A 113,809-nucleotide genomic window follows, 5' to 3' on the forward strand; every position below is an offset into this window, starting at 1 on the left:
CCCATCTTGGCGATGGAGTAGTGCTTCGGACCGATGAACTTGATGCCTTCTTCTTCCAGGCGGCGCGAGAACTCGGCGTTCTCGGACAGGAAGCCATAGCCGGGGTGCACCGCTTCAGCACCGGTCTGCTTGCAGGCGGCGATGATCTTGTCGGCGACTAGGTAGGACTCCTTGGAAGCCGCCGGTCCGATGCACACGGCCTCGTCGGCCAGGTCCACGAACAGGGCGTCCTTGTCGGCCTCGGAATAGACGGCGACGGTCTTGATGCCCATCTTGCGGGCAGTCTTGATGACGCGGCAGGCGATTTCGCCGCGGTTTGCAATCAGGATCTTGGTAAACATGTCTTGGGCGTCCTCGGCGATCACAGCGGAATGTTGCCGTGCTTGCGCCACGGGTTATCGAGCTGCTTGTCCTTCAGCATCGCCAGCGAGCGGGCGATCCGCTTGCGGGTGGCGTGCGGCATGATGACGTCGTCGATGAAGCCGCGGGCACTGGCCACGAACGGGTTGGCGAACTTTTCCTTGTACTCGGCTTCACGCTCGGCGAGCTTGGCGGGATCGTTCTTCTCTTCGCGGAAGATGATCTCCACGGCGCCCTTCGGGCCCATCACCGCGATTTCGGCGGACGGCCAGGCGAGGTTCACGTCGCCGCGCAGGTGCTTGGAGGACATCACGTCGTAAGCGCCACCGTAGGCCTTGCGGGTGATCACGGTAACCTTCGGCACGGTGCACTCGGCGTAGGCGTAGAGCAGCTTGGCGCCATGCTTGATGATGCCGCCGTACTCCTGCGCCGTGCCGGGCATGAAGCCGGGCACGTCGACGAAGGTGATCACCGGGATGTTGAAGGCATCGCAGAAGCGCACGAAGCGCGCGGCCTTGATGGAGCTCTTGATGTCCAGGCAGCCGGCCAGCACCAGCGGCTGGTTGGCAACGATGCCCACCGGGCTGCCGTCGATGCGGCCGAATCCGATGATGATGTTCTTGGCGTAGTCGGGCTGCAGCTCGAAGAAGTCGCTGTCGTCGACAACCTTGACGATCAGTTCCTTCATGTCATACGGCTTGTTGGCGTTGTCCGGCACCAGGGTGTCGAGGGAGTAGTCGTAACGGGCGACCGGGTCGTTGGTCGGCGTGACGGGAGGCAGCTCCCGGTTGTTGGCCGGCAGGAAGTTCATGAAGCGGCGCAGCATGGACAGCGCCTCGACATCGTTCTCGAAAGCCAGGTCGGCCACGCCGGACTTGCTGGTGTGGGTGATCGCACCGCCCAGCTCCTCAGCGGTAACGTCCTCGTGGGTCACGGTCTTCACGACTTCCGGACCGGTCACGAACATGTAGGACGAATCCTTCACCATGAAGATGAAGTCGGTCATCGACGGGGAGTACACCGCGCCACCGGCACAGGGACCCATGATCATGGAGATCTGCGGCACGACGCCGGAGGCCATCACGTTGCGCTGGAACACGTCAGCATAGCCGCCGAGGGAGGCCACGCCTTCCTGGATACGGGCGCCGCCCGAGTCGTTGAGGCCGATCACCGGGGCGCCGACCTTCATGGCCTGGTCCATCACCTTGCAGATCTTCTCGGCGTGGGTTTCGGACAGGGAGCCGCCGAACACCGTGAAGTCCTGGGAGAACACGAAGACCAGGCGGCCATTGATGGTGCCGTAACCGACGACCACACCGTCACCCGGGGTCTTTTCGGCTTCGTTCATGCCGAAGTCGACGCAACGGTGCTCCTTGAACATATCCCATTCCTCGAAGGAATCCGGGTCGAGCAGCAGCTCGATACGTTCACGGGCCGTCAGCTTGCCCTTCTTGTGCTGGCTGTCGATACGCTTTTGGCCGCCACCGAGGCGGGCCGCTTCGCGCTTCTTTTCCAGCTGGTGGATGATGTCGTGCATTTACAGCCTCCAGTCAAAAATCGGGATGTATTTATTCAGCCCAGATAGCCCAGCAGCCGCAAGGCGGCGGCGGAGGGCGTCGTCTGGCCGGCCTCGACGGCCGCTTGCAAACCGGGCAGGTCCTGTTGCACCCGGTCATGACTTGCAAACCGGGCACGCAGGCCCTGGTCGATGAGTTCCCACATCCACGCGCGGGCCTGTTGGCACCGGCGGGCATCGAACTCCCCGCTCCGTTTCATGGCAGAGCGGTAATCATTAATGGTATTCCAGAATTCGGCGATGCCCTGCTTCTGCAACGCGGAGAGCATCAGTACCGGCGGCGTCCAGTTGGGCGAGGCATGGCGCAACATGCCCAGTGCGCTCTTGATCTGACCGCGCGCGATATTGGCCGCCTGCGGGTTGATGTCGGCCTTGTTGATGACGATCAGGTCGGCGATCTCCATGATCCCCTTCTTGATCGCCTGCAGGTCGTCGCCGGCGTTGGGCAGCTGCAGCAGACAGAAGATGTCGGTCATGCCGGCCACCGCGGTCTCGGACTGGCCGACGCCAACGGTCTCGATGATGATCACGTCGAAGCCGGCGGCCTCGCAGACCAGCATCGCCTCGCGGGTCTTCTCGGCCACACCGCCGAGGCTGCCGGCCGACGGACTGGGGCGAATGAAGGCCTCGGTGCGCTGGGACAACAACTCCATGCGGGTTTTGTCGCCGAGGATGGACCCGCCGGTGACGCTGGAAGACGGGTCCACCGCCAGCACCGCCACCTTATGGCCCTGCTCGATGAGATACAGGCCGAGGGCCTCGATGAAGGTGGACTTGCCGACGCCAGGCACCCCTGAGATACCGACGCGCATCGACTTGCCGGTGTGCGGCAGCAGGCCTTCCAGCACATTGCGGGCGCGCTGCTTGTGATCCGCACGCTGGGACTCGATCAGCGTGATCGTCTTGGCCAGCGGGCGCAGCTGGTGCTTGAGGACACCATCAACCAGGGCCTGGTCGGCGGCATCCCGTTGCGGAAGATCGGCGGGCATGTTCATGGGCTCGATAATGACCTGTGCGCCGGCCAAGGCCGGCGCACTTGCGGACTTTCGGTCGCGGATCAGGCCTTGCGGGCGGCGCGGATCTGCTTCAGCACTTCACGGGCGGCGGTCGGAATCGGAGTACCCGGTCCGAAGATGCCGGCCGCACCAGCCTGGTACAGCGCGTCGTAGTCCTGAGCCGGTATCACGCCACCGACGAAGGTGATGATGTCGTCGGCGCCCTGCGCCTTGAGGGCCTTGATGACGGCCGGCACGAGGGTCTTGTGGCCGGCGGCGAGGCTAGAACAACCGACCGCATGCACGTCGTTCTCGATAGCGTGGCGGGCGGCTTCTTCAGGGGTCTGGAAGAGCGGTCCGATGTCGATATCAAAGCCCAGGTCGGCAAAGGCGGATGCCACCACCTTGGCGCCGCGGTCATGACCGTCCTGGCCGAGCTTGGCGATCATGATGCGCGGACGGCGGCCTTCCTCGGCGACGAAGGCGTCGATGTCGGCCTTCAGGGCCTGCCAGTCTTCATTGCCCTCGACCACCGAGTTATAGATGCCGGTGACGGCCTGCGGATTGGCACGATAGCGGCCGAAGACCACTTCCAGCGCGTCCGACACTTCGCCGACGGTGGCACGCAGACGGATCGCCTTGACGGTCAGGTCGAGCAGGTTGCCTTCGCCGGTCTTGGCGGATTCGGTCAGCGCGGCCAGCGCCGCATCAACGGCGGCCTGGTCGCGGGTGGCGCGGATGCGCGCCAGGCGCTCGATCTGGGCTTCACGCACGACGTGGTTGTCGATGTCGAGAATGTCGATCGGGTCTTCCTTGGCCAGCTTGTACTTGTTGACGCCGACGATGACGTCCTTGCCGGAGTCGATGCGGGCCTGCTTCTCGGCGGCGCACTCCTCGACCTTCATCTTGGCCCAGCCGGACTCGACGGCCTTGGTCATGCCGCCCATCGCTTCGATCTCTTCGATCAGCGCCCAGGCCTTGTCGGCCATGTCCTGGGTCAGCTTTTCCATCATGTAGGAGCCGGCCCACGGATCGATGACGTTGGTGATGTGGGTTTCTTCCTGGATGATCAGCTGGGTGTTACGGGCGATACGCGCCGAGAACTCGGTCGGCAGCGCGATGGCTTCGTCGAGCGCGTTGGTGTGCAGGGACTGGGTACCGCCGAACACCGCCGCCATCGCTTCGATGGTGGTACGCACGACGTTGTTGTACGGATCCTGCTCGGTGAGCGACCAACCGGAGGTCTGGCTGTGGGTCCGCAGCATCATGGACTTCTGGCTCTTCGGATTGAACTGCTTCATGAGACGCCACCACAGCATGCGCGCGGCGCGCATCTTGGCGATCTCGAGGTAGAAGTTCATGCCCACCGCCCAGAAGAAGGACAGGCGGCCGGCGAAGGTGTCGACGTCCATGCCGGACTTGATGCCGGTGCGCACGTATTCCAGGCCGTCGGCGAGCGTGAAGGCGAGCTCGATCGCCTGGTTGGCGCCCGCTTCCTGGATGTGATAGCCCGAGATCGAGATGCTGTTGAACTTGGGCATGTGCGCCGACGTGTACTGGAAGATGTCGGCGATGATCTTCATCGACGGCGTCGGCGGGTAGATGTAGGTGTTGCGGACCATGAACTCCTTGAGGATGTCGTTCTGGATGGTCCCGGACAGCTTGTCCTGCGAGACGCCCTGCTCCTCGGCGGCCACGATGTAGCCGGCCAGGATCGGCAGCACGGCACCGTTCATGGTCATGGAAACGGAAATCTTGTCGAGGGGGATCTCGTTGAAGAGGATCTTCATGTCCTCGACGGAGTCGATCGCCACACCGGCCTTGCCGACGTCACCGACCACGCGGGGATTATCGGAGTCGTAGCCACGGTGGGTGGCCAGATCGAAGGCCACGGACACACCCTGGCCGCCGGCAGCCAGCGCCTTGCGATAGAAGGCATTGGAAGCCTCGGCGGTGGAGAAGCCGGCGTACTGGCGGATGGTCCACGGACGGGCTGCGTACATGGTGGCCTGGGGACCGCGCAGGAAGGGCTCGAAACCCGGCAGCGTGTTGGTGTACTTGAGGCCTTCGAGGTCGGCCGCGGTGTACAGCGGCTTGACCGTGATGCCTTCCGGCGTCACCCAGTTCAGCTTGGCGACATCGCCTTCGGGGGCCGACTTGGCGGCGGCCTTGTTCCAGGCGGCCAGATCAGGTTGCGGGAAGGTCGGTTCGGTGTTGTTCGCCATGGCTTTTCTACCCTCACGTAGCTGGGCTGCTTGATGCAACCCTTGGTAATTAGTGACGCCAGTACCGGCCGTGACCCCTGGTCACGGCCGGCTGCCGTGTCCCGCGCAGGGAAGTTTTCTCCCTCCCTCTGTTTTTTGAGGCCCACCTGCCGTTAAGCGGCGGACCCGCACAAGGGTTACATCCTGCGCGAGAGCTTGACTTGCTATCTTGTAGATAATACTTTATCCATAATTATGGATGCAACAACTGCTGACAACACACTGCCGAAACTTTCGACCGAACCCATGAATGCCGGCCGGATCGCCCCCCTCGCCCTGTATCAGGAAGTCGCGGAACGCCTGCGCCAGCGCATCTTCTCCCACGAACTGCCGCCCGGCACCTGGGTGGATGAGCAGGCGCTGGCAAGCCAGTATGGCATTTCACGTACTCCGCTTCGTGAAGCTTTGAAGGTGCTCGCAGCCGAGGGCCTGGTGACACTCAAGCCGCGCCGTGGCTGCTACGTGACGGAGATTTCCGAGCGCGACCTGGACGAGATCTTCACTGTCCTGGCCCTGCTTGAGGGGCAGTGCGCGGTCAACACCGTACACAAGGCCAGCGAAGCCGATCTGAAGCGCCTGGCGGCCATCCACCAGGACCTCGAACGGGCAGCAGCAGCCAACGATATCGACGGCTTCTTCGAGGCCAATCAGGCCTTCCACCAGGAAGTCCAGCTGATTGCCGACAACCGCTGGCTGACCCAGGCCATCACCGACCTGCGCAAGGTCATCAAGCTGTCGCGCCATCACTCCCTGTTCATCGAGGGTCGCCTGGAACAGTCGTTGGCCGAGCACCGGACCATCCTCGACGCCCTTAACCGGCGCGACGTAATGGCCACCGAGCTGGCCATGCGCGAACACATCTCCAGCGGCCGCGCAGCCCTCGCCAAACTCGCCCACCGGGACAAACCCGCCTGAGCAGGTCCGTACCGGGCTAACCCACCAGGGCCTGCCCACACCCCGCACACAGTTCCCTGCTATTTCTGCTGCTCTCCCGCAGCCCGGCAGAACCCTCCGTGCAGCTTCCGTGCTCACCACGGCCCGCAATGGAAAAACCCCCGACCGGACGAGCCCGAGCGGGGGTTTTTCGTTTCAGCCCGGCGCCCCGCAGGGCGCAACGGCATCAGTGGGCGCTAGCTTCAGCAGCACCGAAACCGGTCTGGGCACGCACGTACTGGTCGTCGAACTGGGCGCGTTCGGCTTGAGCCTCGGCGCTGTTGTCGAGCTTGGAGATGATGATCGTCACCAGGAAGGCCAGCGGCATGGAGAACAGGGCCGGCTGGTCGTACGGGAACAGGGCCTGGGCGTTACCCAGCACGGTGACCCACACGGACTTGGAGAACAGCACGAACAGCACCGCCGCGACGAGGCCGGAGTAACCGCCGACCACCGCACCGCGGGTGGTCAGCCCCTTCCAGTACATGGAGAGGATCAGCACCGGGAAGTTGGCGGAAGCGGCGATACCGAAGGCCAGCGCGACCATGAAGGCCACGTTCATCTTTTCGAAGGCGATGCCGAGGACGATCGCCACGATGCCCAAGGCCACGGAAGACAGCTTGGAAACGCGCAGCTCCTCGGTCTCGGTAGCCTTGCCCTGACGGATCACGCGGGCGTAGATGTCGTGGGAGATCGCCGCCGCACCAGCCAGCGCCAGGCCGGACACCACCGCCAGGATGGTGGCGAAGGCCACTGCCGACAGGAAGCCCAGCAGCAGGTTGCCGCCGACCGCCTTGGCCAGGTGCATCGCCACCATGTTGCCGCCGCCGATGATCTTGCCACCGATATTGCCGCCCTCGAAGAACTCGGGGTTCTGGCCGACGATGATGATCGCCGCGAAGCCCATCAGCAGGATCACGTTGAAGAAGTAGGCAACGAAACCGGACGCGTAGAGCACCGACTTACGGGCTTCCTTGGCGTTGGTCACGGTGAAGAAGCGCATCAGGATGTGCGGCAGACCGGCGGTGCCGAACATGAGACCGAGGCCCAGAGACAGCGCAGTGACCGGATCCGGCAGCAGGGAGCCCGGGAACAGGATCTTCTCGCCCAGGCTATGCACCGAGATGGCCTTGCTCATCAGGGTCTCGAAGCTGAAGCCGAACTGGGACATGGCGAGGATCATCACCAGCGTACCGCCGGCCAGCAGCATGCAAGCCTTGATGATCTGCACCCAGGTGGTGGCGACCATGCCGCCGAAGGTCACATAGACCATCATCAGCGCACCGACCACGAACAGCGCAATGGTGTAGTCGAGGCCGAACAGCAGCTTGATCAGCTGACCGGCGCCGACCATCTGGGCCACCAGGTAGAAACACACCACGGTCAGCGAGGACACCGCCGCCATCGTCCGCACCTTGCTCTGGTTGAGGCGGTAGGAGGTGATGTCGGCGAAGGTGAACTTGCCCAGGTTACGCAGGCGCTCAGCCATCAGGAACAGGATGATGGGCCAGCCGGCGAAGAAGGCGATCATATAGATGTAGCCATCGACGCCCTTGCCATACACCATCGCGGTAAGACCCAGCAGGGTTGCCGCGGACATGTAGTCACCGGCGATCGCCAGGCCGTTCTGGAAACCGGTGATGCCGCCACCGGCGGTGTAGAAATCCGCCGCCGACTTGGTGCGGCCGGCCGCCCACTTGGTGATGCCGAGGGTCATCCCGACGAAGACCACGAACATCGCGATCGCGTGCAGGTTGAGGGGCTGCTTCTCGGTGGCGGAAATCGCGTCACCGGCGAAGGACAGGGCCGGCGCCAGCAGGCCCAGCAGTAGAACGTTCAGACGGGCCAACATCACTTCACCTCCTTGGCGGCATCGCGGATGATTTCGGTGGTGATGTCGTCAAACTCACCGTTCGCGCGCTTTACGTAAACGGCAGTCAACACCCAGAAAAAAATGAACATGAACAGTTCGGCGGCAATGCCGACCGTCACATAGGAGCCTTCGGACAGGCGCTGACCGATCACGCTGGGCGTGAAGGCCACCACCATGAAGAAGCCGTAGAAGATCGTCAGAACGATCACCGACAGCAGCGTGGCAAAGCCCTGGCGCTTCGAGACCAGCTCGGCGAAGCGCGGGTTGCTCCGGATACGCGCGTAAACCGCACGTTGAGATGAAGTGCTCGACATGAATTCCCTCCCTAGAGAACGTCAGTGGATGCGGCGCGATCTGCCTGTTGGTGTTGTAATGCGGCGATCGGTATAGCTTTTTAGTGTGGCGCCCTGGTGGACGAAGCCGCGCCATTACTTCGCCCGATGCGATGATATAACATATATATGACTCCATACCACAACGTACGGCGGGTTTTTTGCGCACTGCAACACAAACTTTCCGCCCCACTACGGAAACCCCAATGCCCGGTGAAATCCTCTTCAGCCAGGATGGCGGCGTCGCCACCCTGATCCTCTCCAACCCCGACAAGCTCAATGCCGTCGATGCCGGCATGTGGCGTGGCCTGCACGCGAGCATGACGGCCGTCAATGCAGATCCCGACGTGCGCTGCGTGATCCTGCGCGGCGCTGGTGAAAAGGCCTTCGCAGCCGGCGGTGACATAGAGGAATTCATTACCGTCCGCGCAACGGTGGACGATGCCCTGCACTACCATGAGGAACTGGTCGCCGCGGCCCTCGACGCGGTGCGCGCCTGCCCGGTGCCCACAGTGGCGATGATCCGCGGCGCCTGCGTCGGCGGTGGCCTGGAGATCGCCGGCTGCTGCGACATCCGCATCGCCGGTGAATCGAGCCGCTTCGGTGCGCCGATCAATAAGCTCGGCTTCTCGATGTATCCCGGCGAGATGGCCGGCCTGCTCGAACTGGTCGGCCCGGCGGTACTGCTCGAGATCCTCCTCGAAGGCCGGATCCTGAACGCCCACGAAGCACTCGCCAAAGGCCTGCTGACCCGCGTGGTGGACGACGGGGAAGTGGAAAAGGAGGCCCTCGCCACCGCCGAACGCATCCTCAAGGGCGCACCGCTGGTGGCGCGCTGGCACAAACAGTGGGTACATCGTCTGATGCAGGGCCGCCCCCTCGACGATGCGGAAAAGCGTGCCGCCTTCGATTTCCTTGCCACCGAGGATTACCAAGAGGGCCTGACCGCCTTCCTCGCCAAGCGCGCGCCCGTTTTCAAGGGACGCTGAGCCCGCGCCCTGCCGTGGCGCCCTCCCTCCGCCACGGCCAGCCACCCGCCCCGGGAAACTTTCCTTGCACATTGTCTGTGACGCCTAGGGCATAGGCGATTAACATACCACCCGGTAACCCCAGCAGACTCTCCCCGCACGACGCCCCGCGCGCCCATGCCGCCCTTGCGCCGGACGGCAGATAGCCATTGGCATCGTGCGTCAGTACAAGGAAAAAAATGGCATACCTCTCGTGGTCTCCCGACCTGGACACCGGCATCCTGGAGATCGACAACCAGCACAAGCAGATCATGGACTTCATCAACCGCCTGCACGACGCCCGGCAGCACGCCGACCGCCTCGGCGTGATCGCGGTGGTGGACGACCTGGTGGAATACACCCTGTCCCACTTCGCCTTCGAGGAATGCCTGATCGAGGACGCCGGCTACGAGTTCGTGCGCGGCCACAAGAAGGTGCACGAACTCTTCGTGCGGCGGGTCAGCGGCTTCCACGAGCGTCTGAAGAAGGGGGAGGACATTTCCCACGAGCTGCACAGCCTGCTGCACCGCTGGCTGTTCAGCCACATCCGCCATGACGACCACGCCTACGTCGCCGCGGTCCGCCCGCAGATGAAAGCCCTCACCGAGGAAAAGGCCCCGGAAGGCTGGTTCAGCCGCTCATTGAAACGCTTCTTCGGCTGATCCGGATACCCGGGCGAATGAATTCGCCCCTACGAGAAGCTGGCCGGCAGCGGTTCCTAGCCCTGCCGGAGGCTGCCCCTTGTGGGGGAGAATTCATTCGCCCCCACGGGTCGAGCGCGACGCATGCTTATCCAAGCACCGTGTGCAGCATTTTCAGCGACAGCAGCACCAGCAGGCCCGCGAAGATCTTCTTCAACGTCGCCACCGGCAGGCGGTGGGCCAGGCCGGCGCCGATCGGGGCGGTGAAGGTGGACACCAGGCTCACCAGCACCAGCGCCGGCAGATTGACGAAGCCGACCGTCCATTCCGGCAGGCCCGGGGCTCCCCAGCCGTTGATCAGGTAGCCCAGCGCACCGGCCAGCGCGATCGGCAGGCCGATCGCCGCCGAGGTGCCGATGGCGTTCTGCATCTTCACGTTGCACCAGGTCATGAACGGCACCGACAGGGAGCCGCCGCCGATCGCCACCAGCGCCGAGATCCCGCCGATCACCCCGCCGACCCCGGCCAGCCCTGCTGGCCCCGGCAGCTCGCGGGACGGCTTGGGCTTAACGTTGAGGATCATCTGCACCGACACGTAGGCCATGAAGCAGCCGAAGAAGATCGCCAGCGGCGCCGTCGCCACCCGCGACGCAATGAAGGTGCCTCCGAAGGTGCCGGCCAGCACGCCCGGGGTGATGCCCTTCACGATGTCCCAGCGCACCGCGCCATGGGCGTGGTGGGCGCGCAGGCTGGAGATGGAGGTGATCACGATGGCCGCCATCGAGGTGCCGAGGGCCACATGCACCAGATGCTCGCGCGGAAAACCCTGGGCAGCAAACAGCGTCGTCAGCATCGGCACCATGATGCCGCCGCCGCCCACGCCAAGCAGTCCCGCAAAAAAGCCGACACCGGCCCCAAGGGCCAGGTAGGCCAGCAGCCATTCGATTCCCATTGTTCGATTCAGTCCGTCAGATCCGTCGCGCCGAGCAGTTGCCCGACGATGAAACGCCACTCGGCCGGCTCCACCGGGGTGATCGACAGCCGGTTGCCGCGGGCGAGGACGCGCATGTTCTCCAGTTCCGGTTGGCGGCGCAACTCGGGCAAACCCAAAAGCCGCGTCTTGCGCACGAACTGCACGTCCACATGCAGCCAGCGCGGCGCCTCCGGCGTGGCCTTGGGGTCGTAATAGCGGCTCGCCGGATCGAACTGGGTCGCGTCCGGGTAGGCCGTGCTGGCCACCCGCGCGATGCCGGCAATGCCCGGCTCGGCGCAGCCGGAGTGGTAGAACAGCACACCATCGCCGATCTGCATGCCGTCGCGCATGAAATTGCGCGCCTGGTAATTGCGCACGCCGTACCACGGCACGGTCTGCTCCGGCCGTTTCTGCAAATCGTCGATGGACACATCGTCCGGTTCGGACTTCATCAGCCAGTAACGCATTGGACCGCCTCCCACGGCACTTAAACCTCAATATTAGAGCCGCCAGACGGGCGGCGCCCCCTGACAGCGACGGCACACCCATAAGTCATGGCGTAACTTGCCAGACACGCCCCCCCGGGCCAGAGTAGCGGACATCACGACCCACCAGGCCCACGGGAGACCAAACATGGGGCGCCTCCGACTGTTCGCCGTCATGCCACGACTCATGCTGTTCAGCTTCGTCATGGCCCTCTCCGTCACCGTGGCGCCAGCCGGTGCAGCAGAGCCGTCGAGCCGGACGATCACCGCTACGCCCACGGAGGATGAGAGTGCCGACCTGGTCCTGCTCAACCGCCCGGTGGTGCGCTTCCGCGGCAGCCTGCTGGGCGCCACGCCCCAGCAGCGCGCCAGGCGCGGCGAAAACAACCTCGCCGAACTGCTGCAGCGCGGCGGCGACGACACCGTGAGCATCCGCCCCACCGAATTGGGCAACATCGTCCTGGTCGGTGGCCAGATGGCCTTCGTGCTCACCGAGGACGATGCCGACCGACTGGCCGGCCAGACCCTTGCCGCCCTCACCGACGCTACCGTGGCCCGACTGCGCCGGGTCATCGCCGAATCGCGCGAAAGCCGCGACAGCGAAGCCCTGCTCAAGGGGCTGAGCCTCGCTGTGCTGGAAAGTGCGGTCGCGCTGGCCCTGCTGGCCGGCCTCACCCGCCTGCACCGCTGGGTCGGCGCACACCTCCTTGCCGCCGTGTCGCGCCAGGCCGAGCGCCTGACCCTGGCCGGCACTGAACTGATCCGCCGCGACCGCGTCCTGGCCATCGTACGGAGACTGGTGAGCGCCCTCTACGGGCTCCTGTTTGCGGTGCTCGTCTATGCCTGGCTGGGCCAGGTGCTGGCCCGCTTCCCCTATACCCGTGCCTGGGGCGAACGGCTCAACGGCTACTTCCTGGGCATCGCCGCCGGTTTTGCCGATGGCATTCTCACCACGTTGCCCAACCTGCTCGTCGCCGCGCTGATGTTCCTGCTCGCCCGCGGCGTGGTCGGCCTGCTCAAGCCCCTTTTCGACCACGTCAGCAGCAGCGGCAACCACATCGGCTGGCTCGACCGGGACACCGTCGAACCAACCCGCAAGATCGCCAACCTCATGATCTGGGTCTTCGCGCTGGTGATGGCTTACCCCTACCTGCCCGGCGCCCAGACCGAGGCCTTCAAAGGCATGTCGGTGCTGATCGGCCTGATGGTCTCGCTGGGAGCCTCCAGCATCGTCGGCCAGGGCGCCAGCGGTCTCATCCTGATGTATTCACGCACCCTGCGCAGTGGCGAATACGTGCGCATCGGCGAACACGAAGGCACCATCGTGGCCCTCAACCTGTTCACCACTCGCCTGCGCACCGGCCGCGGGGCCGAGATCACGCTACCCAATTCGCTGATCGTCGGCAGCGCAACCCATAACTACTCACGTACCGCCGACGGTGCCAGCTTCGCACTCGACACGACGGTCAGCATCGGCTACGACACCCCGTGGCGCCAGGTAGAAGCCCTGCTGGTCGAAGCGGCCCTGCGCACACCGGGTGTCCTGCGGCAGCCCGCCCCGCGGGTCTTCCAGACCGCCCTGTCGGACTTCTATCCCGAATACTGCCTGGTCGTGCAGGCCAGCCCCTCCGGTCCCAGCCCCCGCGCTGAAGTGCTCAGCCACCTGCACGCCCACATCCAGGACGTCTTCAACGAATACGGCGTACAGATCATGTCGCCTCACTACATCGACGACCCGGCCAGCGCCAAGCTGGTACCCCGGACCCGCTGGGCACCGCCGCCCGCGTCCGGGTCCGGCCCCTGAAGCGCCTGGGGTATCATCGGGGCCTGCCTGCCTTCCCCGCCGATACCCCAGGAGCCCGTCATGAACACCCCTGTCGAACGCCGCAAGAACCTCAGCCTGCGCGAGCTCGTCGACAAGGCCTACGTCCTCATCGAACCCTTCTTCGATCCGGCCAATGCCTGGAATGGCCAGACCCTCGAACACCTGGCCTACCGCGTGCTGCGCGAACAATTGCCGGGCATCCCGGCGCAGGACGCGCAGATCATCGTCTCCGCTGCCACCCGCATCTACCGCAGCAAGCACGGGCAGCAATGACGCGCCTGTACCCGCTGCTGTTCGTCGTGCTGTGGAGCACCGGTTTCATCGGTGCCAAGTACGGCCTGCCCTACGCCGAACCCCTCAGTTTCCTGTGCGCCCGCTATGGGCTGGTGACCCTACTGATGGGCCTGTTCGCCCTCGCCACCCGTGCGCCGTGGCCGCGGGAGCCACGCCAGTGGCTGCACATTGGCGTCAGCGGGGTGCTGGTCCATGCGGTCTATCTGGGTGGGGTGTTCACCGCCATCCGCCACGGCCTGCCGGCCGGCATCACCGCGCTGGTGGTCGGCCTGCAGCCGCTGCTCACCGCCCTCGGCGCCGGCGCGCTGCTCGGCGAGAAGGTGTTGCCGCGCCAGTGGGCCGGCCTGGCGCTGGGCTTCGGGGGCGTCGGGCTGGTGGTCGCGCACAAGGTGGCCGCTGCGGCCGGCACGCCCGAGCTGGCGGCCATGCTGCTGCCAGCCATCGTCGCCCTCCTCGGCATCACCGCCGGAACGCTGTACCAGAAGCGCTTCTGCCCGGCCTTCGACCTGCGCACCGGCGCGGTAATCCAGTTCCTGCCCACCCTCGCCCTGTCGCTGCTGATCGCCAGCCAGACCGAGACGATGCACATCGACTGGAGCGCCCAATTTGTCTTCGCGCTGCTGTGGCTGGTGCTGGTGCTATCGGTCGGCGCGATCAGCCTGCTCAACCTGCTGATCAGGAGCGGCAGCGCGGTGAACGTGGCCAGCCTGTTCTACCTGACGCCGCCCACCACCGCGCTGATCGCCTGGGCCGCTTTCGGCGAGACGCTCACCGGCCTGGCCCTGGCCGGCATGGGGCTGACCGTTTTCGGCGTGTGGCTGGCCCGCAAGTGAGGATCAACGGCCCCTCCGCCTCGGCCAACGTCGCGACGCGCATCCTCGGCATCGACCCGGGCCTGCGCAGCACCGGCTTCGGCCTCATCGACACCCTCGGCAGCCAGCTGCGTTACGTCGCCAGCGGCTGCATCAAGACCGGCGAAGGCAGCCTGCCGGAACGCCTGAAGATCATCCTCGACGGCATCCGCGAGGTGATCGCCACCTACAAGCCCGACCAGGCGGCGGTGGAAATCATCTTCGTCAACGTCAATCCCCAGTCCACCCTGCTCCTCGGCCAGGCCCGCGGCGCGGCGATCTGCGGTGCCGTGTCGTGCGACCTGCCGGTGGCCGAATACACCGCGCTGCAGGTCAAGCAGGCCGTCGTCGGCCACGGCAAGGCGGCCAAGGAGCAGGTCAGCCACATGGTCCAGCGCCTGCTCGCCCTTGAAGGTGCTCCGTCATCGGACGCCGCCGACGCCCTCGCCTGTGCAATCTGTCACGCCCACGGCAGCCGCGGACTGGCGGCGATGGCCGGCATCGGTACACGCAAACGCGGCAGCCGCCTGACAGACTGACCATCTGGCGCACCTCCCCGCCGACACGGCGCCCCACACCCCGCATGGCAGAAAATCGCTTGGAATTCGCATAAAGACATTGTGATTTTTATCACAGATGCCATAGTGAAGGCGTAAGAGGGCTTCGCTCTTGGCATAGGGACGGCATAGATCGCCCCGCCGGAAAGGGAGGGGGGATGCGACGATGATCGATGTTTCGCTCAAGTTCCTGGTCGACGAGGCCAATGCCTACCTGCAACGGCGGCTCAACTCCGATTTCGGCAAGGTCGAACTCGGCGCCCTGGTCGATGACAAAGGCAACTGGCAGGCAACCAAGGACAGCGTCCGCCTGACCCTCTTCCAGATCGAGGAAGAACGCCACGCCCGCGCCCAGGTTCCGCAGCAAGTCATCGTGGACGGACGCAGCGTGACCTTGCCGCCGCCTTTGGCGATCAACCTGGTCGTTCTCTTCGCCGCCAGCTTCACCACCTACAGCGAAGGTCTGCGCCAGCTGTCCCTGCTGCTGACCTTCTTCCAGGCCCACCCGCTGTTCACGCCAAGCGACTATCCGGCGCTGCCGCCCGGCGTCGACCGCCTGGCCATCGAGTTGGTCAATTACGGCCCCGAGCAGACCAACCAGATGTGGACCTGTCTCGGCGCCAAGCACCTGCCGTCAATGGTCTACCGCATCCGCATGCTGGTCCTGCAGGACCAGGAGCCCGGCGCCACCGGCACGCCGATCCTCGACATCCACACCCACGCAGGCCTGCGATGAACAGCGCCTTCCGCCGCCTGTGGATGGTGGCCGTCAACCATGATTTCCGTGGCGGCCCCTGCGACGACCTGGCCTTCGTGGTGCCACCGGCCACCCGCGCCGCGCTGGCCGGCATGCAGGCGCAGGTACGCGAGCGCGACGGCGTGCTGCACGTGCTGATCGCCGTGGACGATGACGGCAACCCGCTCGGCGAGTGCGTCGGGCGCCGCCTGCTGTTCGGCCTCGCGCCACGCAGCCCGAGCTTCACGCGGTACACCCAGTTGCCCGCCCTGCCGCCTGGCGAGACGCTGCTGTTCGCCAACGAAGTCGCGGCCAATGCCATCGATGCGGCGCCCCGCGGCGTCGAGCTGGCCGGCCCCGCGCCAACCATCGCGCCGCGCCTGACCGCCCGCCCGCTGGAGCTGACCATCACCCGCCCGGACGGCACACCGCTGGCCAGCGCCCGCCTCGGCCCAGCGGACGCCAGCTGGGTCTTCCGCAGCGCCGACGCGGGCGAGTTCGTCGTCAGCGAGCGTGCCGCCGGCGGACTGACCGCCAGCCGCCGCCTGCTCATCGACGCCGGCCTCGCCGCAGAACCGCCGTGGGGCGTGCTGAGCCTCACCGCCAGTGCTGGCCACGTCGCCAATGGCCAAGCCTTCACGCTGGCCTTCAGCGCACGCAACGCGGTGCTGCGCTACTACGTGGTAGTCAAGCCGGCCAGCGAGGCGGACTTTGCCAGCATCCGGGTGGAAGACCACGGCGCCGCCGGCGACGGCCGCCCGCCGGTCGCCTTCAACCGCCTGCTGCCGCCCTTCGGTGGCGACCGGCTCGCCCCGGCCCTGCTCGACCCGGGCGGAACCCGCAAGATCGTGCTCTTCGAAGCCCAGACCCCGGTCGCCCGGCGCGCCGCGGGGCCCCACGGATTCGAGCTGCATCGCAACGGCGAGGTGCTCATCGGCAACCTGCCGCAACCCGGCGCCGAACGCAGTGACGCCCAGTTCGTCGTCCACCTGAGATAAAAAACCTAGGAGAGGAGCGAAGCCGCCATGCCCACCTACCGCACGCCCGATGTGTACGTCGAAGAGATTTCGGTGTTTCCCCCCTCGGTCGCCGAGGTGGAGACCGCGGTGCCCGCCTTCGTCGGCTACACCGCCAAGGCCGCCCGCCTCACCGCCGGCGACCTGAAGAACGTGCCGACGCGCATCACCTCACTGCTCGAGTTCGAGACCCTGTTCGGCGGCGCGCCCGAACTGGATCTCGACCACGTGGACCTCGACGCCGGCAACCGCTTCGTCAGCGCCACGCTGGCCGCCACCAACACCAAGTACCTCTACGACAGCCTGCGCCTGTTCTTCGACAACGGCGGCGGCAAGGCCTGGATCTGCTCGGTCGGCAAGCACACCGACGCGGTGGACAAGACCCAACTGATCGCCGGCCTGGCGCGCATCGCGACGGTGGACGAACCAACCATCCTGCTCTTCCCCGACGCCGCCGGCCTACCCGCCGACGACCTGGCCGCCGTGCAGATGGCGGCCCTCAACCAGTGCGGCAAGCTCGGCGACCGGGTCGCCGTGCTTGACACCCGCCTCGCCACCGACAAGACCAGCCACGGCACCGTGGTGGACGAGCTGCGCAACCGCATCGGCATCAACAGCCTCAAGTACGGCGCCGCCTACGCCCCCTGGCTGAAGCTCAACTACCCGAAGAACGTCGGCTACGCCGACATCAAGAGCAAGCTGAAAAAAGGCGGCGTCGCGGTGACGCTGAACGCCCTCACCGGCGACGCCGGCGTGCTGGCGCTGCTGCAGGGCCTCGACCAGGCCCTGGCCGACCTGGCCGGCCTGCCGGCCCGCCGCGCCACCGTCAGCGGCGGCGCCGACAAGGCCATCTCGGACACCTTCGGCACCACCCTGCTGGCCTACCTGGGCACGCCCGACGCCACCCACATGCAGGACCTGTTCGCCTTCGTCTACAAGATCGCTCCGCTGGTGGACGGCATGGCCAGCGGCGCCGGCGCCTTCACCCATGCGGGCCTGAAAGGCGACGCCGGGCGGGCCATCACCCACAGCTTCATCCCGGCAATGACCGAGCTGATCGCCCTCGAACGGGAACTCGACGGCAAGCTCGACGCCGCCTATGTCGCCCAGTACACCGCCATCGGCGCCCTCACCACCGCCGGCTGGGCAACCCTGTTCGCCGCCGACGCGCCAGCCGCCTCCACCACCGCGATCAGCGGCGCCGACGACGCGGCCCGCCTGGCCAGCGCCCAGGCGGCAATCCAGCGCATCTTTGGCACCCTGTCGTCGGCGCTGGCCAACCTCGACGACGCGGCCGCCGCCTACGCCGCCAACACCGAGGCCAACCTGCTCGACAGCTTCGCCACCTACCGGGACATCGTGCGCGGCGTGAACAACACCCTCACCGTGTGCCCGCCGTCCGGCGCCATCGCCGGCATCTACGCGCTGGTGGACAACCAGCGCGGGGTCTGGAAAGCCCCGGCCAACGTCAGTCTCACCGGCGTCATCGCCCCCACCTACGCGCTGGACAGCGACGACACCGACAACCTCAACGTGGACGCTACCGCCGGCAAGTCCATCAACGCGATCCGCAGCTTTGTCGGCAAGGGCACCCTGATCTGGGGCGCCCGCACGCTGGCCGGCAACGACAACGAATGGCGCTACATCTCGGTACGGCGCTTCTTCAACATGGTCGAGGAATCGGTCAAGAAATCCACCTACTGGGCTGTTTTCGAGCCCAACGACGCCAACACCTGGGTCAAGGTGCGCGGCATGATCGAGAGCTACCTCACGCAGAAATGGCGCGAAGGCGCACTCGCCGGCTCGACCACCAAGGACGCCTTCTTCGTGCGCTGCGGGCTCGGCACCACGATGAGCAGCCAGGACATCCTGGAGGGTCGCATGTACGTGGAAATCGGCATGGCGGTGGTCCGTCCGGCCGAATTCATCATTCTCAAGTTCTACCACAAGCTCCAGACGTCCTGACCGGCACCGCCGGGGCCGCAACCGCCTGAGACGCGGCGCCCCGGCCCGCCCGCATCCCGCCACCGAATGCGAAAGGAACCGACATGCCTGCCCAGTATCCCCTGCCCGTCTTCCACTTCACCGTCCAGTGGGGCGGCACCCGCATCGGCTTTTCCGAGGTCACCGGCCTGACCCAGGAAAACCAGGCCATCGAGTACCGCGACGGCTCCTTCCCCGAGTACTCGTCGATCAAGATGCCGGGGCTGCGCAAGTTCAGCAACGTCACCCTCAAGCGCGGCATCGTCAAGTCGGACAACGACTTCTTCAAGTGGCTGTCGACGATCAAGCTCAACACCGTCGAGCGCCGCGACCTCACCGTCAGCCTGCTCAACGAAAGCCACGAGCCGGTGATGGTGTGGAAGGTGCACAACGCCTTCCCGGTCAAGGTCGAGGGTCCGCAGCTCAAGGCCAGCGCCAACGAGGTGGCCATCGAGTCCATCGAGCTGGCCCACGAAGGCCTCGAACTGCAGAACGAGTGAGCGCGACCGGACCACGCCGCTGAGGCCCCGCCATGTACACGCCCCCCGTCGGATTCCATTTCAAGGTGGAAGTCCTCGGTCTTGCCCGTGCCGTCGATGACGACGTGCGCTTCACTGACGTGGGCGGCCTGTCCCTGGAGGTGGCCACCGAGGAGGTGCCGGAAGGCGGCGAGAACCGCTACATCCAGCGCTACCCGGTGCGCAGCAAGTACCCCGACCTGGTCCTCAAGCGCGGCCTGCTGAAGGATTCGGCGATCTGGGAGTGGATCCGCGACGGCATCGAGAACCTCGACATCAAGCCCAAGAACGTGGACGTCAAGCTGCTCAACGACAAGCACGAGCCGCTCGTCACCTGGCACCTGGTCGGCGCCTGGCCGGTGAAGTGGTCGGTCAGCGACCTGTCCGCCAGCGCCAACGCCATCGTCGTCGAGAGCCTGCAGCTGGCCTACCAGTACTTCACCGTGGACAAGTCCTGAAACGGAGTCCGTCATGCCCATCATCGTCGATGAAGTGGTGATCTCGGTGGAAGTCAGCAACGCCGACTCCGGCGGTGCGGCCAGCCCGCCGCCGGCACAGCTCGACAAGCAGGCCCTGATCGCCGAATGCGTCGCCCAGGTGCTGGAGATCCTGCGCCAGCAACAGGAGCCCTGAGCCATGCCGGAACGCGGACAGCTCGAGCGCCTGCGCATCGAGGCCTACACCAAGGCCGACTACAGCGGCGCCGCCATCGGCAGCTTCGAGGCCTACGTGAACCCGGCCGAGATCACCCTCGCCTACGAGATGGAGTACGACAGCGGCCAGGGCAGCGGCACCACCGGCAGCCGCATGGACTTCAAGAAGGTCAAACCGGGCGACCTCAACCTGGTGTTCTTCCTCGACGGCACCGGCGCCAACGGGCGGCCCCTCGACGTGCAGCAGAAGGTCGAATCCTTCCAGACCGTTACCGGCTACAACGGCGACATCCACCGCCCCAACTATCTCAAGGTGATGTGGGGCCGCATCCAGGTGAAGCGCTGCGTCCTCAAGAGCGCGTCCATCGTCTACAAGCTCTTCAAGCCCAGCGGCGTGCCGCTGAGGGCGGTGATCACCGCCGTCTTCACCGACAACTCGGACGACCAGACCCGCGTCGCGCTGGCCCAGGACGCGTCCCCCGACCTGACCCACGTGCGCATCGTGCACGCCGGCGAAACCCTCGCCGCGCTGTGCACCGCCATCTACGGCGACCCGCGCTACGCCCCCGGCGTGGCGCGGGCCAACGGCCTGGACGGATTCCGCCAGCTGCCGGCGGGCACGCGCGTGGTCTTCCCGCCCCTGGAGAAATGAAATTTCCCCCGCCCGCACCCTCCCCATCGCCGCGGAACACCGGGAGTTCACCATCAAGGTGGGCGGCAGCCCCGTGCCCCGCAGCCACCAGCTGCTGTCGGTGAGCGTGGTGAACACCGCCAACCACATCGCCTTCGCGCGCCTCGCCTACCAGGACGGCAGCGCCTCCGGCGGCGACTTCCCGCTCAGCAACGACGCGCTGTTCGCCCCCGGCGCCGAGGTCGAGGTGCTGGCCGGCGCCGGCAACCAGCCCGACCTGCTGTTCAAGGGCCTGGTGGTACGCCAGCGCCTCAAGGTGCGCGAGGGCTCGCCGCCGCAGCTGATCGTCGAATGCCGCCACGCCGCCACCAAGATGAGCCTCAAGCGCCACGGTGCCACCTACCTGGACATGACCGACGGCGACGTGATCGGCCAGCTGTGCTCCGACGCCGGCATCAACATGACGGCTGCCAGCACCACGGTCAGCCACAAGCACCTGGTCCAGTGCGACTGCACGGACTGGGACTTCCTCGTCACCCGCGCCCAGGCCAACGGCCAGCTGGTGCTGACCCGCGGCGCCGACCTGGAAACCCGCGCACCGGATGCCAGCGCCGCCGCCGTGGCGAGCCTCAACTACGGCGCCACGCTGCTCGAATTCGATGCCGAGGTGGACGCCCGCCAGCAGACCCAGGCCGTCAAGACGCTGACCTGGAGCGCCGCCGACCAGGCCGTCCACACCCTCGACGCCAGCCCGCCGTCCTTTAGCGGCCCCGGCGACCTGAAGCCCGACGACCTCGCCGCCGCGATGGGCGTGGACGCCCTCGAACTGCGCCACGCGATGCTGCCCGACGCCGAGGCCACCGCTGCTGCCGACGCCCGCTTCGCCCACGCCCGCCTCGACCAGGTCAGCGGCCGTGCAATGTGCATCGGCCTCGGCCAGGTCCAGCCCGGTGACGTGGTCGAGCTGGCCGGCGTCGGCCAGCATTTCAGCGGCAAGGTGCTGGTCACCGGCGTGCGCCACGAGATGGACACCGTGCTGGGCTGGCGCACCCACCTGCAGTTCGGCGGCGTGCCGGAAGACCCAGCCCGCCGGGAACGCCTCGAAGCCCGCCGCAGCACCAGCCTGCTGGCGCCGGCCCACGGCCTGCAGATCGGCGTGGTCACCGACAACGAGGACCCGGAAAACGAGTTCCGCGTGCGCGTGCGCCTGCCCCTCGTCGATCCGGCCAGCGACGGCGTGTGGGCGCGGGTCGCGGCCGGCGATGCGGGCGACCAGCGCGGCGTGATGATCCGCCCGGAGATCGGCGACGAGGTGGTCGTCGGCTTCCTCGACGACGACCCACGCGCCGCGGTGATCCTCGGCATGCTCCACAGCAGCGCCAAGGCCGCGCCGCTGACACCGAGCAACGACAACCACGAGAAAGTCTTCGTCAGCCGCAGCGGCATCAAGCTGCACATCAACGACGACAAGGTGGTGCTGACCATCACCACCCCGGCCGAGCAGCAGCTCATCTTCGACGACGACCAGGGCTCGGTGCTGCTGAAGGACAAGAACGGCAACAGCATCAAGCTCGACAGCAACGGCATCACCGTCGAGAGCGCCAAGGCCCTCAATATCAAGACTGGCACCGACACCAAGCTCGACATCGGCGCAGCCGGCGAGATAAAGACTGCCGCGGCCCTCGACATCAAGGCCGGCGCCGCCCTCAAGCTCGAAGGCAGCGGCGGGCTGGAAGCCACCACGCCGGCCATCGCCAAGCTCAAGGGTTCGCTGGTGCAGATCAACTGAACGCACGCCCGAGGACACCATGCCCAATGCAGCCCGCGTCACCGATCTGAGCGTCCATGGCGGCACCGTCACCGGCCCCGGCGTACCCACCGTACTGATCGGCGGCATGCCCGCCGCCGTGCTCGGCGACCTGCACAGCTGCGTGATCCCGCCGCCGCACCCGCCGGTCACCCCCTTCGTGGCTGGCAGCGCCACGGTGCTGATTGGCGGCAAGCCGGCCCTGCGGGTCGGCGACAGCTGCGGCTGCGGCGCCAGCCCGGCCATCGGCGAACCGACGGTGCAGATCGGCTGAGGAGCCCGCCATGAGCGACACGCCCTCCTTCCTCGGCCGCGGCTGGTCCTTCCCGCCGAGCTTCGCCAACGGCAGCGTGCGCATGACCGAGGACGAAGCCGACATCCAGGCCAGCCTGCACATCCTGTTCGGCACCGCGCCGGGCGAGCGCTTCCTGCAGCCCAAGTACGGGCTGGACATGCACGAGCTGATGTTCGAGCCCCTCAGCACCACCGTCGCCAGCGTGCTCAAGGACCGTATCCTCACCACCGTGCTGGTGTACGAGCCGCGCATCCGCGTCGAGGCGCTGGACATCGACGACAGCCGGCTGATGGAAGGCGTGCTGACGATCCGCCTCGACTACCGGGTGCGCAGCACCAACTCGCGCTTCAACCTGGTCTTCCCCTTCTACCAGGGCGAGGCCAGCGAAGCGCTGCGCGCCGTCCGCCGGGGGTAAGCGAGCATGGCCCGGCACGAGATCCTCGCCGCCCTCATCGCCGCCGCCGGCACCCGCCAGGCGGACCGCCTCGACCCGCATCTCGATCCGGCCTCGGCGCCCCTCGATGAACGCAACGTGGGCGGTCTGCTGCGCGCCGCTGCCGCGCTGGCCGGCTATCTCAACTACTACGGCTCCGACCCGCAGCTGCCGTCCGGCGACTGGCGCGACTTCCTGCCGCAACAGGCGGCCGGCGAGAGCGACGCCGCCTACCAGGCCCGCCTCGCCGCGCTGGCCGATGGCAACGACGGCGCGCTGCCGCCGCACCTGGCGCTGCTGGTCGCCGCCTTCCAGGTCGCCGCCCGCCCGCGCGCGCTGCTCAACGACTTCACCCGCAAGCACCTGGATTTCCAGATGCAGACGGTGCTCGGCTTTGCACCGCGCCCGCCGGTGGCCGACCGGGTGCATGTGCTGGTCGAGCTGAAGAAGGGCGCCGCTGCGCTGGAGATCGGCACCGACGCGCTGCTGGCCGCCGGCAAGGACGCCCGCCAGCAGCCGCTGTTCTATCGGCCGGTCCGCCCGATGGTCGCCACCCAGGCACGCATCGCCAGCCTGCGCAGCGTCGCCCTCGGCAGCGACGGCCGGCTGCGCTTCGCGCCGGTGGCCGATTCCGCCAACGGCCTCGGCGCCCCGCTCACCACCGACCCGCCGAGCTGGCATCCCTTCGGCGTACGCCGGGGCGATGAAGTCGCGCTGCCCGACGCGCCGATCGGCTTTGCCCTCGCATCGGCGGTGCTGCGCCTTGCCGAAGGCAGCCGGCAGATCGACGTCAGTCTGGAACTGGACGGCATCGATACCGCCACGCACAGCGGCGAGCTGCTCGCCGACGCCTTCGAGGCACGCCTGTCCGGCCCCAAAGGCTGGCTCGGCCCCTTCCCCATCGCCCGCGCCGACTCCTCGCTGGCCGCCGCCAGCTGGGCCTTCAGCCTGCGCATCGACACCACCCAGCCGGCCATCGTCGACGCCAGCCCGGCACTCCACCAGCAGGCCTTTCCGGCCGGGCTGCCGGTACTCCAGCTGATGCTCAAAGAAGGCTCCGCCGCCTTCGGCCGCCTCGCCGGCCTCAAGCTGCGCCGGGCACGCATTGGCGTGAAGGCGGACGGCCTGCGCGCGCTGGCCCTCGAAAGCGATTTCGGCCAGCTCGATCCGAAGAAGGCCTTCCTGCCCTTCGGCCCGCAGCCCGGCGTCGGCACGCGCTTCTACGTGGGCTGCGCGGAAGCACTCGGCAAGCGCCTGTCGGCCCTCAGCCTGCAGATCGGCTGGCAGGGTGCGCCGACCACCCAAGCTGCGCTGAGCGCGCTGTACACCAACTATTCGGGCCAGAGCAGCCTGGCCAGCGGCGTGTGGGCCCAGGCGGAATGGGCCGATGCCGGCGGCACCCATCCGGCCGGGCGGGTCAGCCTGGCCCCGGCCGCCGGCGGCCGCGTGACGCTCGACCTGAGCGCCGCCAGCCGCGCCGGCCTGCCCCGCCCCTACCGCTGGATCACCGTCTACGAAGCCTTCGCCCGCGCCGGCAGCGCCTATGCCCGCCGGGAGGCCGGCTTCCTGCGCCTGCGCCGCGGCGTGGCCTCCGATGCGCCGGCCGCCACCGCGCCGCGGACCGGCTTCATCACCCTGGCGCTGGATACCGACCTGCTTCACGCCGCCTGGCGCAGCGAGGCCGTCGCCGGCCTGCTGGCCACACCGAAGGTGATCCTCGGCGAACCGTGGACGCCCAAGGCCCAGGAGATCAGCCTGTCCTACCAGGCCGACGCCGGGCCGAGCCGGGTGGACGACGACAGCGACGTCAGCTTCGCCAACGCCGAAGTGGAGTTCTTCCACGTGGACGCCTTCGGCGTGTCGCGGGAGCACGCCTGGCTCAGCGGCCGCCACCCGTGGCTGAGCGCCAGCCCCGTCCCGCTGCTGCCGCCGCACCGGGACGCCGGCGAGCTGCTCATCGGCCTGTCCGGCCTCGCCCCGGGCGACCCGCTGAGCCTGCTGTTCCAGGTCGCCGAGGGCAGCGCCGATCCCCTTGCCAACGCCCAGCGCCTGAGCTGGGCGGTGCTCGCCGACAACGCCTGGCGGCCCCTCGCCAGCGGCGCCGAGCTGACCCTCGACACCAGCCGCGAGCTGCGCGCCAGCGGCCTCGTCAACGTGGTGCTGCCCACCGACGCCACCACCGACAACACCCGCCTGCCGGCCGGCCTGATCTGGCTGCGGGCCGCCATCGCTGCTCAACCGGAAGCCGCCTGCCGCCTGGTCGGCGTGCATGCCAACGCCCTCGAGGCGGTCTTCGAGGATCACGCCAACGCTGCCAGTCACCTGACCAGCGCGCTACCGGCTGGCAGCATCGCGCGCTTCGTGGCACCGGCGCCGACACTGAAAGCAGTTAGCCAGCCCTACGCGTCCTTCGGTGGCGCGCTGCAGGAAGACGCCGCCGCACTGGCCCGCCGCGCCGCCGAGCGCCTGCGCCACCGCAACCGGGCCATCGCCCGCTGGGACTACGAGCGCCTGGTGCTGCAGGCCTTCCCGGCGGTAGACCGCATCAAGTGCATCCCCCACGCCAGCGACACGTCGTGGCTGGCCCCCGGCCACGTGCGCATGGTGGTGGTGCCGGACCTGCGCAACCGCAATGCGGTGGACCCGCTACAGCCGCGGGTGGACCTGGACACCCTGGAGCGGATCAAGACCTTCCTGCTGGCCCGCGCGCCGATGGGGCTGGACGCCGCCACGCTGGCCGTGCGCAACCCGGCCTACCGGGCCGTGCAGGTGGATTTCAAGGTCGCCATGCGGCCCGGCTACGCCTTCAGCTACTACCGCGCGCAGATCAACCAGGCCCTGCTGCGTGCCCTGTCGCCGTGGGCCTTCGACGCCGGCGCGGCCCTCGAATTCGGCGGCCGCGTGCTGCGCTCGGCGCTGGTGGATTTCGTCGAAGGCCTGCCGTGGGTGGATTACGTCACCGACTTCCGCCTGTGCTTCGCCGACCGCCCGGCCGAAGACCGGCCCGAGCTGGCCCCCGACGCGCCTGACGTGATCCTCGTATCCGCGCCCGAACACCTGATCGCCGAGGTGAGCTGATGGCCCCCCCTCTGTCCATACCGCCCACGTTGCCGCGCGCCCCCGAGCCCGCCGGCCGCAACGCCCAGGCCCTCTACGACGAGGGGCTGGACCTGCTGCGCCGCCTCGCCGGCGCCACGTGGACCGACCACAACCTGCACGACCCCGGCATCACCATCCTCGAACTGGTCACCTGGGCCCAGTCCGAGCTGGGCTACCGGGCCGAGCTGCCACTGGAAGACCTGCTGACCCCGCCGCCCGACTCGCCACTCGCCCTGGCCGACCGCTTCCACCGGGCCCGCCGGGTGTTGCCGACGCGTCCGCTGACCGCCCTCGACTGGCGCAAGCAGCTGATCGACCTGCCCGGCGTAAAGAACGCCTGGGTCATGCCCGCCGACGCGCCGCCCCTGTACGCCGACCTGCTGCAACGGCGGCTCAGCCGTAGCGTGCCGGCCCACAGCCACTACCGGGAAGTGCGCATCCGCGGCCTGTACCGGGTCGCCATCGATTTCATGGACGCGGTGAACACCCAGGCCGAGCGCGAGCCGGTACTGCGCACGGTACGCGCCACGCTGGAGGCCAAGCGCAACCTGTGCGAGGACTTCGTCGCCATCGAGCCGGTGCCGACGGAGAGATTCGCCCTGTGCGCCGAACTGGACCTGGAGGCCACCGCCGACGTCACCGAGGTCGCCGCCGGCCTGCTGTTCGCCGCCGCCCAGGCCATCGCCCCGCCGGTGCCCAGCTACAGCCTGGCCCAGATGCGCGCCCGCCCACTAGCCGACGGCCGCCCGCGCGGCGTGGACGACATCTTCGACGGCCCGGCGCTGCAGGACGGCTTCATCGACGAGGCCGACCTGGCGGCCTCCGAGCTACCCGCCGAGCTACGCCTGTCCGACCTGATCGGCGTGCTGATGGACGTGCCCGGCGTGCGCGCGATCAGCGACATCGTCCTCAACCCCCTTGACGGCAACGGCAACCCGCTGCCGGTGCCCAACCGCTGGCGGGTGCCGGTCACGGCCGGCCACCTGCCGCGACTGGCCATCGATACCGACGGCGAGACGCCGGCCGGCCGGCTGGTGTTCCGCAAGCGCGGCCTGCCGGTGGCCGGCTGGAACGTCGCTCAGATGCCCACCGCCGTGCGCCAGCGCCTCGACGCGCTGCTCGAAGCCGCCCGCCAGGCCGTCGAAACGCCCCGCGCCGAAGACCTGCCGGTGCCCGACGGGCGCTGGCGCGACCTCGCCGCCTACCGCTCGCTGCAGCTCGACTTCCCGCCCCTCTACGGCCTCGGCCCGGCCGGTCTGGCCGGCAACCCGGACGCCCAGCGCCAAGCCCAGGTGCTGCAGCTGAAGGCCTACCTCACCTTCTTCGACCAGCAGATCGCCAACGACCTGGCCCAGCTCGCCCAGGCCGCCCGCCTGCTGTCGGTGGCACCGGCCGAGCTCACCGCCACCGCCGACCGCTTCGACGGCCTGCCCGACGACGCCCACGTGCTGGCCACTCAGACCGTGGACAGCATCGTCGGCCACGACCGGGTGTATGCCGCCGACGTCACCCCGACGCTGCTCGCCAACCTGCAGGAGACGCCGGCCGAGGCAGCCACCCGCCAGCACCGCCTGCTCGACCACCTGCTGGCCCGCCTCGGCGAGGACTTCTCCGAGTACGCCGCAGCGATGGCCTCCGCCTTCGCCCACACCGACGACGAGGTGATCGCCGACAAGTGCGCCTTCCTGGCCGACGCCGCCGAACTGTCCGCCAACCGCGCCGGCGCCTACGACCAGAGCCTCGACGGCCCAACCGACCTGTGGAACAGCCTCAACGTCAGCGGCCTCGAGAAGCGCCTGGCGCGCCTGCTGGGCATCGCCGACTTCAGCCGCCGCAACCTCGGCGCGGTGTCCTACGAGACCTACGCCGAGATCGACACCACCCCCGGCGACGAATTCCGCTTCCGCATCTTCCGCGCCAGCGACAACAAGATCCTGCTGTCGTCCACCGCCAACTTCGCCACCCGCGAGGACGCCCGCGCCCGCATGATCGCCGCGATCACCCGCGGCCAGCAGGCCGACGACCAGCACTACCGCATCATCCAGGGCAGCGACCAGCGCTTCTACTTCAGCGTCGTCGACGCCGACGGCCACCTGCTGGCGCGGCGTGTCGAGGGCTTTCCCAGCGAGGCGGCGGCCCGCAGCGTGATCGCCGACCTGGCCGACTACCTGCGCGACCACTACAGCGGCGAAGGCCTGTACGTCATCGAGAACCTGCTGCTGCGCCCCAGTCAGGAGGACGACCCGCTGCTACCGATCTGCGTGGACGGCGATTGCAGCGACTGTGCCGATGCCGATCCTTATTCCTGGCGCCTGCAGATCGTGCTGCCGGCCTACGCCGGGCGTTTCCAGCAGATGGATTTCCGCAACTTCGCCGAGCACGTGATCCGCAGCGAAGTGCCGGCCCACCTGCTGCCCAAGATCTGCTGGGTGAACGCCGACGACATGGCCCGCTTCGAGCTCGCCTACCGGGACTGGCTGTCCCTGCACGCCGGCGTCACCAGCGCCGACCGGCAAGCCAAGTTGCAGGCGCTGATCGACGCCCTCACGACAATGAAGAACATCTACCCGCAGCGCACCCTGTTCGACTGCTTCGCCGAATCGCCCAAGCCGCCCTTCGTCCTCGGCAGCACCGCCCTCGGCAGCGCCCCCGACCACGTCATCAACCAGGAGACGGACCATGGCTGATCCGATCAAGGTCCTGCAAAGTCTCGCCGCGCCCCTCGCCAGCCAGTACGCCGTCTTCGAGCGCGACCAGGTCCTCACCCACACCCAGCTCAACGAAGTCACCAGCTGGCTCGACCAGCAGGACCGCCTGTCCCGCGTCACGCTCGTTGGCGCCGGCATCGTCGCCGGCTTCGCGGTGAGCAGCGACGGCGCCAGCGTGACCATCGGCGCCGGCCTCGGCCTCACCTGCGACGGCGACCTGGTGCGCATCGACGACGCCACCACCTATCCGCGCCTGCGCCCTTATGACGCCACCGCGCCGCGCTACGAGCCTTTCTTCGATATGGCCAGCGGCGTGCTGCTGATCAGCGGCGAGCTGACCTCCGGCGACGACCCCCTCGGCGTGCCGCTCACGGCTGGCGCGCTGGCAGGCCAGGCGGTGATCCTGCTGGCGGAGACCACCGTCAGCGATCCCGACCTGTGCACCGGCGCCGACTGCGACAACCTCGGCCGCGAACGCCAGCAGCGCCTGCGCGTACTGCTGGCCAGCCGCAGCACCGCCGCCAACCTGGCCGCCGGCCCGCTGACGCTGGCCGAACGGGCCCGCGAGCTGCCCGAGCTGATCGCCTGGCGGCCGCAGCTGGGCAGCGACCTGGCCACCGCCGAAGTGCTGATCGCCCGCTACCGGGACGCCGCCGGCAAGACCCTGGCCGGCCTGGTGGACGCCCTGAAGAATTTCGCCGAGAACTTCCCCGGTGTGCTTGCCGCGGTGTTCCGGCGCAATCCCGTCGCCGACTGGATCGCCACGCTGCAGCGCCAGCAGGACACCCCGGCCAGCGCGGTACTGCCCTTCCACGATTTCCTGAAGGACCTCTGCGAAGCCTGGAACGCCATCCGCGACGCGCTGCTGGATGCAGACGCGCTGCCCGCCGGCCCGCTCCCGCTGGCCTTTCCCAAGCACCTGGCGGCCGGCGCGCTGGATGCCCCCGACGACGCCCGCACCGCCTTCTACCCGGCTGCCGCCGATTGCTGCAGCCGCGGCACCGCCACCGAACTCAAGCTGCTGCTGGCCCGCTTCGACCAGCTGATCGCCAACTACGCGCCACCCACCGACACCGTGCTGCGCGTCACCCCCAGCCACGGCGAAGACCGGCCCCTCGGCGAACGCGCGATCCCCTGGTACTACCGCGCCGCGATGAACGCCGCGTGGAACCCGCGCCTCGCCGCCCGCCGCCTCGGCAATCACAACCTGGGCTACCGGGCCGCCGAATACCAGGGCAGCCCCCGCGCCCTCGATCCACTGGCCGGCAGCATCGCCGCCCACGAGTTTTTCCGCGTTGAAGGCCATCTCGGCAGGCCGGTCGACCAGGTACGCGGCGAGTTGCAGAAACTCATCGCCGCCCGCAACCTGCCCTTCGAGGTCCACGCGGTGCTGGTGCATAACCGCAAGGAGCTGATCAAGATCCGCCCCGGCATCCGTTACACCGACCTGCACCGCTTCCACTACCTGCTGCGCCAGGACGTATCCCTGCGCCTCGACGAGAGCGACACCTTCTCCGGCCAGTACCTGGACAAGCTGAAGACTGCCATCGACAGCAAGGACATCCCCGACCAGACCGACGAGGGCGTGTCGGTCCTCGCCGCCGCCACCCAGGCCCGCAGCGCCGTCAGCAGCCTGGCCGGCACCGCCAAGCCGGCCCTCGACCAGCCCACCTACAGCGCCTACCGGGCCAGCACCGACGCCACCCGCTGGAACAACGGCATCGCCGAAACCCTGCGCACCGTCGGCACCGCACGGGTCAACCTGGGCAAGCTGTCGCGCAGCGACTTCGTGTCGCCGGTGGACTCCCTGATCCAGACCACCCACCCGATCTGGCTGGACTGGCTGGACAACCTCATCAAGGCCAAGGACGACAAGGCCGACGACAAGCTGCTGCTGGCCCGCTTCGCCACCGACAACCCGGGCCTCGACCACCTGGGCGGCGTGTGGCGCGGCGGCTGCTTCGTGCTGGCCTACGACGACAGTGGCCGGGTCGTCGCCGATTTCACCCTGGCTTACCCCTGCGCCGAAGTGGACGAGACCGAACCCGTCGAGCCGCCACTGCCGCGCCCGCCGCTGCGCCGGCCGCCGATCGACGTCATCCCGATCAAGGTCGTCAGGCCGGTGGACCTGGTCGTCAGCACGCTGGTCGGCAGCGTCGTCGGCAGCAAGTTCGACGCCGCGCGGGAAGCCCTCGCCGCCGACCTGAAGGCCGTGCAGACCGACATCCGGGCCAAGCTCGAAACCCAGACCGCCAACGTGGAAGGCCTCGTCAAGGGCGCCTTCAGCACCAAGGACGCCACCGCCGCCGGCACCATCGGCCTGAAGGGCGTGGCCACCGGCGACGTGGTGCTCGACCAGATGGTCAAGGACGTGGAGTACAAGCGCCAGCAGGTGCAGAGCCTGGTGGACCTGGTCAGCCAGGGCAACCTGCCGGAGGACAGCCGCGCGCAGGCCCAGGCCATGCTCACCAAGGCCCAGACGGAACTGGGCGAGGCAGTCGCCGACACCACCACCCGGGTCGTCACGCAGAAGGTGGACACCTCCTCCGGCGCTGCCGCCGGCGTGGCCTCGGTGCTGGCCAACAGCACGGTATACGTGACCGACGCGGCCGTCGCCGCCAATCTGGGCAACAAGCTGGAGGCCCTCAAGGGCAGCGCCGCGGTGCCGGCCCAGGCGGTGCTGATCAGCAACCTGCAGAACCTCAACCGCCTGAAGCGCTGAAGCCCGGGAGCCGCCATGAGCACACCCTTCCCGCACCGCATCCGCCGCCTGCTGTGGCAGGCGCGGGCCCCCACGCCGGCGGCGGCCTTCGCGCTGCGCGGCGTGCTGCGGGACGCCGCCGACCCCGTACTCGCGGCCCTCGCCGAACGCCTGTCGGCCCACAGTCCCGACGACCGGGTGGTCCGCCTGGAGCGCCTTGAACTGCAGCTGCGACTCGACCCGGCCTTCGATCCAGACGCCCTGCCGGCCCAGGTCGCGGCAGCCGCCGACGAGGCCCTGGCCGGACTGGCCTGGCCGCACACCGCAACACCCGCCGCCGAGGACAGCCCCCCCGTTCCGACGCCTGAGTCGACGCCCTCCTCGTGGGAAGACACCCCGACCGAGGTGGACGAATCCAGCCCCGCCGACACCGCGCCGCTGCTGCTGGCCTGGCTGCACAACGCCCCCGACGAATTGCGCGAAGCCGTGCGAACGGCCCTCGCCCACGTCGATGAAGAGGCCGGCCACGGCCATTCATTGCACACGGCAATCCTCGATCTGGGCGGCGAGCCGCTTCCCCTGCCAGTGCCAACCCTGCGCGAACTGGCCCGGCGCCTCGACACGCCCACCAGCGACAGCCTGCAAGCATCCGATGCCATCAGCCACGACGACACGCTGGAGCTCCCTCCCACCCAGGTTTCGGCGGCAGCCGTGCACGCCCAGGCCGGCCTCGCCAGCTATCTGCGCCGCGGCAGCCCGGATTGGTCGCTGGCCGGCCTGCCCGAAGAACAGCTGCGCGCCCTGCTGACCGAAGCCGCGCTGGCCTGGGCCAGCCTCGGCTGCCTGCCGCCCGACATCCAGGCCCTGCCCCGCGCCGAGCGGCTTGGCGGGCTGAGCCGCTGGCTGGCCCTGCTGCCGGCGGCCCGGCGACGGCAGGTGGTCGACGCCCACGCGGCCACCGTCCCACGGCATCCGCTCAGCCGGGCGCTGCAAGCCCTGCTCGCCGCCACTGCCCAGCTGGACGACGGCGACAGCCTCCATGCCCAGGCCCTGTGGCTGGCCTGGACGCTGGAAGGCGAGCCCGCCACCGATGACCGCCATCACCCCTGGCGGCCCGTCGCCCGCGCCTGGCTCACGGCCTTGTTCGCCACCCGCAGCGCAGAACCCCACTGGCAAGCCGTCCTCGACCTGCTGAAAGACACGCCGCCCCACCCGGCTGCGCCAATGCAGCCCGCCGCACTCGCCGACGACAGGACGGCAGACCGCGCCAGCCCTGCTCAGTCCCCATCCCGCAACACCCAGACACGCCCGCAGGATGCAGAGCCGGCCGCAGCCACGCCACGCTTCGATCAACGCCCGGCCAGCAGCGCCCCGGCCGGCCAGCTTGTGCCCCAGGCCGGACTGGTGCTGTTGCATCCCTATCTGCCACGCCTGTTCGAGGCGGTCGGGCTGATCCCCGCCGGTCACCGTGGGCCCTTGCCAAAGGCCGTGCTGCCACGCGCCGCTGCGCTGCTGCACGGGCTGGCCAGCGGCACAACGGCCCTCGAATTCGAGCTGCCCTTCGTCAAGCTGCTGCTCGGCCTCCCGCCGGACACACCGTTTTCCCATGCATTGCCCGCCCTGACGGAGGCAGAACGCGCCGAGGCCGAAGCCCTGCTGGCCGCCGTGCTGGCCCACTGGCAGGCCCTGCGCGGCACCACCACGGACGGCCTGCGCACCGCCTTCCTGCGCCGCCGCGGCCACCTGCGTCGGCAAGACGAGACCTGGCAGCTGCGCGTCGAGCCGGAATCCTTCGACCTCCTGCTGGGCCTGCTGCCGTGGAGCATTGGCCTGGTCCGCCTGCCGTGGATGCCGTGGCCGCTACTGACCGAATGGGGCGCGCCGTGAGGGCCGGGCCATGAACAGCCACGACCTGCCCTGGCGCCCCGCCGATGGCGAGCCGGCAGACAGTCTGCTCCAGGCCGCCACCGCCACGCTGGAGGCCGAGCTGGAATGGCTTGCCGACTGCCTGCGCATCCGCCTGCAGCGCTACTTCGGCCAGCCGCCCGACTCGCCGCCGCTGCCGGCCGACGCCCCGCCCCTCGACCGGACGGACTGCCCCTACGCCGCCGCCGTGCGCCGCCGCGGCCTCGACCCGGCCGACCGGCTGCTCGTCGCACTCGCGCTGGCGCCGCTGCTGCGCCCGCAACTGCTGGACGTGCTGTGGTCACGCAACGAAACCACCCAACGCCCGTTCACCGAGTTCGGCGGCCGCAGCGACGGCGCCAGCTTCCTGCCCAGCGGCGAGACCGCCTGCTTCCTGTTGGCCGGCGATGCCCTCGACCTGCGCCTGGCGGCTATCCGCCGCCTCGCCCCGGAAGGCCGGCTGGCGCGGGAGGACGTGCTGCGCCTGGGCCCTGCGGCGCCCGGCGACGGGCCGGCCAGCCCCTTCGGCGGCCCGCTGCAGCTGTCGCCGCGCTTCCTCGCCGAAGCCCTGCCCGGCCTGCCGCTGCCCACCAGCGGCGACGCCGGCATCCCGGCGCGGCGGGTGTTCACCGGGCTGGACTGGAGCGACCTGGTGCTACCCGCCCAAACCCTTGCCCAGTTGGAAGACATCGGCCTGTGGCTGGTCCACGGCCGCACGCTAATGGACGACTGGGGCCTCGGGCGGCGCATCGCGCCGGGCTACGTGAGCCTCTTCCACGGCCCGTCCGGCACCGGCAAGACACTGTCCGCGTGCCTGCTCGGCCAGCGCTGCGGCCGCGAGGTGTATCGCGTGGACCTATCCCAGGTCAGCTCCAAGTACATCGGCGAGACCGAGAAAAACCTCGCCCGCCTCTTCGAGGCCGCCGAGCAAGCCGGCTGGATTCTCTTCTTCGACGAGGCCGACGCCCTGTTCGGCAAGCGCAGCAGCGTCTCCGATGCTCACGACCGCTACGCCAACCAGGAGGTGAGCTACCTGTTGCAGCGCATCGAGGCTTTCAGCGGCGTGGTGATCCTCGCCTCCAACCTGCGCCACAACATCGACGACGCCTTCCTGCGCCGCTTCCAGTCGGTAGTGGCCTTTCCACTGCCGCGCCCGGCCGAGCGCCTGCGCCTGTGGCGCGAGGCCTTCCCGGCCCCGGTGCGCCTCGACCCGGCCCTTGACCTCGCCCAGCTGGCCCGCCAGCACGAGATTTCCGGCGGCACCATCATGAACGTGGTGCGCTACGCCTGCCTGCAGGCCCTCGGCCGCGGCGACGGCTCGGTAAGCGCCGAGGCGGTGGACGAAGGCCTGCGCCGCGAACTGCTGAAGGAGGGCCGGGCCAGCTAGGCCGGCGCCCGGATGAACGCGCCCCTGTCCCGCCACATCCTGCGCACGCCCGAGCATCGGGCCGTGGCGGCACCAGTCAGGACGCCAGCGCCGGTCTCGCCGCAGCGCGCCTCGGTCGGCGGGCTGGCGGTGTCCAGCCCCCACGACACGGCCGAGCGGGAGGCGGTGCAGGTCGCCCGCCGGGTCGTCAGCCTGCCGGCGGCGCCGGTGTCGGCCAGCGCGACCCGCTTTGCCGGCCTCGTGCCGGCGTCGGCCCAGCGCGCACCGACGACGGCAGCTGCCGCTGCACCACGACCCGCCCCCGCTGCCGCAGCCCTGCCCACTGGCGGCCAGCCGCTGCCGCGCAGCCTGCGGGACTTCATGGAGCCGCGCTTCGGTGCCGACTTCTCGGCGGTGCGCATTCACACCGGTCCACAGGCGGCCCAGGCCAGCCGCCGCCTCAACGCCGCCGCCTTCACGGTCGGCCGCGAGATCTTCTTCGGCCGCGACGCCTACCAGCCCGACAGCAGCGCCGGCCGCGAGCTGATCGCCCACGAGCTGACCCACACCATCCAGCAGGGCGCCGCCGCGCAGGCGCCAGCCCAGGTCCGGCGCAGCCTGCTGCCCGGCGTCGTCGAGCACAGCCCGCCGGCAGTGCAGCGCCTCGGTATCAGCGACGCGCTGGATTTCTTTGCCGACCACGCCAACAACCTGCCGGGCTTCCGCATGTTCACACTGGTGCTGGGGGTGAACCCGATCAACATGCGGGCCGTCGAACGCACGCCGGCCAACCTGCTGCCGGCGGTGGTGGAGCTGATGCCCGGCGGCGCGCTGATCACCCAGGCCCTCGACAACCACGGCATCATCGACCGGGTGGCCGTGTGGGTGCAGCAGCAGATCGCCACCCTTGGGCTGATCGGCAGCAGCATCCGCCAGGCGGTGGACCGCTTCCTCGACAGCCTGGGCTGGCGCGACATCTTCGACCTGGGCGGGGTGTGGGAGCGGGCCAAGCGCATCGTCACCGACCCCATCTCGCGCATCACCCGCTTCGTCGGCAACCTGGTGTCCGGCGTACTGCAGTTCATCCGCGACGCGATCCTGCGCCCGCTGGCCGGGCTGGCCGCCGGCACCCGCGGCTGGGATCTGCTGTGCGCGGTGCTCGGGCGCAACCCGATCACCGGCGAGCCGGTGCCGCGCAGCGCCGAAACCTTGATCGGCGGCTTCATGAAACTGATCGGCCAGGACGAGGTGTGGGAGAACATCAAGAAGGGCAACGCCATCGCCCGCGCCTGGGCCTGGTTCCAGGGCGCGCTGGCCGGCCTGATGGGCTTTGTCACGGCGCTGCCGGGGATGTTCATGGACACCCTGCGCAGCCTCGGCGTGGCCGACCTGCTGACGCTGCCGCAGACCTTCGTGCGCATCGCGCGGGTTTTCGGTGATTTCGCCGGGCGCTTCTTCAGCTGGGCCGGCCAGCAGGTGATCAGCCTGCTGGAGATCATCTTCGAGGTGGTCGCTCCCAGCGTGATGCCCTACCTGCGCCGCACCGCCGGTGCGCTGCAGAGCATCTTCCGCAACCCGATCGGCTTCGTGCGCAACCTGGTGCGGGCCGCCAAGGCCGGCTTCGAGGGCTTCGTGGACCGCATCGGCACCCACCTCAAGACCGGCCTCATCGAGTGGCTCACCGGCGCGCTGCCCGGCGTCTACATTCCGCAGAAGCTGGAGTTGCAGGAAGTCCTCAAGTTCGTGCTGTCGGTGCTCGGCCTGACCTGGCAGAACATCCGCCAGAAACTCGTCACGGCGGTCGGCGAGCCGGTGGTGAAGGCCATGGAAACCGGCTTCGACGTGGTCGTCGCGCTGGTCACCGGTGGGCCGGCGGCGGCCTGGGACAAGATCAAGGAGATGCTCGGCAACCTGAAGGACATGGTGATCGGCGGCATCAGCGACTTCGTCATCGACATGGTGGTGAAGAAGGCGGTGCCCAAGCTGGTGGCGATGTTCATCCCGGGCGCCGGCTTTATCTCGGCGATCCTGTCGATCTACGACACGGTGATGGTTTTCGTCAGCAAGCTGGCGCAGATCGCCCAGACCGTGAAGGCCTTCGTGGACTCCATCGCGGCCATCGCCGGCGGCGCCATCGACGCGGCAGCCAAGCGCGTCGAGGCCACGCTGGCCAACCTGCTGTCCCTGGCGATCAGCTTCCTGGCCGGCTTCATCGGCCTCGGCAAGGTGGCCGACAAGGTGATGGCGGTGATCCAGAAGATCCGCGCGCCCATCGACAAGGCCCTCGACTGGCTGGTCGGCTGGATCGTCAAGATCGGCAAGGCGCTGTACGGCAAAGCCAAGGCGGCCGTCGGCAAGGTCGTCGAATGGTGGAAGGAGCGCAAGCCCTTCCGCACCGCCGGCGGCGAATCCCACGAGGTGTATTTCGCCGGCGACGAGAAGAAGCCGGTGCCGATGGTCGCCAGCAAGGATCCCAAGCCCATCCTCACCAAGCTCGACCAGTACGCCGCGATGGCCAAGGAGGCGGACGCCAGCAAGGCCCGCAAGAACGCCGTGGCGGTAATCGGACGAGTGCGCCAGACCCTCGCCACGACGCCGGAGTCGCCGACGGTGGTGGCCGACATGAAGACCCTCTTCGAAGCCTTCGAGGAAACCGGCACACCGAAGAAAACCAGCTTCCTGAGCCAGGTCCAGACCGGCCTCGGCGGCAGCCAGGTGGCGGTGCACATGAGCATCGACTGGCTCGACGCCAAGTACGCCGGCGCCCACGGCAGCGGGCCGTCCTCGTCGGCGCTGTCAGCGGTGATGAACCAATTGGTCACCGATCCGGGCGAGAGCGCCGAGCGCAAGTACATCAAGGGCCACCTGCTCAACGACAAGCTGGGCGGCGAAGGCGACGACAAGAACCTGTTCCCGATCACCGCCATCGCCAACAGCCGCCACCGCTACTCCACCGAATCGACGGTACTCGGCTGGCTGAAAAAGAAGAACAGCTGGGTGTGGTACGAGGTGAAGGTGGGCATCGTCGCCTCCAGCTTCCCGGTGCCCGGCAAGAAGAGCCCGCGCAACTTCGTGAACGCCGACTTCAACTGCTACGCGATCCGCAAGAACGAGGACGGCGAGCAGCAGGAAGCATTCACCAGCACCATCTCGTCGCGTCAGGGCGCGCGGCCCGACGCCGAGGTCTTCGACCTCGGCAAGTAGCGCTCAGCCGGCCAGCGCATCCCACAGCAGCTTCACGCCGGAAAGACCGAGCGCCGCCGTGGCGAACAGGTAGAAGCCGCGCTCCGGCAGCTTCGCCAGCAAGCGCATGCCGGTCCACACGCCAATCGGCACCAGCGGCAGCAGCATCGCCGACATCAGCAGGGTGTCGCGGGAGAACAGGCCGAGACCCAGGTAGAAGGGCAGCTTGGCCAGGTTGATAAAGGCGAAGAAGAACACCGAAGTCGCCACGAAAACCTGGCGCGGCTGGCCGCGGCTCAGCAGGTAGACCATCACCGGCGGCCCGCCGGCGTGAGCCAGGGTACTGGTGAGCCCGGCCCCGGCACCGCACAGCCACGCAAAGCCGCGGCGCGGCGGCTGGCCGCCCGTTCCGGCGGCCGGCCGCGTGCGGCGCAGCAGGCGATCCGCCGCGAAGGCCACCGAGATCAGGCCCAGCGCGCCCTTCACCATCGTCTCTGACATCACGCCGAAGGCCAGCGTGCCGGCGGCAATGCCGAGCACCGCGGCCGGAATCAGCAGGCGCAGGTCGGCCCAGTCGGCTTTGCCACGCCAGGCGCGAATGCCGACCATGTCCATGCAAATCAGGATCGGCAGCATCACCGCCACCGCGTCGCGCGGCGACAGCCACATGGACATGAAGGGCACGGCCAGCCCGCCGAGGGCGCCACCGAGGCCGGATTTGGAGATGCCGGTGAGCAGGACGGCGATCGCGGTGACGATCCAGCCGGCGGTGTTCATTTCCATCGGAACAGGGGACGGCGGCGTCCGAAAAGGGAGCAGCGCAGGATAGTAGGCAATGTGAATCCATGTTGCAAAGCGGTACCGCACATGTCGGCCCTAAGACTTAAGTAGTACATTTTCCACTTCCGGCCGGGCTGCCTCGGCCAACTGATCCGCCGCCTCCGTCGTGGCCCCCGTCTGAAGATGTTGAACGCCACGCCCAGCAGAATCCTGCTCGTTACCGCCGGCTACCTGGCCCTGGGCGGCCTCGGGTTGCTGTTCGCGATTGCGCCCGGCTATGCCAGCCCGATCTTCCCGGCCTCCGGCCTGGCCCTGGCGGCGGCCCTGTGCTTGGGCTACAGCGCCCTGCCGGGCATCTGGCTCGGTTCGGCCAGCCTCAACCTGGGCCTGGCCTTCCTCAGCCACAGCCTCGACGCGCGCACGGCCGCCGCCGCGAGCCTGATCGCCTGTGGCGCCACCGCCCAGGCCTGGCTCGGCCGGACCCTGGTGCGACGCTGGAGCGGCAACAGCTGGCATGCACTGGAGCACGAACGGACGGTGCTGCATTTCCTGCTGATCGGCGGCCCGCTGGCCTGCCTGGTGTCGGCCTCGGTCGGCATCGGCAGCCTGGCGGCGCTGCAGATCATGGCCACGCCGCAGCTGCCTTTTGCGTGGTGGAACTGGTTCGTCGGCGACGCCCTCGGCGTGCTGACCTTCGCGCCCCTCTGCCTGTGCTTCCTGATCCGCTCCAATCGCCTGTGGCAGGCCCGCCGGCGCCAGATCACCGCGCCAATGCTGCTGACCCTGCTGTTCGTCGGCATCGCCATCTACGCCACGGCACGCTGGGAGCAGAACGGCCAGCAACATCGCCTTCAAACCGACGCCGAGCGGGTGCAGAAACGCATCGAGGATCGCCTGCAAACTCACCGGGAAGCCCTGCTGTCCCTGCGCCGCCTGCTCGAAGTCACGCCGGACATCGGCCCAGCCCAGTTCGAGGCCTTCACGCTGTCCACGCTACAGGACAACCCGGACCTGTCGGCTTTCAGCTTCAACGCCTATGTACGCGACGACGAGCGCCCTGCCTTCGAACGGGAGATGCGCCACCGCCTACACGACAGCGGCTTCCGCATCAACGAGAAGAATGCCGAGGGCCAGCGCGTTCCAGCCGCCCAGCGGGAGGCTTACGTACCGGTGACTTACATCGCCCCGGCGCCCCCCAACCGGCTCGCCCTAGGCTTCGACATCAGCTCCGAAGACGTCCGCCGGGATGTGGTGCGCCGCAGCCAACAAGGAGACGCCACTATCTCCATCAGTGCGCCGATCAAACTGGTTCAGGACCGCAACGACCGGGTCGCCGTGCTGGCTCTTGCGCCAGTCCATTCGCACGGGGAGAAGCCGGTCAGAACCGATCCGCTGCGGGGCTTCGCGGTCGCGGTCATCACCATGGACCAACTGGTGGAGGTGGCCACCGGCGACGGGTTGCCACCGGGGCTGCACCTGCAACTGCTCGACCCGGCGGCCAACCGCGAAGCCCAGCGCCTCGACAGCCTCTCCCAGCCCGTCAATACGAATGGAGCCCGCGCCGTGTGGGCTGGCCAGGTTCGAGCCGGCGACCGGAACTGGACCCTGCAGGTCTTAGCCGACGACCACTACCTGGCCCTCAACCGGCCGTGGATCGCCTGGGGCGTCGGCGTCGTCGGGCTGCTCTTCGCAACCCTGCTGCAGACCCTGATGCTCGGCATGACCGGCCGCACCGCGATCATCGAGCGCCGCGTCGAGCGCCAGACCCATGACATCGCGGCAGCCAACCGGGAACTGGCGCGCCACCGGGACCACCTCGAAGAACTGGTCGCCGCCCGCACCGCAGACCTGTCCGTCGCCAAGGAAGCCGCCGAGGCCGCCAACCGGGCGAAAAGCAGCTTTCTAGCCAACATGAGCCACGAGCTGCGCACCCCGATGAATGCCATCATCGGCCTCACCCACATCCTCGGCCGCAAGAACGCCGACCCCGACCAGCGCGAGCGCCTCGGCCGAGTCTCCCGCGCCGCCAGCCACCTGCTGCAACTGCTCAACGACGTGCTGGAGCTGTCACGCATCGACGCCGAACGGCTGTCCATCGAGGAAGTCCCTTTCCAGCTGAAGACGGTCGTCGCCAACGTGGACAGCCTGATCGGCACCGAAGCGACAGCCCGCAGCCTGCAGCTGCGCCTGGAACTGGCACCGGAACTGGCCGAGCTGCCACTGCTCGGCGATCCCCTGCGCCTGCAGCAGGTGCTGCTCAACATCGTCGGCAACGCCCTCAAGTTCACCGAGGAAGGCAGCATCACGCTGGCCGTCACCCAGAGCACCGAAAATGCCGGAAGCATCCTTTTGCGCTTCGAGGTCCGCGACACCGGCATCGGCATTCCCGCCAACGCACTGCAGCGGATCTTCCAACCCTTCGAGCAGGCCGACAGCTCGACCACCCGCCGCTTCGGCGGCACCGGTCTGGGGCTGACGATCTGCCAGCGCCTGGTGCGCCTGATGGGCGGCGAGATCGGCGTGGACAGCCAGCCCGGCGCCGGCAGCACCTTCTGGTTCACCTGCCGGGTCGGCCGCGCCGCCGCCGCTGCGGCAGCCAGCGACGCGCCGCTGCCGGCCAGTACCGATGCCGAACAGCAGCTGCGGGCCCGGCACCGTGAGCGACGCATCCTGCTGGCCGAGGATGACTGGGTGAACCAGGAAGTGAGCCTGGAGCTGCTGCGCGAGATCCTGCGCCTGCCCACCGACCTGGCCGAGAACGGCGCGGAAGCACTGCGCATGGCCGCGCAGACGCCCTACGACTTGATCCTGATGGACATCCAGATGCCGGTGATGGACGGGCTCGCCGCCACCCGGGCGATCCGCGCACTGCCGACCCACCAGCACACGCCGATCCTCGCGATGACCGCCAACGCCTTCGAGGAGGACCGGCTGGCCTGCCGTGCCGCCGGCATGGACGACTTCATCCCCAAGCCCGCCGACCCCGACCAGCTGTTCCGAACCCTGCTGCACTGGCTCGAAAAACGGCCCGAAACGCCGAAGGCTGGCACCCGTCACACCCAAGGCGGCTAAACTTCGGCTTTTGCCGGCCGAAATAGCAAAAACCGTCCGCCGCCAGACCTCCGATGCCAGACACCCCGTCCCAGGATTTCGTCGTCACCCCTGACCAGCTCTGCGTCGGGCTGTTCATCCATATCGACCTGCCCTGGTTCAGCCACCCGTTCAGCTTCAACAGCTTCAAGATCCGCAGCGCCGACCAGCTGCAGATCCTGCGTACGCTGGGCCTGAAGCACTTCCGCTACGACCCGGATCGCTCCGACGTGCTGCCGCGGGGCATGGTGACGACGCTGCCGGTGGAGGTTCCAGCCGCGGCAACTGCCGTGGAAGACGAAGCCACCAGCGCGGCCCTGGCCAGCAAGCACGAGCGCATCGCCCGCCTGGCCCAGCGCAAGCGCCAGGTCGTCGAGGTGGAAAAAGCCCTGGTCAAGGCAGCCGGCGTGATGCGCAACATCAACAAGAACCTGTTCGCCCGTCCAAAGGAATGCCTGGAGGAAGTGGACGAACTGGTTAACCAGATGGTCAGCGCCTTCCTCGACCAGCCCGACGTGGCGCTGCATGTGATCGGCGAACATGCCGGCGGCGAGGAAACCTACTTCCACGGCCTCAATACATCCATCCTGTCTATGATGCTGGCCAAGGATCTGGGCTTCAACCGGGCCACCAGCCAGCTGCTGGGGGTCGGCGCGCTGCTCCATGACATCGGCCTCAGCGACATCCCCGACCGCGTCGCGCGACCGCGCCAGGAGCTCACCACGCCGGAACGCAACCTGCGCCAGCTGCACTGCGAATACGGCCTGCGCATGGGCAAGCAGCTCGGCCTGCCCGAGCCGGTGCTGCGCATCATCGCCCAGCACCACGAACTGTCCGACGGCAGCGGCTACCCCAACAAGCTCAAGGGCGACCAGATCGACCCGCTGGCGCGCATCGTGTCGCTGGTCAATTACTACGACAACCTGTGCAATCCGCCCGACCTGGCCAAGGCAATGACGCCCCACGAGACCCTGTCGCTGATGTTCGCCCAGCGCCGCGCCAAGTTCGACGGCAAGGTGCTGCAGGTGATGATCCGCTGCCTCGGCGTCTATCCGCCGGGCACCGTGGTCAAGCTGTCCAACGACGCGCTGGCCCTGGTGTCCTCGGTCAACCCGGCCAAGCCGCTGCGCCCGTGGGTCACGGTCTACGACCCGAGCATCCCCAAGGACGAGGCGATCCTGCTCGACCTGGAAGAAGAACCGGACATCAACATCGCCAAGGCCCTGCGCCCGATCCAGCTGCCGCCCGAGGTGTATGAGTACCTCAGCCCACGCAAGCGCGTGACTTACTATTTCGACTCTGACTCCCGCAAGGGGCGCCGGCAATGAGCGATCGCTACCAGGACCTGTTGTTTGCCGCCGCCGAGGAAATCCTGCTCCTCGTCGATCCCGAGTCCCTGGTCATCCTCGCCGCCAATCCGGCCGCCTCGCGCCTGCTCGGCTATCCGGCCGGCAGTCTGACCGGCCAGCCGGTCACCGAGATCGAATGTGCGCTGACCGACCTGTTTTTCTGGGAAGAAGTGCGCGCCGGCGGAGGCACCGAGGAACAAGCCATGGAAGGGCTATACCGGCGCGCCGACGACAGCCTGCTGTCGGCCCGCAAGACGGTACGGCGGATCCCCGAGGGCATCCTGGTGCGGGCCACCGACATCGGCGCGCAGAAACGCGCCGAGGACCAGCTGGCGCTGATGGCCTCACGCCTGCGGGCCACCCTCGAGGCCACCGCCGACGGCATCCTGGTGCTCGACCGCCACGGCCACATCACCAACATGAACCGGCGCCTGGCACGCCTTTGGAATCTTCCGGAAGATCTCCTCGCCCGCCACGACGACGACGCCATCCTGCAGTACATGGCCGACGCGGTGGATGGCGGCACCGACCTGCACGCGCTGCTGACCCGTCACAGCCAGGACGTGAAGGAGACCTTCGATACCCTGCCGCTGCGGGACGGCCGCATCTTCGAGGCCAGCTCACGGCCCGCCCGCCATGACGAGGAAGTCATCGGCCGGGTGTTCTGCATCACCGACGTCACCGAACGCCACAAGGCCGAGCAGGCCCTGATCGCCGCCCGTGATGCGGCCAACGCCGCCAACCGGGCCAAGAGCGACTTCCTGGCGATGATGTCCCACGAGATCCGCACGCCGATGAACGGCATCATCGGCATGGCCCAGTTGCTCGAGATGTCGCCGCACACGCCGGAGCAGCAGGAATATATCGCCACCATCCAGAGCAGCGGCGATGCGCTGCTGGGCATCATCAACGACATCCTCGACTACTCGAAGATCGAGGCCCGCAAGCTGAGCCTCGAGAAGATCGGCTTCGACCTGCGCCCGCTGGTCGCCGACGTGGAAAAGCTGTTCCGCGCCCGCGCCGCGGAAAAATCCATCGTGTTCACCGCGATGGTCGCCGACAGCGTGCCGCGGGTGGTGGTCGGCGACCCGACCCGCCTGCGCCAGATCCTGATGAACCTGGTCGGCAACGCCTTCAAATTCACCGCCCGCGGCCAGATCGGCGTGCACGTCACCTCGACACCGGTCGGTCCCGGCCGCATCAACTTGCGCGTGACGGTCAGCGACACCGGCATCGGCATCGCCGCCGACAAGTGCACGCACATCTTCACGCCCTTCGAGCAGGCCGACATGTCCACCACCCGCCGTTATGGCGGCACCGGCCTCGGCCTGGCGATCTGCCGCATGCTGTGCGAGCTGATGGGTGGCGAGATCGGCGTGGACAGCGAGGAAGGTGTCGGCTCCCGCTTCTGGTTCACCGCCGAACTGGAGACCGGCGTTGGCGAGGAAAGCCATACCCCCGACGCCCCCCGCGCGATCCTGCGCCAGAGCACGCGCATCCTGGTGGTGGAGGACAACCCGATCAACCGTACCGTGCTGACCCGCATGCTGGAACGCTTCGGCGCCCACGACGTGGCCTTCGCCGAAGACGGCGAGGACGCCCTCAAGCGCTGCGCCGAAGCCGACTACGAGCTGATCTTCATGGACGCCCGCATGCCCCGCCTGGACGGCCTGGCCGCCACCCGCCAGCTACGCGAGCGGAGCTACAAGGCCTACATCATCGGCGTCAGCGCCGATGCGATGCCGGAGGAGCGCCGCGACGCGCTGGCCGCAGGCATGGACGATTACGTGATCAAGCCGGTTGCCCGCGATGCGCTGGCCGCCGCCATCGAGCGCTGGCGGCAGACCCTGATCGCCGCCTACCGGGCAGGTCTGGCCCTGCATCCCCCGGAGGAAATGTAAGCAGGCATCCAGCCGGCATCGGCCGGCCGGCGTCAAAAACCCCGCCAGGCCGGGCTTTCTCTACGGGAAGCCACGGCTCAACGCAAAAATTTTCTTACAAAACCATGCAAGGGCGGTGCAAGGTCAGCAGCTATCCTTGAGACGTATCGCGCTCCCACGGGCGCCAAGGAGAACACCATGCTGAATACCCGCCAATGGATCACCGCCGCCCTGATCGGCATTGCCGGCCTGGGCCTGTCCGCCACCGCCAGCGCCGACCGTGGCGAAGGTCACGGCTGGGGCGGGCGCGGCGAATGGCACCACAAGCATCACCACCATCATGGTGGCCGCGGCTATGGCCCGTATTACGCTCCCCAACCGGTTTATGTCGCGCCGCCGCCGGTCGTATATGAACGCCCGATCGTCTATGCGCCGCAGCCGGTATACGCCTACCCGAGCCGGCCGTCGGTGGTGGTCAGCGTACCGCCGCTGGTCTTCCCGTTGCGCTGAGGCGCGTCAGGATCCGCGCTTCGGCATGACCTGCCCCTGCAGGCAGCACAGGTAGGCAGCCGTCATTTCGTCCAGGTAGCTGCGGTAGATCGTCGCCCAGCCTTCCGCCCCCGCCTCCAGCAGCAGGTCGAGGCGGGCCTGGTGGGCAACACGGTCGCGCTCATCGAGCACATCGTCGCTGTTGAGGGCATGGGCGCGCAGGCGGTTTTCGGTGGCGCCTACAGCCAGCCGGCTGCCGAGGAAATGCATGCGCTGGACGACATCCGCATGCGCCAGCCAGATGCGTCCCAACAGGGCCCCCTGGCAGAGGGTGGCGCAGTTCAGCGCCGGTGGCAGGAATCCCATTCTGTAATCGCTTTCTTATCGCTCTCTGTGGGGGTGGCGTCGCCGCCGACCTGTCTATTGTTTTAGCCGAGCATGTGGCAGATGCAAGTCCACTCCTCGCTCAAGGGGGCGGCAGGTCCTGACTGAGCAGCCACGCAGCGCGATCGCGCAGACGCCGGCTCCACGCTCCGTTGAGGCCGGGGGCCGCGGCGAGCAGCTGCAACTCCCGCGGATCCGCCCGGTGCAGCTGGCAGGCGGTCCACAGGCGCGCCAGGCTGCACTCCGGCGCTGGCCGCTCGACCAGTTCGAGCATGTCGCCGGCGGCGATCTCCCCCTCCTGCAGCACCCGGAAATACCAGCCGGTCCAGCCTTTCTCGGCAATCAGCCGGGACATCTGCGGATGATCCAGCTTGTGGCTGATCTTCCAGCATGGCTGGCGTGGCTGGCTGACCTGCAGACGGCAACTGCCCAGCGCGAAGACATCGCCGATACACACATTGTGCTCGGTCAGCCCGCGGGCCGACAGGTTCTCGCCGAGCGCGCCAGCTTGCAGCAGAGCCGCCCGCTCGGGCACCTCCGCCGCCAGCCCGGCATAGTGTTCGGCAGGGTAGTAATGCACAGCCTTCTCGGGCCCGCCATGGACCCTTCGATCGCCCTGGGCATCGCCGACCAGCCCTTCCAGGCCAAGCGCCACGCTTCCCACGACGGCGCTCTTGAAGATGCCGGTCTGCTGCCCCTCCGGCGGCAAGGGGCGCAGGCGGCCGATGTACACGGAATCGACGACGACTTTCACGGAAACTATCCCTCCCAGACCTGTCCCGCAACCGGCCATAGCCAGGCGGCCCCACGCACGCCGGACGAATCCCCGTGCAGAGCCGGACTCATGCGGGTCGCCACGCTGTCGGAAAACACGTGCGGCGCCCACAGCGTCGGCACCCGCTCGTACAGCCGGTCCACATTCGACAGGCCACCGCCGAGCACGACCACGTCCGGATCAAGGATGTTGATGACACCGGCCAGTGCCCGCGCCAGCCGCGCCTCGTAGCGCTGCAGGCTGGCCTCACAAGCGGCGTCCCCATCCAGCGCGGCGGCGACCATGGCCTCCGGCGCCAGCTCCACGCCGCTGCTGCGCAGGTGGTCGGCCGCCAGTCCGGGCCCGGACAGATAAGTTTCGATGCAGCCAGCCCTCCCGCAATAGCAAGCCGGCAGCGGCAGGTCGGCACCCGCTGGTAGGGGCAGCGGATTATGCCCCCACTCGCCGGCGATCGAATTGATGCCTGACAGGAGCTGCCCGCGCACCACGATGCCGCCGCCGACGCCAGTACCGAGGATCACTGCGAAGACCACCTCGGCTCCGGCCGCAGCACCGTCCACTGCCTCGGACAGGGCCAGGCAGTTGGCATCGTTGGCGGTGCGTACCTCACGGCCGAGCAGGCGGCGCAGGTCATCGGGCAGCGGCTGGCCGTTCAGGCAGGTGGAGTTGGCATTCTTCATCAGCCCGCTGGCCTTGGACACCGCGCCGGGCGTGCCGACACCGACGGTGCCGCGCCGGCCGAGCTCCGTCTCGACCGCATCGACCAGCCCAGCCACCGTATGCAGCGTGGCCGCGTAGTCGCCCTGCGGCGTGGCCACGCGGCGCCGGGCCAGCGTGTGGCCCGCGTCGTCGAGGGCGATGATTTCGATCTTGGTGCCGCCGAGGTCGATACCGATGCGCAAGGGGAAGCTCCGCGGGAGATGACGAACGATAGGCGAATGATAGCCCGCGATGCGCCCTCAGGCCGGCCTGGCCTGCCGGTACTTGGTCCACCCGCTCCAGCTGTACAGCAGCAGCCCGGCCCAGATCAACGCGAAGGTGCCGAGGCGGGCCGGCTGCAGCGGTTCGTCGAAGATCAGCACCGCGGTAAGGAACTGCAGCGTCGGGTTGATGTACATCAGCATGCCCACGGTGGCCAGGTTGAGGCGCTGGGTGGCCGCGGCGAACAGCATCAGCGGCAGTGCGGTCAGCGCGCCGGCTGCCGCCAGCAGCGCCTGCGTGATCCCATCGAAGCCAGTCAGCACACCATGGCCGTGGGCCGCCTGCCACAAGGTATAGGCGCCGAGCAGGGGCATCAGGGACAGGGTCTCCAGCCACAGCCCGGAGATCGCATCCACCGCCACCTGCTTGCGCACCAGCCCGTAGAGACCGAAACTGGTACCTAGGAACAGGGAGATCCACGGCAGGCTGCCGAGGGTGAAGAACTCATTGCCGACCGCCGCTACCGCCAACGCGACCGAGCCCCATTCCTTGGCGTTGAGGCGCTCTTTCAGCACCAGCATGCCGAGCAGCACATTGACCAGTGGCGTCAGGAAGTAGCCGAGGCTGGAAGCCACCACCTGATGCTGGTCCACTGCCCACAGGAAGGCCAGCCAGTTGGCGCCGACCAGCAACGCGGCCAGCGTCAGCCGCCACAGCGTACCGGGGCGCCGCGCCGCCGCCAGCGTGCTCGCCCAATGGCGGCGGGCAGTGAGGACCAGGCTGACGAACACGCAGCCCCACACCGCCCGGTTACACAGCAGGTCGAGGGGCGCCACATGGCCGAGCTGGCGGAAGAACAGGGGAAAGAAACCCCAGATGCCGTAGGCACCGAGGCCGAAACCGATGCCGGCGAGGGTCTTGCCTTTATCCACAGGGAGAAACATGCATGCCGAAAGGCTGCACGTTAGCACCGCGTGCGGCGGCGCACCCTTGGGGTTTTCCTCTGGAGAGCGGCGACACGCCTACAATGGCGCAATCACATCATTCCAATCTGAAGGACGCACCACGCCATGTTGATCATCTTCAAATCCCCCGCCAGCGGCGACGTGATCATGTTCGGAAAGAACGGCAAGGAGATGCTGGAAGTACTCGGCAAGGACAAGGACGACGCCAAGGGCATCTTCACCGTCGAGCAACTGCCCGCCGCCATCGACACCCTGAAGGCTGCCATCGCCGCCGACAAGGCCCGCCAGGCCGACAAGGGCGACGACGAGGACGACCAGGACGCAAAGCCCGGCGGCGGCGGGGTCAGCTTCTTCCAGCGCGCGGTCCCGCTGCTCGAACTGCTGGAACGTTCGCTGAAGGACAAGGAACCGGTGACCTGGGGCGTGTAAAGGCCCCGGCAATCCGATTCTGCCCTCAATCCGGAATATTCTCCCCCGCCGCCACGACTACCCCGAACATGTCGGCCAACGTGGCCAGCACTGATACCTGCAGGGCCTCGGCCGTCACCACGCCGCCACCGAGAGCCGGCAGGCTGCGGGTGGCCGTGCAGTCGGCCGGCACCGTCACCCCGTAGCCCAGGCTGTAGGCGCCGCGGGCGGTGGAGTTGACGCAGTTGTGGGTCATGAAACCGACGATCAGCAGGTTCTTCGCGCCCTTTTCCTTCAGCAGCGCGTCCAGTTCGGTACCCACAAAGGCGTTCGGCAGACGCTTCACAACAACCGGCTCGCCGTCTACCGGCGCAACCTTGTCGGCAATGGCGCCGATCTCGGCGCGGATGTCGAACAGGCTGCCGGGGCCCGCGTCGTGCTGCACGTGGATCACCGGCACGCCCAGGCGGCGGGCGCGGGCCAGCAGCCTGGCGCAGGCGTCGAGGGCCGGCTCGATGCCGGTCAGTTCCATCGTGCCGCCACGGTAGGTGTTCTGCGCGTCGATGATGATCAGGGCGGATTCGGACAGTTGCGGCGGCGTCATCGATTTGCCAGCGATCTGGCGGAGCAGGAAGGGAGCGGACATGGATTTTCTCCAGGACGATTAGAGGTGGAGCCAGCTTAGGCCGCTGGAATACCTGCGTAAATCGACACACCTGCAGCCCATTCCTGCAAAAATGCAGGCCATCATGATTCAGCGGAATACCCCATGAACTGGGACGACCTGCGCTTCGTCGTCGAGATCGGGCGCGCCGGCACCCTCGCCGCCGCGGCCCGCCATCTGAAGGTGGACCAGACCACCGTCGCCCGACGGCTGCGCACGCTGGAGGACGAACTGGGTGCCGCCCTCTTCGAGCGCGGCGACGGACACTGGCGGCCAACCGCCATCGGCGCCGACGTGCTGCAACGTGCTGGGCGCATCGAGGAGGACGTGACCGCCCTGCTCCGTGTGGCGGAAGCCGGCGCCGGGGCGGTGAGCGGCCTGGTACGTGTCACTGCAGTCGGCACCATCATCGGCGACTACCTGGCGCCGCGACTGGCCGGCCTCTACGCCCGCCACCCGGACCTGAGCGTCGAGCTGATCGCCAGCAACGACAACCTCAACGTCGCCCGCCGCGAGGCCGACATCGCGATCCGCCTGGCCCGCCCGACGCGCGGCGACTTCCTGATCCGAAAGCTGGCCGACAGCGGCTTTGCCATCTACGGCGCCGCCGGCCACAGCCAGGACACGCCAAACGACTGGGTCGCCTACCTGGACGACCTCGCCCACACGCCGGAGATGCAGGCCCTGGAAAGCCTGCGTGGCAACGGCCGGATACGCCTGCGCTCGGGCAACATGCGCGGCCTGATGCGGGCCGTCGCCAGCGGCATCGGCTGCGGCATCCTGCCGTGCTTCCTGGCCGATCCGGAGCCGGGACTGCGGCGCCTGTCCGGCCCACAGCCGATACTGAGCCGCGAGATCTGGCTGCTGGTCCATCCGGACGCCCGCCAGCAGGCCCGCGTGGCGGCGGTCTCCGACTGGCTGGCCGAATGTTTCGCCGGCGACGGCGCGCTGTTCCGCGGCGAGCTTCAGTCGCCGACGCGGGTCAGCACATAACCGGCGAAACGGCACTCCACCGCGTCGTCGGCCTTCCGGCACTGCACCGTCTCGCCGCTGTCCGCCAGCTGCCCGAGGATCAGGGCCTCGGCCCGCAAGCCGCTGCGGGCCTCCAGTGCCACCGACAGCACTTCGTTGGCGATCCGTTCCACCGCCGCCCCCGACCCGGCGCTGTTGCTGAGCACCACCACCGCCAACTTGTGCGCCGGCAAGGCCACCAGCAGGACCGTTACCGCCAGCACACCCGCCCTGGGCGGGAGAAATCCGCACGAGGCCATGCCATTCATTTCAATGGAATACAAAGACATGACCTTAGCGTATTCCCCGGCCTGCCATCAAGCGGCGGCATGCACGCCACGAAGCGTCACAAAAGCTTCATTCAAATGGCGTGAAGCTCTGACCACAATGGCGGTATTACGTTTTGCCACGCCGCCCCGCCACCATGTACCTCAGCGGTCTGATCGTCCACCTCCGCGAACTGCTCACCAGCGAAGCCCTCAGCTTCGTCTTCCAACCGATCTTCGACCTCCGTCGGCGGACCGTGCTGGGCTACGAAACCCTGATGCGCGGCCCGGACGCCTCCCCCCTGCACACCCCCGAACAACTGCTGCGCGTCGCCCGCGAGGCTGAACTGGGGCTCGAGCTGGAACGCCTGGCCACCCGCCTCGCCGTGGCTGCGTTCGTGCAGGCGGAGCTACCCGGTCGTCTGTTCATCAACCTGAGCAGCGCGATGGTCGTCGACCATGCGGAGAGCGGCGATCTGCCGAAACTGCTGGCAGATGCCGGGCTGGCGCCGGACCGGCTGGTCATTGAACTACGCCCGCAGGCCGACGATGAGGACTCCGGGCTGACCAGCGCACTGCACGCCATCGCCGGGCAAGGCATCGGCCTGGCCTTTGACCGCCTCGCACCGGTGGCGGACAAGGCCGCGCCTCAACCCGACTTCATCAAGCTGAGCCCAGCGCAGGTCCGCCAGATCCACGCCAACCTGCCGCGCCAGCAGGAAGTGGCGGCCTGCCTGGAGCAGGCCGAGGCTCTCGGGATCCAGTTGGTCGCCGAAGGCGTCGAGGACGCCCGCGAGCTGGCCGCCCTCAATGCGCTGGGCTGCGCCTTCGCCCAGGGCTTCCTGCTCGGCCGCCCGTCTTCCGAGCCCTTTCGCCAGCTGTCCCGCGGCGTCAGCGGCATCCTCGATGCCCAGCGCAGCGCACGCGTTTTGCCGGTGACACCCCGTCCGCCGCTCCCGCCCCTGCACTGAGGCTGCGAAGTAGCACCTACGGATTGTGGCCTCCGCCCCTGTCAAACCGCGGTCAGCTGCGCATACAGCTTGGGCAGACGGGCTGGCAGTTCGGCCGGATTACGCAGGATGGTGTAGCCGGCCGGGCCGAAGAGGTGCGGCAGATAGCCCTGGCCTTCCTTGTCGATGGTCACGCAGAACGGCCGCACGCCCTCCTGACGGGCGGCGTTGAGGCTCATGCGGGTGTCCTCGATGCCGTAGCGGCCCTCGTAGTGGTCCACGTCGTTGGGCTTGCCGTCGGACAGGATCAGCAGCAGACGCAGCGCCTCCGGCCGCTTGGCGAGGATCTGCGTGGCGTAACGGATGGCGGCGCCCATGCGGGTGTAGAAGCCCGGCTTGAGGGCGCCGATGCGGCCGCGGATGCGGTCGTCCACCTTCTCGCCGAAATCCTTGATGCGGTGGAAACGGATGTGGTCGCGCCGCCGCGACGAGAAGCCGTACAGGCCGAAGGGGTCGCCGGTGGCGCCGAGGGCCTCGGAGAACAGCCACAGGCTGTCGCGGATCACGTCGATGACGCGCTGCTCGTCGCTGACCCAGGTGTCGGTGGACAGGGACAGGTCGGCCAGCACCAGGCAGCACAGGTCGCGCTCACGACGCTCGCAGGACAGATAGCCGCCGCCGCTCGCCGCCACATGGCCGGTGCGCCGGTCGGCGAAGGCGCGCACGCAGGCGTCGATGTCCAGCTCGGGGCCGTCGGGCTGGTTCTTCAGCCAGCGCTTGGCCGGGGTCAGCGCCTCCAGCTGGCGGCGCAGGCGCCGCGCCGGACGCACCAAGTGCGCCGGCAGCGGGCCGGGCGTCGCGTCACGGGGGTCGAGCACCGTCACGCTGCACATGTCACGCTTCAGTAGCTGCTTCTTCCAGTCCCATTCCGGCAGCAGGATGCCGGTCTGCAAAGGCACGTCGTCGGCCGCCGCGGACGGCAGATCGAGGTCGAAGCGCACCTTGGAGGCGGTGTCGTGGCCGTCCTGGGCCACGGAAATCTTGTCCATCTCGCTGGCGGCCCGCGGCGCATCCTCGCCGTCGCCCTCCTCATGGCCACGATTGACCTTCACGTACTCGGCAAAGGACAACAGGCTCTCGGCGCGGAAGGGCAGGATCAGGCCGTTGCGGCCGTCCGGCATGTCTTCCCGCTGGGCCTGGCGGCGTCTCTCGGTGGCATCCTCCGTCTTGCCGCCTTCCCGCTGCTCGGCCGGTGTCGGATTGGCCGCGGCCTGGCGGCGGTCGATGGCCACTGGCGCCGGATACAGCCACAGGGCCACCGGTACCGGCGGACGGCGTGCCGACGGGAGCGCGGCGACGCTGCCGGGTTCGGCCAGCGCATGCCGGATCGCCGTTTCCACTGCCGCCTCGTCAGCCGGCAGCTTGCGTGGTTCGGGCCGCTCCGCCGTGATCGCGTCAACCAGCCGCCGGTAGCGCGAACCGAAACCCGGAAAGGCCGCCAGCGTGGCCGCGCTGGCCTGCTGGTTGGCGACGATCCAGTTGTCGGCAGCCAGGTCAGTGTGGTCCAGCGCCGCCCCCTGGGCGATCAGCCACAGATAGAGGTCGCGGTTGAGGGCACGCTCGGGGAACAGGGCGATCTCCGCTGGCAGGCGCAGGGTCTCGTCGTCCCGCGTCGCGTGGGCGATCTTCTCGCCGGTATGGGCAATACGCGCCAGCCAGCCGCGCCGCGCGCCGTGCTCGGTTTCGGCGGCAGGCGCCACCCGCAGGCCCGGATCGCCGCCCAACGCACGGAACAGGATGCCGGCACTGCGCTCGATGTCCGCCAGCCGCACCGCCGCCTGCGGATAGGTGCGCGTCGCCGCCCGCGTGATGAAACGGTGCCACAAGCCACCGACAAACTCTTCCATGTGCGCCCTCCGCCAAGACTGCGGCCGGCCTCTGCATGATCACGAGAGACCGGCACCGCCCGACTGTACGGGGCATCCCGGCGACGCGTCCCTGTCCTGGCTCAATTTCCGGAGCACGCTGGGCTGTGGGGGCGAATTCACTCACCCCACAACTCTCCCCACTACTCCCCCTGCAAACGACAAGCCTGCCCGAGTCATCCTCAGCGCGCAGTCCACCCGCCGTCGATCAACTGCACCGAGCCGGTGATCGACCTGGCGACATCGGAGCACAGGAACACCGCGAAGGCGGCCACCTCGTCCGCCTCGACGAACTGCTTGGTCGGCTGGGCGGCGAGGATCACCTCACGGATCACCCGCTCTTCCGGCAGGTTATGCACCACAGCCTGGTCGGCCACCTGCTTCTCGATCAGCGGCGTGCGCACATAGCCCGGGCACAGCGCGTTGCAGGTGATGCCTTGCTCCGCCACCTCCAGCGCGACGGCCTTCGAAAAGCCGACCACCGCATGCTTGCTGGCCGTGTAGGGCGCCTTGAACGGCGAGGCGACGATGCCGTGGGCGGAGGCGATATTGACGATGCGCCCCCAGCCCTGCTCCTTCATCGACGGCAGCGCCGCCTTGGTCGTGTGGAACACCGCCGACACATTGATCGCGATGAGCTGGTCCCAGGTCTCGTCCGGAAAAGCATCCACCGCCGCCACATGCTGGATGCCGGCGTTGTTGACCAGGATGTCCACGCTGCCGAAGGCCTCGACCGTGGCCTCCACCAGCGCCCGCGCAGAGGCCGGGTCGGCCAGGTTGGCCGCCGTGTAGCCCACTTCGACGCCGGCCTCCGCCGCCAGTTCGGCGCGCAGCGCCTCCGCATCAGCAGCCGGCCGCGAACCGTTGAGCATCACCTTCGCCCCGGCCTTCGCCAGGGCCCGCGCCACTGCCAGCCCGATACCCGAAGTGGAACCCGTCACCAACGCCGTCTTGCCTGCAAGCATTACCACTCTCCTCTGTTGTGTTGTCGACTGCATGCGGGGCGAATGCACCCGTCAGGCACGGATGCTAGCGCAGCGGTGCGGGGATGCGGAATCAAGAGCACGCCACCGCCCGATTTGCCAACCACTGCACAGCAACCGAGCGTCCCGTATCACACGCCGCCAGCATGTGCATGGCTATGATCGAACAGGCGTTCAACATATGCCCAATGCGAGCACTCAAGTGATTCCAACCGACCGGCTACACCAATTGCTACGTCTGCTCAGCCATCGCCGGGCCATCCCGGCCAATGACCTGCAATACGAGCTGGGCATATCCCGCGCCACACTGACCCGTTACTTACGAGACCTGCGCGACGCGCTCGGCGCTCCCGTCGAGTTCGACCGCGAACAAGGCGGTTACCGCCTGACCCACGACCGCCACCAGCTCGGCCCCCAGTTCGAACTCCCCGGCCTGTGGTTCACCGCCGAGGAAATCCACGCCCTCCTCACCATGCAATACCTGCTGGCCAACCTGGACACCGGAGGCCTGCTCGGCCCGCATATCCGCCCGTTGCAAACCCGCCTCGGCCACATCCTCGGCAGCGCCGACGATTCCGCCGCCGAAGTGACCCGGCGCATCCGCATCCAGACCGTCGGCGCCCGCAGCTTCCGCCTCGAACACTTCCAGGCCGTGGCCTCCGCCACCCTGCGCCGCCGGCGCCTGGTCATCGAATACCACGCCCGTGGCAAAGACCAGCTCACCCGCCGGGAAACCTCACCGCAACGCCTCATCCACTACCGGGACAACTGGTACCTGGATGCCTGGTGCCACCTCCGCGGCGAACTGCGCAGCTTCGCGGTGGACGCCATCCAGCGCGCGGAAATCCTCGACCAGCCGGCGCGCGACATCGACGACGCCACCCTCGACCGGGTACTCGGCAGCGGCTACGGCATCTTCGCCGGCGCCGACGTGGAATGGGCGGTGCTGCGCTTCAGTGCCGAACGCAGCCGCTGGGTCGCCACCGAGAAATGGCACCCCGACCAGCAAGGGCGCCTCCTCGACGACGGCGGCTACGAACTGCATGTCCCTTACAGCCAGGAACCCGAACTGCTGATGGACATCCTGCGCCACGGCCGCCACGTGGAAGTGCTCGAACCGCCGGATCTGCGCGAGGCCGTCCGACGGGAGCATGAAATGGCGGGGACGAACAATTCGTGATGATCAGGTTTTGAGCATGGGGAATAAGAGAATGGCCGGCATGAACCGCAGGAGCCAAGACACATGAAATTCCCGGACGACATCTTCCTCGCCCACACAGCGGAAAGCAGCGACGGCAGCCCCCGAGCGCATGCGCTTGCGGAACACCTGCGGTGCGTCAGCGAAAAGGCTGCGACCAGCGCCATGTCCTTCGGCGCCGCCGACTGGGCCAGCCTTGCCGGCCTGTGGCACGACCTCGGCAAATATCGCCCCGGCTTCCAGCGCTACATCCGCGACTGCACCGATGCCCACATCGAAGGCCGCGTTCCGTCGAAGGACAAGACCCACTCGGCCGCCGGCGCCCTGCATGCCATTGAACACCTCAAATCCCGCCTCGGCCCCCGTGGCGAAATGGCTGCCACCGTGCTGGCGTACCTGATCGCCGGCCACCATGCCGGGCTGGCCGACTGGCACGGAGGACTGAAAGGACGTCTCGCATCCGACGATGCCCACCGCGAATACGCCGACGCCCTCGCAGCCGCCCCGACAGCCATTCTCAAAAACACCACCGCCCTCGATCTGAAAGACGCCGTACCTGGCGGCCTCCTGACACCCGGCGCCTTCGCCCTATGGCTGCGCATGCTGTTCTCGACCCTCGTCGATGCCGACTTCCTCGACACAGAAGCTTTCATGGATACCGGCAAGGCCGATGCCCGCGGCGACTTCCCGCCTCTCGCCGAGATGCACAACGCCTACAACACCCACATGGCCAGCTTCGCCGCCGACACGCCGGTACGCCGGATTCGCGCCGACATCCTGCGCCAGTGTCGCAGCAAGGCCAAGACCGCACCGGGCCTGTACACCCTCACCGTACCCACCGGCGGCGGCAAAACCCTCGCCAGCCTGGGCTTTGCGCTGGATCACGCGCTCGCCCATGACAAACGGCGCATCATCTACGCCATTCCCTACACCAGCATCATCGAGCAAACCGCCGACGTATTCCGCGACGTCTTCGCCCCCTTGGGCCGCGAATGCGTCGTCGAACATCATAGCCAGGCCGAAAGCGACCCCGCCGACGAAACCTGCGCCTCGCGCCTTGCCTGCGAAAACTGGGATGCGCCGCTCGTCGTCACCACCAACGTCCAGCTCTTCGAATCTCTCTTCGCCGCCCGCACGTCCCGCTGCCGCAAGCTGCACCGGCTCGTCGGCAGCGTGCTGATTCTCGACGAAGCCCAGCAACTGCCACCCGAATTCCTGCAACCCATCCTCGACGTGCTACGCCTGCTGATCCGCCACTACGACGTCACCGTAGTGCTATGCACCGCCACCCAGCCCGCCCTGAGCACTACAGACTACTTCGACCCGTCGATGAACCTGCGCGGCCTCGACGATGCCACCGAGCTGACGGACGACCCCGACGCCCTCTACGCAGCCCTCAAGCGCGTCGACGTTCGCCTGCCGACCGACTTCAACGCCCCCACCGAATGGCCGGCCCTAGCCGACGAACTCACCGACCACGACAGCGTGCTGGCCATCGTCAACACCCGCGGCTGCGCCCGCGAACTCCACCGACGCATGCCCAAGGGCACACTGCATCTCTCGGCGCTGATGTGCGGCGCCCACCGCAAGGACGTCATCGACCACATAAAGGCCCGCCTCAGCGCCCGCCGGCAGGGCGACGACACGGCACCGCTGCGGGTCGTCAGCACCCAGCTCGTCGAAGCCGGCGTCGATCTCGACTTCCCGGTGGTATATCGCGCCCTGGCCGGGCTCGACTCCATCGCCCAGGCCGCCGGGCGCTGCAACCGGGAGGGTGCCCTGCCCGAGCAGGGCAAAGTCTTTGTCTTCGTGCCACCCGGAAAAATACCCGCAGGCTCGCTCAGCCAAGGCGCTCAAGCCTGCCGCGGCGTACTCCACGGAAAGGTCGAAAACCCCCTCGACCGCAAACTGTTCGAAGCCTACTTCCGCCAGTTCTACGCCACGGTCAATCTCGACCAGCACGGCATCGTCGACCTGCTCAAACTCGCCCCGACCCGCGAAGACCCGCTCGCCGTCGCCTTCCGCAGCGCCGCCGACAAGTTCCGCCTGATTCCCGACACGCAAACTCCCGTCGTCGTCCTCTACCGTGGCCCAGGCGGCAAGGACGAAAAGGTGGACATACTCCTCGGCGCCCTCAAAAAGGACGGTCCCGAACGCTGGCTGATGCGTGCCCTTCAACGCTACACCGTCAGCCTGCCGCAACAGCAAGCCGAAAGCTTGCTGGCCCAGGGCGACCTGAGCCTCGTCATTCCGGGACTGTACGTACAGGCGAACGATCTGCTCTACGACCCCCAGCTCGGCCTACGCGCCGACGACCAGCCCCTCTCCGCCAGCGGACTCGTCTGCTGAACCGCTGCCCACCCGACATTTCACCTGGAGCCCAAAAGCGAGCCAACGATGAACACATTCTGTCTCGAAGTCAGTGGTCCATTCGCCTGCTTCACACGACCGGAAATGAAGGTCGAGCGCGTATCGTATGACGTCATCACCCCGTCGGCCGCGCGTTCGGTGTTCGAAGCCATCCTGTGGAAACCGCAGATCCGCTGGCGGATCACGCGTATTGAAGTGTTGAACCCGATCCGCTGGATCAACCTGCGGCGCAACGAGGTCGGGGCCGTCGTCTCGACCCGCAACGTGCAGCAGGCCATGAATGCCGGCAGCGGCTATCTCGGGCTCGACATCGAAGACGAACGCCAGCAGCGCGCCGGCCTCTTCCTGCGTGACGCGGCCTACCGCCTGCACGCTGAGCTGGCCCTTTCGCCCAAGGCCAACGATCCTCTCGTCAAATACACCGAGATGTTCACCCGCCGCGCCGCCAAGGGCCAGTGCGTGAACCAGCCTTACCTCGGCTGTCGCGAGTTCGCCGCCGATTTCCGGCTAGTCGCCGCCTCAGCCGCCGAGCGCCCAGCCATCGACGAGACCCGCGATCTCGGCTGGATGCTCCACGACCTGGACTTCACCGACCCGTGTGCCCCCCAGCCACGCTTCTTCCGTGCGGAGATGAAGAACGGCGTGATCCTCGTACCGGACTTCGAAACCGGAGAGGTGAAGTCATGATCCTTCAGGCCCTGTACGACTACTACCAGCGCAAATGTGCCTCCACCGACCCAGCCGAACGGCTGCCGGCTTATGGCCTGGAAGAGAAGGAAATCCCCTTCATCCTCGAAATCACTGCCGACGGCGAACTGGTGCAACTGCGCGACACCCGCAGCCAGGACGGCAAGAAGAAAGTCGGCCGGCGCTACCTCGTTCCGCAGGGCATCAAACGGGCAAGCGGCATTGCAGCCAACCTGCTGTGGGACAACGTCGAGTACCTCACAGGCATTGACACCCGCGGCAAACCGGAGCGGGTGATCGAACAGCATGCGGCTTTTCGTGCCCGCATCAATGCACTTCCTGCATCGGCCCAGGCCGATGCAGGACTGCGGGCCGTACAGGCCTATCTCAACAAGATCGACCCGGAGCGCCTGGCGCAGGAACCAGGCTTCGCCGAAGCGAAGGAAAACAACGCCCTGATGAGCTTCCAGCTCCACGGCGAGCCGCAACTCGTCTGCCAGCGCCCGGCCGTGGCCAGCGCCGCGATGGCTGCCGACGATCCGGCGGACGATACACCCAGAGCCCGATGCCTTGTCACAGGCCAACCCGCCGAAACCGAACGCCTGCACGCGGCGATCAAGGGCGTGTGGGGCGCGCAGGTCGCCGGAGCCAACATCGTGTCCTTCAACCTGGATGCCTTCGAGTCCTACGGCAAGCGAAAACTCCAGGGCGAAAACGCCCCCGTCGGCAAGCCCGCCGCCTTCGCTTACACCACCGCACTGAACCACCTGCTCGGCAAAGGCTCGCGCAACCGCTTCCAGGTCGGCGACGCCTCCACGGTCTGCTGGGCCGAGCAACAAGGCGAAGCCGTCTCCGAGTACGACACCGTATTCGCCGACATCTTCGGCCAGCACGACAACCCGGATGCCGGCGTGAACGCGGTGACGACGCTTTTCAACTCGGTGCAGAGCGGACGTTTCGACGGTGCCGAAGGCTCTGCCCGCTACTTCGTGCTGGGCCTCGCCCCCAACGCGGCGCGCATCAGCGTGCGCTTCTTCCACACGATGACACTGGCCGAATTGGCGCCACGCATCCTGCAACACTTCAAGGATCTGCAACTCACACACGGTCCGAACGACTCGGACTACCCGTCCCTGTTCCGCCTGCTCACAGCCTGCGCGGCCCAGGGTAAAGCCGACAACATTCCACCCAACCTGGGCGGAGCCATCGTCGACGCCATCCTTGCAGATCCCAACGCCCCCTACCCCAGCCTGTGGCTCAACGCCGCCGTCAATCGCTGTCGTGCGGAGCGGGAGGTGAGCTACCACCGCGCTGCTGCCATCAAGGCCTGCCTGAACCGATCCATCCGCCGCAATCCGCAGGAAAAGGAGTTCCAACCCATGCTCGACCTCGACAACACCAGCGCGGCCTACCGCCTGGGCCGGCTGTTCGCCGTACTGGAGAAGATCCAAGAAGAAGCCTCGCCGGGCCTTAACGCGACGATCCGCGACCGCTACTACGGCGCCGCATCGTCCACACCCGTCGCCGTCTTCACCACGCTGCTGCGCCTCAAAAACGCCCACCTCAAGAAGCTTTCCCAGGGCCGCTCGGTGTCGTTTGAAAAGCTGCTTGGCGAGGTGTTGTCCGCGGTCACCGATTTTCCTGCCCACCTGACGCTCACCGACCAGGGCCGCTTCGCCCTCGGCTACTACCACCAGCGCCAGGCCTTTTTCACCAAATCCGACAAAGCTGAATCCACCAAGGAGAACAACTGATGGCTCTCAACAACCGCTACGACTTCGTGCTGCTCTTCGATGTGAAGGACGGCAACCCCAACGGCGACCCGGACGCCGGCAACCTGCCGCGCCTCGACGCCGAATCCGGCCACGGACTAGTCACCGACGTGTCCCTCAAGCGCAAGGTCCGCAACTTCGTAGGGCTCGTGAAGGAGCAAGACAGCCGCGATCCGCAGCCAGGCGAAAAACGCTTCGAAATCTACGTCAGAGAAAAAGCTATCCTCAACAACCAGCACCAGCGTGCGTACTCGGCGCTCAAACTCGATGCACCGGAGGAAGCGAGCGAGGAATTCGCGCTGGAAGCCGACGAGCCAGCTGGCAAGAAGAAAAAAACCGCCAAGGAAAAGCGCAAGGGCAGCGCCGACGACGTCGATCAGGCCCGCAAATGGATGTGCCAGAACTTCTTCGACGTGCGTACTTTCGGCGCGGTGATGTCGCTGGGAACCAACTGCGGCCAAGTCCGCGGCCCGGTTCAGCTCACCTTCGCCCGCTCGGTGGCGCCCATTGTGGCGCTGGAGCATTCCATCACCCGCATGGCCGTCGCCACCGAAGCCGAGGCGGAGAAGCAGCAAGGCGACAACCGCACCATGGGCCGCAAGCACACCGTACCCTACGGCCTCTACATAGCCCACGGCTTCGTATCGTCCTTCCTGGCCAAGCAGACCGGCTTCGGCGAGGAAGACCTGGAATTGCTGTGGCAGGCGCTCGAGAACATGTTCGAGCACGACCGCTCCGCCGCCCGAGGAGAAATGGCGACCCGCGGACTGTACGTCTTCAAGCACGACTCGGAACTCGGCAACGCCCCCGCCCATGAGTTGTTCAAGCGAGTTTCAGCCAAGCCGACAACGGAAATTCCGCGCGACTTCGAAAACTACAAGGTCACGGTGAACGACACCGACCTGCCGACTGGCGTCACGCTGATTCGTCGGGTCGGGTAAGGCAAGTCCTCAACGCCGCCTCCCCAATACCCCGGGCGGCGGCGCTGATAGGCAATCGCTAGGACTCGCAGGATGTCTCCTTCGACGCAATACACCCAATCGTGAGAGGTTTCGAGGGGAAGTCGCCGGGACTGCCGGGCGAACGGAGTACCAATACCAGGATGTGCGCGGATCAGCTCAATACTGTTCAGGCGTATCACCGAGGTCTGCATCACGATGGGCAAGCAGGCTGACGATAAGCGCATCCAGATCGTCCGGCGGGAGTTGCAGGGCTTCGGCAACCAGGGCCTGCAAAGGCAGGCTGATGATGACGCCTAGACATCGATAACGTATTGAATCTTAGCAGCCACCTCATGCCAGAACCACTCGACCCTATCCCCCTTTCGGCCCTCCAGCACTGGGCCTATTGCCCGCGCCAGTGCGCGCTCATCCATTTGGAGCAAGCCTTCGAGGACAACGTGTTCACGCTGCGTGGGCAGGCCGTCCATGCCCGTGCCGACCAGCCCGGCGTGGAGGTTCGCGCTGGCTTGCGGGCCGAGCGGGCGCTACCGGCGTTCAGTGATCGCCTCGGCCTGATCGGCAAGGCCGACGTGGTGGAGTTCCAGCCAGACGGCACGCCTTACCCGGTGGAATACAAGCACGGCTCGCGCAACAAAAAAGCGGCCATCGCCGCCTGCGACGACCTGCAACTGGCCGGCCAGGCCCTGTGCCTGGAAGAAATGAGTGGCCGGGCAGTACCCGAAGGCGCGCTGTTCTACGCTACCTCCAAGCGCCGCCGGGTGGTGCCGATCACACCGGCGCTACGCACCGCCGTCGAGACCGCTGCCGCAGAAATCCGCGCCATGCTAGCCAGCGGGCAAACCCCGCCACCCGTCAATGACGAACGCTGTCACGCCTGCTCCCTGCGCGACCTGTGCCAACCGGCAGCGCTGTCCCATGGCGCCGACCTGGACCGCCTCCACCAAGCCCTCTTCGACCCGGACATCTGACCGATGCAACTGCTCAACACCCTCTACGTGACCCTGCCAGAGAGCTACCTGCATCTGGAGAACGACACCCTGCGCATCGAGGTGGAGCACGACACCCGCCTGCGCGTGCCGCTGCACCACGTGGGCAGCGTGGTGTGCTTTGGCAACGTGAAACTGTCCACACCCTTGATGCACCGGCTGGCCGACAGCGGCATCGGGCTGGTGCTGCTCGACGGCAACGGCCGTTTCAAAGCACGCCTGGAGGGCCCCGTTTCCGGCAACGTGCTGTTACGCCAGGCTCAGCATGAACGCTGCCGCGATGCGGGATTCGCCCTCGCCATCGCCCGCTACTGCGTGGCCGGCAAGATCAAGAATGCCCGCCAGGTGCTGCAGCGCGGCGCCCGGGAAGCCAAAGAGCCAGGCGATGCCGCCAGCCTGACCCGGGCAGCCGACGATCTCGCCGCCGCCCTGCGCGCCCTCCCCAATGCCACCGACCTGGACACCCTGCGCGGTGTCGAGGGCGAAGCGGCCCGCCAGTATTTTGCCGGACTCAATCTGGTCGTCCGCCCCGAGGCCCGCGCTGCCTTCCAGATGGATGGCCGCAGCCGGCGCCCACCCCGCGACCGCATGAATGCGCTGCTGTCCTTCCTGTATTCCATGCTGATGAACGACTGCCGCTCGGCCGTCGAGGCCGCCGGTCTCGACCCGCAGGTGGGCTTCTTACATGCCTTGCGCCCCGGGCGCGCCGCCCTGGCCCTCGACCTGATGGAAGAATTCCGCGCCATCGCCGACCGCGTCGCGCTGACCCTCATCAACCGCAGCCAGATCGGCGCCGGCGACTTCACCGAACGGGAAGGCGGCGCGGTTCTACTCGAAGGCGATGCCCGCAAAGCCGTGGTGGTGGCCTGGCAGGAGCGCAAACAGGAAGAGCTGACCCACCCGCTCCTCGAACAAGCCATCCCACTCGGCGTCGTCCCACTGGTCCAGGCCCGCCTGCTGGCACGCAGCCTGCGCGGCGAAATGCCCGAATACCTGCCCTTCGTCATCCGCTGAAAGCACCGCCATGCTCGTCATCGTCTGCTACGACGTGAATACCGAAACCAAAGCCGGCCGCCGACGCCTGCGCCGCGTCGCCAAGGTCTGCGAAGGCATCGGCCAGCGCGTCCAGAAATCCGTCTTCGAATGCCAGGTCAACCTGATGCAGTTCGAAACCCTCGAACGGGAACTCCTCGCCGAAATCGAGTTGTCCGAAGATAATCTCCGCCTCTACCGCCTCCCCGACAGCCGCGGCTCCGAAGTACGCGAACACGGCACCTTCCGCGCCACCGACTTCAACGGACCTTTGGTGTTGTAACATCTCTGGCGCGAACCCCTAGTGCCCAGGATTTTCCCGATAGGTTCGCGCGAACACCAAGCTGTTGATTCGAAGCAGTAAGACAAAATCCCCCCCTCAATGAAACATCCGTTACCACTCTTCACGCGCAGGTTCGCGCAAAGCGGACTTTTTCCCGTGACGGATCAGACTTTTGCGCGCGAAGGGATTCGTCCGTTAGCAATAACGGACGTGGATTGAAACTCCCTCCAGGCCGTTGCCGGCCTTTCACCCTCGGATTCGTCCGTTAGCAATAACGGACGTGGATTGAAACGTTGCTGCGGCAATTCCCCATATCCCGAGGGCTGTTGATTCGTCCGTTAGCAATAACGGACGTGGATTGAAACTTCGATCATTTGCGGGTCCAGAAATGAAAAACCCGATTCGTCCGTTAGCAATAACGGACGTGGATTGAAACCAATCACTTCAAGGTCCATGACCTTGTTATAGTTAGATTCGTCCGTTAGCAATAACGGACGTGGATTGAAACCTCGGGTTCTCCGTGGATCGCACGTTCCTTGAGCGATTCGTCCGTTAGCAATAACGGACGTGGATTGAAACAGGCACTCCCCGCTTGCGACCATCTCGGGCGGGTGCGATTCGTCCGTTAGCAATAACGGACGTGGATTGAAACGCCCGAATAGGCGGCGTCGAAGGTGTCTTTCAGGGATTCGTCCGTTAGCAATAACGGACGTGGATTGAAACGATCTGGGCGCCGTAGTACGGGTCAGGCAGATCGGATTCGTCCGTTAGCAATAACGGACGTGGATTGAAACTTGCCGCCTACTGTGTTCTGGTCGGCTGCCAGCACCGATTCGTCCGTTAGCAATAACGGACGTGGATTGAAACAAAGTCGGGAGGCGGCGTTTCACTGGCGAGAGACAGGGATTCGTCCGTTAGCAATAACGGACGTGGATTGAAACGGGACGCTAATGCCGCCCTTGGACTGGCCATAGGTGGGATTCGTCCGTTAGCAATAACGGACGTGGATTGAAACGTCAGCAGCCTTGAGCTCAGCGGATACATTGACGGGGATTCGTCCGTTAGCAATAACGGACGTGGATTGAAACAGCATATGCATGGGCAACCTGCAGCCAATTCCCGCGATTCGTCCGTTAGCAATAACGGACGTGGATTGAAACGTCCTTACGCAGCGGGAGCGCTTGGTCGAGGTAGGGATTCGTCCGTTAGCAATAACGGACGTGGATTGAAACATGCAGCCCTGCAGGCACTGCTCGAACTTCTGCTGATTCGTCCGTTAGCAATAACGGACGTGGATTGAAACTTCATGATCCACTGAGCCGTCGCCACCTCTGCCGGGATTCGTCCGTTAGCAATAACGGACGTGGATTGAAACGAGCGTCCAGCTCTTGCGTGACAGCCTCGAGCACGATTCGTCCGTTAGCAATAACGGACGTGGATTGAAACCACTTGTTGTAAGCCGAAGTCGGCGTCTTTGCCGGATTCGTCCGTTAGCAATAACGGACGTGGATTGAAACCTTGTTAAGGAGCGTGACGCCATGGGGATCCTCGATTCGTCCGTTAGCAATAACGGACGTGGATTGAAACCCGCTGTACCGAATCGCCACTCGCCCGTCGCCCAGATTCGTCCGTTAGCAATAACGGACGTGGATTGAAACACCTCTTCGTTCGCAGCGCCGTGGAGCGCCGGATGATTCGTCCGTTAGCAATAACGGACGTGGATTGAAACCCGCTGTACCGAATCGCCACTCGCCCTCCGCCCGTGATTCGTCCGTTAGCAATAACGGACGTGGATTGAAACCCTGGTGGTTGGGATGCAATGGCGGGCGCACTGGGATTCGTCCGTTAGCAATAACGGACGTGGATTGAAACTACGCAAAGCCATGGTGAAAACCTCCTATGTGATGAGATTCGTCCGTTAGCAATAACGGACGTGGATTGAAACCAGATCCCGGGCCATGATCGCGACGAGTGTCTTGGGATTCGTCCGTTAGCAATAACGGACGTGGATTGAAACGAGTGGTTATCGTGATGAGCGGATGGACCGTTCGGATTCGTCCGTTAGCAATAACGGACGTGGATTGAAACAAACTGCTCGTCCTGCTTGACCGTCGTGCCATCACTGATTCGTCCGTTAGCAATAACGGACGTGGATTGAAACCAGAATCCATTTATTGACCCGCATCGCAATGCCTAGATTCGTCCGTTAGCAATAACGGACGTGGATTGAAACAAGTACATGCGTCGCGCTGTCTAAGGCGTCCGCTGGATTCGTCCGTTAGCAATAACGGACGTGGATTGAAACATTGCGCTTGCGCGTTTGTTAAGCGCGTTTTCCAGATTCGTCCGTTAGCAATAACGGACGTGGATTGAAACAGGGGTGGCGGCAGCGTCTTATCTGGCGTACCAGGATTCGTCCGTTAGCAATAACGGACGTGGATTGAAACAGCGTTGGCGTGGTCGGGCACGGTGTTGTCGATGTGATTCGTCCGTTAGCAATAACGGACGTGGATTGAAACGCTCCTGACGCTGACATTCCAGACGAGGAATAGGGGATTCGTCCGTTAGCAATAACGGACGTGGATTGAAACTCGAAAACCTGCAGCGCGAAGACCTCTCCGCCATCGATTCGTCCGTTAGCAATAACGGACGTGGATTGAAACATTTGAGCATGCAGGCACCAACTAACTTGCTCAGGATTCGTCCGTTAGCAATAACGGACGTGGATTGAAACAGTCGGAACTGGACCATGCAGCCGAGGCCAAGGCGATTCGTCCGTTAGCAATAACGGACGTGGATTGAAACGGGTGCGTCGGCTCAAGCCAGGCGGCCCAATACCGATTCGTCCGTTAGCAATAACGGACGTGGATTGAAACGGCCTTCAGGGCGTCGAAGTCCAGAGCAACGGCAGGATTCGTCCGTTAGCAATAACGGACGTGGATTGAAACCGCACGGCCCGCATGCAGGTCGGCGAGATGCTGAGATTCGTCCGTTAGCAATAACGGACGTGGATTGAAACGATGACATATCTCCCATAGTCATCGGATGCGCGTCCGGATTCGTCCGTTAGCAATAACGGACGTGGATTGAAACAGCGTGTATTGGTAGCTCTCCTGCAGCGCCGCCACGGGATTCGTCCGTTAGCAATAACGGACGTGGATTGAAACCGATGTAGATAAGTGAGGGGGCTGGAGGGCTGGCGATTCGTCCGTTAGCAATAACGGACGTGGATTGAAACCAAATGGTTCTGCCGGGGGTGTCGTTCCACACGACGATTCGTCCGTTAGCAATAACGGACGTGGATTGAAACTGTCGGGGTTGGATCAGAGAATCGGCGGCTCTTGGATTCGTCCGTTAGCAATAACGGACGTGGATTGAAACTTGAAATGCACCGACAGCGTTTTGCTTGCCGGGTGATTCGTCCGTTAGCAATAACGGACGTGGATTGAAACTTGTAGTTGATCTGCTCGAGCTGGACGGCGGCGTAGATTCGTCCGTTAGCAATAACGGACGTGGATTGAAACGCAGCGCATCCGATGCGTTGTAATCCTTGATCGACGGGATTCGTCCGTTAGCAATAACGGACGTGGATTGAAACCCGCTGGTGAACAGCACCCAGCCCCCCACTGAGCAGATTCGTCCGTTAGCAATAACGGACGTGGATTGAAACGCCTTGAGTGCGACCTAGAACAACCGCAGGACCGACGGATTCGTCCGTTAGCAATAACGGACGTGGATTGAAACCAACGCTACTTACAAGGTGGCGCTCACCATCGCCTATGGATTCGTCCGTTAGCAATAACGGACGTGGATTGAAACGTCGCGGATGGCGCCGTAGGCACGGGTGCCCTGCAGATTCGTCCGTTAGCAATAACGGACGTGGATTGAAACTGGACGTAGCCAGCGTCCTGCTTGCCGCTGGTGCTGGATTCGTCCGTTAGCAATAACGGACGTGGATTGAAACCCCTTGAGCTTCTCGACCGTCCGACACACGCCGAGGATTCGTCCGTTAGCAATAACGGACGTGGATTGAAACTCCGGGCGTAAAAAAGCCCGCCGAAGCGGGCATGCGATTCGTCCGTTAGCAATAACGGACGTGGATTGAAACGACACCCCCGGCGGCTCCGTCTATGGCGCTGCCGAGATTCGTCCGTTAGCAATAACGGACGTGGATTGAAACAAGTTTGGCAACAGCACCGCCGGCGACCAGGTCACGATTCGTCCGTTAGCAATAACGGACGTGGATTGAAACGTCTTCAACGTCGGTGGTAGTGCCTATTGCCGATGATTCGTCCGTTAGCAATAACGGACGTGGATTGAAACTTCGGCGGTGGCGACGCGGGCCTTGCCGGCACCGGGATTCGTCCGTTAGCAATAACGGACGTGGATTGAAACCTCCTGAATCCGCCCTTGAAAACGACGTGGTATGCCGATTCGTCCGTTAGCAATAACGGACGTGGATTGAAACAGCGAGACCGTTGCGTTGTTGGCATGCTGAATGTGCAGGATTCGTCCGTTAGCAATAACGGACGTGGATTGAAACCTTGCTGTGACGGGCCGGCCGGAATGGTGCCACTGATTCGTCCGTTAGCAATAACGGACGTGGATTGAAACATTTTCGGGTGCTGTGGGGCTCTCCTGATCCAACAGATTCGTCCGTTAGCAATAACGGACGTGGATTGAAACCTTTAGACCCCCGATCCGTGCAAGTGACGGGCAGAGATTCGTCCGTTAGCAATAACGGACGTGGATTGAAACATCTATCCGACTATGTAAAACCCCACTAAAACGCCGATTCGTCCGTTAGCAATAACGGACGTGGATTGAAACAAGGTCGTCAAGCCCGAAGGCATGGCCATCGCCGTGATTCGTCCGTTAGTAATAACGGACGTGGATTGAAACGCTGGTTATGCAGGCACGGACGCAATGACGAACCCAATTCGTCCGTTGGAAATAACGGACGGTGGAGTGAAACGTACCGATGCATGGACACTTAGTTCATCCAGTACATCCCGCTACCCACGGTAGTCTGACAGGGCGTTAAGCACTCCCCGCACTGCACTGGATGTTCTAATCGTCCTTTCTCCGCACCGGGTCACCAACCCACCCTCGCGCTAAGATGCCACTTTCCAGCCGCGGGCCGCCCGGCACACCGCGCATTGACCCTCACGAGGCAAGACACCATGGACCAGAACGAATTTGAAGCGGCGCTGCGCCGCGACGGTTTCGGAGAGATAGTCATCGTCGAGCGCCCGCCCAATGGCCACCTCGACGTGCATACCCACCCCTTCGAGGCGCGGGCCCTGATTCTGGCCGGGGAAATCCGCCTGCAGTGCGATGGCGAAGAAGAACGCAGCTTCAAGGTCGGGGAGATCTTCCATCTGGCCCCGGCACAGCCCCACACGGAAACCTACGGACCGGACGGCGTGCGCTACGTGGTCGGCCGGCGCTGAATGCTGGCGGCGCGACTGGCCTGGATGCAAGCCTTCTGCGCTATACCTGCCCATCTTCTTGATTGGCTCCCTAGGAATCGCTCGTGAATCCGCTCCTCAGTATCACCCTCGCCCTCGGCCTTGCCGGGCTGTTGTTCGTTGCCTATCGCCGCATCGGCACCACCTACGGCCGCCACGGCGGGCTGGCGCTGATCGCGCTGGTGCTGGTGGCCGTCAATCCCCTCTACCGGATGGCGGCCGTGGGTTATCTGCAAGTGCTGGTGAACCAGCATCCGGCCGTTGCCGCCAACCCCTACTGGGATCTCTACTACACCTTCGCAATCTTCCTGACTGCTGCGGCGCTGGTGCTCAGCGTGTATGGCGGGGTCGGGGTGCTGACCGGGCGGCGGCGCTCGATCGTGTGGCGCGCGCTGATCGCCCTGTGGGTTTCCGGGCCACTGGTGAATGCGGTGTACCTGTTCATCGCTGGCCGGGTGGCCGCCCTGGCTGCTGCAGCGGCGCCGGACTTCCTGCTGGGTATGCTGCCGCCACTGACCGTCAGCCTGGCGGCAACGGCCTATCTGCTGACGGCGGCGCAGGCGCGGACGGTCTATGCCGAGGCGGCCGAACAGGACACGCCGTCCGCCTGAGGCTCCCCACCCTCAAAGACCGGCACCGTCTCCGGCAGCGGTGACGGGACATGCACGGCAAAGCCCTGTGCATAGCCCACGCCCAGCTCCTGCACGACGCCGAGCACCGCCTCGCTACCGACGAATTCGGCAATGGTGGCCAGGCCGTGCACCTGGGCGACGCGCACCATCGACTCGACCACAGCCCGGTCGGCGGCATCGCTGTCCGCGTGCTTGACGAACATGCCGTCGATCTTCAGGTAGTCGACCTTGAACTGCTTGAGGTAGCCGAAGGACGACAGGCCGCTGCCGAAGTCGTCGAGGGCCAGCGCACAGCCGAGGCTGTGGGCGAAGTCGATGAACTCGAAGGCCCGTTCGATGCGCGCAATGGCGCAGCTCTCGGTGATCTCGAAGCTGATGCAGGCGGGATCAATGGCGTAACGGGAAAAAGTGCTGCGGATGAAGCCCGGCAGCTCCTCGTCGGCCAGCGTCGCTCCCGACAGGTTGATGGCGACCCGCGGCAGCGCGCTGGCGCCGGCCGCCACCCAGCCGGCAATCGCACGACAGGTATTCTCAATGACCCAACGGTCGATGAAGGGCATCAGGTTGTAGCGTTCGGCGGCCGGGATGAAATAGGCCGGCGCAATGATCCGGCCGTCCTCGCCAACCATTCGCACGAGGATTTCCAGGTGATCCCGCTGATCCGGCCGCAGGGCGCGGTAACGCTGGTGATACAGGGCGAAGCGGCCCTGCTCCAGCGCCGCCGAGATCTGCGGCAAGGACATGAACTCCGCCTGGCGGGCACGGAAGTAGTCGTCGGTCGGCACGAAGACCTGCACCCGGTTGCGGCCACGCTCCTTGGCTGCGTAACAGGCGGTATCGGCGGCGATCAACAGATCCGTGATGGTAGCGAGACCCGCTGAGGATTCGACGATGCCAATACTCGCGCCGATGCGGAAAACCTTACCTTCCCACGTGAAAGGCATCGCGCGGATGTCGTCGATGATCAGCTGGGAGCGGCGCACCGCTTCGTCGAGGCTGACGCCCCGCATGATCAGGCCGAACTCGTCCCCCCCCAGGCGAGCCAGATAACCGAAGGAGAAGCGGGCCTGCATCGCCTGGGCCAGGCTCTGCAGCAGGCTGTCGCCGGCCGAATGGCCGCAGGCATCGTTGACGGCCTTGAACTGGTCCAGGTCGATATAGACCAGAATCACCTTCTCGCGGCTGCGCGCGGCGTCCTCCAGCGAGCGGGTCAGCTGGCTCTCGAAGGCGCGCCGGTTGTACAGCCCGGTCAGCGGATCGTGGGAGGCATGGAAGGCCAGCTCCTCGGTGACGAAGTGCTGCACCGTGATGTCGCGCAGGCTGGAACGGTAACCGAGGCTGCTGCCGTTGTCGGCGTGGATCGGCTGCCAGGACATGGCCACCCAGATCACCTGGCCGTCCTTGCGCTGGACGCGGAACTCCAGGTCCTGCCCGGTCTGGCCGGCCAGCGCCCACTGGTGCTGGTTAAGCACCAGCTCACGGTCGTCAGGCAGCACCAGCGGCAGCGGGAAGTCTTCCAGGGCCAAGCATTCCTGCGGCGTGTAGCCAGTCAGGCGCTCCACCGCCGGATTCACCCAGCGCAACCGGCCATCCGGCCCGAACCAGTTCTCCCACGCATAGGTGTGGTCGGCAATGGCACGGAAGCGCTGTTCGCTGTCGCTCAGCTCGGCGATGCGCTGGCGCACCGCGTCGGTCATCGCGTTGAAGCTATGGGCGAGCAGACCAACCTCATCGCGGGTCCGGTAATCGAGCCGGACGCTGAAATCCCCATCCGCGACCCGCGCGCTGGCTTCGGCCAGATTGACCAGATGGCGCGTCAGCCAATAGCCCGTGGCGATCAGCAGGAGAAAACTCAGGCTCAGCTCGACCAGCGCGATCAGGCTGCCCTGGCGGAACAGCGCCGCCTTGGCCGCCTCGATATAGGACGTGGACAGGCCGTAATGCACCGCACCATAGACCTGCCCCTGCAACTGCACATCGAAGACCACGTGATAAACACCGCTGCCATTGAAGCCGTGCGATGCCTCCGGCAAGCCACCGGTGCCATCCCAGCCTGAGGCGGCCAGCACCTGGCCGCGCGGGTCCGTGACAGCCAGGTAGCTGACGTCAGCGGAGACCTGCCAGCCGTCCAGGATATCTCGCAGGGTGGCGTAATCCCGCGCCGCCAGCGGTACAGCAACCGCGGTCTTGTAGGCCAGCTCAATGGCCTGGATGCGCACTTCGAGCTGGTGCTCCAGCTGCGCCTCGATCAGGCGCATGCCGTTGCCGACCAGCAGCGCCAGCATGGTCGCCTCGATCAGCAGGCTGGCCAGCAGCAGCTTGCTGCGCAGGGAGCGGAAGAAGGGCACGCGGATCATTGCGGGCGGCTCTGCTCCAGCAGTTGCCGCAGGGTGGCCAGATAAGGCTTGTAGGCTGCCAGCTCACTCGCATCGAGCTCTTCGAAGCCAATGTAGGAGGTTTCCTTGAAGAAGGCCTGCCCTTCCGGTGCACTTTCAAAGGCGCGCAGCGCATCCTTGATGCGCTGCTGCTCCGCGGCCCCCAGGCGTTTGTGAGCCATGAACAGCACATGGGGCAGGCGGATCTCCGACGAGAAGTAACGCAGGCGCTGGCGCACGTCCTCCGGCACCTGGCCGAGCAGGGTCGTCGTCGTGATCGCGCCGTCCGCATCGCCGACCGCGACCGCGGCGATCGCCGCACCGTGGGTCGGACGCTCCTGCAGCATGAAATCCCGCTCCGGGCGCATGCCCTTTTCGCCCAACCACTTCAGGCCAGCCATGGACGCAAAGGCGATGCGGTTGGCGATCGCGATGCGGCGGCCACGCAGCCCCCTGGCATCGACAGCCGCGTCGTCCTTGCGCACCACCATGATCGGCTCCATACGAGCCTTGTAGTGGTAGAGCGGCACATAGCCCTTGTCGATCGCCATCAGGCCGAAATGCGGCGGCGTGATCATCAGGTCGTAGTTGCCGTCCAGCTGCTCACGCAGGAAGCTCTGGTAGTCGGGTGCGGTGAAGATCTCCACGGGCCGCCCCAGACGTGCCTGCAGGAACTGGCGCAGGGGCTGGTGGGTCTTCATCAGAGCCAGGGTGCTATTGAAGGGCAGGATGCCGAAACGCAGGGGAGCCGCCTCTGCGGCCAGCACCGGCCCTGCCAGCGCCATCAGGACGAGCAACACCCACGCACGCCAGACACTCACACGGGCCCTGCCGCATTGCGCTGTCATCTCGCCACACTCCATTCGTACAATGGGATTCACTCGAGGGTTTACAGGCCCACGGCGTCCGATAAACGGACGTGCAGCACCTATCGGCAGGGCGGCCTGCAACTTGATTGCCGCTATGGTACTTGTGCAGTGCAAACGCGGCATTCGTCACGGCGCGCAGCATACCGATCAGGGCCTGGCACACCCCATGCAGGAATCCACGGTGGACATGATTTATTACCCACCCGACTACATTTCGTTCATTCCATACAACTGCCCCGTTCCCATGTCCTCACGTCGCCTGAAGATCCACCATCATCCAGCAACACAAGCCTCCACCCGCCCGCCGCTGCTGTTCGTGCACGGCGGCTACACCAACGCCCTGTGCTGGGAGCACAACTTCATCCCGTATTTCAATCGAAGGGGTTACGACGCCTACGCGCTGGACCTCTCCGGCCACGGCGGCAGCGAGGGACGCGAGCGGCTGGACGACTTCGGCCTGGCCGACTTCGCCGACGATCTGGCCCAGGCGGTGGACGCACTGCCAGCCACACCCGTGCTGATCGGCCATTCGATGGGGACCCTGGTGGTGCAGCGCTACCTGGCCCGCGGCCCGGCGGCCGGCGTGGCACTGCTGGCACCGGTCCCGCCCACCGGCACCGGCGGCTCGGCAGGCCGGCTGGCCTTGCTGCAGCCAGACTTCTTCCGCGAACTGCCGAACGTGGTGGCCGGGCGGCCGACGGAACACACCCTGCGCATCATGGCCGAGGTGTATTTCTCACCCGACATGCCGCGCCAGGACGTGCTGCAGTACATGCCGATGATCCAGCCGGAATCGGAACAGGCGATTGCCGAGATGGTCGCCCTGCCATTCACCCCGGCCGGGCACCGGCCGGACATCCCGGCGTTGGTGATGGGTGGACGGGAGGATGTGGTGTTCCCGGCATCGATGCTGTTCTTCACCGCGCTGCAGTGGAAAGCCCACCAGGTGATCATCGACGGCGCCGGTCACATGCTGATGCTCGACCCCCAGTGGCCCCAGGCCGCTGCAGCGCTCGGCGACTGGCTGGACACAATTCCGCAGGTACAGGCCTGAACGGCCCGGACATCGCTCAAGGGACAGCGGCTTACCTACCGTCGACGCAGCCCCTGTGGGGGCGAATTCATTCGCCCCCACGTCATCGTATCCCGGCGGGACGTTCGTCCTTACGGGCGGCGGAAACCGCCCTCGACCCAGGCCGCGGCGCTGGCCCGGTTGAGCTTGAAGCCGGCCTCGACGCGCACTTCCGCAATCACTTCGCCGAAGGCGTCGAGGGCGGACAGCGTGGCATAGGGTTCGTAGTCGTCGGGCACGATGTCGAGGGTCACCTCCACCGGCCCGTCGTCGGTGCTCACCGTCATGCGCTTGTGCAGCAACGCGTGCAGGTGCTGCTCATGGCGGCGCAGCACCTCGGAGGCGGTCTTGACCAGGGTGTTGAAGGCGGCGGCGTCGAGGGGCTTGGGATTCTTCTTGTCCCGCCCCATGGTCCACGGCCCGACCAGCGCCGGCTCGGCCTCGCCGTGCTTGATCATCGCCACGGCCCAGCCGTCGTCGTCCTCGTTCTTGATGACCTTGGCGGTCCATCCGTTGTCGCACCACAGGCGGTCTTCCCTGACCACCTCGGGCAAATCGTCAGCATCGTGTGTCATCGGCGCATTTTACCGCGCGCCAGCCCGCCCTCAGGCGCGGTCGAGCATCACGTAGCGCTTGCTGACCCGCTCCAGCACCTCGAAGGTGCCGGTAAAGCCAGCCGGAATGATGCCGGCGTCGCCGGGGCCGAACTCCCGCGCCACACCTTTGGTATCGACGATGCGCAGGCGGCCGCTGATCACCTGGAAGAACTCGTGGCGCCCCGGGTGGAAGGCGATCCGCCAGGCACCCGGCTCGCAGCTCCAGTCGCCGATCGACAGCGCGCCGTCCTCGGCGGCATAACGCTCGGCGGTCAGGCGGCGTGGCGGCACACCAATCGCCCGCCCGGCGGCGGGACGGTCTTCGACTGCGGCAGGCGCCGGGTCGGCAAAATGGATCACGGACGGCACGGGGGGATTCTCACGTGGGGGCGAATTCATTCGCCTGCTGCCGGTTAAAAGGAGTCCGAGGGCGAATGAATTCGCCCCCACGGGATGTTAGCGTTCAGAACAGCTCGACGTCGTCGCCCTTGTCCTTCATCTCGGCCTTGTAGTGGCTCAGGGCCTCTTTCACCGGCACGCCCTGCATCACCGCGTTGAACATGTCCACCTCTTCGCGGGTGGAGTACTTGGCGCGGATCTTCTCCTGCAGCGCGACCCACTCAAAGGGGTTGTAGAGCTTGCGCTGGTCGGTGACGAGGCCGGACAGGGCCTCCAGGCTATGGGACACATGGGCCAGGCGCTGGCTGAGCTTGTCGTAGAACTGGAAGGCCATGATGGACTTCTGCACGCGCCCGGCCACCTCGCCGGCATGGCCGATCAGGGACTCCTTCAGCTGGGCAGTGGCCGGGGTGTCCGGCAGCTGTTCAAGGGCGGAGCCCATCATGCGCATATAGCCGGCCATCGACGTGAAGGAGTCGGTCAACACCTCCACCGAGCTGTTGCCTTCCTTCATCGCCGCTTCGATCTGCCCGACGGCCAGCTCAAGCAGCAGCACCGTCTCTCGCACCTGGCTCCAGTCCAGGTCGGGGGCATGGGCGCTGGTGCCGCGGCGTTCTTCTGGTGCAGTCATGACATTCTCCGGAGACCGGTTGATTGATGGCGACTCTTCGGCATGGCACCGAAAAGCTTTAGGGCAGGAACCCATGAGGGATAATTCATCCGCCCTCGATTACGACCCGACACCCGCAAAAACGGGCTCCGGTTCCAGTTCGACCCCGAAACGGGCGAACACATCGGCGCGCACTGCATTGCAGGCAGCGATCACATCGGTGCCGGTGGCTCCACCGTGGTTTACCAGCACCAGAGCTTGCTTGTCGTAGCAGCCCACCGGGCCGAGGCGGCGGCCTTTCCAGCCGGCCTGATCGATGAGCCAGCCGGCAGCCAGCTTCACCCGGCCGTCGGCCTGGGGGTAATGGGGCAGGCCGGGATGCTGCGCGGCCAGGCGGACGTAGGTCTCAGCATCGACCACCGGATTCTTGAAGAAGCTGCCGGCGTTGCCGATCTCGGCCGGATCCGGCAGCTTGCGACGGCGGATCGCGACGACCGCGTCCGACACCTGCAGCGGTGTCGGCGTGGTGATGCCCTGGGCGTCGAGTTCCTTGGCCACGTCGGCATAGCCGGTGACGGCCTTCCAGGCCTTGGGCAGGCGGAAGGTGACCGCGGCAATCAGGTAGCGGCCCTTGCCGGCCTGCTTGAAGAAGCTGTCCCGGTAGCCGAAGGCGCAGTCGCGCTTGTCGAAGCCCACCGTCTTGCCGGTTTCCAGATCGTAGGCACGCAGGCTGTAGAAGTGTTCGGCCATCTCGAGGCCGTAGGCGCCGATGTTCTGCACCGGCGCGGCACCGACGGTGCCGGGGATCAGGGACAGGTTCTCGAGGCCCGGCCAGCCCATTTCCAGCGTCCACCGGACGAAGTCGTGCCAGTTTTCGCCGCCGCCGGCGCGGATGTAGAAGGCGTCGGCGTCCTCCTGCACCCGGCTGCGCCCGTGGAAAGCCACGTGCAGCACCAGGCCGGGAAAATCACCGGTCAGCACCAGGTTGGAGCCACCACCAATAACCAGCTTCGGCAAGCCGGCGATACGCGGATCGTCGAGCACCGCGCGTAGCGCATCCACATGATCCACGGCGGCAAACCAGGCCGCGCGGGCCGGCAGGCGCAGGGTGTTCAGCGTGTCGAGGGCAACGTCCTGGCGCAGCAGGTCGATGGCGTTGGCGACATGGCTCATTGGCGAACCTCGGCGACGGGCGCCGGCGCGGGCAGTCCCGGCGTGCGGCGGTAGGGGTTGATATCCAGCCCGCCACGGCGGGTGTAGCGCGCCCACACGGACAGCTTGGACGGCCGGCACTCACGCAGGATGTCCACGAAGATCCGCTCGACGCACTGCTCGTGGAACTCGTTGTGCTGGCGGAAGGACACGATGTAGCGCAACAGCGCCTCCCGGTCGATCGGAGCGCCGTAGTAGCGCACCACCACCATCGCCCAGTCGGGCTGGCCGGTGACCAGGCAGTTGGACTTGAGGAGGTGGGAATACAGGGTCTCGCCGACTTCCGGCGCGCCGTGGTCGGCCTTCAGCAGGGACGGATCGGGGGTGTAGCGGTCGATGTCGATGTCGAGGGTGTCGAGCAGCACGCCGTCGGGGTAGCCGATGGTCCGCTCCGGGCGGGTGCTGAGGGGCTCGACCTGAACCGTCACCTGCGCACCGACGGCATCCGACAGATCGCGGGCGAGGGTCTTGCCGAGGTCGGCGACGCTGTCCACGCGGGTCTGGTTGAAGGAGTTCAGGTACAGCTTGAAGGACTTGGACTCGACAATGTTCGGCGAATCAGCCGGCACCCGGAAGCTGGCCAGCGCCACCACCGGCTTGCCGCGGGGATCGAGCCAGGACAGTTCGTAGGCGTTCCACAGGTCCTCGCCGACAAAGGGCAGCACGCCGTCGGCCAGGCCGATCTCGTCACGCTTGCCCTGGCGGGCGATCGGGAACAGCAACTCCGGCGCGTAGTGCTCGGCGTAGGCCACCGGCTTGCCGAGGGGCGACGCGTCGGGATGGGCGGGATGTTTCGTAGACATCCTGGCATTGTACTGGCTCACGCCGCCGCCGGCCGTCCGGGCGTACAGGACACAATGTTTTCAAGCTCGGCCGCCGACGCTCCGTTAATGTGACGACTCCGCTTACCTGCATCACAGCATGACTTACAAGGTCCTCATCGTCGATGACGTCGCGACGATCCGCGGCTTCGTGCGGGCTGCCATTGCCCCGCTGAACTACTCGATCCTCGAAGCCCCCAATGGCGCACGGGCGCTGGAGCTCTGCCGCCAGGAGCAACCTGATCTGGTCGTCACCGACTGGAACATGCCGGGCATGCGCGGCGACGAGCTGATCAAGCACATCCGTGCCGAGGACCCTGAAACCCGCATCATCGTCCTCACCGCCGAGGGGGCCCGCGATCAGGTTGGCGCAATGCTGGCCCTCGACATCCAGGGCTATGTGCTGAAGCCCTTCCAGCTACCGGCCCTGCGCCGGCGCATCGAGGCCATCCTGCTGCAGCGGCTGCCCCGTGCCGCCTTCCCGTCGAAGGGCTGACAGGAGCTTCTGCCCACCACGCCCATCGACCGACTGGCCAAGACGCTGCTGCTCGATGCGGATCGCCGCCCGGCTGGCGTCGCCGAGCATGCCGTCCACCGTACCGATGGCGTGGCCTCGGGCGGCCAGCAGCGTCTGCAGCTCGCGCCGCTCAGCGCGGGACAAACCGGCATCGTCGGTCGGCCACGGAGTGACGAAAGGCCCGCCGCCGCGCAGGCGATCGGACAGGTGGGCAATGGCCAGTGCGTAGCTCTCGGCAGCGTTGTAGCCGTAGATCGCGTCGAAGTTGCGGAACACCAGGAAGGCCGGCCCCTTCGGCCCGGCCGGCAGCAGCAGACCGGCGTTGCCGGTGCCGTCGAGCGGTGAGCCGTCGATGCGCGTCAGGCCACGGGCGCTCCATGCGGCCAGCGGCTGCTTGTTGCGCCGCCCGGCGCCACTGGCATCGAAACCGGCCGGCAGCCGCACTTCGTAGCCCCACACCTCGTCTTCACGCCAGCCTGCCTTCTTCAGGAAGTTGGCGGTGGACGCCAGCGCGTCGGAAACGCTGCCAACCAGATCGCGGCGGCCGTCGCCATCGAAGTCCACGGCCAGGCGCAGGAAGGTGGACGGCATGAACTGGGTGTGGCCGAAGGCGCCGGCCCATGAGCCCGTGAGCTGATCAACGCTGACGTCGCCGCTATCGACGATCTTCAGCGCATCGTAGAACTCGCCGCGGAAATAGGCTTGGCGCCGCCCGTAGCAGGACAGTGTGGATAGCGAGGTGAGCAGCGGCCGGGAGCCGAAGTTGCGACCGAAGTTGCTCTCCACGCCCCACACGGCAACGACAGTGGCGGGATCGACGTGGAAGCGGGCCGCCACCGCCGCCAGCGTGTCGCCCCACTGGGCGAGCATGGCCTGGCCGTCGGCGATGCGCTCGTCGTCCACCAGACCGGCGAGGTAATCCCAGATCGGGGTGCGGAACTCCGGCTGGTAGTCGAGCAGATCCAGCACCTTCATGTCCGGCACGAGGCTGGCGGTGAGGCGCTCATAGCCTTCCGGCGACACGCCGCGGGCCACCGCGGCGGCCTTCAGGCCGGCCACGCAGGGGGCGAAGCCAGCCGGGTCGGGTGCGGCCTGGGCGTGGGCAACGGTCGTCAGGGCGACGGCCAGCAAGGGGGCGGACAGGCGCCGGAGCGCACGGATGGAGCGGCGGGCGAATGAATTCGCCCCCACAGGGAGCTTCGCATTCATTTCGCGTGGTTTCCCGGACACTGGCATGCTGGATTGCATCGTTCGGCAACCTCGGGGCACTTCAATGCGCTTCGTCCCAGTTGGCGCCGACGCCCACTTCGGCCACCAGCGGCACCGAAAGTTGCGCCACGCCGGCCATCAGCCTTGGCAGCTGCTCGCGGATCAACGCGACCTCGTCGTCCGGCACTTCGAGCACCAGTTCGTCGTGCACCTGCAGGATCAGGCGCGACTTGACGCCGGCCTCCTTCAACCAGGCCGAGGTGGCGATCATCGCCTTCTTGATCAGGTCGGCGGCGGTGCCCTGCATCGGCGCGTTGATCGCCGCCCGCTCGGCGGCCTGGCGGCGCCCGACCTGCTGGGCACGGATGTCCGGCAGATGCAGGCGGCGGCCGAACACCGTCTCGACGTAACCGTTGGTCTTGGCTTCCAGGCGGGTGCGTTCCATGTAGGCGGCAACGCCGGGGTAGCGCGCGAAGTAGCGGTCGATGTAGTTGGCCGCGGCGACCCGCTCGATGCCCAGGTTCTTGGCCAGGCCGTGGGCGCTCATGCCGTAGATCAGGCCGAAGTTGATCACCTTGGCGTAGCGGCGCTGCTCGCTGGTGACCTCCAGCGGCGTGACGCCAAAGATCTCGGCGGCGGTGGCGCGGTGCACGTCCTCGCCGTGGGCGAAGGCGTCGAGCAGGCCCTTGTCGCCAGACAGGTGGGCCATGATGCGCAGTTCGATCTGCGAGTAGTCCGCCGACACGATCTTGTGGCCGGCCGGGGCGATGAAGGCAGCCCGGATGCGGCGCCCTTCAGGCGTGCGGATCGGAATGTTCTGCAGGTTGGGTTCGGAGCTGGCGAGCCGCCCGGTGACCGCCACCGCCTGGCTGAAGCTGGTGTGCACGCGGCCGGTCTTCGGGTTGACCATCAGCGGCAGCTTATCGGTGTAGGTGTTCTTCAGCTTGGCCAGGCTGCGGTGCTCCAGCAGCAGCTTGGGCAGCGGATAGTCGTCGGCGAGCTGGGTCAGCACGTCTTCGTCGGTGGACGGCTGGCCGGTGGCGGTCTTCTTGACCACCGGCAGGCCCAGCTTGGTGAACAGGATCTCGCCGAGCTGCTTGGGCGAGCCCAGGTTGAAGGGCTGGCCGGCCAGTTCATGAGCCTGTTGCTCCAGTTCGTGCAGGCGACGGCCGAGCTCCTCGGAATGCTGGGCGAGCAGGAAATCGTCGATCAGCACGCCATTGCGCTCCATCTCGAAGAGCACCCGCGCGGTGGGCAGCTCCACGTCCCGGTAAAGCGCGGCGAGGCCCGGTTCGGCGGCCAGCTGGGCGGTCAGCGCGTTGTGCAGGCGCAGCGTGATGTCGGCGTCCTCGGCGGCATATTCGGTGGCGCGGGCCAACTCGACCTCGCCGAAGCCGATCTGCTTGGCGCCCTTGCCGCACACTTCGGCGTAGGTCAGCGTCTTGAGGCCCAGGTGGCGGCTGGCCAGGGAGTCCATGTCATGGGACTTGTCGCTCTCCAGCACGTAGGACTCGAGCAGCGTGTCCTCCGCGATGCCAGCCAGCGCGATACCGTGATTGGCCAGGATGTGGGCGTCGTACTTGAGGTTCTGGCCGAGCTTGCGGTGGGCGTCGGACTCCAGCCAGGGCTTCAGCTTGGCAAGCACCTCGGCCAGCGGCAGCTGGGCCGGCGCATCGGCGTAAGTGTGGGCCAGCGGGAGGTAGGCCGCCTCGCCCTCGACGGTGGCGAAGGACATGCCGACCAGGGTGGCGACCAGCGGGTCGAGGCCGGTGGTCTCGGTGTCGAAGGCGGTGAGTTCGGCAGCGGAAATCTTCGCCAGCCACGCGTCGAAGGCGGCCCAGTCGAGCAGCGTCTCGTAGCCGGTACGGTGGGCACCCGGCTCGCCCTGGGGCGCGACGACCTGCGGAGCCTCGACGGTGGCAGGCGCAGCGCGGTGCACGCCCTGCTCCAGTTCCTTCAGCCAGCCCTTGAATTCCATGCGCCGGTAGATTGCCGCCAGCGCCTCCTTGTCGTCCTCCCGCGCCGGCAGGTCGGCAGGGCCGACCGGCAACGGCAGGTCGGTGACGACGGTGACCAGCTTGCGGCCGAGGGGCAGGAAGTCCAGGTGCTTGCGCAGGTTCTCGCCGACCTTGCCGCCGACCTTGTCGGCATTGGCGACCAGGTTGTCCAGGTTGCCGTACTCGGTGAGCCACTTCACCGCGGTCTTGGGACCACACTTCTCGACGCCGGGCACGTTGTCCACGGTGTCGCCGATCAGGGTCAGGTAATCGACGATCAGATTCGGCGGCACACCGAACTTGGCGGTCACGCCGGCTTCGTCGAGGACTTCCTCGCTCATCGTGTTCACCCAGCGCACGCCGGGCTGGACGAGCTGGGTCAGATCCTTGTCGCCGGTGGAGATGACGACCTCCCAGCCGGCCTCGACGGCGCGGCGGGTCAAGGTACCGATCACGTCGTCGGCCTCGACGCCCTCTTCCACCAGCAGCGGCCAGCCTTCTGCCTTCACGGCCTCGTGCAGCGGCTCGATCTGGGCGCGCAGGTCGTCCGGCATCGGCGGACGCTGGGCCTTGTAGTCGGGGAACCAGTCGTCGCGGAAGGTCTTGCCCTTGGCATCGAATACGCAAGCGCGGTATTCCGCCTTGTAGTCGGATTCGAGCCGACGTAGCATGGAAAGGACCCCGCGCACCGCACCGGTGGGCTCTCCCGCCGAATTGCGCAGGTCGGGCAAGGCATGAAAGGCACGGTACAGGTAACTGGAACCGTCAACGAGCAACAGGGTCGGCATGGCTTCGCGAGGCAGAGCAGGCGGAACCTCACCCCTCACCCCTCACTCCTTACAAGAAAAATGACTGCAAAAGACAAACTCCCCCGGATGATGCCGAATACGGCGGCGCAGAACTTCACGGCCAGGGAGTCGTGGCGGATTTTCGGAATTATGGCAGAGTTCGTCGAAGCGACCGAACGCCTGAAACCGATCCGCCCGGCCGTCTCGATCTTCGGCAGCGCCCGCACCAAGCCCGATCATCCGTACTACGAAAAGACCGAACGCATCGCGCGCCTGCTGTCCGACGCCGGCTTCTCGGTGATCTCCGGCGGCGGCCCCGGCATCATGGAGGCCGCCAACAAGGGCGCCTATTTCGGCAAGTCGCCGAGCGTCGGGCTGAACATCCAGCTGCCAATGGAGCAGCAGGCCAACCCGTACCAGGACATCTCCCAGACCTTCCAGCACTTCTTCGCGCGCAAGTTCATGTTCGTGAAGTTCGCGGTGGCCTACGTGGTGATGCCCGGCGGCTTCGGCACACTGGACGAGTTGCTGGAGGCGATGACCCTGATCCAGACCGGCAAGAGCCGCAAGATCCCGGTGATCCTGGTCCACGAGCCCTTCTGGCGCGGGCTGATCGACTGGTTCAAGGAACGGCTGGTGGACGAAGGCATGATCAACCCCGACGACCTCAACCTGGTCCAGGTCATCGACGAACCCGAGAAGGTGGTGGACGCGATCTTCAACCATTACCAGAGCCGCGGCTTCCTGCCGCTGCCGGAAGAGCACGAGCTGATGCTCAATCTCTAATGGGCAGCCCCGCAGCTTACAATCACGGCATAGTCAGGAGACCTTCATGCCCCGCGTTAGCCATTTCGCCACCCTGCTGATCGCCGTCACCGCATCCGCCTGGGCCCAGCAGCCCCCGAAACTCGAACCCCTGCCCGAGCCCCCGCCGCCGCCGCCCGGCATGGAGTTGGACCAGGAGCAGGAACCCCAGGTCACCATCGTCAAGAAGGGCGAAGATACCGTCGAGGAATACCGCGTCAACGGCCAGCTCTACATGATCAAGGTAACGCCGCCCAACGGCCCGGCCTACTACCTCTACGACGACGTCGGCCAGGGCGACTTCACCCGTCGCAGCGCCCAGGACACCGGCCTGCGCGTGCCGAAGTGGGTCATCAAACGCTGGTGAGCCGCTGACCCAGGAAGCCGCCAATAAAAATGGGCAGCCCGCAGGCTGCCCATTTTTTCTCCGACTCCTGCCGCCCTTACGGCGCCTCACACAGGCAATGCAGATAGACGTTGCCGGGGTCGTTCCACAGGGCCAGACCAGCCAGCTCGCTGCGGATCTTCGCCAGCGCCTGCTCCACCACCGACACCGAACGCGCCGCGCCGCGGGTTTCTTCCTCGCCGCTGTCGAGCAGACGCAGCAGCAGCTGGTCGCGGGGTGACAGGGGCTTCTCCACATAGCTCACGTCGTAGTCCTTCAGACCGGCCCGGGCAGCGGCGGCCTTGAGGGCCGAGTCGAAGTAGCCGAGCTTGTCCACCAGGCCTTTCTCGCGGGCTTGGCTGCCCATCCACACCCGCCCTTGCGCGACCTGGTCTACGGCCTCCACCGACATCTTGCGGTTCTTACCAACCAGTTCGATGAAACGCCGGTAGCCAAACTCAATGTTCTGCTGCAACAGGTTGGCGACCTGCGGATCAAGGGGCCGGCGTGGGTCGAGGCCACCCGCCAGCGCGGTGGTGCCGACACCATCCACCGCCAGGCCCAGCCTGGCCATCGGGCCGGAGATATCCGGCATCATCGCAAAGATGCCGATCGAGCCAGTGATGGTGGTCGGGCTGGCCCACACCTCGTCGGCTGCCATGCTGATCCAGTAGCCACCGGACGCCGCCACCGAGCCCATCGAGACGATCACCGGCTTGCCAGCCTCGCGGGTCAGCTCCAGTTCGCGGCGGATCACTTCCGACGCCGTCGCGCTGCCTCCGGGGCTGTCCACGCGCAACACCACCGCCTTGACGGCCTTGTCCTCGCGGGCCTGGCGGATCAGGCCGGCCACGGTGTCGCCGCCGACCACGCCGGGCGGCTGCTCGCCGTCGACGATCGCGCCCTGGGCTACGACCACGCCGACCTTGTCGGCCGGATGGGCCTGCTCGTCACGCACGCGGGCCACGTAGGTGGCCAGATCAACGTGACGATAGCCCTTGCCGTCGTCCGTCGCACCGACCTTCTGCTTCAGGAAGTCACGCCACTGGTCGGCAGTCTTCAGGCCATCCACCAGGCCGGCGCTGTGTGCCATCTTGGCCGCGTCGCCGCCCGCTTCGGCCAGGCGTGCCGGCGCCTCGCCGACATAGGCGGCCAGATTGGCCCCGGCCTTCGGACGGGCTGCCGCGATGTCCGCCTGGTAAGCCTGCCAGGCGGCATCCAGGTAGGCCTTGGTGGCCTCCCGATCCTCCGGCGACATGTCGCTGCGGGTATAGGGCTCGACGAAGGACTTGTATGTGCCGACGCGGAAGACCTGCATCTTCACACCGACCTGATCGAACAAGCCCTTGAAATAGGTGGGAAAGCGCCCGAAACCGGACAGCAGCACATAGCCGTCGGGATTGACAAAAACCTCGTCGGCACGTGAAGCCAGGTGGTACTGGCCCTGGTCGAAACGCTTGCCGTAGGCATAGACCTTCTTGCCGGCCTGACGGAACTCACCGATCGCCGCGGCGATTTCCTGCAGCTTGGCCAGGCCCGCTCCGGACAAGCCGTCAGTCTCGATGACGAGCGCCTTGATGCGCGAATCGGTGGCGGCGGCACGGATGCCATCCACCACGTCGCGCAGCAGTACCTGATGAATGCCCTCGACGCCCTGCAGCACCCCCATCGGGCTGCGCGCGCTGCGCTGCTCCACCAGCTGTCCGACCGGCGCCACCAGCAGCGCCGCATCGCTCGGCAAGGGTGCCGGCCGGGCCGCCCACCAGCCGCCGACCACGAACACCACCACGGCGATGAACAACACGTTGAGACTCGCCTGCCGCAGGCGATCGATCGCCTGCCACAAGAACGAAAACCCCCGTCTCACGACACCAGGCCGTGCATTGCGCTCCATTGCTTTCTCCAAACCGGGCCTCACGGCCCCACTCCCTGCGGACGCCCGCACGCTTTCTGCAATCCACCAATCCGGTAGAATCCCGCCATGTTTACCAATCCCCCGCCCGACCAGATCCGCAGCCTGCTGCAGGAGGTCAAGACGATCGCCGTGGTCGGCCTGTCGCCGCGCCCCGACCGCCCGAGCTATCGGGTCGCCAGGGGCATGCAGGGCTTCGGGTACCGAATCGTACCGGTTCGGCCGGCCGTTGCCGAAGTTCTCGGTGAAAAGGCCTATCCGAATCTCTCCGACATCCCGCACCCGGTAGACCTGGTGGACGTGTTCCGCTCCGCCGACCAGATCGATCCGATCGTGGACGAATGCATCGCGCTGGGCATCAAGCGCCTGTGGCTGCAGGACGGCGTGATCAACGAACAAGCAGCCGAGCGGGCCCGCTCGGCAGGCATCACCGTCGTGATGGACCGCTGCGTCTGGCGCGACTATCTGGATTTTATCCCATGAGCAAGAAACTCGCCTTTACCAAGATGCAGGGCCTCGGCAACGACTTCGTGATGATCGACGCCGTGCGCCAGGACATCCAGCTCACCGAGGAGCAAGTCCGCCACCTGGCCGACCGCCACTTCGGCGTCGGCTGCGACCAGTTGCTGGTCGTCGAGCCGGCTCAAACCCCTGGCGTGGACTTCCGCTACCGCATCTTCAACGCCGATGGCGGCGAGGTGGAACAGTGCGGCAACGGCGCCCGCTGCTTCGCACGCTTCGTCTTCGACCAGGGCCTCACCGACAAACAGGAAATCCGCGTCGAGACCAAGAAGGGCATCATCGCCCCTCGCCTCGAAGCGGACGGCAACGTCACCGTCGACATGGGCGTACCGGTCCTCAAGCCGGCCGACGTGCCTTTCGTCAGCGACTCCGACGCCTATGTTCAGCCCCTCGACGTGGCCGGCACGGCCGTCGCGATCACCGCGGTCAGCATGGGCAACCCCCACGCCGTGCAGGTGGTGGCCGACGTGGACAGCGCCCCGGTGGCCGTCCAGGGCCCGTTGATCGAAAACCATCCGCGCTTCCCGGCGCGGGTCAATGCCGGCTTTTTGCAGGTCGTCGATGAACATCGGGTACGCCTGCGGGTCTACGAACGCGGCGCCGGCGAAACCCTGGCCTGTGGCACGGGAGCCTGCGCGGCGGTGGTGGCGGGCATCCTGCGCGAGCTGGTGGTCTCCCCGGTCACCGTCGAGACCCGTGGCGGCGAACTCACCATCGCGTGGAACGGTATCGGCACCCCGGTCATGATGACCGGCCCGGCGGTCACCGTCTTTTCGGGTGAGCTGACGCTCCCCTGAACCCTCACCTGCGCCGCACCGGCCCGAACGCCATGAACCCTTCCGACGTCGTCCAGTTCCTGCAGGAGAATCCCGACTTCTTCGACGAACACTCGACCCTTCTGACCGACCTGAAGGTGAGCCACCCGCACACCGGCCACGCAATCTCCCTCACCGAGCGCCAGTTGATCGCCCTGCGCGACCGCATCGCCCACCTGGAGGACAAGTTCGCCGAGCTGCTGTCCTTCGGCGAGGAGAACGACGGCATCAGCGCCAAGGTCCATCGCCTGACCGTCTCGCTGCTGGAAGCCGAGGACTTCGAGGCGATCCGCCACGTCATCTACCTGCACCTGCAGGAGGACTTCGCCGTGCCCCACGTGGCCTTCCGCGTCTGGAACAGCGTGCTGACCCGCAATGGACCGGAATTCCTGCCTGTCGGCGAGGAGGTCCGTTTCTTCAGTGGCGACCTGATGCAGCCCTACTGCGGCACCCCGGCGCTACGCGAGGCCACCGCCTGGTTCGGCCCGGCGAGCCGGCTGATCCGCTCGGTGGCACTGGTGCCCCTGCGCCGCGACGAACAGACCTTCGGCATGCTCGCAATGGGCAGCGAAGACCCGGAGAGGTTCTATCCTGAAATGGGTACTTTGTACGTCACGCGCATCGGCGAGATGGTCAGCGCCGCCCTCGTCCGCCAACTCGGCTAGGGGGCATAAGGCTACTGCGCCACCCGATCTCGCAACTGTGATGCTCGCCGTCCTCTAGTACGGCCGCGCTTTTGGTTGCGACCTCGCACCGCTCGCTACGCCTTCTGCACCTAACCGAGGGTGTTGTTGCTCTGTTGTTTTCCTTGTTTGTCCCCTTCTGTCTGCTCCTCATTTTCATAGCGCCACTGTCATGACCGATCTCATTCTCAAACCCGGCAAGGAACGTTCCGTCCTGCGCCGTCACCCCTGGATTTTTGCCGGCTCCGTGGATCGGCTGGAGGGGCGGGCGCGGCCTGGGGATACGGTGCTGGTGAAGGATGCAGACGGGCGGGCGCTGGCACGGGCCGCATGGTCGCCGGAATCGCAGATCCGTGCTCGGGTGTGGACCTTCGACTGCGATCAATCGGTGGACCATGCCTTCATCAAGCGCGCCGTGGCCGCATCGGTGGCGCGGCGGGCTGCCCATCCGTGGCTGGCCGGACAGGACGGGGTACGCCTGATCCACGGCGAGTCCGACGGACTGCCCGGAGTCATCGCCGACCGCTTCGGCCCTGTCGTCGTCGTCCAATTGACCAGTGCAGGCGCCGACAAGTGGCGCGATGCGATCGTCGCCGGTCTGGTCCAGGCCACCGGCTGCAGCACCGTCTATGAACGCTCCGATTCGGACGTGCGCAAGCTCGAGGGCCTTGGCCCGGTCACCGGCCTGGTCCATGGCGAACTGCCGGCCACGCTGAGCATCGTCGAGAACGGCGTGCGCATGGAAGTGGATGTGGTCAGTGGCCACAAGACCGGCTTCTACCTCGATCAACGGGAAAACCGTCTGCTCACCGGTCAGCTGTCGGCGGGCCGCGACGTGCTCAACTGCTTCTGCTACACCGGCGGCTTCTCGCTGCAGGCGCTGGCTGGCGGCGCGAAGAGCGTGATCTCCATCGACTCGTCCGGCCCGGCGCTGGCCACCGCCGCCCGCAACCTGGCCCTCAACCCCCAGCTCGACGCCAGCCGCGCCGAATGGCGCGAAGACGACGTCTTTCAGGCCCTGCGCGGCTTCAAGGCCGAAGGCCGCAAGTTCGACCTGATCGTCCTCGATCCGCCCAAGTTCGCCCCGTCCGCCGCCCACGCCGACCGGGCCGCCCGCGCCTACAAGGACATCAACCTGCTGGGCTTCCGCCTGCTCAACCCCGGCGGCATCCTGATGACTTATTCATGCTCCGGCGGCATTGGGCTGGAACTCTTCCAGAAAATTGTTGCCGGAGCAGCCTCCGACGTCGGAGTCGAAGCACGCATCCTGCACCGCCTTTCCGCAGCCCCCGATCACCCCATCGGACTGGCCGTTCCGGAAGGCGAATATCTGAAGGGACTGGCCTGTCAGATATAGGAAAACCCAGAACGGGTAGTTCTTCGGCATGCGAATGGCAAGAGGTGTGTATGCTCAAGCCTTCTAAAGGTTAAATTGTGTTTCAGCATTCCGATTGATTACCCCGATGGAGCTACCGATGGACACCCCCTTGCCCCCTGGCTCCCGCGAGTCTGTTTTCCTCGCCACCCCCATGGCGAGCGATGACGGGGCCCTCGCAGGTCCCGACCGACGCGCCGCCGCCCTCCTGCTGTCCCGCTACAACCTACGCTACCTGGTGCGCCTGTACGCCGCCTTCGACGGTGACCTGCTGCTGCCGATCGTGCTCGGCGAAGTGGGCCTCTACAACATCGGCGGCCTCGGACTGGACGACCAAACCCTGACGTCCATCATCCGCAGTACCGCCGACGATGATTTCCGCCACCTGCCGCTGCGCCCCTGCAACGCCTTCTCGATCAGCTCGTCTACCGGCATTCCGCGGGAGACCGTACGCCGCAAGGTCAGCAACCTGATCCAGCAGGGCTGGATCTCCCGGGACCAGAAAGGCGGCCTGACGATCACCGCCAAGGCTGCCAACCTGTATGTACAGCCCCTCGATCAGGACAACCTCGACGATTTCCTGAGCACCGCCGAGCGGGTACACACCGCCCTGGGTACGTCCGACGCCTAGGCATCTCCCTCCCACAGACTGCCGCTGCCCGCCGCGCCGGGCGGCAGCAGCCCGAAGTGCTGCCAGATCGACGCGGTGGCCATGCGGCCCCGCGGCGTACGCTGCAGGTAGCCCTGCTGAATGAGGTAGGGTTCCAGCACGTCCTCGATGGTGTCGGACGATTCGCCGATCGCCGCCGCCAGGTTGTCCAGGCCTACCGGGCCGCCGCCGAACTTCTCGAGCATCGCCCCCAGCAACTTGCGGTCCATCAGGTCGAGGCCCAAGTGGTCCACGTCCAGCATGGTCAACGCCGCATCCGCCACCCCGGCGGTGATGCGGCCGTCGGCGCGCACCTCGGCGTAGTCGCGCACCCGGCGCAGCAGGCGGTTGGCGATGCGCGGCGTGCCGCGCGCCCGACGAGCGATCTCGAAGGCCCCGGTATCCTCGATCTCCACATCGAGCAGGCCGGCCGAGCGGCTGACGATGTAGGACAGCTCCTGCGGCGTATAGAACTCGAGGCGGGCGACGATGCCGAAGCGGTCGCGTAGCGGATTGGTCAGCATGCCGGCGCGGGTCGTCGCACCGACAAGCGTGAACGGCGGCAGGTCGAGCTTCACCGAGCGGGCCGCCGGGCCTTCGCCGATCATGATGTCGATCTGGAAGTCCTCCAGCGCCGGGTAGAGGATCTCCTCCACCACCGGGCTCAGGCGGTGGATCTCGTCGATGAACAGCACGTCGTGGGGTTCGAGGTTGGTCAGCAGCGCCGCCAGGTCGCCGGCACGCTCCAGCACCGGGCCCGAGGTCTGGCGCAGGTTGACGCCCATCTCTGCCGCCACGATGTGGGCCAGCGTGGTCTTGCCGAGGCCCGGCGGGCCGAACAGCAACACATGGTCCAGCGCTTCGCTGCGCCGCTTGGCAGCTTCGATGAAGATGTCCAGCTGGTCGCGGATCTTCTGCTGGCCCACGTAGTCGTCGAGGCGCTTGGGGCGCAGTGCACGCTCCAGCGCCTCCTCCTGGTTGCTGGCGCGCTGGGCGGTGATCAGGCGGGCGGAAGGATCGGGCTGACCGCCCTTGATGTCGTCGGTGTGGATCATGAACGGCCCTCCGGGGCCTCTGCGAGTTCATCCGCCGGCGTCTCGGCCGGACGGCTGACGGTCCAGCTGGTGAACAAGGCCTGACCGAGGGCCAGGAAGGTTGGGCCGAGGAAGATGCCGATGAAGCCGAAGGCCAGCACGCCACCGAAGGCGCCGAGGGCAATCAGCAGGATCGGCAGGCTGGACGTACGGCTGATCAGGATCGGCTTAAGGAAGTTGTCCACCGAGCTGATCGCCAGCAAGCCCCACAGCACCATGAAGATCGCCCAACCGCTTTCCCCCTGCTGGTACAGCCAGAAGGCCGCACCACCCCAGATCAGCGGCGGCCCGATCGGCACCAGCGACAGGAAGAACACTCCCGCGGCGAGCAGCAGCGCCCCCGGCACACCGGCCACCAGGAATCCCACCAGCGCCACCAGGGCCTGGGCCGCGGCGGTGCCGACGATGCCGATCATCACTGCCTTGACGGTGCTGCCGGCCAGGTGCAGCAGGTCGCCCCACACCGGGCCGCCCAGACGCGCCGCTCCAACCTCCAGCTGGGCCTCGATGCGCGCCCCATCCCGATACAGGAAGAAGCCGATGAACAGCACCAGCGAGATCTGCAGCAGGCCCTGGCCGACCATCCCGCCAAGGCCCAGTGCGAACTTGCGGGCCGGCTCGATGGCCTCCAGCGCCAGCTTGCGCACCTCGGCCTGACTGTGGGCCAGCTTGCGCACATAGGCGTCGATGTCGGCGCCGACCAGCGGGATGTCGCGCAGCCAGTGGGGCGGCTTGCCATCGGATTGCTCGATGAGGCCCCGCACGTAATCGACCAGCGTGATCGCCGAATCGGTCAGCGAGGCGGCCAGGCCGACCATCGGCACCAGAAGCACCGCGGTCAGCAGCAGGGTCATCGTCAGCGCCGCCAGCCCATCGCGGCGCCCGAGGCGCCGATGCAGGGCCTGATACAGGGGCCAGGTAGTCACGCACACCGTGCCGGCGAACAGGATGGCCGCGAAGAAGGGGCTGAGCACGAAGGCGCAGCCGAGGATCAGCACGGCGGTGATGGCCAGCTGGGCAGTGCGTCGGGGTGTCATGGGCTGTTCTCGGATGGAATGGAGAGGATTATCCCTGATCTTTTAAACAGTGCCACCTGCCCTGCCGCACAGCGCTGCCCGCCGCGGGCCGGGCTGACGCGGCCCAGCCCGCCGTGCGCCGTCAGGCCTTCGACAAGCCCTTCAGAGCCTGGCGGATGCCGTCTGAGACGCCGATACCCTCCGGCAGGTTCTTGACCGCACCGAGGGCCTCCTTCTCGTTGTAGCCGAGGGCCAGCAGCGCATTGACGATATCGGCCCGATCATCACCGGGCAGGCTGGCGGCGACACTGCCAGCCACCGCCGGCAGGGCCTTGGCGAGCTTGTCACGCAGTTCCAGCAGCAGGCGCTCGGCGGTCTTCTTGCCGATGCCGGGGATCTTCACCAGGCGCCCGCTCTCCTGCAGCGCCACCGCCTGGGCCAGGTCCACCACAGACAGGCCGGACAGCACCGCCAGCGCGGTGCGCGCGCCGATGCCGGCGACCTTGAGCAGCTGGCGGAAGGCGGCCCGCTCGTCCTCGGTGGCGAAGCCGTACAGGAAATGGCCGTCCTCGCGCACCGCCATGTGGGTGGACAGGCTCACGTTCTGGCCGGTGGCAGGCAGGCCGTAGAAGGTGCTCATCGGCACTTCCAGTTCGTAGCCGACGCCATTCACGTCGACCAGGATCTGCGGCGGGTTCTTTTCGGCCAGGCGGCCGGTGATGCGTCCAATCATCGAATCTCGCGGGGAAAAGGTGTTACTAAGGGCTTAGCTGTAGTCGGCCGCCATGAAGGCCGGCAGGGCCTCGGCGTTGGCGGCCAGCGCGGCGAGGGCCGGATAGTCACTGTCGGCGACGAGGCCGGGGGCCGAATAATGCGTGAAACGCCAGGCCACCGCCACGCTGATGTCGGCCTGGGTCGGCCGCGCGCCGCACAGCCAGTCGGCATCACCGACGTGCTGTTCGAGCACCCTGTAGGTGTCGCGGATCTGCCCTTCGACGCGGCGCAGCCAGTCCGGGTCACGGCAATCCTTCGGGCGCACCTGGGTCTCATAGACTCGCTGCACGCTCTTCTCCGCCGCTGCCAGACCCAGGCCGGTGAGCTGCAGGCAGCGTCGCAGGCCGGCGGCGTCGGACGGCATCAGGCTCTTGCCGGGCGGTGCGATGCGCTCCAGCCAGGCAATGATGTGGGTGCTGTCCACCATCACCTCACCGTCGTCGAAGACCAGGGTCGGGGCCTTGACGAGCGGGTTGATCGCGTGGAATTCGTCGAAGTTGCGGAAAACCGACAGGGACTGGTGCTCGAAGGGGATGCCGAGCATCCGGGCGGTGATGTAGGTGCGCCGTACGAAGGGTGAATCCAGCATGCCGATGAGTTTCACGGAGTTCCTCCCGGGTTGGCCGAACTGGCCGGGTTGACTGAATTGGACCTGGCACAGACGGCCGCTGCATGGCGCAGGCGGGCGAGGAGCGCGTCGGCCTCCTCGTGCCCCTTCGCCGGGATGCGCGCCTCATGGCCACTGCCCAGGTTGCCGCCACCGAAATAGATCCGGACCTCGTCGGGCCGGACGTCCACGTACTGCACGATGCCGAGGTTGATCCAGCGCTGCACCCCGCTGTCGGACGGCAGCGGAAACAGGCAGAAGGCGCTCGAGCCCGCCTCCTCGGCGAGCACCGGTGAGGCCAGCAGGCAGGCTGCCAGCCACAGGATTCGACGCATCAGCCGCTCCTTCCCTCCAGAAAACCGGCGATGTCATGGAGGCTGGCCGCCACCGGCACGCCGGCCGCCAGCACGTCGTCGGCGGGCTGCAGCAGGTCGGGCACCATCACCACCCGCGTGCCGGCCGCCAGCGCCCCACGCACGCCTGCATTGGAGTCCTCCAGCACCAGGCAGTTCGCCACCGGCACGCCGAGGCGCGCGGCCGCTGCCACAAAGATGTCCGGCGCCGGCTTGCCGCGGCTCACCTCGTCACCGCACACCATGCCGTGCACCCGCGGCAGCAGGCCCACCGCCGCCAGCTTGGGTTCGGCGCGGGAACGGCGCGTCGAGGTGGCCACCACGCGACCGAGGGACAGGCCGTCGAGCACGTCGAACAGCTCGACCACGCCGCCCTTCAGCGGAATGCTGCCCGCGGCGATGGCCGCCTCGTAGATGCGCCCGAAGGCCTCGTAGAGGTCGGCTACGGGATAGTTCTCGCCGAGGTGGTAGCGGATCACCTTCGGGCCGTCCTGCGAGTTGAGGCCGACCATCGCCAGCCCCACTTCGGCGCGCCATTCCAGCCCCAGCTCGGCGGCCGCCGCGGCGACGGTGGCGAGTGCCACACGCTCGCTGTCGAGCAGCAGGCCATCCATGTCGAAGATGATGCCGTGGATGTCCGCGGCGGCGAAGGGCAGTTCGAGACTCATGACAGGGCTCCCGGCCAGCGCCCGAAGGCCAGCGTGGCGGCAAGCGCCAGGCCGTGCAGGTTGGCGGCAACGATGGTCAGCTTGAGGGCCGGCACCAGCTCGGCCGGCTCGCCGGCGTGGGCCAGCAGGTAGCGCGCGGCGCGGAAGGAGAAGATCAATGTCAATGCCGCGGCGGCAGCACCCCGCGGCAGCACGTTCTGCCCGACCATCAGCACAAGCCAGCCATAGGCCAGCAGTACCAGGCCCAGATAGGCCCATTTGGCGGTGTGCGGCCCGAGGCGGACCACCAGCGTGCGCTTGCCGGCCGCCTCGTCACCGCGCCGGTCAGGGAATTCATTGATGAACAGGATCGCCGCCACCAGTAGCGCGTAGGACAAGCCAGCGATGACCGGCAGCAGTGAAAAGGCGCCGCGCTGCACGAAGTCGCTGCCGATCACCACGATCAGCCAGCCCGCCGCAACGGCCAGTTCGCCCAGCCCGCGGCATACCAGCGCCAGCGGCGGCGCGGTGTAGGCCCAACCGAGGAAGAGGCCTGCGAGGCCGATCAGGATCAGCCCTGGCGCCGACGCCCAGGCCAGCCACAGCCCGGCCGGCACCACCGCGGCGAGCAGGCCGAAGCCCAGGCGCCCAGCCTCGACCTCAGACAGCACGCCGTTCTGGATGAAGCGGCTGCCGCCGGTGAAAGGGAACAGGCGCTCCTCATTGGCCGCATCGGCGCCACTCTTCGCGTCGTAGTAGTCGTTGAGGACGTTGATGCCGGCGTGGGCAACGAGGGCGAAGAAGATCGTCAGCCCGGCCTTCAAGCCGTCGATGGCGACGCCGCTGCCATGGGCCACCGCCAGCCCGATCAGGCAGGCGAACAGGGTCACCCCGAGGAAGGCCGGGCGGGTGGCCAGCAGAGCCGCCAGCATGGGGCTGGCGCGCAGGGCCGGCGCGGGTTCGGCAGGATGGACAGGGGACGGCATCGGCACGGACGGCGGTGGAAAACCGTGCAATGCTGCGGCGCGCCGCGCCGGTGGTCAAGCGCACGCGCCCCGGCGCCCGGCCGCCGGTGATCGGCAGCCGGGCGCCGGCGGGACCGCCTAGCGGGCCGCCTTGGGCTCCTTCAGGATGTGCCGCGCCAGGCTCCAGCGGTGCACTTCCGACGGGCCATCGTAGATGCGGAAGGCACGCATGTCGGACCAAATCCGCGCGACGATGGTCTCGGCGGTGACGCCCTGGCCGCCGAGGATCTGCACGCAGCGATCGACGACCCGCCATTCGGCCTCGGAGCAGATCACCTTGGCCATGCTCGACTCGTTCTTCCCCTTGCCACCCTGGTCGAGCACCCACGCGCAATGCCAGATGGCCAGGCGCGCGGTGTGCAGGTCCATCTCGTTGTCGGCGAGCATGAAGCCGACGCCCTCGTGCTCGCCGAGCGCCTTGCCGAATGCCTGGCGCTTGCGTGCGTAGGCGGTGGCCACGTCGTGGGCGCGGCGGGCCTGGCCGAGCCAGCGCATGCAGTGGGTCAGGCGCGCCGGCGCCAGGCGCACCTGGGCGTAGCGGAAGCCCTGCCCGATCTCGCCGAGCACGTCGCCGGCCGGCACGCGCAGGTTGTCGAAGCGCACCACGCCGTGGCCGCCGGTGAAACAGGCATCCAGCGCGTCCATGCTGCGCTCGACGGTGATGCCCGGCCGGTCCATGTCGGACAGGAACATCGTCGCGCTGCCATCCTCCATCTTGGCCATGATGATCGCGTAGCTGGCGCCGGTGGCGCCGGTGATGAACCACTTGCGGCCGTTGATCACGTAGTGGTCGCCATCCTTCACCGCGGTGGTCTGCAGCATCGACGGATCGGCGCCGGCGCCCGGATCGGGCTCGGTCATGCAGAAGCAGGAGCGGATCTTCCCTTCCACCTGGGGCTTCAGCCAGCGGTCCTTCTGGGCTGGCGTGGCGACGACCTCCATCAGGTGGATGTTGCCCTCGTCCGGCGCGGCGATGTTCAGCGCGGTCGGGCCGAGGGTCGAATAACCAGCCTCCTCGAAGACGATGGCCTTGGCGAAATGGTCCAGCCCCAATCCGCCCAGCTCGATGGACGCGTGGGGCGTAAGCAGACCGGCGGCCTTGACCCTGGCAACCAGTTCGTTGCGCAAGTCCTCGCTGGGGCCGTGGGCGGTGACGCGGGGATCCTTCTCGTAGGGGATGATTTCCTCGGCGATGAAGCGCCGGGTCTTGTCCTGCAGGGCCTTGAGATCGGCCGGGATGTCGAAGTTCATGAGGTATCTCCGGTTCAGGCGAGGCCGGCCTGCTTGAGGTATTTGGGATTCGAGACGCGCAGCCGGGCACTCACCTCGGCCAGCAGCAGGCTGCCGACTTCCGGCAGACGCGCATCGAAGCGGCCCGTGCGCAGGTCGCTGGCCAGGCGGGTGGCGAACGCGTCGACGCCTTCGCTGGCGGCGGCGCTGCCATACAACTTGTGCAGCAGCGTGGCTTCAGCCTGCGCATGGCCGGCGTCGGACTGGATCTCGCGCAGCGCGATGGCCAGCGCGTTGGCGGCCATCAGCGCGGTGTAGTGGTGTTCCTTGGGCAGGTGGGGCAACAAGCCATTGAGCAGGCCGTCGCGGGCGGTCTTCAACAGGTCGGCGGCGTCGGGCAGGTTACGCATGGCGGGCGCGCTCCTCTTCGATGGTCTGGATTTCCTGGATCAGGTCGAGCTCGATCTCCGGCAGCATGCGGCCGGTCAGTGCCAGCTCCAGCGAGGGCTGCTCGCCGGACAAGTGGCGTTCGGCCTGCATCAGCGCGATCACCGCCCAGCGCATCGTGCCCATCACCTTCCAGTAGGGCAGCAGGTCGAGATCGAAGGGCTGGCCGGCCACCGCCGCATAACCACGGGCCAGCGCGGCGGTGCCGCCGATGCCGCCGACTTCGTGCTCCCACGCACCGAAGCGCCAGCAGCGCGCGCACAGCCAGCCGATGTCCTCCAGCGGGTCGCTCCAGCCGGCGAACTCCCAGTCGAGCACCGCCGACAGGTGGCCGTCGGCGACCATGTAGTTGCCGGTGCGGAAGTCACCATGGGTCAGCGTGACCTCGGTGCGTGCCGGGGCGTTCAGCTCCAGCCAGCGCAGCGCCCATTCGAGGGTAGGCTGGGGCCGGCCGATGGCGTCGATCAGGCACCGGTATTCCTTCACTCGCGACAGGGCCGGCGTGCCGTCCGGCAGCGGCAGGAAGTCAAGCCCGGCGACCGGCGGGCGTACCACATGCAGGCGTGCCAATTCGGCGCCCAGCTCGGCCAGCAGCGCATCCCGAGCCTCGGCGGACAGCTCGCCGCGCACCAGCGGGCGGGCGGCGGCGGAGCCTTCAGCCTTGCGCATCAGGTAGAAGTCTTTGCCCAGCCCGCCGGGGGCGCCGCTATCCCGGTACAGCCACAGGGGCTCGGGCACCGTCACGCCGGCGGCGAAAGCCACCTTCAGCACCGCAAACTCCTCGGCGCGGCCGAGGCTCACCGCCAGGCCCGATGGGGAGTCGGTACGCAGCACCAGCTCGTGTCGGCCGTCCCAGTCGCCGCCGCGGATCATTACGTCGAGCAGCAGGTTCTCCTGGATCGCCCCACCGCCGAGGCGCTTGCAGCCGAGCACCTCCACCGCCGCGGCACCGGCTTCCTGCTGCAGGAAGGCGGCGGCAAAGCCGGCGATGTCAGGCTGCCCGGTCGTTTCCGTTTTCGCGTCCACTGTCTGTCCTCTCCTTTGTTATGGGTGTGGCGCCTACACCGACAGCGCCTTGACGTGCTGGATGACCTCGCCGATGGCCTGCTGGGCCGAGCCGTACAGCAGGCGGGTGTTGTCCTTGTAGAACAGCGCGTTCTCGATGCCCGAGTAGCCGGTACCCTTGCCGCGCTTGACGACGATGACGTTCTGGGCGAGATCGGCGTTGAGGATCGGCATGCCGTAGATCGGGCTGGACTTGTCGGTGCGCGCCGACGGGTTCACCACGTCGTTGGCGCCGATCACCAGGGCCACATCAGCCTGCGGGAAGTCACCGTTGATCTCTTCCAGGTCGAAGATCTTGTCGTAGGGCACGCCCGCCTCGGCCAGCAGCACGTTCATGTGGCCCGGCATGCGGCCCGCCACCGGGTGGATCGCGAAGCTGACGTCTACACCGGCCTCCTCCAGCAGCTCGGTCATCTCCCACACCTTGTGCTGGGCGCCGGCCACCGCCATGCCGTAGCCCGGCACGATGATGACCTTGGAGGCGTAGCGCATCACCGCGGCGGCATCCATCGCACCGACCTCCTTCTGCTCGCCCTCGACGGCCTCGCCGCCAGACGCCGCGCCGGAGATCGGAGTGAAGATCACGTTGGAGATCGGCCGGTTCATGGCCTTGGCCATCAACTGGGTCAGCAGGGTGCCGGAGGCGCCGACCACGATGCCGGCGACGATCAGCGCCGGGTTGCCGAGCACATAGCCCTCCATGCCCACGGCCAGGCCGGTGAAGGCGTTGAGCAGGGAAATCACCACCGGCATGTCGGCGCCGCCGATCGGCACCGTCAGCACCACACCGAGGGCCAAGGCCAACGCGAAGAAACCCAGCACATGCTCCGGCGCCGGGGTGTCGGCGGCGACGATCAGGTAGCCGAGGGCCACCGCGGCCAGCGCCAGCAGCACGTTGGCGGCATTCTGGGCCGGCAGGCGCCAGGCCTTCTTCATGATGCCCTGCAGCTTGGCGAAAGCCACGCAGGAGCCGGAAAAGGCCACCGAGCCAATCAGTGCGCCGCACACCGCCAGCGTGGTCGCCACGCCGCCATGCACCTCGCCGCGGGCGAACTCCAGCGCCGCGATGGCCGCCGCAGCGCCGCCGCCCATGCCGTTGTAGATAGCCACCATCTGCGGCATGTCGGTCATCGCCACCTTCTTGCCGGAGACCCAGGCGACGACGGTGCCCAAGGCGATGGCCAGCGCCATCAGGCCGAAGTTCTGCATGCCCGGCCACGCGAAGGTGACCAGCGTGGCGGCGATCATCGCGTAGCCAGCCCACACCACGCCGCGGCGGGCGGTGACCGGCGAGCTCATCGCCTTCAGGCCGAGGATGAAGACCACCGCCACCGCGAAGTAGGCGGCCTGGATGAAACCGAGAACGGGGAACTGTGCGCTCATTGGGCGCCCTCCTTCTTGCCTTTGAACATGGCCAGCATGCGTTCGGTGACCACGTAGCCGCCAGCCGCGTTGGCGGCGCCGAGCAGCACCGCGGCGAAGCCGATCGCCAGTTGCAGCGGCTCGGCCGGATCGGCGCTGCCGAGGGCCACCATGCCGCCCACCAGCACCACGCCGTGCACGAAGTTGGAACCGGACATCAGCGGCGTGTGCAGGATCACCGGCACGCGGGAAATCACTTCGTAGCCGGTGAAGCCGGCCAGCATGAAGATGTACAGATAGACCAGACCTTCCATTGCGTTCTCCTGGATCAAAGGCCGAGGGCCTGGCGGACGCCGGCATGGCGCACTTCGCCGCCATGGGTGAGGCAAGCGCCGGCGATCACTTCGTCGTCCCAGTCCAGCGCCACGGCGCCGTCCTTGACGAAGGGGCTGATGAAGTTGAAGTAGTTCTTGGCCAGCATTTCCGAGGCATGGGCCGGCATGCGGCTGGCGATGTGGGTCGGGCCGACGATCAGCACCTCGCCGACCCAGGTCTTCTCGCCGGCCACCGTGCCTTCCACGTTGCCGCCGGTCTCGGCGGCCATGTCGACCACCACCGCACCGGGCTTCATGCGCGCCACCATGTCGGCGGTGATGATCACCGGCGCCTTCTTGCCGGGAATCGCCGCAGTGGTGATCAGCGCATCGCACTGAGCCACCGCCTTGGCCAGGCGCTCGGCCTGCTTCGCCTTTTCCTCGGCGGTCAGCTCGCGGGCGTAGCCGCCGCTGCCGGCCGCCGACACGCCGGTATCGACGAACTTGGCGCCAAGGGATTCGATCTGCTCGCGGGTTTCCGGGCGCACGTCGTAGGCCTCCACCATCGCGCCGATGCGGCGGGCGGTGGCGATGGCCTGCAGGCCGGCCACGCCGGCGCCGATGACCAGCACGCGGGCCGGGCGGATGGTGCCGGCGGCGTAGGTGAGCATCGGGAAAAAGCGCGGCGAATGGTCGGCGGCGATCAGCGCGCATTCGTAGCCAGTGACCGCGGCCTGGCTGGACAGCACGTCCATGCTCTGGGCGCGGCTGATGCGCGGCAGCAATTCCAGCGCGAAGGCGGTGATGTTGCGCTCGGCCAGCAGGCGGGCGCGGGCCGCATCGCCCCAGGGCTGCAGCAGGCCGACCAGCACGCTGCCCGGCTTGAGGGTGGAAATCAGTTCGGCGGACGGCGGCTGCACGCAGCACAGGATGTCGGCGCCGGCATACGTCTCGGCGGCACTGTCGGCGAAGGCCACGTCGGTGAAGCTGTCGTCGCGGTAGTGGGCGAGCCGGCCGGCACCCTTCTGCATGAGGAGGCGGGCACCGAGGCCCTGGTATTTCTTGGCCACGTCCGGCACCACGGGCAAGCGCCGTTCGCCGGGCAGGGTTTCTGCTGCAAATCCGATGGTCAGAGGCATCTGCCGGTTCTCTTGTGTGGACATGCTCCCGTGTGTTCCGGTCTGTCCCCTTTCTTCTGGAAGAAAGTCCAGGTTGCCGCGCTTGGCGCGGACAACCTGGTGAAAATGCCCATAAGCGCTAGGGAGAGGGTCACGCTTACTAGCAGGGAGACACACCTTCCGACACACAACAAAACAAACCGTCGTGTTCGTTTTTTTATATTACGAACAAAAAGGCCGGCTGCCAAGTCCCTCGACGAAATTTCTGCAGATCGGCGATGCAGCCGCAACACCTGGCGACTGCAACACTCTTCCGCTGTGCTTTTCCCGGTGGGGGGCGAATTCGCCCCTAAGGTTTACTGCCTCATGACTTCAGCTGGGGGAAAGGCACCCGGGCTGTGGAGCACCCAGCCAGGCAATCACCCCGAGCGGCACAAATAACAAACCATCTAGATTGTTTGTTTGATACCATCGATCCACCCCGCCGGCATCCGCCGGCCAAGACCAACCCGCATACGGAAGAGCAAACCATGACCCAGCGTGAAATCCTCGTCGTCGGCGCAGCCCGCACCGCCATTGGCACCTACGGCGGCAGCCTCAAGGACATTCCCCTCTGCCAGCTCGGCACCACCGCAGTCAGCGCCGCGCTGGCCCGTTCCGGCGTCGATCCCCGCGAGGTAGGCCACGTGGTGATGGGCAACGTGGTGCCCACCGAGCCCCGCGACGCCTACCTGAGCCGCGTCGCCGCGATCGACGCGGGCATCCCGCAGGAAACCCCCGCCTTCAACGTCAACCGCCTGTGCGGCTCGGGCCTGCAGGCCATCGTGTCGGCGGCACAAGCCATCCTGCTCGGTGACACCGACATCGCGATCGGCGGCGGCGCCGAATCCATGAGCCGCGGCCCCTACATCATCCCGACCCTGCGCTGGGGCGCCCGCATGGGCGACGCGCCGGTCCTCGACTACATGAACGGCATCCTCCACGACCCGTGGCAGAAGGTGCACATGGGCATCACCGCCGAGAACGTCGCCGCCCGCTACGGCATCACCCGCGAGATGCAGGACGCGCTGGCACTGGAAAGCCAGCAGCGCGCCGCCCGCGCCATCGCCGAAGGACGCTTCCGCGAACAGATCGCCGCGGTGGAGGTGAAGACCCGCAAGGGCACCGCGCTCTTCGACACCGACGAGCACGTGCGCCCGGACGTCACGCTGGAAGCCCTGGCCAAGATGAAGGCCGTCTTCCAGAAGGACGGCAGCGTCACGCCGGGTAATGCCTCCGGCCTCAACGACGGTGGCGCGGCGGTGGTGCTGGCCGAGGCCAAGCGTGCGGCGGCCCTCGGTCTCAAGCCGCTGGCCCGACTTGTCGGGTATGCTCACGCCGGCGTCGAACCGCTGTACATGGGCATCGGCCCCGTTCCCGCCACCCGCCTGGTGCTCCAGCGCACCGGGCTGTCCGTCGCAGATCTGGACGTCGTCGAGTCCAACGAGGCTTTCGCGGCCCAGGCCTGCGCCGTGACACGGGAACTGGACCTCGATCCGGCCCGCGTCAATCCCAACGGCTCAGGGATCTCCCTGGGGCATCCGGTGGGGGCGACCGGGGCCATCATCACCACCAAGGCCATCTACGAGCTCCACCGCACGGGGGGCCGTTATGCCCTGGTGACCATGTGCATCGGTGGCGGACAGGGGATCGCCGCCATCTTCGAACGCGTTTAAAAAAGTCTTTAAAAAACTAAGCAAACAGGAGCAACAGCATGGCAATTCAAAACATCGGCGTGATCGGCGCCGGTACCATGGGCAACGGCATCGCGCAGGTCTGTGCACTGGCCGGCATCAACGTGGTGATGGTGGACATCTCCACCGAGGCCGTCGAGCGCGGCGTCAAGACCGTCGCCAGCAGCCTCGACCGGATGGTCAAGAAGGAAAAGATCAGCACCGCCGACAAGGACGCCGCGCTGGCCCGCATCCGTGGCACCACCGCCTACGCCGACCTGGCCGCCACCGAGCTGGTCATCGAGGCCGCCACCGAGAACGAAGGTCTCAAGCTGCGCATCCTCAAGGAAATCGACGGGATCGTGCCGGCCACCACGCTGATCGCCACCAACACTTCGTCCATCTCCATCACCAAGCTGGCCGCCACCGTCTCCTCGCCGGAGCGCTTCATCGGCATGCACTTCTTCAACCCGGTGCCGATGATGGCCCTGGTCGAGCTGATCCGCGGCCTGCAGACCTCCGACGCGACGCTGGCCGCCGCGCAGGCGTTCGCCACCGCCATCGGCAAGACCCCGATCACCGCCAAGAACAGCCCGGGCTTCGTGGTGAACCGCATCCTGTGCCCGATGATCAACGAAGCGATCTTCGCGCTGCAGGAAGGCCTCGCCACCGCCGAGGACATCGACGCCGGCATGAAGCTCGGCTGCAACCAGCCGATCGGCCCGCTGGCCCTCGCCGACCTGATCGGCCTGGACACCATGCTGGCGGTGATGGAAGTCTTCTACGACGGCTTCAACGATCCGAAGTACCGTCCGGCCCCGCTGCTGAAGGAAATGGTGGATGCCGGCTACCTGGGCCGCAAGAGCGGCCAGGGCTTCTACAAGTACGACTGATCGTCCTCGAGGGCGCCTCAGGCGCCCTCACCTGCCGGTGCCGGTCAGCCACATATTCCGGCCCCGGCGGGCCGCTTACCTGCCGGTGGGCTACGGCCCGCCGGCACACCGGAGCCTGCCCATGCCCGCCCTACCCGGCACCACCCACCGCCGCCGCATCTACCTGATGCGCCACGCGGAAGTCAGCTATTTCAGCGCCGACGGCACGCCCCTCGACCCGCGCACCGTCCCGCTCACCCCCCGCGGCCGCGAACAGGCCACCGCCAGCGCCGCACTGCTGGCCGACATTCCCTTCGACCTGGCCGTCTGCTCGGGCCTGACCCGCACCGTAGAGACCGCCCGCATCGTGCTCGGCGAGCGCGCCCTGCCGCTGGACGAGGAGCCGCGCCTGAAGGAAGTCCGCGCCGGCCGCCTGCGCGAGATTCCGCCGGACGAACAGGAAAAGGAGATCGGCTACGCTTACGAGACCGCCGGCGATCCCGACGGCGCCTTCATCCGCGGCGAACGCTGGCAGGACCTGGCGAGCCGCGTACACGCCGCCTGGGACGACCTGGTTGCCCGTGATGACTGGGCCACCGCCCTCGTCGTCGCCCACGACGGCGTCAACCGCGTGCTGCTGACCCACGTCACCGGCGCCGGCCTCCCCGCCATCCGCGCCATCGAGCAGGACCCGGCGTGCATCAACATCATCGAGCTCGACGTGGCCGACGGCCGCGTGCAGCGCGCCTGGCTGCGCGCCGTGAACATCGCCCCCTACGACCCACTGCGTGCCGATGACCCGCTGATGGTGATGGAGAAGATCTATCGCCGCTTCCGCGCGCACTGACGGACGAGGCGCGTCTCGCGACGCGCAGGTAAGATCACAGAAAAACAGCCCGACCTGTTTCAGAGGCTAAGTACATCCACAAGGAGCGAGACAACAGCATGAGCACATCCCAACGCCTGGCCGGCCGCGTGGCCATCATCACCGGCGCTGCCTCCGGCATCGGCCGCGCCACCGTCGAACTGTTCGCCGCCGAAGGCGCCGCGGTAGTGGCCGTGGACCGGCCCGAATCGGCCATCCTCAGCATCTACGCCGACCAGCCGCGCATCGCCGCGCTGGCGGTGGACGTCACCGCCGCCGACGCACCGCAGCGTATGGTCGCGCTGGCGCTGGAGAAATTCGGTGGCCTCGACATTCTCTTCAACAACGCCGGCGTCGTGCCGGTCTCGCCGGTATCCGCGATGCCCGACGAGGACTGGGCGCGGGCCTTCGAGGTGAACGTCCATGCCGTGATGCGCAGCTGCCGCCACGCCATCCCGGTGCTGATCGAACGCGCCAAGAGCACCGGCCGCGGACGCATCATCAACACCGGCTCGATCCTCGCCCACTTCACCGATCACAGCTGCGGCGCCTACTCAGCCTCCAAGCACGCCGTCGCCGGCCTGACCAAGACCATCGCCAAGGAAGTCGGCCGCTTCGGCATCACTGCCAACTACCTGCTGCCCGGCGCCATCGAGACCAACATGACGGCCGGCCTCTTCGCCGTGCCCGAAGTCCGCGCCCAGTGGGAGCAGGCCGCCGCCGTCAAGCGCCTCGGCCGCCCCGAAGACATCGCCCGCGCCGCGCTGCTGCTGGCCAGCGACGAAGCCGATTTCATCACCGGCCACGGCCTGGTGGTGGACGGCGGCGTCACCGTCACCGCCGGCCCGCAGCTGCCGATGTAAAAAGCCTTTCGACAACGACAACAGGAGACCACAGCATGAGCGACAGCCCGATCATCGAAAGCCGCGACGGCGGCATCCACCGCCTGCACTTCAACCGCCCGAAGGTTCTCAACGCCATCGACACCGCCACCGCCCAGGCCCTGCTGGCCGCCCTGCGCCGCCTGCAGGACGACCCGGCACTGCGGGTGCTGATCCTCAGCGGCGAAGGCCGCTCATTCATGGCCGGCGGCGACATCGCCCAGTTCCGCGACGACCCGGCAGCGGTGCCGAACACGCTGATCGCGCCGCTCAACGAGAGCATGCAGATCATCGCCAACCTGCGCGCGCCGGTGATCGCCAGCATCCAGGGCCCGGTGGCCGGCGCCGGCATGAGCATGGCGCTGGCCTGCGACCTGGTCGTCGCCGCCGACACCACCCGCTTCAACTTCGCCTACGTCAATCTGGGCACGTGCTGCGACCTCGGCGCCTCGTGGAGCCTGCCGCGCACCGTCGGCCTGCACAAGGCGCTGGAGATCGCGCTGCTGTCCGACCCCATCGACGCCGCCGAAGCCCAGCGCCTGGGCCTGGTGAGCCGCGTCGTGGCGGCCGACCAGCTGACCGCGGAAACCGACAAGCTGGCCCGCCGCCTGGCCGCCGGCGCGCCGATCGCCCAGGGCACCCTCAAGCAGCTGATGCGCCGCTCCATCGAACGGGATTTCGCCGGCCAGTTGGACGCCGAGCGCCAGGGCTTCGCCACCTGCGCGGCCACGGAAGATTTCAAGGAAGGGGTCAACGCCTTCCTCGAAAAGCGCCCGGCCACCTACACCGGCCGCTGAGCCGCCGCCACCCCACGCCTGCCACCGGCCGCACGGGGCGCAACGGGCTTACTCCTCGGCCATCCGCACGATCTCCTCGGTGGCCTTGGAAGTCTGCATCGCCAGCTTGCCGACCTCCTCCGCCACCACCGCGAAGCCCCGCCCGGCCTCGCCGGCGCGGGCCGCCTCGATGCTAGCGTTGAGGGCCAGCAGATTGGTGCGCTTGGAGATGTCGGCGATCACCGCCGACACGTCGAGGATCTGCCGCATGCTGTGGGCCATGCGCTCACGCTGCTCCTTCTGCAGCGCTTCGGCGGCCTTCTCGGCGGAGATGTCACGGAAGGAGCCCACGCAGCGCACCGGCCGCCCCTGCGCGTCGCGCTCGGTACAGGCGCGGCCGCGGAACCAGCCGTAGTCGCCGCCCTTCTTGCGGATGCGGTATTCGGCGACGAAGGGCGTTTTGCCCGTGTGATCGCACAGGTGGCGGTGCAGCGCCGCGCCGACCCAGGACAGGTCTTCCGGGTGGATCACCGCCGTCCACGCGTCCATCTCGTCGGGAAAATCCGCCGTACCGGTGTAGTCCAGCAGGCGCCGCATCTGGTCCGAATAGCGCACCCGGTTGGCCGGATGGGCCGGGTCACCGTCCACAATGCGTACCGTCCACGTCCCTTCGGTCAGTGCGGTGCCGGCCAGGCGGGCGTCGGCCAGTTCGTCCTCCAGCCCAGCCAGACGCTCCTCCAGCTCGATGCGGCTCGCGCCCTCACCGTCGGCGGCACCGCGGGCCACTTCCAGTTTGCCCGCCAGTTCATCACGCTCGGCGTCGAGCAACGCCCCGCTACGCTCCAGCTCCGCAACACGGGCGGTCAGCGCCGCGATCTGCAGCTCCAATGCCCGTTCGCCGGCGCGGATCTTCTCCGCCAGCGTCTGCAGCCGGTGCTGCGTGGCCTCCGGCAGCGCCGCGTCGGCGCCCCCCAGCCAACTGCTCACCCCATCCCTTAGCGCCGCCTCCAGCGCGTGGTCCAGCCTGTTCAAAGTCCTGCGTGCAGAAAGGAACATCTCTCGCTTCTCCTCCGGGTGGAACATCGCGTTCCTTGTTGATATTCGTATCGGGAGTCCGGCGCCGGCCCTGCAGGGGCGGTGGCTGTGGAGCGGTAAGGCTCAGCAAACTGTGGGGGCGAATTCATTCGCCCTCCGCGCGTAGCTTGACCTTCGCGGGCGAATGAATTCGCCCCCACAAGCAGCCTCCCAGACAGCCCCCCCACAGACCGCGCGTGCGGATTGCCCCCGCCCCGGCTCACCAGATCTCGCCGTACGGCCGCAGCTCGTGCAGGAAGCTCCAGGCGCTGCGCGCCTGGTGGGCCAGATGCCAGATCTCGTCGGCGATGGCGGCGGGCTGCATGAAGAAGCTGTCGGGGCGGTCGCCGAATGCGCGGCGGGTCCATGGCACGTCGATCACCGCGTCGATGACCACATAGGCCACGTGCACGCCCTGCGGCCCCAGGTCGCGGGCCATCGCCTCGCACAGCATGCGCTGGGCAGCCTTGGTCGGCGCCAGCCCGGCGAACAGCGCACGGCCGCGCAGCGCGGCGGTGTTGCCGGTGACGACGATGGCGCCGCGACCGGCGGCGACCATGTCCGGCGTCAATGCGCGGGCCAGGTGCAGCAAGGCCATCACGTTCACCTGGAACCCCCGTTCCAGCACCGCCGGGTCGATGTCCATGAAGCGCCCACGGGCACCGGCCACCGCGTTGTGCACCAGCACGGAGGGCACCCCCAGTTCGGCGCGGATGCGCGCCAGCACCGCGTCCACCGCCGCCGTGTCGGTGACGTCGCAGGGATAGGCTCGCGCTTCCGGCAATTCCGCCTCCAGCTCGGCGAGGCGTCCGGCGTCGCGGGCCAGCATCGCCACCCGGTAGCCACCGGCGACGAAACGTCGCACCGTGGCAGCCCCGGTGCCTGGCCCGACGCCGGTCACGACGGCCACCGGCCACACATCGATATTCATGAGAGGGTCTCCCGAACTAGGTTGCAGTGGGCGCGGCACCGCGCTGGTGCAGCAGCAAGCCCAGGCTGATCGCCGCGGCGCCGGCCCAGGCCTGGGCCGGCAGCGCCTCGCCGTTGAACAGGCGACCGAGGAACAGCGCGAACAGCGGCGTCACCACCAGGGTCAGCGCCAGTGCGGCGGCTTCCAGGTGCTTCATCAGGTAGTAGTACAGGGCAAAACCCACCACCGAGCCAAACACCCCCAGGTAGCCGATGGCCAGCACGCTGCGCAGCGGCAGCTCGGCCGGCCACGCAGCCCCGTCCGCCAGCCAGGCCAGGCCGAACAGCGGCAGGGACACCAGCATCACGCCAGCGGTCAGCGCCATCGGCGGCGTCGCCGCGCCGAAGCGCTTGACGCCCACCAGGCCAGCGGCATTGAGCAGCACCGCCAGCAGGATCGCCGCCAGCCCGGCCGGCGCATGGGCCCCGCCGAGGTCCGTGCCGTGGCCGAAGACCACCGCCAGGCCCGCCGCAGCCAGCGCCATGCCGGCCACCCGGCGCGGCGTCAGCGCCCGCTCGCCGAGCCACACGGCGGCGAGCACGCTGGTGACCAGCGGCGACAGGCCGAACAGCACCGAGATCAGCCCCGAATGGACGAACTGGGCGCCCCAATAGACGCACAGCATCGTGCCGAACAGGCTCGTGCCGCCGATCAGGTAGGCCGGCCACACGCCGCGGCGCAGCGGAAAGCCGGCGCCGGTCGCCGCCAGCACCCCCAGCGCACAGGCCAGCCCCACCACCATGCGGGCGAACAGCGCGAACGCGAAGCCGCCACCGGGCAGGCTCCAGTTGATGGCCAGCGGCGTGGTGGACCACAGGATGACGACCGAGATGTAGGCGAGGGGGACGGACATAGGCATCGGGGGCGATAAAGCTCGCCGGCAGTCGGTGATTCAAACTCCGCGGGCGAATGAATTCGCCCCCACAGGAACAACGGGCGCCGGGCCGTGGCCCGCAAGCCCCCTGCCACGGAGGCCTATTCACTCACCCACTACACGAACAACGGAGTCGGGTCACGTAGGGGCGAATTCATTCGCCCGCGACCGGCAACCGGAGCGCCTACAGGTCCAGCACCAGCAGCTTGCCCTTGGCCCTCGAGCAGCACGGCAGGAACTGGTCGTTGGCGGCCTTTTCCTCGTCGGTGAGGTAGTTGTCCCGGTGGTCCACCTCGCCTTCGAGCACGCGGGTCAGGCAGGTGCCGCAGACGCCCTGCTCGCAGGACACCTCGACATTCACCCCGGCCTCGCGCAGCGCCGTGACGACGGTCTTGGTGGGCGGCACGCTGACGCACTTGCCGCTGCTCGCCAGCTTGACCTCGAAACTGCCGTCCGCCGAGGTATCCACCTTCTGGCCGGCGAAGTACTCGAAGTGCACCCGCTCGGCGCTCCACTGGCGGGCCGCCGCGCCCTTGGTGATGAAGTCGATGAAGCCGGACGGCCCGCACACGTACAGGTGGGCCTCCGCGCCGGCGGCCTCCAGCACCGCGCCAAGATCAAGCTTCTGCGCGGCGTCGCCGTCGTCGTAGTGGAAATGCACCTTGTCGGCGAAGGGCGAGCGGCGGATGCGCTCGACGAAGGCCGCCCGGTCGGAGGAACGGGCGCAGTAGTGCATCTCGAAGTCCGCCCCACTCTGGGCCAGGCGCTCGGCCATGCACAGGATGGGCGTCACGCCGATGCCGCCGGCAAACAGGATAGAACGCTTGGCCGGCACCAGCGCAAAGTGATTGCGCGGCGCGCTGATGCGGACCACCTGCCCTTCCTGCAGCAGCTCATGGACGGCCACCGAGCCGCCGCGGGAAACCGGATCGCGCAGCACGCCGATCAGGTAGCGGTGGGATTCGGTAGGGTCATTGCACAGGGAATACTGGCGCACCAGGCCCGGTTTCACTTCCACGTCGATGTGCGAGCCGGCGCTGAAGGGCGGCAAAGCCGCCCCTTCGAGCGGGGCGAGCTCCAGCGACACGATGTCGGTGGCCTCGACGGCCTTGCGGGCGATGCGCACGGAAAGCTGGGTTGTCTCCATTTTCTTTTTTCTCCTGTCTTATGTCGTTCAGGCCTGAGCCTGCAGGCGCTCGCGGATGTCGGCGCGCAGTCGGTCCTTGCGTATCTTGCCCGAGGCGGTGCGCGGGAAGTCGTCCACCACCATCAGGCACTCCGGGTATTTCTGCCGGGCCACGCCGCTGGCGGACACGAAGCCCAGCACCGCGTCGAGGTCGAGCTGCTCGCTGCCAGCCTGGGGAATCACATAGGCGCACAGGGTCTCGCCAAGCCGGGCGTGGGGCATGGACACCACCGCAGCCTCTTTGATGCCCGGCATTCGGTGCAGGATGTCCTCCACCTCCTTGGCGCTGACCTTCTCGCCGCCGCGGTTGATCAGGTCCTTCTTACGGCCGGTGATGACGATCGCCCCTTCCGGCGTCAGGCGGCCCAGATCGCCGGTGGCAAAGAAGCCATCGGCATCGAAGCTCGCCGCGGTGGCTTCCGGATCGCCATAGCCGAGGAACATCGCCGGGCCGCGCACACAGATCTCACCTTCCTGGCCGATCGACAGCGGATGCCCCTCGTCGTCCAGCACGCGCACCTCGTAGTCGGCGATCTGCCCATCGGTGGTAGCGGCCATGTCCATCTCGCCGACGCCGGCGAAGCCCAGCGTGGTCAGCGGCACCTCGCTGGAACCATAGACGCGGAACGCACGGCACTGCTCGAGCACCTCGTAAGCCTTGCAGATCAGCGCCGGCGGCACCTCGGCGCCGCCGCAGGCGAACACCTGCAGGCTGGGCAGGCGCCGCCCGGCCTGCTCGGCGGCGGTCAACAGCTCGTGCAGGAAGGGCGTCGCGCCGACGCTGGCGGTGACCTTCTCGGCATCGATCAGGTCGAGGGCCTCGGCGGCACTCCAGCGCTCCATGAAGACCGTCCGGCTGTCGCTGCAGAAAGGCAGCTCCATGCCGCTCTGGCCGGTCACGTGGGTCACCGGCGAGGCCATAAGCAACACGTTGGCGAGCCCCGGAACCTCCGAGCCCCGTGACCAGCTCTCAAAGGCCCGCTTGAGGCGCAGCGGCCCGGTGTTGTGGGTGTGTAGCACGCCCTTCGGGCGGCCGGTGGTGCCGGAGGTGTACAGGATCATCTTGACTGCGTTGGCGTCCACCTGAGGCCGCTGGCCCAGCAGCAGTCCGGCGCTGACCAGCGCATCGTAGCTGTCAGCGCCGCCGCCGCGCACCGGGAAACGGTGCGCCAGGCCCGGCAACTGCGGAGCCAGGCGTTCCATCATCGCGGCGTAGTCGAAGCCACGGTACTCCACCGGGAAGAAGGCCGCCTTGACGCCCGCGTCGGCGAGCATGAAGGCCACCTCGGCGTCCCGGTAGATCGGCACGATGGGCGCCACGACGAGGCCCAGCATCGTCGTCGCCAAGTCGATGACTACCGCCTCTCGCCAGTTGGGCAGCTGGAAGCTGACCACGTCGCCGGCCACCAGGCCACGGGCCTGCAGCGCGGCGGCCAGCGCCTCGGCCTCGGCGAGCAGTTCGCTGACCGTGCAGCGCTGCTCGCCGAACACGTGGGTGACCCGCTGCGGGTCGCGCCCGGCCAGTTCATAGGCGAAGTCGGCCAGGGTCTTGTTGGGCCAGTCGCCGCTGGCGCTGTAACGTTGGATCAGGGCCTCGTCGAGGCGAACCTGCCAGCCGCTCACGTCCTTGCGCATCGTGTCCTCCTCAGCGGGCCAGCGCGGCGTCGGTGAAGCGCGTGAAATGCGCGTCCCGGTTGCCGAACAGCGCCGCATTGACCATCAGGCGACGGAAATAGTGGCTGACGTCCAGCTCATCGGTGACGCCCAGGCCGCCGTGCATCTGCACCGCCTCGTTGCACACCTTGCGGGCCGCATGGACGATGTAGGCCCGCGCGCCGCTGACGATGCGCGTGCGCTCCAGCGCCGGACCAGCCAGCGCCTGCTGGGCGGCGGACGTCAGCGCGCGGATCTCCTCCTGCAGCAGCAGGCAGTCCACCATGCGGTGCTGCAGGGCCTGGTTGCTGCCGATGACGCGGCCGAACTGCTTGCGCACCTTCAGGTAGTCGTTGGTGATCTCCACCAGCTTGCGCACGATGCCGAGGCTCTCGGCGCACAGAGCCACCGCCGCCTCGTCGCGAGTCTCGGCCAGCGCCGCCGCGGCGGACAGGCCAGATTCCGGCAGCAACAGCTCGGCCGGCGCGCCGTCGAAGCTGAAGCCCGCTGCACCGCGCCCATCCACCAGCCGGTAGCTACGCCGGCTCACGCCAGCCGCGTCGGCAGCAACGCGCAGCACCACCGGCGCGCCGGCGGTATCGCGGGCCGCCACCAGCAACTCACCGGCCACGTCGCCGTGCAGAACGCCCGGCTTGCCGCCGATCAGGCGGCTGCCATCGAAGACGCAGGCGTTACCCGCTTCGTCCTCGTCGGCGAAGGCCAGGATCAGCGAGCCGTCAGCGAGGCGCGGCAGCAGCACCGCCTTCTGACTGGCGCTGCCGAGCTTGAGCAACAGGCCGCTGGCCACCACTGCGCTGGCCAGCACGGGCTCCATCAGCAGGCGGGCGCCGACGATCTCCATGATCGCGCCGACCGCCACCGCGTCGCCGTCCAGCCCGCCGTCGTCCTCGGGCAGGCGCAGGGCCAGGAAGCCGAACTCGGCGAAGTCGCTCCACGCCTGCGGGCTGTAACCCTCAGGGCGCGCCAGCACGCTCCAGCGCTGGTGGAAGCCATAGTTGTCGTCGGCGTAACGGGCGGCGCTGTCGCGCAACATCCCAATGGTTTCGAGATCGGTACTCATAGCCCCAGCACCACCTTGGCAACGATGTTGCGCTGGATCTCCGACGAGCCGCCGAAGATGGTCGCAGCGCGGTTATAGAAATGGTCCTTGAGGATGCCGCCGGCGTCGTCCGGCCCCAGCGGCGGCAGGCCGGCGCTGTGCAGGGCCTCCACATCGAAGGCCACACCGGCGGCGCCGAGGGCTTCCACCAGGGTTTCCATGACTTCCTGGTACAGCTCGGTGCCGCGGATCTTGATGAGCGAGGCTTCGCTGCCGTTCTCGCTGCCGTCGCACATGGCCTCAACGGCCTGATAGGCGGCCAGTTCGAGGGCCAGGAAGCGCAGCTCGAACTCGCCGAGGCGGTTGCGCAACAGCGGCTGTTCGATCAGCGGCAGGCCATTCACAACAGTCTCGCGGGCATGACGCTTGAAGCGGTCCAGCACATGCCAGGCCCAGCCGACAATGGCGCCAGCGGTGCGCTCGTTCTTGAGCAGGAACTTGGCGTAGGTCCAGCCCTTGCCCTCCTCGCCGATCAGGTTCTCGGCCGGCACCTTGACGTCCTCCAGCCACACCTCATTGACGTGGGCGTAGCCGTCCATGGTGCGGATCGGCACGACCTTCACGCCGGGGCTCTTCATGTCGATGAGCAGGAAGGAGATGCCGCTCTGCGGTTTGTCGTCCTTGTCGGTGCGAACCAGGCAGAACAGCCAGTCGGCCCACTGGGCGTAGGTGGTCCATACCTTCTGGCCGTTCACCACGTAGTGATCGCCGTTGCGGATAGCGGTGGTGCGCAGGCCGGCCAGGTCGGAGCCGGCACCCGGTTCCGAATAGCCCTGGGCCCAGAACTCCTCGGTGGTCTTGATGCCGGGCAGGAAGCGCTGCTTCTGGGCCTCGCTGCCGAAGGCGTAGATCACCGGGCCGACGTACTTCACGCCGAAGGGGATCACCCACGGGCAACCGAGGCGCGCCAGCTCGTCCTCGAAGGCAAAGC

At 67.0% G+C, this 113,809-nt stretch carries 101 protein-coding genes and 1 CRISPR repeat array (1 of these 102 cut by a window edge); of the genes, 54 read left to right on the forward strand and 47 right to left on the reverse strand.

Annotated features, from left to right (window positions below; genetic code table 11):
* The 4 genes from ACE3RX_RS00005 to scpA all read right to left on the reverse strand — a co-directional run.
* Positions 1 to 341 (reverse strand): biotin carboxylase N-terminal domain-containing protein (locus ACE3RX_RS00005; protein ID WP_374478988.1); only part of this gene is annotated, 341 nt, incomplete at its 3' end.
* Between the two features lie 20 nt (positions 342 to 361).
* Positions 362 to 1,897 carry an acyl-CoA carboxylase subunit beta gene (locus ACE3RX_RS00010; protein ID WP_374478990.1) on the reverse strand — a complete coding sequence of 512 codons (1,536 nt, stop codon included), beginning with the start codon at positions 1,895 to 1,897 and terminating at the stop codon, positions 362 to 364.
* Positions 1,898 to 1,932: 35 nt separating this feature from the next.
* The gene (meaB, locus tag ACE3RX_RS00015; protein ID WP_374478992.1) at positions 1,933 to 2,925 is read right to left on the reverse strand and encodes a methylmalonyl Co-A mutase-associated GTPase MeaB; all 993 of its coding nucleotides are present in this window, start codon (positions 2,923 to 2,925) and stop codon (positions 1,933 to 1,935) included.
* 68 nt (positions 2,926 to 2,993) lie between these two features.
* Complete coding sequence (gene scpA, locus ACE3RX_RS00020) at positions 2,994 to 5,156, reverse strand: methylmalonyl-CoA mutase (protein ID WP_374478994.1); 2,163 nt, start codon at positions 5,154 to 5,156, stop codon at positions 2,994 to 2,996.
* Positions 5,157 to 5,441: 285 nt separating this feature from the next.
* Here scpA and ACE3RX_RS00025 point away from each other — a divergent pair, with 285 nt between their 5' ends.
* Positions 5,442 to 6,110, forward strand: coding sequence for a GntR family transcriptional regulator (locus tag ACE3RX_RS00025; RefSeq protein ID WP_374478996.1), 669 nt, complete (start codon positions 5,442 to 5,444; stop codon positions 6,108 to 6,110).
* A gap of 205 nt (positions 6,111 to 6,315) precedes the next feature.
* On the opposite strand, the gene ACE3RX_RS00030 is transcribed toward ACE3RX_RS00025, so the two are convergent.
* Positions 6,316 to 7,980, reverse strand: a complete 1,665-nt coding sequence (locus tag ACE3RX_RS00030; protein WP_374478998.1) for a cation acetate symporter — start codon at positions 7,978 to 7,980, stop codon at positions 6,316 to 6,318.
* Positions 7,980 to 8,315 carry a DUF485 domain-containing protein gene (locus ACE3RX_RS00035; protein WP_015063414.1) on the reverse strand — a complete coding sequence of 112 codons (336 nt, stop codon included), beginning with the start codon at positions 8,313 to 8,315 and terminating at the stop codon, positions 7,980 to 7,982. Before ACE3RX_RS00035 ends, ACE3RX_RS00030 begins: the two co-directional genes overlap by 1 nt.
* Before the next feature lie 224 nt (positions 8,316 to 8,539).
* Here ACE3RX_RS00035 and ACE3RX_RS00040 point away from each other — a divergent pair, with 224 nt between their 5' ends.
* Positions 8,540 to 9,322, forward strand: a complete 783-nt coding sequence (locus ACE3RX_RS00040; RefSeq protein WP_374479000.1) for an enoyl-CoA hydratase/isomerase family protein — start codon at positions 8,540 to 8,542, stop codon at positions 9,320 to 9,322.
* 218 nt (positions 9,323 to 9,540) lie between these two features.
* Positions 9,541 to 10,002, forward strand: coding sequence for a bacteriohemerythrin (locus tag ACE3RX_RS00045; RefSeq protein WP_374479002.1), 462 nt, complete (start codon positions 9,541 to 9,543; stop codon positions 10,000 to 10,002).
* Between the two features lie 127 nt (positions 10,003 to 10,129).
* Here the strand turns inward: ACE3RX_RS00045 and ACE3RX_RS00050 are convergent, their stop codons facing one another.
* Positions 10,130 to 10,933, reverse strand: a complete 804-nt coding sequence (locus tag ACE3RX_RS00050; RefSeq protein ID WP_374479004.1) for a sulfite exporter TauE/SafE family protein — start codon at positions 10,931 to 10,933, stop codon at positions 10,130 to 10,132.
* A gap of 8 nt (positions 10,934 to 10,941) precedes the next feature.
* A complete protein-coding gene (locus ACE3RX_RS00055; RefSeq protein WP_374479006.1) occupies positions 10,942 to 11,421 on the reverse strand; it encodes an EVE domain-containing protein in 480 nt (159 codons plus the stop codon).
* 166 nt (positions 11,422 to 11,587) lie between these two features.
* On the opposite strand from ACE3RX_RS00055, the gene ACE3RX_RS00060 reads away from it, so the two are divergent.
* From ACE3RX_RS00060 to ACE3RX_RS00155, 20 genes are all read left to right on the forward strand, one after another.
* Positions 11,588 to 13,243 (forward strand): mechanosensitive ion channel family protein, encoded by a 1,656-nt coding sequence (locus ACE3RX_RS00060; RefSeq protein WP_374479008.1) that lies wholly within the window; start codon positions 11,588 to 11,590, stop codon positions 13,241 to 13,243.
* Between the two features lie 60 nt (positions 13,244 to 13,303).
* A complete protein-coding gene (locus tag ACE3RX_RS00065) occupies positions 13,304 to 13,537 on the forward strand; it encodes a hypothetical protein (RefSeq protein ID WP_374479010.1) in 234 nt (77 codons plus the stop codon).
* Positions 13,534 to 14,391, forward strand: coding sequence for a DMT family transporter (locus tag ACE3RX_RS00070; RefSeq protein WP_374479012.1), 858 nt, complete (start codon positions 13,534 to 13,536; stop codon positions 14,389 to 14,391). The genes ACE3RX_RS00065 and ACE3RX_RS00070 overlap by 4 nt, the downstream gene beginning before the upstream one ends.
* 2 nt (positions 14,392 to 14,393) lie before the next feature.
* The gene (gene ruvC, locus ACE3RX_RS00075; RefSeq protein WP_374479413.1) at positions 14,394 to 14,948 is read left to right on the forward strand and encodes a crossover junction endodeoxyribonuclease RuvC; all 555 of its coding nucleotides are present in this window, start codon (positions 14,394 to 14,396) and stop codon (positions 14,946 to 14,948) included.
* A gap of 184 nt (positions 14,949 to 15,132) precedes the next feature.
* Entirely contained in the window at positions 15,133 to 15,702 is a 570-nt protein-coding gene (locus ACE3RX_RS00080; protein ID WP_374479014.1) for a DUF4255 domain-containing protein, read from the forward strand.
* Positions 15,699 to 16,700 (forward strand): hypothetical protein, encoded by a 1,002-nt coding sequence (locus ACE3RX_RS00085; RefSeq protein ID WP_374479016.1) that lies wholly within the window; start codon positions 15,699 to 15,701, stop codon positions 16,698 to 16,700. Before ACE3RX_RS00080 ends, ACE3RX_RS00085 begins: the two co-directional genes overlap by 4 nt.
* A gap of 27 nt (positions 16,701 to 16,727) precedes the next feature.
* Positions 16,728 to 18,683 (forward strand): phage tail sheath C-terminal domain-containing protein, encoded by a 1,956-nt coding sequence (locus ACE3RX_RS00090; protein ID WP_374479018.1) that lies wholly within the window; start codon positions 16,728 to 16,730, stop codon positions 18,681 to 18,683.
* An 83-nt stretch (positions 18,684 to 18,766) separates the two neighbouring features.
* A complete protein-coding gene (locus ACE3RX_RS00095; RefSeq protein WP_079435316.1) occupies positions 18,767 to 19,201 on the forward strand; it encodes a phage tail protein in 435 nt (144 codons plus the stop codon).
* Between the two features lie 32 nt (positions 19,202 to 19,233).
* Positions 19,234 to 19,677, forward strand: a complete 444-nt coding sequence (locus tag ACE3RX_RS00100) for a phage tail protein (RefSeq protein WP_374479020.1) — start codon at positions 19,234 to 19,236, stop codon at positions 19,675 to 19,677.
* Positions 19,678 to 19,690: 13 nt separating this feature from the next.
* Positions 19,691 to 19,852: a DUF5908 family protein gene (locus ACE3RX_RS00105; protein ID WP_374479022.1), complete on the forward strand. Its 162-nt coding sequence runs from the start codon at positions 19,691 to 19,693 to the stop codon at positions 19,850 to 19,852.
* 3 nt (positions 19,853 to 19,855) lie between these two features.
* Positions 19,856 to 20,524, forward strand: a complete 669-nt coding sequence (locus ACE3RX_RS00110; RefSeq protein ID WP_374479024.1) for a hypothetical protein — start codon at positions 19,856 to 19,858, stop codon at positions 20,522 to 20,524.
* Between the two features lie 73 nt (positions 20,525 to 20,597).
* Positions 20,598 to 22,292, forward strand: coding sequence for a type VI secretion system tip protein VgrG (gene vgrG, locus ACE3RX_RS00115; RefSeq protein ID WP_374479026.1), 1,695 nt, complete (start codon positions 20,598 to 20,600; stop codon positions 22,290 to 22,292).
* 19 nt (positions 22,293 to 22,311) lie between these two features.
* The gene (locus ACE3RX_RS00120) at positions 22,312 to 22,584 is read left to right on the forward strand and encodes a PAAR domain-containing protein (protein WP_374479028.1); all 273 of its coding nucleotides are present in this window, start codon (positions 22,312 to 22,314) and stop codon (positions 22,582 to 22,584) included.
* A 10-nt stretch (positions 22,585 to 22,594) separates the two neighbouring features.
* The gene (locus tag ACE3RX_RS00125) at positions 22,595 to 23,020 is read left to right on the forward strand and encodes a GPW/gp25 family protein (protein ID WP_374479030.1); all 426 of its coding nucleotides are present in this window, start codon (positions 22,595 to 22,597) and stop codon (positions 23,018 to 23,020) included.
* Positions 23,021 to 23,026: 6 nt separating this feature from the next.
* Positions 23,027 to 26,116 carry a baseplate J/gp47 family protein gene (locus ACE3RX_RS00130; RefSeq protein WP_374479032.1) on the forward strand — a complete coding sequence of 1,030 codons (3,090 nt, stop codon included), beginning with the start codon at positions 23,027 to 23,029 and terminating at the stop codon, positions 26,114 to 26,116.
* A complete protein-coding gene (locus tag ACE3RX_RS00135) occupies positions 26,116 to 28,824 on the forward strand; it encodes a hypothetical protein (protein WP_374479034.1) in 2,709 nt (902 codons plus the stop codon). The genes ACE3RX_RS00130 and ACE3RX_RS00135 overlap by 1 nt, the downstream gene beginning before the upstream one ends.
* On the forward strand, positions 28,817 to 31,567 hold the full coding sequence (locus ACE3RX_RS00140; protein WP_374479036.1) for a hypothetical protein: 2,751 nt from the start codon (positions 28,817 to 28,819) through the stop codon (positions 31,565 to 31,567). Before ACE3RX_RS00135 ends, ACE3RX_RS00140 begins: the two co-directional genes overlap by 8 nt.
* A 15-nt stretch (positions 31,568 to 31,582) precedes the next feature.
* Positions 31,583 to 33,433: a contractile injection system tape measure protein gene (locus ACE3RX_RS00145; protein WP_374479038.1), complete on the forward strand. Its 1,851-nt coding sequence runs from the start codon at positions 31,583 to 31,585 to the stop codon at positions 33,431 to 33,433.
* Positions 33,434 to 33,443: 10 nt separating this feature from the next.
* A complete protein-coding gene (locus ACE3RX_RS00150; RefSeq protein ID WP_374479040.1) occupies positions 33,444 to 34,838 on the forward strand; it encodes an ATP-binding protein in 1,395 nt (464 codons plus the stop codon).
* 12 nt (positions 34,839 to 34,850) lie between these two features.
* The gene (locus ACE3RX_RS00155) at positions 34,851 to 38,021 is read left to right on the forward strand and encodes a DUF4157 domain-containing protein (RefSeq protein WP_374479042.1); all 3,171 of its coding nucleotides are present in this window, start codon (positions 34,851 to 34,853) and stop codon (positions 38,019 to 38,021) included.
* Positions 38,022 to 38,024: 3 nt separating this feature from the next.
* Here the strand turns inward: ACE3RX_RS00155 and ACE3RX_RS00160 are convergent, their stop codons facing one another.
* The gene (locus ACE3RX_RS00160) at positions 38,025 to 38,783 is read right to left on the reverse strand and encodes a sulfite exporter TauE/SafE family protein (RefSeq protein ID WP_374479044.1); all 759 of its coding nucleotides are present in this window, start codon (positions 38,781 to 38,783) and stop codon (positions 38,025 to 38,027) included.
* Positions 38,784 to 38,963: 180 nt separating this feature from the next.
* On the opposite strand from ACE3RX_RS00160, the gene ACE3RX_RS00165 reads away from it, so the two are divergent.
* From ACE3RX_RS00165 to ACE3RX_RS00180, 4 genes are all read left to right on the forward strand, one after another.
* Positions 38,964 to 41,852 (forward strand): CHASE domain-containing protein, encoded by a 2,889-nt coding sequence (locus ACE3RX_RS00165; RefSeq protein WP_374479046.1) that lies wholly within the window; start codon positions 38,964 to 38,966, stop codon positions 41,850 to 41,852.
* A 53-nt stretch (positions 41,853 to 41,905) separates the two neighbouring features.
* Positions 41,906 to 43,198, forward strand: coding sequence for an HD-GYP domain-containing protein (locus ACE3RX_RS00170; protein WP_374479048.1), 1,293 nt, complete (start codon positions 41,906 to 41,908; stop codon positions 43,196 to 43,198).
* Complete coding sequence (locus tag ACE3RX_RS00175) at positions 43,195 to 45,120, forward strand: ATP-binding protein (protein ID WP_374479050.1); 1,926 nt, start codon at positions 43,195 to 43,197, stop codon at positions 45,118 to 45,120. Before ACE3RX_RS00170 ends, ACE3RX_RS00175 begins: the two co-directional genes overlap by 4 nt.
* Before the next feature lie 177 nt (positions 45,121 to 45,297).
* Positions 45,298 to 45,609 carry a hypothetical protein gene (locus ACE3RX_RS00180; protein WP_374479052.1) on the forward strand — a complete coding sequence of 104 codons (312 nt, stop codon included), beginning with the start codon at positions 45,298 to 45,300 and terminating at the stop codon, positions 45,607 to 45,609.
* A 6-nt stretch (positions 45,610 to 45,615) separates the two neighbouring features.
* Here ACE3RX_RS00180 and ACE3RX_RS00185 read toward each other — a convergent pair whose 3' ends face one another.
* The 4 genes from ACE3RX_RS00185 to rarD all read right to left on the reverse strand — a co-directional run bounded on the left by ACE3RX_RS00185 (position 45,616) and on the right by rarD (position 48,612).
* Complete coding sequence (locus tag ACE3RX_RS00185; protein ID WP_374479054.1) at positions 45,616 to 45,954, reverse strand: hypothetical protein; 339 nt, start codon at positions 45,952 to 45,954, stop codon at positions 45,616 to 45,618.
* Positions 45,955 to 46,054: 100 nt separating this feature from the next.
* The gene (locus ACE3RX_RS00190) at positions 46,055 to 46,726 is read right to left on the reverse strand and encodes an MOSC domain-containing protein (RefSeq protein WP_374479056.1); all 672 of its coding nucleotides are present in this window, start codon (positions 46,724 to 46,726) and stop codon (positions 46,055 to 46,057) included.
* Positions 46,727 to 46,731: 5 nt separating this feature from the next.
* Positions 46,732 to 47,649 carry an ROK family protein gene (locus ACE3RX_RS00195; protein ID WP_374479058.1) on the reverse strand — a complete coding sequence of 306 codons (918 nt, stop codon included), beginning with the start codon at positions 47,647 to 47,649 and terminating at the stop codon, positions 46,732 to 46,734.
* A gap of 57 nt (positions 47,650 to 47,706) precedes the next feature.
* Positions 47,707 to 48,612, reverse strand: a complete 906-nt coding sequence (gene rarD, locus ACE3RX_RS00200; RefSeq protein WP_374479061.1) for an EamA family transporter RarD — start codon at positions 48,610 to 48,612, stop codon at positions 47,707 to 47,709.
* A 126-nt stretch (positions 48,613 to 48,738) separates the two neighbouring features.
* Here rarD and ACE3RX_RS00205 point away from each other — a divergent pair, with 126 nt between their 5' ends.
* Complete coding sequence (locus tag ACE3RX_RS00205; RefSeq protein WP_374479063.1) at positions 48,739 to 49,062, forward strand: DUF1840 domain-containing protein; 324 nt, start codon at positions 48,739 to 48,741, stop codon at positions 49,060 to 49,062.
* Between the two features lie 25 nt (positions 49,063 to 49,087).
* Here the strand turns inward: ACE3RX_RS00205 and ACE3RX_RS00210 are convergent, their stop codons facing one another.
* On the reverse strand, positions 49,088 to 49,687 hold the full coding sequence (locus tag ACE3RX_RS00210) for a cysteine hydrolase family protein (RefSeq protein WP_374479065.1): 600 nt from the start codon (positions 49,685 to 49,687) through the stop codon (positions 49,088 to 49,090).
* A 123-nt stretch (positions 49,688 to 49,810) separates the two neighbouring features.
* Here ACE3RX_RS00210 and ACE3RX_RS00215 point away from each other — a divergent pair, with 123 nt between their 5' ends.
* Entirely contained in the window at positions 49,811 to 50,698 is an 888-nt protein-coding gene (locus ACE3RX_RS00215; RefSeq protein WP_374479068.1) for a LysR family transcriptional regulator, read from the forward strand.
* Here the strand turns inward: ACE3RX_RS00215 and ACE3RX_RS00220 are convergent.
* Positions 50,671 to 50,976: a hypothetical protein gene (locus tag ACE3RX_RS00220; protein ID WP_374479070.1), complete on the reverse strand. Its 306-nt coding sequence runs from the start codon at positions 50,974 to 50,976 to the stop codon at positions 50,671 to 50,673. The genes ACE3RX_RS00215 and ACE3RX_RS00220 overlap by 28 nt on opposite strands.
* A 164-nt stretch (positions 50,977 to 51,140) precedes the next feature.
* Between ACE3RX_RS00220 and ACE3RX_RS00225 the strand changes: the two genes are divergently transcribed.
* On the forward strand, positions 51,141 to 51,953 hold the full coding sequence (locus tag ACE3RX_RS00225) for an EAL domain-containing protein (protein ID WP_374479072.1): 813 nt from the start codon (positions 51,141 to 51,143) through the stop codon (positions 51,951 to 51,953).
* A 41-nt stretch (positions 51,954 to 51,994) separates the two neighbouring features.
* On the opposite strand, the gene ACE3RX_RS00230 is transcribed toward ACE3RX_RS00225, so the two are convergent.
* Positions 51,995 to 53,839, reverse strand: a complete 1,845-nt coding sequence (locus ACE3RX_RS00230) for a nitric oxide reductase activation protein NorD (RefSeq protein ID WP_374479074.1) — start codon at positions 53,837 to 53,839, stop codon at positions 51,995 to 51,997.
* 200 nt (positions 53,840 to 54,039) lie between these two features.
* The gene (locus tag ACE3RX_RS00235) at positions 54,040 to 54,822 is read right to left on the reverse strand and encodes a 3-hydroxybutyrate dehydrogenase (RefSeq protein WP_374479076.1); all 783 of its coding nucleotides are present in this window, start codon (positions 54,820 to 54,822) and stop codon (positions 54,040 to 54,042) included.
* A gap of 247 nt (positions 54,823 to 55,069) precedes the next feature.
* Here ACE3RX_RS00235 and ACE3RX_RS00240 point away from each other — a divergent pair, with 247 nt between their 5' ends.
* From ACE3RX_RS00240 to ACE3RX_RS00285, 10 genes are all read left to right on the forward strand, one after another.
* Positions 55,070 to 56,020: a helix-turn-helix transcriptional regulator gene (locus ACE3RX_RS00240; RefSeq protein ID WP_374479078.1), complete on the forward strand. Its 951-nt coding sequence runs from the start codon at positions 55,070 to 55,072 to the stop codon at positions 56,018 to 56,020.
* Between the two features lie 63 nt (positions 56,021 to 56,083).
* Complete coding sequence (locus ACE3RX_RS00245) at positions 56,084 to 58,387, forward strand: CRISPR-associated endonuclease Cas3'' (RefSeq protein ID WP_374479080.1); 2,304 nt, start codon at positions 56,084 to 56,086, stop codon at positions 58,385 to 58,387.
* A 48-nt stretch (positions 58,388 to 58,435) separates the two neighbouring features.
* Positions 58,436 to 59,095, forward strand: a complete 660-nt coding sequence (gene cas5c / locus ACE3RX_RS00250) for a type I-C CRISPR-associated protein Cas5c (protein WP_374479082.1) — start codon at positions 58,436 to 58,438, stop codon at positions 59,093 to 59,095.
* Positions 59,092 to 60,849, forward strand: a complete 1,758-nt coding sequence (gene cas8c / locus ACE3RX_RS00255; protein ID WP_374479084.1) for a type I-C CRISPR-associated protein Cas8c/Csd1 — start codon at positions 59,092 to 59,094, stop codon at positions 60,847 to 60,849. Before cas5c ends, cas8c begins: the two co-directional genes overlap by 4 nt.
* The gene (gene cas7c, locus ACE3RX_RS00260; protein ID WP_374479415.1) at positions 60,846 to 61,808 is read left to right on the forward strand and encodes a type I-C CRISPR-associated protein Cas7/Csd2; all 963 of its coding nucleotides are present in this window, start codon (positions 60,846 to 60,848) and stop codon (positions 61,806 to 61,808) included. The genes cas8c and cas7c overlap by 4 nt, the downstream gene beginning before the upstream one ends.
* A gap of 353 nt (positions 61,809 to 62,161) precedes the next feature.
* Positions 62,162 to 62,797, forward strand: a complete 636-nt coding sequence (gene cas4, locus ACE3RX_RS00265) for a CRISPR-associated protein Cas4 (RefSeq protein WP_374479086.1) — start codon at positions 62,162 to 62,164, stop codon at positions 62,795 to 62,797.
* Positions 62,798 to 62,800: 3 nt separating this feature from the next.
* Positions 62,801 to 63,829: a type I-C CRISPR-associated endonuclease Cas1c gene (gene cas1c, locus ACE3RX_RS00270; protein WP_374479088.1), complete on the forward strand. Its 1,029-nt coding sequence runs from the start codon at positions 62,801 to 62,803 to the stop codon at positions 63,827 to 63,829.
* Between the two features lie 10 nt (positions 63,830 to 63,839).
* On the forward strand, positions 63,840 to 64,130 hold the full coding sequence (gene cas2, locus ACE3RX_RS00275; protein WP_374479090.1) for a CRISPR-associated endonuclease Cas2: 291 nt from the start codon (positions 63,840 to 63,842) through the stop codon (positions 64,128 to 64,130).
* A 185-nt stretch (positions 64,131 to 64,315) separates the two neighbouring features.
* Positions 64,316 to 69,104: a CRISPR direct-repeat array (repeat unit 37 nt; unit sequence GATTCGTCCGTTAGCAATAACGGACGTGGATTGAAAC).
* A gap of 209 nt (positions 69,105 to 69,313) precedes the next feature.
* On the forward strand, positions 69,314 to 69,583 hold the full coding sequence (locus tag ACE3RX_RS00280) for a cupin (RefSeq protein ID WP_374479092.1): 270 nt from the start codon (positions 69,314 to 69,316) through the stop codon (positions 69,581 to 69,583).
* A gap of 83 nt (positions 69,584 to 69,666) precedes the next feature.
* The gene (locus ACE3RX_RS00285) at positions 69,667 to 70,212 is read left to right on the forward strand and encodes a hypothetical protein (protein ID WP_374479094.1); all 546 of its coding nucleotides are present in this window, start codon (positions 69,667 to 69,669) and stop codon (positions 70,210 to 70,212) included.
* On the opposite strand, the gene ACE3RX_RS00290 is transcribed toward ACE3RX_RS00285, so the two are convergent.
* Together ACE3RX_RS00290 and ACE3RX_RS00295 are read right to left on the reverse strand one after the other, a co-directional pair.
* Positions 70,173 to 72,590, reverse strand: coding sequence for an EAL domain-containing protein (locus ACE3RX_RS00290; RefSeq protein ID WP_374479096.1), 2,418 nt, complete (start codon positions 72,588 to 72,590; stop codon positions 70,173 to 70,175). The two genes, ACE3RX_RS00285 and ACE3RX_RS00290, sit on opposite strands and share 40 nt — an antisense overlap.
* Positions 72,587 to 73,429, reverse strand: a complete 843-nt coding sequence (locus ACE3RX_RS00295; protein WP_374479098.1) for a PhnD/SsuA/transferrin family substrate-binding protein — start codon at positions 73,427 to 73,429, stop codon at positions 72,587 to 72,589. Before ACE3RX_RS00295 ends, ACE3RX_RS00290 begins: the two co-directional genes overlap by 4 nt.
* A 292-nt stretch (positions 73,430 to 73,721) precedes the next feature.
* Here ACE3RX_RS00295 and ACE3RX_RS00300 point away from each other — a divergent pair, with 292 nt between their 5' ends.
* Positions 73,722 to 74,531 carry an alpha/beta hydrolase gene (locus ACE3RX_RS00300; protein WP_374479100.1) on the forward strand — a complete coding sequence of 270 codons (810 nt, stop codon included), beginning with the start codon at positions 73,722 to 73,724 and terminating at the stop codon, positions 74,529 to 74,531.
* Between the two features lie 110 nt (positions 74,532 to 74,641).
* Here the strand turns inward: ACE3RX_RS00300 and ACE3RX_RS00305 are convergent, their stop codons facing one another.
* The 5 genes from ACE3RX_RS00305 to queF form a co-directional block, all read right to left on the reverse strand.
* Positions 74,642 to 75,124, reverse strand: a complete 483-nt coding sequence (locus tag ACE3RX_RS00305) for a hypothetical protein (RefSeq protein WP_374479102.1) — start codon at positions 75,122 to 75,124, stop codon at positions 74,642 to 74,644.
* 30 nt (positions 75,125 to 75,154) lie between these two features.
* Complete coding sequence (locus ACE3RX_RS00310) at positions 75,155 to 75,514, reverse strand: cupin domain-containing protein (RefSeq protein WP_374479104.1); 360 nt, start codon at positions 75,512 to 75,514, stop codon at positions 75,155 to 75,157.
* Between the two features lie 94 nt (positions 75,515 to 75,608).
* Positions 75,609 to 76,175, reverse strand: coding sequence for a hypothetical protein (locus ACE3RX_RS00315; protein WP_374479106.1), 567 nt, complete (start codon positions 76,173 to 76,175; stop codon positions 75,609 to 75,611).
* Between the two features lie 99 nt (positions 76,176 to 76,274).
* The gene (murB, locus tag ACE3RX_RS00320; protein WP_374479108.1) at positions 76,275 to 77,327 is read right to left on the reverse strand and encodes a UDP-N-acetylmuramate dehydrogenase; all 1,053 of its coding nucleotides are present in this window, start codon (positions 77,325 to 77,327) and stop codon (positions 76,275 to 76,277) included.
* The gene (gene queF, locus ACE3RX_RS00325) at positions 77,324 to 78,169 is read right to left on the reverse strand and encodes an NADPH-dependent 7-cyano-7-deazaguanine reductase QueF (protein WP_374479110.1); all 846 of its coding nucleotides are present in this window, start codon (positions 78,167 to 78,169) and stop codon (positions 77,324 to 77,326) included. The genes murB and queF overlap by 4 nt, the downstream gene beginning before the upstream one ends.
* A gap of 118 nt (positions 78,170 to 78,287) precedes the next feature.
* Between queF and ACE3RX_RS00330 the strand changes: the two genes are divergently transcribed.
* Positions 78,288 to 78,683, forward strand: coding sequence for a response regulator (locus ACE3RX_RS00330; RefSeq protein ID WP_374479112.1), 396 nt, complete (start codon positions 78,288 to 78,290; stop codon positions 78,681 to 78,683).
* Here ACE3RX_RS00330 and ACE3RX_RS00335 read toward each other — a convergent pair.
* Positions 78,606 to 79,913 (reverse strand): lytic murein transglycosylase, encoded by a 1,308-nt coding sequence (locus ACE3RX_RS00335; protein WP_374479114.1) that lies wholly within the window; start codon positions 79,911 to 79,913, stop codon positions 78,606 to 78,608. The two genes, ACE3RX_RS00330 and ACE3RX_RS00335, sit on opposite strands and share 78 nt — an antisense overlap.
* Before the next feature lie 61 nt (positions 79,914 to 79,974).
* The gene (polA, locus tag ACE3RX_RS00340; protein WP_374479116.1) at positions 79,975 to 82,698 is read right to left on the reverse strand and encodes a DNA polymerase I; all 2,724 of its coding nucleotides are present in this window, start codon (positions 82,696 to 82,698) and stop codon (positions 79,975 to 79,977) included.
* 60 nt (positions 82,699 to 82,758) lie between these two features.
* Between polA and ACE3RX_RS00345 the strand changes: the two genes are divergently transcribed.
* On the forward strand, positions 82,759 to 83,484 hold the full coding sequence (locus tag ACE3RX_RS00345) for a TIGR00730 family Rossman fold protein (RefSeq protein WP_374479118.1): 726 nt from the start codon (positions 82,759 to 82,761) through the stop codon (positions 83,482 to 83,484).
* Positions 83,485 to 83,530: 46 nt separating this feature from the next.
* Positions 83,531 to 83,869, forward strand: coding sequence for a DUF2782 domain-containing protein (locus ACE3RX_RS00350; protein ID WP_374479120.1), 339 nt, complete (start codon positions 83,531 to 83,533; stop codon positions 83,867 to 83,869).
* Between the two features lie 76 nt (positions 83,870 to 83,945).
* On the opposite strand, the gene sppA is transcribed toward ACE3RX_RS00350, so the two are convergent.
* The gene (gene sppA, locus ACE3RX_RS00355) at positions 83,946 to 85,781 is read right to left on the reverse strand and encodes a signal peptide peptidase SppA (protein ID WP_374479122.1); all 1,836 of its coding nucleotides are present in this window, start codon (positions 85,779 to 85,781) and stop codon (positions 83,946 to 83,948) included.
* A gap of 87 nt (positions 85,782 to 85,868) precedes the next feature.
* Here sppA and ACE3RX_RS00360 point away from each other — a divergent pair, with 87 nt between their 5' ends.
* From ACE3RX_RS00360 to ACE3RX_RS00380, 5 genes are all read left to right on the forward strand, one after another.
* Positions 85,869 to 86,282 (forward strand): CoA-binding protein, encoded by a 414-nt coding sequence (locus ACE3RX_RS00360; RefSeq protein WP_374479124.1) that lies wholly within the window; start codon positions 85,869 to 85,871, stop codon positions 86,280 to 86,282.
* Complete coding sequence (dapF, locus tag ACE3RX_RS00365; protein WP_374479126.1) at positions 86,279 to 87,118, forward strand: diaminopimelate epimerase; 840 nt, start codon at positions 86,279 to 86,281, stop codon at positions 87,116 to 87,118. The genes ACE3RX_RS00360 and dapF overlap by 4 nt, the downstream gene beginning before the upstream one ends.
* Positions 87,119 to 87,150: 32 nt before the next feature.
* Positions 87,151 to 87,801: a DUF484 family protein gene (locus ACE3RX_RS00370; RefSeq protein ID WP_374479128.1), complete on the forward strand. Its 651-nt coding sequence runs from the start codon at positions 87,151 to 87,153 to the stop codon at positions 87,799 to 87,801.
* Positions 87,802 to 87,991: 190 nt separating this feature from the next.
* On the forward strand, positions 87,992 to 89,176 hold the full coding sequence (locus tag ACE3RX_RS00375; RefSeq protein ID WP_374479130.1) for a class I SAM-dependent rRNA methyltransferase: 1,185 nt from the start codon (positions 87,992 to 87,994) through the stop codon (positions 89,174 to 89,176).
* A 118-nt stretch (positions 89,177 to 89,294) separates the two neighbouring features.
* Positions 89,295 to 89,825, forward strand: coding sequence for a hypothetical protein (locus ACE3RX_RS00380; RefSeq protein WP_374479132.1), 531 nt, complete (start codon positions 89,295 to 89,297; stop codon positions 89,823 to 89,825).
* On the opposite strand, the gene ruvB is transcribed toward ACE3RX_RS00380, so the two are convergent.
* The 13 genes from ruvB to ACE3RX_RS00445 all read right to left on the reverse strand — a co-directional run bounded on the left by ruvB (position 89,822) and on the right by ACE3RX_RS00445 (position 100,916).
* Positions 89,822 to 90,898, reverse strand: a complete 1,077-nt coding sequence (gene ruvB, locus ACE3RX_RS00385) for a Holliday junction branch migration DNA helicase RuvB (RefSeq protein WP_374479134.1) — start codon at positions 90,896 to 90,898, stop codon at positions 89,822 to 89,824. The two genes, ACE3RX_RS00380 and ruvB, sit on opposite strands and share 4 nt — an antisense overlap.
* Positions 90,895 to 91,974 (reverse strand): AI-2E family transporter, encoded by a 1,080-nt coding sequence (locus tag ACE3RX_RS00390; protein ID WP_374479136.1) that lies wholly within the window; start codon positions 91,972 to 91,974, stop codon positions 90,895 to 90,897. The genes ruvB and ACE3RX_RS00390 overlap by 4 nt, the downstream gene beginning before the upstream one ends.
* A 121-nt stretch (positions 91,975 to 92,095) precedes the next feature.
* Positions 92,096 to 92,686 (reverse strand): Holliday junction branch migration protein RuvA, encoded by a 591-nt coding sequence (gene ruvA / locus ACE3RX_RS00395; RefSeq protein WP_374479138.1) that lies wholly within the window; start codon positions 92,684 to 92,686, stop codon positions 92,096 to 92,098.
* A 33-nt stretch (positions 92,687 to 92,719) separates the two neighbouring features.
* Positions 92,720 to 93,331, reverse strand: a complete 612-nt coding sequence (locus ACE3RX_RS00400) for a glutathione S-transferase family protein (protein ID WP_374479140.1) — start codon at positions 93,329 to 93,331, stop codon at positions 92,720 to 92,722.
* On the reverse strand, positions 93,328 to 93,669 hold the full coding sequence (locus ACE3RX_RS00405) for a hypothetical protein (RefSeq protein ID WP_374479142.1): 342 nt from the start codon (positions 93,667 to 93,669) through the stop codon (positions 93,328 to 93,330). Before ACE3RX_RS00405 ends, ACE3RX_RS00400 begins: the two co-directional genes overlap by 4 nt.
* Positions 93,669 to 94,355 carry an HAD family hydrolase gene (locus ACE3RX_RS00410; RefSeq protein ID WP_374479144.1) on the reverse strand — a complete coding sequence of 229 codons (687 nt, stop codon included), beginning with the start codon at positions 94,353 to 94,355 and terminating at the stop codon, positions 93,669 to 93,671. The genes ACE3RX_RS00405 and ACE3RX_RS00410 overlap by 1 nt, the downstream gene beginning before the upstream one ends.
* Positions 94,352 to 95,320 (reverse strand): prenyltransferase, encoded by a 969-nt coding sequence (locus ACE3RX_RS00415; RefSeq protein ID WP_374479146.1) that lies wholly within the window; start codon positions 95,318 to 95,320, stop codon positions 94,352 to 94,354. Before ACE3RX_RS00415 ends, ACE3RX_RS00410 begins: the two co-directional genes overlap by 4 nt.
* A gap of 117 nt (positions 95,321 to 95,437) precedes the next feature.
* Entirely contained in the window at positions 95,438 to 96,610 is a 1,173-nt protein-coding gene (locus ACE3RX_RS00420; RefSeq protein ID WP_374479148.1) for an acyl-CoA dehydrogenase family protein, read from the reverse strand.
* A 14-nt stretch (positions 96,611 to 96,624) separates the two neighbouring features.
* A complete protein-coding gene (locus ACE3RX_RS00425; protein ID WP_374479150.1) occupies positions 96,625 to 96,999 on the reverse strand; it encodes a DUF6285 domain-containing protein in 375 nt (124 codons plus the stop codon).
* On the reverse strand, positions 96,992 to 98,062 hold the full coding sequence (locus ACE3RX_RS00430; RefSeq protein WP_374479152.1) for a phosphotransferase family protein: 1,071 nt from the start codon (positions 98,060 to 98,062) through the stop codon (positions 96,992 to 96,994). The genes ACE3RX_RS00425 and ACE3RX_RS00430 overlap by 8 nt, the downstream gene beginning before the upstream one ends.
* A 33-nt stretch (positions 98,063 to 98,095) precedes the next feature.
* Positions 98,096 to 99,484 (reverse strand): NAD(P)(+) transhydrogenase (Re/Si-specific) subunit beta, encoded by a 1,389-nt coding sequence (locus ACE3RX_RS00435; RefSeq protein WP_374479154.1) that lies wholly within the window; start codon positions 99,482 to 99,484, stop codon positions 98,096 to 98,098.
* Positions 99,481 to 99,777, reverse strand: coding sequence for an NAD(P) transhydrogenase subunit alpha (locus tag ACE3RX_RS00440; protein ID WP_079435238.1), 297 nt, complete (start codon positions 99,775 to 99,777; stop codon positions 99,481 to 99,483). Before ACE3RX_RS00440 ends, ACE3RX_RS00435 begins: the two co-directional genes overlap by 4 nt.
* Positions 99,778 to 99,791: 14 nt before the next feature.
* Positions 99,792 to 100,916, reverse strand: coding sequence for an NAD(P) transhydrogenase subunit alpha (locus ACE3RX_RS00445; protein WP_374479157.1), 1,125 nt, complete (start codon positions 100,914 to 100,916; stop codon positions 99,792 to 99,794).
* 509 nt (positions 100,917 to 101,425) lie between these two features.
* Here ACE3RX_RS00445 and ACE3RX_RS00450 point away from each other — a divergent pair.
* From ACE3RX_RS00450 to ACE3RX_RS00470, 5 genes are all read left to right on the forward strand, one after another.
* Positions 101,426 to 102,610: an acetyl-CoA C-acyltransferase family protein gene (locus ACE3RX_RS00450; protein WP_374479159.1), complete on the forward strand. Its 1,185-nt coding sequence runs from the start codon at positions 101,426 to 101,428 to the stop codon at positions 102,608 to 102,610.
* A 38-nt stretch (positions 102,611 to 102,648) separates the two neighbouring features.
* Positions 102,649 to 103,500, forward strand: coding sequence for a 3-hydroxybutyryl-CoA dehydrogenase (locus tag ACE3RX_RS00455; RefSeq protein WP_374479161.1), 852 nt, complete (start codon positions 102,649 to 102,651; stop codon positions 103,498 to 103,500).
* A 121-nt stretch (positions 103,501 to 103,621) separates the two neighbouring features.
* Positions 103,622 to 104,326, forward strand: coding sequence for a histidine phosphatase family protein (locus ACE3RX_RS00460; protein ID WP_374479163.1), 705 nt, complete (start codon positions 103,622 to 103,624; stop codon positions 104,324 to 104,326).
* Between the two features lie 98 nt (positions 104,327 to 104,424).
* Complete coding sequence (locus ACE3RX_RS00465) at positions 104,425 to 105,207, forward strand: SDR family NAD(P)-dependent oxidoreductase (protein WP_374479165.1); 783 nt, start codon at positions 104,425 to 104,427, stop codon at positions 105,205 to 105,207.
* A 35-nt stretch (positions 105,208 to 105,242) separates the two neighbouring features.
* Positions 105,243 to 106,022 carry an enoyl-CoA hydratase/isomerase family protein gene (locus tag ACE3RX_RS00470; RefSeq protein ID WP_374479167.1) on the forward strand — a complete coding sequence of 260 codons (780 nt, stop codon included), beginning with the start codon at positions 105,243 to 105,245 and terminating at the stop codon, positions 106,020 to 106,022.
* Positions 106,023 to 106,070: 48 nt separating this feature from the next.
* Here ACE3RX_RS00470 and ACE3RX_RS00475 read toward each other — a convergent pair whose 3' ends face one another.
* The 7 genes from ACE3RX_RS00475 to ACE3RX_RS00505 form a co-directional block, all read right to left on the reverse strand.
* A complete protein-coding gene (locus tag ACE3RX_RS00475) occupies positions 106,071 to 107,057 on the reverse strand; it encodes a methyl-accepting chemotaxis protein (RefSeq protein WP_374479169.1) in 987 nt (328 codons plus the stop codon).
* A gap of 238 nt (positions 107,058 to 107,295) precedes the next feature.
* A complete protein-coding gene (locus tag ACE3RX_RS00480; RefSeq protein ID WP_374479171.1) occupies positions 107,296 to 108,006 on the reverse strand; it encodes an SDR family NAD(P)-dependent oxidoreductase in 711 nt (236 codons plus the stop codon).
* Between the two features lie 16 nt (positions 108,007 to 108,022).
* The gene (locus ACE3RX_RS00485) at positions 108,023 to 108,898 is read right to left on the reverse strand and encodes a DMT family transporter (protein ID WP_374479173.1); all 876 of its coding nucleotides are present in this window, start codon (positions 108,896 to 108,898) and stop codon (positions 108,023 to 108,025) included.
* A 205-nt stretch (positions 108,899 to 109,103) separates the two neighbouring features.
* Positions 109,104 to 110,066: a 2Fe-2S iron-sulfur cluster-binding protein gene (locus ACE3RX_RS00490; protein ID WP_374479175.1), complete on the reverse strand. Its 963-nt coding sequence runs from the start codon at positions 110,064 to 110,066 to the stop codon at positions 109,104 to 109,106.
* 27 nt (positions 110,067 to 110,093) lie between these two features.
* The gene (locus tag ACE3RX_RS00495) at positions 110,094 to 111,740 is read right to left on the reverse strand and encodes an AMP-binding protein (RefSeq protein ID WP_374479177.1); all 1,647 of its coding nucleotides are present in this window, start codon (positions 111,738 to 111,740) and stop codon (positions 110,094 to 110,096) included.
* Between the two features lie 10 nt (positions 111,741 to 111,750).
* Positions 111,751 to 112,839, reverse strand: coding sequence for an acyl-CoA dehydrogenase family protein (locus ACE3RX_RS00500; protein ID WP_374479179.1), 1,089 nt, complete (start codon positions 112,837 to 112,839; stop codon positions 111,751 to 111,753).
* On the reverse strand, positions 112,836 to 113,809 hold the 3' portion of the coding sequence (locus ACE3RX_RS00505) for an acyl-CoA dehydrogenase family protein (RefSeq protein WP_374479182.1). 232 nt of this gene lie beyond the right edge of the window; 974 of the gene's 1,206 nt are visible here — the last part of the coding sequence; the start codon falls outside the window, past its right edge; the stop codon is at positions 112,836 to 112,838. Before ACE3RX_RS00505 ends, ACE3RX_RS00500 begins: the two co-directional genes overlap by 4 nt.

Origin of the sequence: Zoogloea sp., from assembly GCF_041914405.1 — a bacterium.
In the GTDB taxonomy this organism is placed as follows: Bacteria; Pseudomonadota; Gammaproteobacteria; order Burkholderiales; family Rhodocyclaceae; genus Zoogloea.

Excerpts from the sequence above, each read along its gene's own strand:
- ACE3RX_RS00010 (WP_374478990.1), bottom strand. The coding sequence starts at position 1,897 with ATGCACGACATCATCCACCAGCTGGAAAAGAAGCGCGAAGCGGCCCGC.
- meaB (WP_374478992.1), bottom strand. The coding sequence starts at position 2,925 with ATGCCCGCCGATCTTCCGCAACGGGATGCCGCCGACCAGGCCCTGGTT.
- scpA (WP_374478994.1), bottom strand. The coding sequence starts at position 5,156 with ATGGCGAACAACACCGAACCGACCTTCCCGCAACCTGATCTGGCCGCC.
- ACE3RX_RS00025 (WP_374478996.1), top strand. The coding sequence starts at position 5,442 with ATGAATGCCGGCCGGATCGCCCCCCTCGCCCTGTATCAGGAAGTCGCG.
- ACE3RX_RS00030 (WP_374478998.1), bottom strand. The coding sequence starts at position 7,980 with ATGTTGGCCCGTCTGAACGTTCTACTGCTGGGCCTGCTGGCGCCGGCC.
- ACE3RX_RS00035 (WP_015063414.1), bottom strand. The coding sequence starts at position 8,315 with ATGTCGAGCACTTCATCTCAACGTGCGGTTTACGCGCGTATCCGGAGC.
- ACE3RX_RS00040 (WP_374479000.1), top strand. The coding sequence starts at position 8,540 with ATGCCCGGTGAAATCCTCTTCAGCCAGGATGGCGGCGTCGCCACCCTG.
- ACE3RX_RS00045 (WP_374479002.1), top strand. The coding sequence starts at position 9,541 with ATGGCATACCTCTCGTGGTCTCCCGACCTGGACACCGGCATCCTGGAG.
- ACE3RX_RS00050 (WP_374479004.1), bottom strand. The coding sequence starts at position 10,933 with ATGGGAATCGAATGGCTGCTGGCCTACCTGGCCCTTGGGGCCGGTGTC.
- ACE3RX_RS00055 (WP_374479006.1), bottom strand. The coding sequence starts at position 11,421 with ATGCGTTACTGGCTGATGAAGTCCGAACCGGACGATGTGTCCATCGAC.
- ACE3RX_RS00060 (WP_374479008.1), top strand. The coding sequence starts at position 11,588 with ATGGGGCGCCTCCGACTGTTCGCCGTCATGCCACGACTCATGCTGTTC.
- ACE3RX_RS00065 (WP_374479010.1), top strand. The coding sequence starts at position 13,304 with ATGAACACCCCTGTCGAACGCCGCAAGAACCTCAGCCTGCGCGAGCTC.
- ACE3RX_RS00070 (WP_374479012.1), top strand. The coding sequence starts at position 13,534 with ATGACGCGCCTGTACCCGCTGCTGTTCGTCGTGCTGTGGAGCACCGGT.
- ACE3RX_RS00080 (WP_374479014.1), top strand. The coding sequence starts at position 15,133 with ATGATCGATGTTTCGCTCAAGTTCCTGGTCGACGAGGCCAATGCCTAC.
- ACE3RX_RS00085 (WP_374479016.1), top strand. The coding sequence starts at position 15,699 with ATGAACAGCGCCTTCCGCCGCCTGTGGATGGTGGCCGTCAACCATGAT.
- ACE3RX_RS00090 (WP_374479018.1), top strand. The coding sequence starts at position 16,728 with ATGCCCACCTACCGCACGCCCGATGTGTACGTCGAAGAGATTTCGGTG.
- ACE3RX_RS00095 (WP_079435316.1), top strand. The coding sequence starts at position 18,767 with ATGCCTGCCCAGTATCCCCTGCCCGTCTTCCACTTCACCGTCCAGTGG.
- ACE3RX_RS00100 (WP_374479020.1), top strand. The coding sequence starts at position 19,234 with ATGTACACGCCCCCCGTCGGATTCCATTTCAAGGTGGAAGTCCTCGGT.
- ACE3RX_RS00105 (WP_374479022.1), top strand. The coding sequence starts at position 19,691 with ATGCCCATCATCGTCGATGAAGTGGTGATCTCGGTGGAAGTCAGCAAC.
- ACE3RX_RS00110 (WP_374479024.1), top strand. The coding sequence starts at position 19,856 with ATGCCGGAACGCGGACAGCTCGAGCGCCTGCGCATCGAGGCCTACACC.
- ACE3RX_RS00120 (WP_374479028.1), top strand. The coding sequence starts at position 22,312 with ATGCCCAATGCAGCCCGCGTCACCGATCTGAGCGTCCATGGCGGCACC.
- ACE3RX_RS00125 (WP_374479030.1), top strand. The coding sequence starts at position 22,595 with ATGAGCGACACGCCCTCCTTCCTCGGCCGCGGCTGGTCCTTCCCGCCG.
- ACE3RX_RS00130 (WP_374479032.1), top strand. The coding sequence starts at position 23,027 with ATGGCCCGGCACGAGATCCTCGCCGCCCTCATCGCCGCCGCCGGCACC.
- ACE3RX_RS00135 (WP_374479034.1), top strand. The coding sequence starts at position 26,116 with ATGGCCCCCCCTCTGTCCATACCGCCCACGTTGCCGCGCGCCCCCGAG.
- ACE3RX_RS00140 (WP_374479036.1), top strand. The coding sequence starts at position 28,817 with ATGGCTGATCCGATCAAGGTCCTGCAAAGTCTCGCCGCGCCCCTCGCC.
- ACE3RX_RS00145 (WP_374479038.1), top strand. The coding sequence starts at position 31,583 with ATGAGCACACCCTTCCCGCACCGCATCCGCCGCCTGCTGTGGCAGGCG.
- ACE3RX_RS00150 (WP_374479040.1), top strand. The coding sequence starts at position 33,444 with ATGAACAGCCACGACCTGCCCTGGCGCCCCGCCGATGGCGAGCCGGCA.
- ACE3RX_RS00155 (WP_374479042.1), top strand. The coding sequence starts at position 34,851 with ATGAACGCGCCCCTGTCCCGCCACATCCTGCGCACGCCCGAGCATCGG.
- ACE3RX_RS00160 (WP_374479044.1), bottom strand. The coding sequence starts at position 38,783 with ATGGAAATGAACACCGCCGGCTGGATCGTCACCGCGATCGCCGTCCTG.
- ACE3RX_RS00165 (WP_374479046.1), top strand. The coding sequence starts at position 38,964 with ATGTTGAACGCCACGCCCAGCAGAATCCTGCTCGTTACCGCCGGCTAC.
- ACE3RX_RS00170 (WP_374479048.1), top strand. The coding sequence starts at position 41,906 with ATGCCAGACACCCCGTCCCAGGATTTCGTCGTCACCCCTGACCAGCTC.
- ACE3RX_RS00175 (WP_374479050.1), top strand. The coding sequence starts at position 43,195 with ATGAGCGATCGCTACCAGGACCTGTTGTTTGCCGCCGCCGAGGAAATC.
- ACE3RX_RS00180 (WP_374479052.1), top strand. The coding sequence starts at position 45,298 with ATGCTGAATACCCGCCAATGGATCACCGCCGCCCTGATCGGCATTGCC.
- ACE3RX_RS00185 (WP_374479054.1), bottom strand. The coding sequence starts at position 45,954 with ATGGGATTCCTGCCACCGGCGCTGAACTGCGCCACCCTCTGCCAGGGG.
- rarD (WP_374479061.1), bottom strand. The coding sequence starts at position 48,612 with ATGTTTCTCCCTGTGGATAAAGGCAAGACCCTCGCCGGCATCGGTTTC.
- ACE3RX_RS00205 (WP_374479063.1), top strand. The coding sequence starts at position 48,739 with ATGTTGATCATCTTCAAATCCCCCGCCAGCGGCGACGTGATCATGTTC.
- ACE3RX_RS00210 (WP_374479065.1), bottom strand. The coding sequence starts at position 49,687 with ATGTCCGCTCCCTTCCTGCTCCGCCAGATCGCTGGCAAATCGATGACG.
- ACE3RX_RS00215 (WP_374479068.1), top strand. The coding sequence starts at position 49,811 with ATGAACTGGGACGACCTGCGCTTCGTCGTCGAGATCGGGCGCGCCGGC.
- ACE3RX_RS00220 (WP_374479070.1), bottom strand. The coding sequence starts at position 50,976 with ATGGCCTCGTGCGGATTTCTCCCGCCCAGGGCGGGTGTGCTGGCGGTA.
- ACE3RX_RS00225 (WP_374479072.1), top strand. The coding sequence starts at position 51,141 with ATGTACCTCAGCGGTCTGATCGTCCACCTCCGCGAACTGCTCACCAGC.
- ACE3RX_RS00230 (WP_374479074.1), bottom strand. The coding sequence starts at position 53,839 with ATGGAAGAGTTTGTCGGTGGCTTGTGGCACCGTTTCATCACGCGGGCG.
- ACE3RX_RS00235 (WP_374479076.1), bottom strand. The coding sequence starts at position 54,822 with ATGCTTGCAGGCAAGACGGCGTTGGTGACGGGTTCCACTTCGGGTATC.
- ACE3RX_RS00245 (WP_374479080.1), top strand. The coding sequence starts at position 56,084 with ATGAAATTCCCGGACGACATCTTCCTCGCCCACACAGCGGAAAGCAGC.
- cas5c (WP_374479082.1), top strand. The coding sequence starts at position 58,436 with ATGAACACATTCTGTCTCGAAGTCAGTGGTCCATTCGCCTGCTTCACA.
- cas8c (WP_374479084.1), top strand. The coding sequence starts at position 59,092 with ATGATCCTTCAGGCCCTGTACGACTACTACCAGCGCAAATGTGCCTCC.
- cas4 (WP_374479086.1), top strand. The coding sequence starts at position 62,162 with ATGCCAGAACCACTCGACCCTATCCCCCTTTCGGCCCTCCAGCACTGG.
- cas1c (WP_374479088.1), top strand. The coding sequence starts at position 62,801 with ATGCAACTGCTCAACACCCTCTACGTGACCCTGCCAGAGAGCTACCTG.
- cas2 (WP_374479090.1), top strand. The coding sequence starts at position 63,840 with ATGCTCGTCATCGTCTGCTACGACGTGAATACCGAAACCAAAGCCGGC.
- ACE3RX_RS00280 (WP_374479092.1), top strand. The coding sequence starts at position 69,314 with ATGGACCAGAACGAATTTGAAGCGGCGCTGCGCCGCGACGGTTTCGGA.
- ACE3RX_RS00290 (WP_374479096.1), bottom strand. The coding sequence starts at position 72,590 with ATGATCCGCGTGCCCTTCTTCCGCTCCCTGCGCAGCAAGCTGCTGCTG.
- ACE3RX_RS00300 (WP_374479100.1), top strand. The coding sequence starts at position 73,722 with ATGTCCTCACGTCGCCTGAAGATCCACCATCATCCAGCAACACAAGCC.
- ACE3RX_RS00305 (WP_374479102.1), bottom strand. The coding sequence starts at position 75,124 with ATGACACACGATGCTGACGATTTGCCCGAGGTGGTCAGGGAAGACCGC.
- ACE3RX_RS00315 (WP_374479106.1), bottom strand. The coding sequence starts at position 76,175 with ATGACTGCACCAGAAGAACGCCGCGGCACCAGCGCCCATGCCCCCGAC.
- murB (WP_374479108.1), bottom strand. The coding sequence starts at position 77,327 with ATGAGCCATGTCGCCAACGCCATCGACCTGCTGCGCCAGGACGTTGCC.
- queF (WP_374479110.1), bottom strand. The coding sequence starts at position 78,169 with ATGTCTACGAAACATCCCGCCCATCCCGACGCGTCGCCCCTCGGCAAG.
- ACE3RX_RS00330 (WP_374479112.1), top strand. The coding sequence starts at position 78,288 with ATGACTTACAAGGTCCTCATCGTCGATGACGTCGCGACGATCCGCGGC.
- ACE3RX_RS00335 (WP_374479114.1), bottom strand. The coding sequence starts at position 79,913 with ATGAATGCGAAGCTCCCTGTGGGGGCGAATTCATTCGCCCGCCGCTCC.
- polA (WP_374479116.1), bottom strand. The coding sequence starts at position 82,698 with ATGCCGACCCTGTTGCTCGTTGACGGTTCCAGTTACCTGTACCGTGCC.
- ACE3RX_RS00345 (WP_374479118.1), top strand. The coding sequence starts at position 82,759 with ATGACTGCAAAAGACAAACTCCCCCGGATGATGCCGAATACGGCGGCG.
- ACE3RX_RS00350 (WP_374479120.1), top strand. The coding sequence starts at position 83,531 with ATGCCCCGCGTTAGCCATTTCGCCACCCTGCTGATCGCCGTCACCGCA.
- sppA (WP_374479122.1), bottom strand. The coding sequence starts at position 85,781 with ATGGAGCGCAATGCACGGCCTGGTGTCGTGAGACGGGGGTTTTCGTTC.
- ACE3RX_RS00360 (WP_374479124.1), top strand. The coding sequence starts at position 85,869 with ATGTTTACCAATCCCCCGCCCGACCAGATCCGCAGCCTGCTGCAGGAG.
- dapF (WP_374479126.1), top strand. The coding sequence starts at position 86,279 with ATGAGCAAGAAACTCGCCTTTACCAAGATGCAGGGCCTCGGCAACGAC.
- ACE3RX_RS00370 (WP_374479128.1), top strand. The coding sequence starts at position 87,151 with ATGAACCCTTCCGACGTCGTCCAGTTCCTGCAGGAGAATCCCGACTTC.
- ACE3RX_RS00375 (WP_374479130.1), top strand. The coding sequence starts at position 87,992 with ATGACCGATCTCATTCTCAAACCCGGCAAGGAACGTTCCGTCCTGCGC.
- ACE3RX_RS00380 (WP_374479132.1), top strand. The coding sequence starts at position 89,295 with ATGGACACCCCCTTGCCCCCTGGCTCCCGCGAGTCTGTTTTCCTCGCC.
- ruvB (WP_374479134.1), bottom strand. The coding sequence starts at position 90,898 with ATGATCCACACCGACGACATCAAGGGCGGTCAGCCCGATCCTTCCGCC.
- ACE3RX_RS00390 (WP_374479136.1), bottom strand. The coding sequence starts at position 91,974 with ATGACACCCCGACGCACTGCCCAGCTGGCCATCACCGCCGTGCTGATC.
- ruvA (WP_374479138.1), bottom strand. The coding sequence starts at position 92,686 with ATGATTGGACGCATCACCGGCCGCCTGGCCGAAAAGAACCCGCCGCAG.
- ACE3RX_RS00405 (WP_374479142.1), bottom strand. The coding sequence starts at position 93,669 with ATGCGTCGAATCCTGTGGCTGGCAGCCTGCCTGCTGGCCTCACCGGTG.
- ACE3RX_RS00410 (WP_374479144.1), bottom strand. The coding sequence starts at position 94,355 with ATGAGTCTCGAACTGCCCTTCGCCGCCGCGGACATCCACGGCATCATC.
- ACE3RX_RS00415 (WP_374479146.1), bottom strand. The coding sequence starts at position 95,320 with ATGCCGTCCCCTGTCCATCCTGCCGAACCCGCGCCGGCCCTGCGCGCC.
- ACE3RX_RS00420 (WP_374479148.1), bottom strand. The coding sequence starts at position 96,610 with ATGAACTTCGACATCCCGGCCGATCTCAAGGCCCTGCAGGACAAGACC.
- ACE3RX_RS00425 (WP_374479150.1), bottom strand. The coding sequence starts at position 96,999 with ATGCGTAACCTGCCCGACGCCGCCGACCTGTTGAAGACCGCCCGCGAC.
- ACE3RX_RS00435 (WP_374479154.1), bottom strand. The coding sequence starts at position 99,484 with ATGAGCGCACAGTTCCCCGTTCTCGGTTTCATCCAGGCCGCCTACTTC.
- ACE3RX_RS00440 (WP_079435238.1), bottom strand. The coding sequence starts at position 99,777 with ATGGAAGGTCTGGTCTATCTGTACATCTTCATGCTGGCCGGCTTCACC.
- ACE3RX_RS00445 (WP_374479157.1), bottom strand. The coding sequence starts at position 100,916 with ATGCCTCTGACCATCGGATTTGCAGCAGAAACCCTGCCCGGCGAACGG.
- ACE3RX_RS00450 (WP_374479159.1), top strand. The coding sequence starts at position 101,426 with ATGACCCAGCGTGAAATCCTCGTCGTCGGCGCAGCCCGCACCGCCATT.
- ACE3RX_RS00455 (WP_374479161.1), top strand. The coding sequence starts at position 102,649 with ATGGCAATTCAAAACATCGGCGTGATCGGCGCCGGTACCATGGGCAAC.
- ACE3RX_RS00460 (WP_374479163.1), top strand. The coding sequence starts at position 103,622 with ATGCCCGCCCTACCCGGCACCACCCACCGCCGCCGCATCTACCTGATG.
- ACE3RX_RS00465 (WP_374479165.1), top strand. The coding sequence starts at position 104,425 with ATGAGCACATCCCAACGCCTGGCCGGCCGCGTGGCCATCATCACCGGC.
- ACE3RX_RS00470 (WP_374479167.1), top strand. The coding sequence starts at position 105,243 with ATGAGCGACAGCCCGATCATCGAAAGCCGCGACGGCGGCATCCACCGC.
- ACE3RX_RS00475 (WP_374479169.1), bottom strand. The coding sequence starts at position 107,057 with ATGTTCCTTTCTGCACGCAGGACTTTGAACAGGCTGGACCACGCGCTG.
- ACE3RX_RS00480 (WP_374479171.1), bottom strand. The coding sequence starts at position 108,006 with ATGAATATCGATGTGTGGCCGGTGGCCGTCGTGACCGGCGTCGGGCCA.
- ACE3RX_RS00485 (WP_374479173.1), bottom strand. The coding sequence starts at position 108,898 with ATGTCCGTCCCCCTCGCCTACATCTCGGTCGTCATCCTGTGGTCCACC.
- ACE3RX_RS00490 (WP_374479175.1), bottom strand. The coding sequence starts at position 110,066 with ATGGAGACAACCCAGCTTTCCGTGCGCATCGCCCGCAAGGCCGTCGAG.
- ACE3RX_RS00495 (WP_374479177.1), bottom strand. The coding sequence starts at position 111,740 with ATGCGCAAGGACGTGAGCGGCTGGCAGGTTCGCCTCGACGAGGCCCTG.
- ACE3RX_RS00500 (WP_374479179.1), bottom strand. The coding sequence starts at position 112,839 with ATGAGTACCGATCTCGAAACCATTGGGATGTTGCGCGACAGCGCCGCC.